Source organism: Nocardioides xinjiangensis (genome assembly GCF_017916385.1).
GTDB lineage: Bacteria > Actinomycetota > Actinomycetes > Propionibacteriales > Nocardioidaceae > Nocardioides > Nocardioides xinjiangensis.
Genome location: NZ_JAFMSW010000002.1, coordinates 401,829 through 515,572 on the forward strand (window position 1 = coordinate 401,829; position 113,744 = coordinate 515,572).

General features: G+C 71.3%; 105 protein-coding genes and 2 pseudogenes (2 of these 107 cut by a window edge). 48 read left to right on the forward strand and 59 right to left on the reverse strand.

Annotated elements, in window-relative coordinates:
- On the forward strand, positions 1-250 hold the 3' portion of the coding sequence (locus J3P32_RS16710; protein WP_210441304.1) for a kelch repeat-containing protein. It extends 1,439 nt beyond the left edge of the window; only the last 250 of its 1,689 coding nucleotides appear in the window; the start codon falls outside the window, past its left edge; its stop codon occupies positions 248-250.
- Between the two features lie 346 nt (positions 251-596).
- Here the strand turns inward: J3P32_RS16710 and J3P32_RS16715 are convergent, their stop codons facing one another.
- Positions 597-1,952: a hypothetical protein gene (locus J3P32_RS16715; protein ID WP_210441305.1), complete on the reverse strand. Its 1,356-nt coding sequence runs from the start codon at positions 1,950-1,952 to the stop codon at positions 597-599.
- Between the two features lie 630 nt (positions 1,953-2,582).
- Between J3P32_RS16715 and J3P32_RS16720 the strand changes: the two genes are divergently transcribed.
- Both J3P32_RS16720 and J3P32_RS16725 read left to right on the forward strand, forming a co-directional pair.
- Positions 2,583-2,795 (forward strand): hypothetical protein, encoded by a 213-nt coding sequence (locus J3P32_RS16720; RefSeq protein WP_210441306.1) that lies wholly within the window; start codon positions 2,583-2,585, stop codon positions 2,793-2,795.
- Positions 2,796-4,091: 1,296 nt separating this feature from the next.
- Positions 4,092-5,108 carry a hypothetical protein gene (locus J3P32_RS16725; protein ID WP_246851240.1) on the forward strand — a complete coding sequence of 339 codons (1,017 nt, stop codon included), beginning with the start codon at positions 4,092-4,094 and terminating at the stop codon, positions 5,106-5,108.
- Positions 5,109-5,420: 312 nt separating this feature from the next.
- Here the strand turns inward: J3P32_RS16725 and J3P32_RS16730 are convergent, their stop codons facing one another.
- Both J3P32_RS16730 and J3P32_RS16735 read right to left on the reverse strand, forming a co-directional pair.
- Complete coding sequence (locus J3P32_RS16730; RefSeq protein ID WP_210441308.1) at positions 5,421-6,104, reverse strand: hypothetical protein; 684 nt, start codon at positions 6,102-6,104, stop codon at positions 5,421-5,423.
- Positions 6,105-7,155: 1,051 nt separating this feature from the next.
- Positions 7,156-7,626, reverse strand: coding sequence for a hypothetical protein (locus tag J3P32_RS16735; RefSeq protein ID WP_210441309.1), 471 nt, complete (start codon positions 7,624-7,626; stop codon positions 7,156-7,158).
- Positions 7,627-8,283: 657 nt separating this feature from the next.
- On the opposite strand from J3P32_RS16735, the gene J3P32_RS16740 reads away from it, so the two are divergent.
- Entirely contained in the window at positions 8,284-9,309 is a 1,026-nt protein-coding gene (locus tag J3P32_RS16740; RefSeq protein WP_210441310.1) for a hypothetical protein, read from the forward strand.
- 112 nt (positions 9,310-9,421) lie between these two features.
- Here the strand turns inward: J3P32_RS16740 and J3P32_RS16745 are convergent, their stop codons facing one another.
- The gene (locus J3P32_RS16745) at positions 9,422-10,240 is read right to left on the reverse strand and encodes a nuclease-related domain-containing protein (RefSeq protein ID WP_307861740.1); all 819 of its coding nucleotides are present in this window, start codon (positions 10,238-10,240) and stop codon (positions 9,422-9,424) included.
- Between the two features lie 154 nt (positions 10,241-10,394).
- Here J3P32_RS16745 and J3P32_RS16750 point away from each other — a divergent pair, with 154 nt between their 5' ends.
- Complete coding sequence (locus J3P32_RS16750) at positions 10,395-11,300, forward strand: tyrosine-type recombinase/integrase (RefSeq protein ID WP_210441312.1); 906 nt, start codon at positions 10,395-10,397, stop codon at positions 11,298-11,300.
- 30 nt (positions 11,301-11,330) lie between these two features.
- On the opposite strand, the gene J3P32_RS16755 is transcribed toward J3P32_RS16750, so the two are convergent.
- The 4 genes from J3P32_RS16755 to J3P32_RS16770 all read right to left on the reverse strand — a co-directional run bounded on the left by J3P32_RS16755 (position 11,331) and on the right by J3P32_RS16770 (position 13,618).
- Complete coding sequence (locus tag J3P32_RS16755; protein ID WP_210441313.1) at positions 11,331-11,609, reverse strand: hypothetical protein; 279 nt, start codon at positions 11,607-11,609, stop codon at positions 11,331-11,333.
- A gap of 111 nt (positions 11,610-11,720) precedes the next feature.
- Positions 11,721-12,149: a hypothetical protein gene (locus tag J3P32_RS16760; RefSeq protein ID WP_210441315.1), complete on the reverse strand. Its 429-nt coding sequence runs from the start codon at positions 12,147-12,149 to the stop codon at positions 11,721-11,723.
- A gap of 148 nt (positions 12,150-12,297) precedes the next feature.
- On the reverse strand, positions 12,298-12,948 hold the full coding sequence (locus J3P32_RS16765; protein ID WP_210441317.1) for a hypothetical protein: 651 nt from the start codon (positions 12,946-12,948) through the stop codon (positions 12,298-12,300).
- A 334-nt stretch (positions 12,949-13,282) separates the two neighbouring features.
- Positions 13,283-13,618 carry a hypothetical protein gene (locus tag J3P32_RS16770; protein WP_210441319.1) on the reverse strand — a complete coding sequence of 112 codons (336 nt, stop codon included), beginning with the start codon at positions 13,616-13,618 and terminating at the stop codon, positions 13,283-13,285.
- Between the two features lie 479 nt (positions 13,619-14,097).
- On the opposite strand from J3P32_RS16770, the gene J3P32_RS16775 reads away from it, so the two are divergent.
- The 4 genes from J3P32_RS16775 to J3P32_RS16790 all read left to right on the forward strand — a co-directional run bounded on the left by J3P32_RS16775 (position 14,098) and on the right by J3P32_RS16790 (position 18,933).
- Positions 14,098-14,376, forward strand: a complete 279-nt coding sequence (locus J3P32_RS16775; protein WP_210441321.1) for a hypothetical protein — start codon at positions 14,098-14,100, stop codon at positions 14,374-14,376.
- Positions 14,377-14,447: 71 nt separating this feature from the next.
- Complete coding sequence (locus J3P32_RS16780) at positions 14,448-14,795, forward strand: hypothetical protein (protein WP_210441323.1); 348 nt, start codon at positions 14,448-14,450, stop codon at positions 14,793-14,795.
- A 761-nt stretch (positions 14,796-15,556) separates the two neighbouring features.
- Positions 15,557-16,747 (forward strand): GNAT family N-acetyltransferase, encoded by a 1,191-nt coding sequence (locus J3P32_RS16785; protein ID WP_210441325.1) that lies wholly within the window; start codon positions 15,557-15,559, stop codon positions 16,745-16,747.
- 1,739 nt (positions 16,748-18,486) lie between these two features.
- The gene (locus J3P32_RS16790; RefSeq protein WP_307861741.1) at positions 18,487-18,933 is read left to right on the forward strand and encodes a YdeI/OmpD-associated family protein; all 447 of its coding nucleotides are present in this window, start codon (positions 18,487-18,489) and stop codon (positions 18,931-18,933) included.
- Between the two features lie 140 nt (positions 18,934-19,073).
- Here J3P32_RS16790 and J3P32_RS16795 read toward each other — a convergent pair whose 3' ends face one another.
- The gene (locus J3P32_RS16795) at positions 19,074-19,739 is read right to left on the reverse strand and encodes a hypothetical protein (protein ID WP_210441330.1); all 666 of its coding nucleotides are present in this window, start codon (positions 19,737-19,739) and stop codon (positions 19,074-19,076) included.
- A 272-nt stretch (positions 19,740-20,011) separates the two neighbouring features.
- Entirely contained in the window at positions 20,012-20,806 is a 795-nt protein-coding gene (locus tag J3P32_RS16800) for a hypothetical protein (RefSeq protein WP_210441332.1), read from the reverse strand.
- A gap of 150 nt (positions 20,807-20,956) precedes the next feature.
- On the opposite strand from J3P32_RS16800, the gene J3P32_RS16805 reads away from it, so the two are divergent.
- The 3 genes from J3P32_RS16805 to J3P32_RS16815 all read left to right on the forward strand — a co-directional run bounded on the left by J3P32_RS16805 (position 20,957) and on the right by J3P32_RS16815 (position 25,899).
- On the forward strand, positions 20,957-21,955 hold the full coding sequence (locus J3P32_RS16805) for a bacteriorhodopsin (RefSeq protein WP_210441334.1): 999 nt from the start codon (positions 20,957-20,959) through the stop codon (positions 21,953-21,955).
- 173 nt (positions 21,956-22,128) lie between these two features.
- The gene (locus J3P32_RS16810; protein WP_210441336.1) at positions 22,129-24,468 is read left to right on the forward strand and encodes a PQQ-dependent sugar dehydrogenase; all 2,340 of its coding nucleotides are present in this window, start codon (positions 22,129-22,131) and stop codon (positions 24,466-24,468) included.
- Positions 24,469-24,624: 156 nt separating this feature from the next.
- The gene (locus J3P32_RS16815) at positions 24,625-25,899 is read left to right on the forward strand and encodes a calcium-binding protein (RefSeq protein ID WP_210441338.1); all 1,275 of its coding nucleotides are present in this window, start codon (positions 24,625-24,627) and stop codon (positions 25,897-25,899) included.
- 132 nt (positions 25,900-26,031) lie between these two features.
- On the opposite strand, the gene J3P32_RS16820 is transcribed toward J3P32_RS16815, so the two are convergent.
- On the reverse strand, positions 26,032-26,328 hold the full coding sequence (locus J3P32_RS16820) for a hypothetical protein (protein WP_210441340.1): 297 nt from the start codon (positions 26,326-26,328) through the stop codon (positions 26,032-26,034).
- Positions 26,329-26,512: 184 nt separating this feature from the next.
- On the opposite strand from J3P32_RS16820, the gene J3P32_RS16825 reads away from it, so the two are divergent.
- Both J3P32_RS16825 and J3P32_RS16830 read left to right on the forward strand, forming a co-directional pair.
- A complete protein-coding gene (locus tag J3P32_RS16825; protein WP_210441342.1) occupies positions 26,513-27,196 on the forward strand; it encodes an AzlC family ABC transporter permease in 684 nt (227 codons plus the stop codon).
- Positions 27,193-27,510 carry an AzlD domain-containing protein gene (locus J3P32_RS16830; RefSeq protein ID WP_307861742.1) on the forward strand — a complete coding sequence of 106 codons (318 nt, stop codon included), beginning with the start codon at positions 27,193-27,195 and terminating at the stop codon, positions 27,508-27,510. Before J3P32_RS16825 ends, J3P32_RS16830 begins: the two co-directional genes overlap by 4 nt.
- A 164-nt stretch (positions 27,511-27,674) precedes the next feature.
- Here J3P32_RS16830 and J3P32_RS18305 read toward each other — a convergent pair whose 3' ends face one another.
- Together J3P32_RS18305 and J3P32_RS18660 are read right to left on the reverse strand one after the other, a co-directional pair.
- Complete coding sequence (locus J3P32_RS18305; RefSeq protein WP_282594226.1) at positions 27,675-27,803, reverse strand: hypothetical protein; 129 nt, start codon at positions 27,801-27,803, stop codon at positions 27,675-27,677.
- A gap of 32 nt (positions 27,804-27,835) precedes the next feature.
- A pseudogene (locus J3P32_RS18660) lies at positions 27,836-28,240 on the reverse strand (glycosyltransferase); the annotation flags it as partial.
- A gap of 491 nt (positions 28,241-28,731) precedes the next feature.
- On the opposite strand from J3P32_RS18660, the gene J3P32_RS16835 reads away from it, so the two are divergent.
- The 3 genes from J3P32_RS16835 to J3P32_RS16845 all read left to right on the forward strand — a co-directional run bounded on the left by J3P32_RS16835 (position 28,732) and on the right by J3P32_RS16845 (position 30,938).
- Positions 28,732-29,226: a SigE family RNA polymerase sigma factor gene (locus J3P32_RS16835; protein WP_210441345.1), complete on the forward strand. Its 495-nt coding sequence runs from the start codon at positions 28,732-28,734 to the stop codon at positions 29,224-29,226.
- Positions 29,223-30,326, forward strand: a complete 1,104-nt coding sequence (locus J3P32_RS16840) for a hypothetical protein (protein WP_210441347.1) — start codon at positions 29,223-29,225, stop codon at positions 30,324-30,326. Before J3P32_RS16835 ends, J3P32_RS16840 begins: the two co-directional genes overlap by 4 nt.
- 219 nt (positions 30,327-30,545) lie before the next feature.
- Positions 30,546-30,938 (forward strand): hypothetical protein, encoded by a 393-nt coding sequence (locus J3P32_RS16845; RefSeq protein ID WP_210441349.1) that lies wholly within the window; start codon positions 30,546-30,548, stop codon positions 30,936-30,938.
- A 54-nt stretch (positions 30,939-30,992) separates the two neighbouring features.
- Here J3P32_RS16845 and J3P32_RS16850 read toward each other — a convergent pair whose 3' ends face one another.
- Entirely contained in the window at positions 30,993-33,206 is a 2,214-nt protein-coding gene (locus J3P32_RS16850) for an AGE family epimerase/isomerase (RefSeq protein ID WP_307861743.1), read from the reverse strand.
- A gap of 931 nt (positions 33,207-34,137) precedes the next feature.
- Here J3P32_RS16850 and J3P32_RS16855 point away from each other — a divergent pair.
- Positions 34,138-35,199, forward strand: a complete 1,062-nt coding sequence (locus tag J3P32_RS16855) for a serine hydrolase domain-containing protein (RefSeq protein ID WP_210441352.1) — start codon at positions 34,138-34,140, stop codon at positions 35,197-35,199.
- 468 nt (positions 35,200-35,667) lie between these two features.
- Positions 35,668-37,251 carry a sulfatase family protein gene (locus J3P32_RS16860; protein WP_210441353.1) on the forward strand — a complete coding sequence of 528 codons (1,584 nt, stop codon included), beginning with the start codon at positions 35,668-35,670 and terminating at the stop codon, positions 37,249-37,251.
- 149 nt (positions 37,252-37,400) lie between these two features.
- On the opposite strand, the gene J3P32_RS16865 is transcribed toward J3P32_RS16860, so the two are convergent.
- The gene (locus J3P32_RS16865; RefSeq protein ID WP_210441355.1) at positions 37,401-37,631 is read right to left on the reverse strand and encodes a hypothetical protein; all 231 of its coding nucleotides are present in this window, start codon (positions 37,629-37,631) and stop codon (positions 37,401-37,403) included.
- A gap of 326 nt (positions 37,632-37,957) precedes the next feature.
- Here J3P32_RS16865 and J3P32_RS16870 point away from each other — a divergent pair, with 326 nt between their 5' ends.
- A complete protein-coding gene (locus tag J3P32_RS16870) occupies positions 37,958-38,554 on the forward strand; it encodes a DUF998 domain-containing protein (RefSeq protein WP_210441357.1) in 597 nt (198 codons plus the stop codon).
- A gap of 166 nt (positions 38,555-38,720) precedes the next feature.
- Here J3P32_RS16870 and J3P32_RS16875 read toward each other — a convergent pair whose 3' ends face one another.
- The 6 genes from J3P32_RS16875 to J3P32_RS16900 all read right to left on the reverse strand — a co-directional run bounded on the left by J3P32_RS16875 (position 38,721) and on the right by J3P32_RS16900 (position 47,743).
- Positions 38,721-39,830 (reverse strand): uroporphyrinogen-III synthase, encoded by a 1,110-nt coding sequence (locus J3P32_RS16875; protein WP_210441359.1) that lies wholly within the window; start codon positions 39,828-39,830, stop codon positions 38,721-38,723.
- Complete coding sequence (gene nirD / locus J3P32_RS16880; protein WP_307861744.1) at positions 39,827-40,177, reverse strand: nitrite reductase small subunit NirD; 351 nt, start codon at positions 40,175-40,177, stop codon at positions 39,827-39,829. Before nirD ends, J3P32_RS16875 begins: the two co-directional genes overlap by 4 nt.
- Positions 40,174-42,759, reverse strand: coding sequence for a nitrite reductase large subunit NirB (nirB, locus tag J3P32_RS16885; RefSeq protein ID WP_210441361.1), 2,586 nt, complete (start codon positions 42,757-42,759; stop codon positions 40,174-40,176). Before nirB ends, nirD begins: the two co-directional genes overlap by 4 nt.
- 76 nt (positions 42,760-42,835) lie before the next feature.
- Positions 42,836-44,242, reverse strand: a complete 1,407-nt coding sequence (locus J3P32_RS16890) for an FAD-dependent oxidoreductase (RefSeq protein ID WP_210441363.1) — start codon at positions 44,240-44,242, stop codon at positions 42,836-42,838.
- A complete protein-coding gene (locus J3P32_RS16895) occupies positions 44,239-46,260 on the reverse strand; it encodes a molybdopterin oxidoreductase family protein (RefSeq protein ID WP_210441365.1) in 2,022 nt (673 codons plus the stop codon). Before J3P32_RS16895 ends, J3P32_RS16890 begins: the two co-directional genes overlap by 4 nt.
- 10 nt (positions 46,261-46,270) lie before the next feature.
- A complete protein-coding gene (locus tag J3P32_RS16900; protein ID WP_210441367.1) occupies positions 46,271-47,743 on the reverse strand; it encodes an MFS transporter in 1,473 nt (490 codons plus the stop codon).
- 418 nt (positions 47,744-48,161) lie between these two features.
- Here J3P32_RS16900 and J3P32_RS18665 point away from each other — a divergent pair.
- The 4 genes and pseudogenes from J3P32_RS18665 to J3P32_RS16915 form a co-directional block, all read left to right on the forward strand.
- Positions 48,162-48,605: pseudogene (locus J3P32_RS18665) on the forward strand (ATP-binding protein); the annotation flags it as partial.
- Positions 48,606-48,905: 300 nt separating this feature from the next.
- A complete protein-coding gene (locus J3P32_RS16905; RefSeq protein WP_307861745.1) occupies positions 48,906-50,996 on the forward strand; it encodes a LuxR C-terminal-related transcriptional regulator in 2,091 nt (696 codons plus the stop codon).
- 416 nt (positions 50,997-51,412) lie between these two features.
- A complete protein-coding gene (locus tag J3P32_RS16910) occupies positions 51,413-51,826 on the forward strand; it encodes a carbon-nitrogen hydrolase family protein (RefSeq protein ID WP_210441371.1) in 414 nt (137 codons plus the stop codon).
- A gap of 296 nt (positions 51,827-52,122) precedes the next feature.
- Complete coding sequence (locus J3P32_RS16915; RefSeq protein WP_210441373.1) at positions 52,123-53,058, forward strand: PIG-L deacetylase family protein; 936 nt, start codon at positions 52,123-52,125, stop codon at positions 53,056-53,058.
- 109 nt (positions 53,059-53,167) lie between these two features.
- On the opposite strand, the gene J3P32_RS16920 is transcribed toward J3P32_RS16915, so the two are convergent.
- The 10 genes from J3P32_RS16920 to J3P32_RS16960 all read right to left on the reverse strand — a co-directional run bounded on the left by J3P32_RS16920 (position 53,168) and on the right by J3P32_RS16960 (position 60,515).
- Positions 53,168-53,818, reverse strand: a complete 651-nt coding sequence (locus tag J3P32_RS16920; protein WP_210441375.1) for a hypothetical protein — start codon at positions 53,816-53,818, stop codon at positions 53,168-53,170.
- Positions 53,815-54,660 carry a DUF2382 domain-containing protein gene (locus tag J3P32_RS16925; protein ID WP_210441377.1) on the reverse strand — a complete coding sequence of 282 codons (846 nt, stop codon included), beginning with the start codon at positions 54,658-54,660 and terminating at the stop codon, positions 53,815-53,817. The genes J3P32_RS16920 and J3P32_RS16925 overlap by 4 nt, the downstream gene beginning before the upstream one ends.
- Positions 54,661-54,738: 78 nt before the next feature.
- The gene (locus tag J3P32_RS16930) at positions 54,739-55,593 is read right to left on the reverse strand and encodes a mechanosensitive ion channel family protein (protein ID WP_210441379.1); all 855 of its coding nucleotides are present in this window, start codon (positions 55,591-55,593) and stop codon (positions 54,739-54,741) included.
- A 165-nt stretch (positions 55,594-55,758) separates the two neighbouring features.
- A complete protein-coding gene (locus tag J3P32_RS16935) occupies positions 55,759-56,535 on the reverse strand; it encodes a TetR/AcrR family transcriptional regulator C-terminal domain-containing protein (protein WP_210441380.1) in 777 nt (258 codons plus the stop codon).
- Between the two features lie 87 nt (positions 56,536-56,622).
- Positions 56,623-57,345, reverse strand: a complete 723-nt coding sequence (locus J3P32_RS16940; protein ID WP_210441381.1) for a hypothetical protein — start codon at positions 57,343-57,345, stop codon at positions 56,623-56,625.
- Between the two features lie 11 nt (positions 57,346-57,356).
- Entirely contained in the window at positions 57,357-57,539 is a 183-nt protein-coding gene (locus J3P32_RS16945; RefSeq protein ID WP_210441382.1) for a hypothetical protein, read from the reverse strand.
- A 456-nt stretch (positions 57,540-57,995) separates the two neighbouring features.
- A complete protein-coding gene (locus J3P32_RS16950) occupies positions 57,996-58,226 on the reverse strand; it encodes a hypothetical protein (RefSeq protein ID WP_210441384.1) in 231 nt (76 codons plus the stop codon).
- 167 nt (positions 58,227-58,393) lie between these two features.
- Entirely contained in the window at positions 58,394-58,525 is a 132-nt protein-coding gene (locus J3P32_RS18310; protein ID WP_282594227.1) for a hypothetical protein, read from the reverse strand.
- Positions 58,526-58,677: 152 nt separating this feature from the next.
- Entirely contained in the window at positions 58,678-59,874 is a 1,197-nt protein-coding gene (gene lhgO / locus J3P32_RS16955; protein WP_210441386.1) for an L-2-hydroxyglutarate oxidase, read from the reverse strand.
- A gap of 341 nt (positions 59,875-60,215) precedes the next feature.
- On the reverse strand, positions 60,216-60,515 hold the full coding sequence (locus J3P32_RS16960; RefSeq protein ID WP_210441388.1) for a hypothetical protein: 300 nt from the start codon (positions 60,513-60,515) through the stop codon (positions 60,216-60,218).
- Positions 60,516-60,628: 113 nt separating this feature from the next.
- Here J3P32_RS16960 and J3P32_RS16965 point away from each other — a divergent pair, with 113 nt between their 5' ends.
- On the forward strand, positions 60,629-61,867 hold the full coding sequence (locus J3P32_RS16965) for an acetyl-CoA hydrolase/transferase family protein (RefSeq protein WP_210441390.1): 1,239 nt from the start codon (positions 60,629-60,631) through the stop codon (positions 61,865-61,867).
- 8 nt (positions 61,868-61,875) lie between these two features.
- Here the strand turns inward: J3P32_RS16965 and J3P32_RS16970 are convergent, their stop codons facing one another.
- The 3 genes from J3P32_RS16970 to J3P32_RS16980 form a co-directional block, all read right to left on the reverse strand.
- Positions 61,876-62,568 carry a GAF and ANTAR domain-containing protein gene (locus J3P32_RS16970; protein ID WP_210441392.1) on the reverse strand — a complete coding sequence of 231 codons (693 nt, stop codon included), beginning with the start codon at positions 62,566-62,568 and terminating at the stop codon, positions 61,876-61,878.
- Between the two features lie 87 nt (positions 62,569-62,655).
- Entirely contained in the window at positions 62,656-63,345 is a 690-nt protein-coding gene (locus J3P32_RS18610) for a GAF and ANTAR domain-containing protein (RefSeq protein ID WP_210441394.1), read from the reverse strand.
- Positions 63,346-63,377: 32 nt separating this feature from the next.
- A complete protein-coding gene (locus tag J3P32_RS16980) occupies positions 63,378-64,961 on the reverse strand; it encodes an alpha/beta hydrolase fold domain-containing protein (RefSeq protein WP_210441396.1) in 1,584 nt (527 codons plus the stop codon).
- A 170-nt stretch (positions 64,962-65,131) separates the two neighbouring features.
- On the opposite strand from J3P32_RS16980, the gene J3P32_RS16985 reads away from it, so the two are divergent.
- Positions 65,132-65,752: a pyridoxamine 5'-phosphate oxidase family protein gene (locus J3P32_RS16985; protein WP_210441398.1), complete on the forward strand. Its 621-nt coding sequence runs from the start codon at positions 65,132-65,134 to the stop codon at positions 65,750-65,752.
- Positions 65,753-65,836: 84 nt separating this feature from the next.
- Here J3P32_RS16985 and J3P32_RS16990 read toward each other — a convergent pair whose 3' ends face one another.
- The 5 genes from J3P32_RS16990 to aztB form a co-directional block, all read right to left on the reverse strand.
- Positions 65,837-67,012: a YibE/F family protein gene (locus tag J3P32_RS16990; protein WP_210441400.1), complete on the reverse strand. Its 1,176-nt coding sequence runs from the start codon at positions 67,010-67,012 to the stop codon at positions 65,837-65,839.
- 140 nt (positions 67,013-67,152) lie between these two features.
- Positions 67,153-68,388, reverse strand: coding sequence for a zinc metallochaperone AztD (gene aztD / locus J3P32_RS16995; protein WP_210441402.1), 1,236 nt, complete (start codon positions 68,386-68,388; stop codon positions 67,153-67,155).
- A 26-nt stretch (positions 68,389-68,414) separates the two neighbouring features.
- On the reverse strand, positions 68,415-69,335 hold the full coding sequence (gene aztC / locus J3P32_RS17000) for a zinc ABC transporter substrate-binding protein AztC (protein WP_210441403.1): 921 nt from the start codon (positions 69,333-69,335) through the stop codon (positions 68,415-68,417).
- Positions 69,332-70,609, reverse strand: a complete 1,278-nt coding sequence (locus J3P32_RS17005; protein WP_210441405.1) for an ABC transporter — start codon at positions 70,607-70,609, stop codon at positions 69,332-69,334. The genes aztC and J3P32_RS17005 overlap by 4 nt, the downstream gene beginning before the upstream one ends.
- A complete protein-coding gene (gene aztB / locus J3P32_RS17010) occupies positions 70,606-71,505 on the reverse strand; it encodes a zinc ABC transporter permease AztB (protein ID WP_210441407.1) in 900 nt (299 codons plus the stop codon). The genes J3P32_RS17005 and aztB overlap by 4 nt, the downstream gene beginning before the upstream one ends.
- 53 nt (positions 71,506-71,558) lie before the next feature.
- On the opposite strand from aztB, the gene aztA reads away from it, so the two are divergent.
- The 4 genes from aztA (at position 71,559) to J3P32_RS17030 (ending at position 73,965) form a co-directional block, all read left to right on the forward strand.
- Entirely contained in the window at positions 71,559-72,191 is a 633-nt protein-coding gene (gene aztA, locus J3P32_RS17015) for a zinc ABC transporter ATP-binding protein AztA (protein WP_210441409.1), read from the forward strand.
- Positions 72,188-72,709 carry a GNAT family N-acetyltransferase gene (locus J3P32_RS17020; RefSeq protein ID WP_210441410.1) on the forward strand — a complete coding sequence of 174 codons (522 nt, stop codon included), beginning with the start codon at positions 72,188-72,190 and terminating at the stop codon, positions 72,707-72,709. Before aztA ends, J3P32_RS17020 begins: the two co-directional genes overlap by 4 nt.
- A 55-nt stretch (positions 72,710-72,764) precedes the next feature.
- Positions 72,765-73,181 carry a Fur family transcriptional regulator gene (locus tag J3P32_RS17025; protein ID WP_210441412.1) on the forward strand — a complete coding sequence of 139 codons (417 nt, stop codon included), beginning with the start codon at positions 72,765-72,767 and terminating at the stop codon, positions 73,179-73,181.
- A 133-nt stretch (positions 73,182-73,314) separates the two neighbouring features.
- Positions 73,315-73,965: an STAS domain-containing protein gene (locus J3P32_RS17030; protein WP_210441413.1), complete on the forward strand. Its 651-nt coding sequence runs from the start codon at positions 73,315-73,317 to the stop codon at positions 73,963-73,965.
- 48 nt (positions 73,966-74,013) lie between these two features.
- Here the strand turns inward: J3P32_RS17030 and J3P32_RS17035 are convergent, their stop codons facing one another.
- Entirely contained in the window at positions 74,014-74,418 is a 405-nt protein-coding gene (locus tag J3P32_RS17035; RefSeq protein WP_210441414.1) for a ChaB family protein, read from the reverse strand.
- Between the two features lie 130 nt (positions 74,419-74,548).
- Here J3P32_RS17035 and J3P32_RS17040 point away from each other — a divergent pair, with 130 nt between their 5' ends.
- The 3 genes from J3P32_RS17040 to J3P32_RS18320 all read left to right on the forward strand — a co-directional run bounded on the left by J3P32_RS17040 (position 74,549) and on the right by J3P32_RS18320 (position 76,778).
- Positions 74,549-74,821 (forward strand): ferritin-like domain-containing protein, encoded by a 273-nt coding sequence (locus tag J3P32_RS17040; protein ID WP_210441415.1) that lies wholly within the window; start codon positions 74,549-74,551, stop codon positions 74,819-74,821.
- 527 nt (positions 74,822-75,348) lie between these two features.
- On the forward strand, positions 75,349-76,182 hold the full coding sequence (locus tag J3P32_RS17045; protein WP_210441416.1) for a SigB/SigF/SigG family RNA polymerase sigma factor: 834 nt from the start codon (positions 75,349-75,351) through the stop codon (positions 76,180-76,182).
- A gap of 302 nt (positions 76,183-76,484) precedes the next feature.
- The gene (locus tag J3P32_RS18320) at positions 76,485-76,778 is read left to right on the forward strand and encodes a helix-turn-helix domain-containing protein (RefSeq protein ID WP_210441417.1); all 294 of its coding nucleotides are present in this window, start codon (positions 76,485-76,487) and stop codon (positions 76,776-76,778) included.
- A gap of 108 nt (positions 76,779-76,886) precedes the next feature.
- On the opposite strand, the gene J3P32_RS17055 is transcribed toward J3P32_RS18320, so the two are convergent.
- Entirely contained in the window at positions 76,887-77,489 is a 603-nt protein-coding gene (locus tag J3P32_RS17055) for a ClpP family protease (protein ID WP_210441418.1), read from the reverse strand.
- The gene (locus tag J3P32_RS17060; protein ID WP_210441420.1) at positions 77,486-78,100 is read right to left on the reverse strand and encodes a ClpP family protease; all 615 of its coding nucleotides are present in this window, start codon (positions 78,098-78,100) and stop codon (positions 77,486-77,488) included. Before J3P32_RS17060 ends, J3P32_RS17055 begins: the two co-directional genes overlap by 4 nt.
- A gap of 116 nt (positions 78,101-78,216) precedes the next feature.
- Here J3P32_RS17060 and J3P32_RS17065 point away from each other — a divergent pair, with 116 nt between their 5' ends.
- Positions 78,217-78,918 (forward strand): GAF and ANTAR domain-containing protein, encoded by a 702-nt coding sequence (locus tag J3P32_RS17065; protein ID WP_210441423.1) that lies wholly within the window; start codon positions 78,217-78,219, stop codon positions 78,916-78,918.
- Positions 78,919-78,930: 12 nt separating this feature from the next.
- On the opposite strand, the gene J3P32_RS17070 is transcribed toward J3P32_RS17065, so the two are convergent.
- The gene (locus J3P32_RS17070; protein WP_210441425.1) at positions 78,931-79,716 is read right to left on the reverse strand and encodes a GAF and ANTAR domain-containing protein; all 786 of its coding nucleotides are present in this window, start codon (positions 79,714-79,716) and stop codon (positions 78,931-78,933) included.
- Between the two features lie 164 nt (positions 79,717-79,880).
- Positions 79,881-80,093 carry a hypothetical protein gene (locus tag J3P32_RS17075; protein ID WP_210441673.1) on the reverse strand — a complete coding sequence of 71 codons (213 nt, stop codon included), beginning with the start codon at positions 80,091-80,093 and terminating at the stop codon, positions 79,881-79,883.
- Between the two features lie 219 nt (positions 80,094-80,312).
- Here J3P32_RS17075 and J3P32_RS17080 point away from each other — a divergent pair, with 219 nt between their 5' ends.
- Complete coding sequence (locus J3P32_RS17080) at positions 80,313-81,776, forward strand: protein adenylyltransferase SelO (protein WP_307861746.1); 1,464 nt, start codon at positions 80,313-80,315, stop codon at positions 81,774-81,776.
- A 4-nt stretch (positions 81,777-81,780) separates the two neighbouring features.
- On the opposite strand, the gene J3P32_RS17085 is transcribed toward J3P32_RS17080, so the two are convergent.
- The 3 genes from J3P32_RS17085 to J3P32_RS17095 form a co-directional block, all read right to left on the reverse strand.
- Positions 81,781-82,047 carry a DUF3253 domain-containing protein gene (locus tag J3P32_RS17085; protein WP_307807899.1) on the reverse strand — a complete coding sequence of 89 codons (267 nt, stop codon included), beginning with the start codon at positions 82,045-82,047 and terminating at the stop codon, positions 81,781-81,783.
- Positions 82,044-83,597, reverse strand: a complete 1,554-nt coding sequence (locus J3P32_RS17090) for a CYTH and CHAD domain-containing protein (protein WP_210441427.1) — start codon at positions 83,595-83,597, stop codon at positions 82,044-82,046. The genes J3P32_RS17085 and J3P32_RS17090 overlap by 4 nt, the downstream gene beginning before the upstream one ends.
- 68 nt (positions 83,598-83,665) lie before the next feature.
- On the reverse strand, positions 83,666-83,989 hold the full coding sequence (locus tag J3P32_RS17095; protein ID WP_210441428.1) for a putative quinol monooxygenase: 324 nt from the start codon (positions 83,987-83,989) through the stop codon (positions 83,666-83,668).
- Between the two features lie 124 nt (positions 83,990-84,113).
- On the opposite strand from J3P32_RS17095, the gene J3P32_RS17100 reads away from it, so the two are divergent.
- Positions 84,114-85,097, forward strand: coding sequence for a 5'-3' exonuclease (locus tag J3P32_RS17100; protein WP_210441429.1), 984 nt, complete (start codon positions 84,114-84,116; stop codon positions 85,095-85,097).
- On the opposite strand, the gene J3P32_RS17105 is transcribed toward J3P32_RS17100, so the two are convergent.
- Positions 85,089-85,391, reverse strand: coding sequence for a MerR family transcriptional regulator (locus J3P32_RS17105; RefSeq protein WP_307807900.1), 303 nt, complete (start codon positions 85,389-85,391; stop codon positions 85,089-85,091). The two genes, J3P32_RS17100 and J3P32_RS17105, sit on opposite strands and share 9 nt — an antisense overlap.
- Positions 85,392-85,523: 132 nt before the next feature.
- Here J3P32_RS17105 and J3P32_RS17110 point away from each other — a divergent pair, with 132 nt between their 5' ends.
- Both J3P32_RS17110 and J3P32_RS17115 read left to right on the forward strand, forming a co-directional pair.
- Positions 85,524-85,961 (forward strand): Hsp20/alpha crystallin family protein, encoded by a 438-nt coding sequence (locus J3P32_RS17110; RefSeq protein WP_282594235.1) that lies wholly within the window; start codon positions 85,524-85,526, stop codon positions 85,959-85,961.
- A 123-nt stretch (positions 85,962-86,084) separates the two neighbouring features.
- Entirely contained in the window at positions 86,085-87,290 is a 1,206-nt protein-coding gene (locus tag J3P32_RS17115; RefSeq protein WP_210441430.1) for a thiolase family protein, read from the forward strand.
- A gap of 69 nt (positions 87,291-87,359) precedes the next feature.
- Here J3P32_RS17115 and J3P32_RS17120 read toward each other — a convergent pair whose 3' ends face one another.
- Positions 87,360-87,974, reverse strand: coding sequence for a hypothetical protein (locus J3P32_RS17120; protein ID WP_210441431.1), 615 nt, complete (start codon positions 87,972-87,974; stop codon positions 87,360-87,362).
- Positions 87,975-88,162: 188 nt separating this feature from the next.
- Between J3P32_RS17120 and J3P32_RS17125 the strand changes: the two genes are divergently transcribed.
- The 3 genes from J3P32_RS17125 (at position 88,163) to J3P32_RS17135 (ending at position 94,021) form a co-directional block, all read left to right on the forward strand.
- On the forward strand, positions 88,163-90,214 hold the full coding sequence (locus J3P32_RS17125) for a PhoX family protein (protein WP_210441432.1): 2,052 nt from the start codon (positions 88,163-88,165) through the stop codon (positions 90,212-90,214).
- 93 nt (positions 90,215-90,307) lie between these two features.
- On the forward strand, positions 90,308-92,620 hold the full coding sequence (locus tag J3P32_RS18045) for an esterase-like activity of phytase family protein (RefSeq protein ID WP_246851242.1): 2,313 nt from the start codon (positions 90,308-90,310) through the stop codon (positions 92,618-92,620).
- Positions 92,621-92,662: 42 nt separating this feature from the next.
- Positions 92,663-94,021: an endonuclease/exonuclease/phosphatase family protein gene (locus J3P32_RS17135; protein WP_210441433.1), complete on the forward strand. Its 1,359-nt coding sequence runs from the start codon at positions 92,663-92,665 to the stop codon at positions 94,019-94,021.
- A 28-nt stretch (positions 94,022-94,049) separates the two neighbouring features.
- Here the strand turns inward: J3P32_RS17135 and ctlX are convergent, their stop codons facing one another.
- The 4 genes from ctlX to J3P32_RS17155 all read right to left on the reverse strand — a co-directional run bounded on the left by ctlX (position 94,050) and on the right by J3P32_RS17155 (position 97,830).
- Positions 94,050-96,236, reverse strand: coding sequence for a citrulline utilization hydrolase CtlX (ctlX, locus tag J3P32_RS17140; RefSeq protein WP_210441434.1), 2,187 nt, complete (start codon positions 96,234-96,236; stop codon positions 94,050-94,052).
- A 19-nt stretch (positions 96,237-96,255) separates the two neighbouring features.
- Positions 96,256-96,459 carry a hypothetical protein gene (locus tag J3P32_RS17145; protein ID WP_210441675.1) on the reverse strand — a complete coding sequence of 68 codons (204 nt, stop codon included), beginning with the start codon at positions 96,457-96,459 and terminating at the stop codon, positions 96,256-96,258.
- A gap of 44 nt (positions 96,460-96,503) precedes the next feature.
- Positions 96,504-97,232, reverse strand: coding sequence for a thermonuclease family protein (locus J3P32_RS17150; RefSeq protein ID WP_210441436.1), 729 nt, complete (start codon positions 97,230-97,232; stop codon positions 96,504-96,506).
- A gap of 64 nt (positions 97,233-97,296) precedes the next feature.
- Positions 97,297-97,830 carry a 2'-5' RNA ligase family protein gene (locus J3P32_RS17155; protein WP_307861747.1) on the reverse strand — a complete coding sequence of 178 codons (534 nt, stop codon included), beginning with the start codon at positions 97,828-97,830 and terminating at the stop codon, positions 97,297-97,299.
- A 55-nt stretch (positions 97,831-97,885) separates the two neighbouring features.
- On the opposite strand from J3P32_RS17155, the gene cobT reads away from it, so the two are divergent.
- Positions 97,886-98,983, forward strand: a complete 1,098-nt coding sequence (gene cobT / locus J3P32_RS17160; RefSeq protein WP_210441441.1) for a nicotinate-nucleotide--dimethylbenzimidazole phosphoribosyltransferase — start codon at positions 97,886-97,888, stop codon at positions 98,981-98,983.
- Positions 98,980-99,744: an adenosylcobinamide-GDP ribazoletransferase gene (locus J3P32_RS17165; protein WP_210441443.1), complete on the forward strand. Its 765-nt coding sequence runs from the start codon at positions 98,980-98,982 to the stop codon at positions 99,742-99,744. Before cobT ends, J3P32_RS17165 begins: the two co-directional genes overlap by 4 nt.
- Positions 99,745-99,773: 29 nt before the next feature.
- Here the strand turns inward: J3P32_RS17165 and J3P32_RS17170 are convergent, their stop codons facing one another.
- Positions 99,774-100,622: an SDR family NAD(P)-dependent oxidoreductase gene (locus J3P32_RS17170; protein WP_210441445.1), complete on the reverse strand. Its 849-nt coding sequence runs from the start codon at positions 100,620-100,622 to the stop codon at positions 99,774-99,776.
- Between the two features lie 60 nt (positions 100,623-100,682).
- Between J3P32_RS17170 and cobU the strand changes: the two genes are divergently transcribed.
- Positions 100,683-101,210: a bifunctional adenosylcobinamide kinase/adenosylcobinamide-phosphate guanylyltransferase gene (gene cobU / locus J3P32_RS17175; protein ID WP_210441447.1), complete on the forward strand. Its 528-nt coding sequence runs from the start codon at positions 100,683-100,685 to the stop codon at positions 101,208-101,210.
- 39 nt (positions 101,211-101,249) lie between these two features.
- Here cobU and J3P32_RS17180 read toward each other — a convergent pair whose 3' ends face one another.
- Positions 101,250-101,639, reverse strand: coding sequence for a MerR family transcriptional regulator (locus J3P32_RS17180; protein WP_210441449.1), 390 nt, complete (start codon positions 101,637-101,639; stop codon positions 101,250-101,252).
- A gap of 256 nt (positions 101,640-101,895) precedes the next feature.
- Between J3P32_RS17180 and J3P32_RS17185 the strand changes: the two genes are divergently transcribed.
- From J3P32_RS17185 to J3P32_RS17200, 4 genes are all read left to right on the forward strand, one after another.
- On the forward strand, positions 101,896-103,398 hold the full coding sequence (locus J3P32_RS17185; RefSeq protein ID WP_307861748.1) for a SulP family inorganic anion transporter: 1,503 nt from the start codon (positions 101,896-101,898) through the stop codon (positions 103,396-103,398).
- Positions 103,399-103,531: 133 nt separating this feature from the next.
- Complete coding sequence (locus tag J3P32_RS17190; RefSeq protein ID WP_210441451.1) at positions 103,532-105,613, forward strand: AAA family ATPase; 2,082 nt, start codon at positions 103,532-103,534, stop codon at positions 105,611-105,613.
- A 49-nt stretch (positions 105,614-105,662) separates the two neighbouring features.
- Positions 105,663-107,036 (forward strand): FAD-dependent oxidoreductase, encoded by a 1,374-nt coding sequence (locus J3P32_RS17195; RefSeq protein ID WP_210441453.1) that lies wholly within the window; start codon positions 105,663-105,665, stop codon positions 107,034-107,036.
- Between the two features lie 303 nt (positions 107,037-107,339).
- On the forward strand, positions 107,340-108,071 hold the full coding sequence (locus J3P32_RS17200) for a DUF5995 family protein (protein ID WP_210441455.1): 732 nt from the start codon (positions 107,340-107,342) through the stop codon (positions 108,069-108,071).
- A gap of 101 nt (positions 108,072-108,172) precedes the next feature.
- On the opposite strand, the gene J3P32_RS17205 is transcribed toward J3P32_RS17200, so the two are convergent.
- From J3P32_RS17205 to J3P32_RS17220, 4 genes are all read right to left on the reverse strand, one after another.
- Entirely contained in the window at positions 108,173-108,907 is a 735-nt protein-coding gene (locus tag J3P32_RS17205) for a hypothetical protein (protein ID WP_210441457.1), read from the reverse strand.
- The gene (locus tag J3P32_RS17210; protein ID WP_307861749.1) at positions 108,904-109,563 is read right to left on the reverse strand and encodes a SatD family protein; all 660 of its coding nucleotides are present in this window, start codon (positions 109,561-109,563) and stop codon (positions 108,904-108,906) included. Before J3P32_RS17210 ends, J3P32_RS17205 begins: the two co-directional genes overlap by 4 nt.
- A 63-nt stretch (positions 109,564-109,626) precedes the next feature.
- Positions 109,627-112,623 carry a bifunctional [glutamine synthetase] adenylyltransferase/[glutamine synthetase]-adenylyl-L-tyrosine phosphorylase gene (locus J3P32_RS17215; protein WP_210441461.1) on the reverse strand — a complete coding sequence of 999 codons (2,997 nt, stop codon included), beginning with the start codon at positions 112,621-112,623 and terminating at the stop codon, positions 109,627-109,629.
- A gap of 10 nt (positions 112,624-112,633) precedes the next feature.
- Positions 112,634-113,744: the 3' portion of a glutamine synthetase family protein gene (locus tag J3P32_RS17220; protein WP_210441463.1), read on the reverse strand. 236 nt of this gene lie beyond the right edge of the window; the window shows 1,111 of its 1,347 coding nt (coding positions 237-1,347); the start codon falls outside the window, past its right edge; its stop codon occupies positions 112,634-112,636.

Genomic DNA, 113,744 nt, shown 5'->3' on the forward strand with positions numbered 1-113,744 from the left:
CCGAAACACCCATGTCTACGTCTTCGGCGACCTCACGCAAACAGTCACCAGCGCACAAGTCACTGGCCCCTTCTACACCGAAATCGACTGCTCCCCACCGAGGACCTCATGGCACGCCACGGTGACGCCCACAACCCGCCGCTACGTCACCGGGGACGCGACCCTCAGCATCACGGCATACGCATGTGACCAGCAAGGCTCATGCGATCGAGAAGAGCACAATCACGCCATCCGACTAAGAAACAATTAGCCCACGTGCCGTAGAGCCGCTGACCGGAGCGTAGAGCGGAAGCAGCGATCACTGCTGCTCCCAAGAGTGGACAACTACGGACTGAGGCGCCCAAGGGACGCACCTGACCCGTGCAGTTCGCCGGGCAGGTGCGTCCTTTCGCCGCCTGGCGGCGCAGTTCGAAGATCCGGATCGGCCGATGAGCGGATGCGTCGACCGCCATGCGGCCGCGGTTCCGCAGCCGGATCGCCAGGGCTAATTCGCTCCCCCGATGGTTGGCGAGCACGGGCCGGTCCATGTCGAAGGGCCCGTCACTGCTCCGCGTCGCTTCGATCGGCTTGGTGCTCACGCCATCGCCAACACCTCGCTACTGACTATGCCACCACGTCGAGACGCTGGACCGGAACGCGTCAGAGCGGCGTCCCTCGACGGTCACGCTGCCGTCATGTGCGCACGTCATCCCGACGCGCACCGGCTTGTAGTCGTCGACTTGGAACCGCTTGGCGTCCTTGCGGTACACCTTCGCCTGGGTGAGCCGCTTCTCGCTGGCGTGCGAGTACACCATCGACCAATCGACGCGGTGCGAGGTCCCGTCCTTGTCGACGATGACTTGAATGCACGCGTCGTTGCCCTTGATCTGGCTAACCACGAACGCGCCGGCCAGTGGCACCGCCAGCAACCCGGCCGCCTTCCCTGCGAGCACGATCTGGTTGATGCGTACCGCGACCGTGCCGATCGACTTCGCGATGGACCGCATGACGACGTACTTCGTCAGCGCCTTCGCGCCCCACGAGGCGGCGTCGCTGCCATACCGGGCGACCCCCTCTCGGAGCAGCGTTCCGGCGAACGCCTTCCCGACCGGTACGCCGTACTGGACAGATGTCTTGATCAGCTGCTTGCTGAGGCGGTTCCCGACGAGGAACACGCATGCGCCCTCGCCCTTCTTCACTGTCGTCTTCCGACCAGTGATCGCACGCCACGTGAACGCCGCGTCGCCGCACACCGCCCCCAAGTCGCCACCGGTTCCAGAGTCGGACACCGACACTTTGAGGTCGCCAGCCGAACATGCCGGGTCCGTAAGGCACGGGTCCTTGTCCGGGTCAGCTGACAGGTTCCACGCCGCGGTGGTGGACCAGTTGCCATGGCTCGTCGGCTCGACGTACTGCGCGGTGCCAGAGAGACGCTCGCGGTTCGACGCTTGACAGGGGACCGGATCCCCCTCAAACGTCGGCCGGGCGCCGCATCCGACATACGCGTCGACGGGCTGGTCGGTGTACTCCTCCCGGTAGCCGGCGCAGTCGTCCACGGTGTGTAGGACCCTCGCCATGACTGTGAACGCCGAGAGTCGGTACCCCGAAGCACCCTGCGGTTCCACCGTGAACTCGTTGCCGAAACGCAACGGCGTACCGGCGCCTAAGAATTGCCATGTTTCGTGCTTGGCGCACGACAATGAGGACACGTCCGACCATGCCGTGCCGGTCGCCGTGAGCACATGCGCCTTGGAGCCGGTGACCCGGTACAACACCTCTGTGTTCGTCCCGTGGCCGTCCCAACACGCCCAGTCGTCACACCCGGCAGGCTCCTCACCGACGATCTTGACCTTCAGCCAGCCGTACCAGCCGCGATCGCGCCAGTCCGCTGCGCTGGCCGGGGCAGCGGACAGCAGCCCCATTATCAATGCGGCCGTCACGACCGCGCCCATCGTCGCCGTCCATCGCCGCATCGTTTGAGCCCCTTCTACACCACCCGTGGGTCGCATGCGCTCGACCTCCGTCGCCTGCGAGGACGCTACGACGCGTCGTGGCCCCACAAGCGCGGCTTCGAGGAACCAGCGAAGGATCTGTGAGAAGTGACGACCTCGTCAACCGAGCCGCCGGTCGGCGGAGCGTGTAAGCCGACGGGCTAAGTGGTTGAGTTGCCGCAGGTCGAGCACGTCTCTTGCAGCCTCTGTCGGTGGTAGGTTGCCCCCCGGACTACGTGTACTTGCTCCGCCTGATCGTCGTGATTCCTGGTCAGGGTCGCTCTGGCGCGGAGGCCGTCGAGAGCCACTATCAGGCGTTTGCGATCAGCGTCACTCCGCCGCTTGCCGGCGCCGTCCGTCATGGCCGCTTTTCGCCACCTACGACCGCGCTTCCACTCGACCGCGGCTTCATCCTGGTCACAGCCCGCAGGCGTCCGTCAACAGTCCGCCTACCGATCACCTCCCCGCCCCGAGTGGACTGCGTCGGAACGTGCTGTATCCAAGCTGAGGCTTGTCCCGCCGCGGAGCGAGCGTCACACTTGAAGCGCAAGCCGACACGGATGACCAGGAGGTCAATTACATGACGGTCCGTAAGGGCCTGTAGGAGGATCTGTGGAGACCGCCGCCAGCCTGGCGATCGGTCTCCTCCAAACCGCATCGGTACTTATTGTCGTTGCAGGTGTTTTTTACCTCGTTGCTCTGAAGATGGTTCTTTCAGCGGGTCGGAAGACCAAGGACCACCATGGCGACGCGGATATCAACACCAAGTTTGGAAGCAAGTTCTCGATCTCCTACAAGGCTAGTACCTCAAAGAAGGACAAGTGATCGAGATGATTAAGCCTTACGACCCCGGTTAGCATAAGATGACATCTTCATATTGGTCTGTGCATGCCTCCCGCTCCACGAAGGTGGTCCGCCGAGGCCGAGACGCTGGCTCCACATGACCTGCTAGGCACAACACGTATCTGCTTTTGTCGATTGGCCCCCAGTTCAACTGGGGGCCAATCCCACTTCTAAGGGACTCACGCGGCGAGCTCCGTCCGCGATGGAGGCGCAAGAGGTTCCCTTCGGACGGACGCGCTTGTGAGCGCGGACAGTCCCACCCGGCCAACAGTGAACTTGAACCATCGACCCTGCGTCTTTGCCGCTCATGGCGCGCTCAGCGGAATCGCTCGCGCGCAGGAAGGCGGGCGTGTGTACCGTCTCGATATGGCCGACGGACCGATCGCGCAATGCAGCGTCCTCCGATGCACCGACCCGGTTCACCGAGTCCTTCGAGTCAGCCCCCCTAATCGGCTGCTGCTACAGGTCCTGCTCTGCCTTGCGCATTCGGAGGCGGTGGAACGCGGGGACCGTTGGCTCTGGCAACACGGCAGCAGCGGAGCGGCGGCATCTCCGGCGCACGTCTTGATGGGCAACGATTTGCCGCCCCTCTTGACAAGCTTCAGCTCCACCGCTGGCCACTTCAGCGACCTTGGCGGAACCGAGATAGTGAGCCTCGAGCTCACCCACGGAGACGGATCGAGGTCCGACGTAGAATTCGAGTTGAGCCCAGAAACTGCGCAATCCATGGGCCTGTGGCTCAATGCTCGACACCCGGCGCCGCCGCCGGCGCAGGAAGCAGAGTAGGCCGGACCGAGCGGCGAGTTCGAGATGAGTGTTACGCAGATTCCCCAGTATGGAGACCCTGTCAGCTATCAGGACGCCTGACTCCACCGTTCTGCGTCCCAAAAGGACAACCACCGCGAGGCCGGTGTCCAGGTAGGACCGTCCGGGCGCGCGACATTGCGCCGCGTACCGTCCGCGGCGCGACATTGCGCCGCGTACCGTCCGGGACGCGACATTGCGCCGACGTTCGGTGGCACCATGAACACGACCTCTGACCGGGCGACCCCTTGAGAGAATGTCGGGCCTTCGTGCGGCAAGCCTTCGTGGCGGTCCCGTGGACAAGGTCCGCCCCGGAGAGATCCTATAAACGATCGTCGCATTCACTTTTCGGGGGTTCTGATGCGAGTTCTTGTTTTTGTGCTCACTGCTGCGGTAGGTGTCGTATCGGTCCAGGCTCCAGCACACGCTGTTGACAAGGATTGCGCCGATTTTGGGTCGCAACAGGCGGCGCAGTTGTTCTTCCTGAACAACAACCCTAGTGCTGATCCGCACGGGCTCGATGCCGATGACGATGGCGTGGTATGCGAATCCAACCCCGGGCCGTACTACTACGGCTCGGACCCGAACCCCGGCGGCGGAGGCGGCGGAGGCGGAGGCGGCGAGCCGGCACAGACCCCTTCGAAGCCTCGAACAATCAAGGTTGTGAAGGTCCTGCAGGGCGACCTCTTGCTATTGCGACGAGGACCCAAACCTGCCTTCAAGGTGCGGCTGCTAGGCGCCGAGGTACGCGGGAATTCATGCATGCGGAACGGCTCCAAGCGCGACCTGAAGAAGTGGATAAAGCCCGGCCGGGTCGTGTGGCTCGACGCTGACCGACGCGCCCCGAAGCGCGATCGCCAAGGCCACTTGCTCGCCGATGTCATCACCGAACGAGGCGACTGGACCATCCCCGGGACGCAGCTGGACGACGGGTGGGCAACGCTGCCTGAGTACAAGTTCACTGAGCGCCGCAGGTACAAGCGGTGGGCCGAGAAAGCCGAATACATGCGGAAAGGTCATTACGCGAAGTGCGTAAAGAACTTCGGCACTACGAAACATCCTTACGAAGTCGGTACGTCCTTCGACTTCGGCCCATGGCGTTACGAGTTCGGCCTGACTGACATCGATGCTCTACCCGAGATGCAGGCTGAAAACGCTGCCGCCCCCGGGACGGTCGTCTACGACCAGGACCGCCGCTATGGATACACCTATGCTCGCGTCCCGGTCACCATCACGCGCATCGGGTCAGGATCAGGCAGCGTGAGCTGGTTGGACTTCGAGTACCACCGAAGGTCAGAGACCTACGACCAGTTCAGCGGAGACTCGTGGTGCGGAACGGGCGATGCCTACATCGACGATCAGACGCTCAGCCAGGGGCAAACCCTGACCGGATTTGTTTGTGCGACTGTACCTAGCCCCGTTGGAGGCACGGACATGTGGACAGTCGACGCCCCGGACCTAGACACTTCCCGCTTCATCAGCGTGCATTAGTCCACATAGGTGTGTCATTGGCGCGTCCCTGCTCAAGCGGGACGATCGCATGACCGTCGATTGACGCTGGCGCGGGTCCGTCTGCATCGCGACGGACTCTCTTTCGGCTTTGAGTTCAGTGTTTGCCTCCTCGGTGCCGACCTGTGACACCGGCGGATTCCACCCGCAGACAGCGCGCACCTGTACCTCCGGCCATCGGTTGAGTCGAAGTCCTTCAGGGAACGGAGGAACTCGCGGCGGCTCGACTTCGGCCCGCGCCGCAGGTCCGGTGTAAAGGTCGTCGGCTCGCCTAGCAGGATGGTGAATCGGCAGTCACGGCTCGCGGAAGTCCCGCAGTTCCCAGGAGCAAGCCGGATCTGTCCCGCCCGCGCGCGGGCGATTCGTGGCCGAGTCTGGGAAGAGGTGCTCGGCTCCGTACTCGATGAAGGTCGACTCGTACTGCTGCAGTTCCCTTAATGATGTTTTCGCATCATCGAGCATGCTGGCGGAAGCGGCACCCTTACGGACCTCATCCTCGATCCGCCTCAGGTCAAGACCTATGTGATCGAAACCCGCGACTATGCATCGAGCCATTTGGCCGGCCGTATCGTCGCCAACAAGCTCCGTGTCGACCGCTACCTCGCGGGTTTCCCGGTACGCCTCGCCGTTGCGAATGCTCACTGGCGGATCGGGGAGCTCATTTCGTTCCAGTGAGTCTCGTGCTAGCTGCAGGCTTCGGATGTGCTCGCGCACCGTGTGTCCGAGCGTCGCATAGGAGTCCCGCCGTTGTGTGGCGACGAATGCAGCTTGCTCGCTCACGTTGTCTTTGTCAGTCGACTCGAGGGTCGCTTTAGCAACCATCCAGCTGCCGAAGAACGAGCCCACGGCAGCAATAAGTGAGCCCAACGCAGCGATGAACGCGGCGACGACGGCCCATCGAGTCCCCTTTTCGGACTTCCTGTTGGACGAATCGAGGCGTGCAAGGATCTTCGCTAGTTGATCGTCGCAGTCGCTCATGTCCCAACTGTCGACGCGATACCAGGTCAGATCATCCCCAGGCTTGATGAGCCTTCTGCGGCTCGCCGTGCGAGGTGAGACGGAAGCCTGCTTGAGGCTCGAGCACGCTCGCTGCGCCTGAACACTCCCCGACCCAGGCACTCCACAGTTTGCTGGTCTAGCGAGATACAGCGCCGCCGCCCGCCGACGTAGTTCCATCCGTTTCAGGCGCTGCTGTGGCGCGTCATTCCGCCGCGTTCAGGGGACCGATAGGGCGCGATGCCGTTTACCGCATCTCGCACTCTCTCGACCTGAGACGATCGGTGGTTACATCATCTCGCCCACGTGGCGACGGCTGGCTGTGTGGCTCGCTGGTGTCTGCTCGAAGCACCCTCGGATGCCGGCCGGACGGCGACGCTTCACCCAGCGGCATATCGTCCATGAAGTCTGGTCAGTTGCCATGGGTGCGGTTCGTTCGCCGATACGCCGGTTCGTTGCCGGACGAGTCGGCAAATCTCGGCCAGGGCAGGGTCACGCCAACGCTCGTCTTCGCTGATGTCGAGTACGTCGGGCATCGGTCCGCCGCGTCGGTGTCGTCGCGTTGCTGGTCGTAGGTGCCCTTCGAAGTGCTCGATGATGCCCAAGACCAGATACGCGTCCGCGGGGGGCGCTCCCGGCCAGCACGACCCAACTCTCTCGGGCGCAGCGCGGAGCTCCGCGAATCTCGGGGCAAGGTCAGCGACCGCGGCCGGCGCCAACTCAAGCGCCGCGGTCCACATCTGGTCTTCGCCGTACCACCACAGCACCCGCGCGAGAGACAGTGGCGAGGTGATCACGTACTTCACCGCCGACAAATCCACTTCTACATTCTCCGGCCCTCAGTCCCGGTAGGCCACAGGGGCGAAGCACTCGAGATGGCGGGCGGTGCTCCGCGGGGCGGAATCGTGGCAAGCCGAGTTCACCTCGGATCCGCGCTTGCCATTCCGCCGCCTGTCCGCCTAGCTCGAACATCCGCTCATGCCGACGAGCGGTTGTCCTTAGTCAGGCATCGTCGCCTACCCACGCGTGAGGTTCATCCATCGTCCGGTCGGAACGACGCCTCGATGACGAGGTCATCGAACGTCGGACCACCCGGCCCTGCGCTGGCATGGAGCTTCACCGCATCGGCGCTCAGTAACTCAACGAGGAGTCCAGCATTCGCGACCCCCGCCATCGTTGAGCCCCACTTCGGGTGCTTCCAGACATTCCACACCCGCACCGTCAGGGAGTCGCTGCCCCGCTGTGGCTGGGTCTTGACTTCAACCGTGTCGGGAGCGGTGGCTGTCCACAAGACGCCCTCCTTGAACTTCTCCCCGTTCACGGTGATCCAACCGCCGTCCGCACTAAGGCCGACGCCCTGCTCCTGGCTCCCCTGCGCGGTCATCCGTAGCTCCAGCACTCCGGCAGGGAGGGACCCGAAGACGTACGACATGTGCACGAGTTGTCCATCGAGCTCGACCGGCTCACCGCCCGAGTCGACAAAGCGAGCACCCAGGTCAGTCATGCGCGTCAGTATCGCGAGGTACGCGTCCCGACGCACTCATCTGCCGCGATGATTGCGTCTTTCCGCCGCCAGTGCGCTACAACATTGCCGAGATGTCCCGGCCATCCGGGACTCCAAGCCATGGAGTGCTGAGCCCTGGGCTGGCACGGTGAACCTATGGAGCGGTATGCGCTGATGTCGGTCTTGCGGGCCCCGAGGGGGTCCGGGATGGAAGCGCGGAAGGCGCGGAAGGGTCGCCGTCGAGTCGGTGCTCTTTGCTGCTTGGTGTTGCTTCAAGTGGCCTGCACGACAAAAGGGTCGTCCGACTCGTCGGGTGCGCGACCGGCCGATGCCGCGGCGACACCGACGGCGACTAGGACTATCGACGTCCGGGAGGAAGAAGACACTGACTCGGAGTCGTGTCCGACCGAGTCGCTGCGCTCATGGGCTGTGACTTCGATCAAGACCCGCCGACTGCGCGCGCGCGGAGATCTCGCTGATGTAGCAGTCGGGCTGACCGGTACGGCGACCATCGCATGGACAGCGTCCGTGGACTCCGGGGAAGTGCGCACACTGGACGACCCAGCGGCACCAGGAGACCCACAATCACCTGCTGGGCCTCCTGACCCGCAGCACCGCGAGCTGTTCGACGCCTTCGGCAAGGACGAGGCTCTAGGCATGGACGCCACCGGCGTGCAGACATTGATGTGGCTCTCGGATGAACGCGGGCCCAGCGGCGGCCCCAGCCCATTCAACGAGTACTTCGACGTCGTGCTCGCCGACAGGAACCAAGCCGGCGGGTGGTCGAGCTCCCCGACGGTCGTCGGAACGGGACACGTCTGGAACGCTCGGCTTGCGGTCAACTCCTCAGGTGCCGCGGTCGTGACGTGGGGGCAGTCCGATGGTCCGCGGCTTAACGTGTACGCCTCCTACCGCGAGGCCGCGGGAGCCGATTGGACCCAGACAGAACTCGTGGCGAAGGACGCATCATCGGGAGAGGTCGGTATAGATGACGCGGGACGCGTCCTGCTGCTGCTCGCTCGCGGAAACAACAAGCGCACACGGACGTACGCCGCTCGCCGCACGCCGACCGGAGGTTGGGAAGTCCCAAGGCGCCTCGCCGGAGGGGATCTAGGGGGCGACCTGACTGTCGGCGCCAACGGCTCCGCGGTAGTCCTACGTAGCAGAATCTTCTACGGCTCGGACTCACCGCGAGGTTCGCAGTTCACCCTCCGAATGACCCCGTCGGGCCGTTGGCAGCCACCCGTCCGACAACCGGCGCTCACCGATGCAGTCGTTGGGCGCTCCCTCGACATGGATGCCAAGGGCCGGGTGCTGCTGGCGTGGTGGGTCGGCCCGGACCTCATGGTCAGGCGGAGCCGCCCCAACGGCGTATGGCGTAGGCCGTGTGTCCTCGCAGCAGGAGTCGAGAGGCCATACTCGGTCGACCCCGACGCGCAGCTCGCGGTGAACCGACGCGGTGACGCGCTCGTGATCTGGGCGAACAAAGGTCAGGTTCCCGAGCTGTGGGCGCGGTATAAGCCCCACGGACAAGGGTGGTCGAGCCCGGTGAAAGTGACGCGAACCAGCAGTCCGCTCGGGTCCTACGCCGCCGACCTTGGAGCTGAGGGACATGGGGCGATCACGTGGATGCCGCGCAACGGGCGCGAGATCCATGTCGTGCGGACCTCGCCCACGCGCTGACGTCGGCAGATGGGCACCTGACCCCCAGCATTACGCCTGCGACCCAGGTGCCTAGCGAAGCCGCACGCGATGGCCAGAGGTTGCGTCTTACCGCCGCGTGCCAGCCTGACCGTCAGGCCGACGGTAGGGCTCTTGCGAGCTCGCGGTGCACGTGTTCGATCGCGTGAGCGTCGAGCGTCCCGAGTGACGTGAGGGTCGATTGGAGTCGTTTGGGCCAGAGCACTTGCACGTCGCGTGTGGTGAATGCGCCGCCGATCAGTGGCCAGTCGGCGTCGACGAAGCACAGGACGCCGTGCACAGGCACCTGGTCACCGACGACGGTGCGGACGACTTCGACCTGCTTGAGGAGTCCATCGACCAGCTTGGTGCAGTCCCGACGGCCGACGATCAGCCGTTCCACACGTGGGCGCAGGAGCCCGCCCTCGACCCGAAGCTGTGGGCGTCCGCTGTACCGCTTCGCGTCGATGACATAGACGCCCGTAGTGGTGACTGCGAGGTGGTCGATGTTCGCTCGACTACCGGGAATGCGTCGGTCGTGGAGGATCCGGCACGTCTCGGACTGCATCGAGTTCAGACGGCCTCCGAGGCGTTCTTCGCCGATGGCTCCGGTGTCCCACGCTGTGGTGGACTGCGGATCGTCGCTGAGGGCCAAGATGAGACCGCCGAGCTTCGGATGCTTGTCGCGGATCCGTTTCTCTCGCCCAGCCTTGCGGCGTTCGAACTCCCGCCGCGCGGAACTCCCAGCCTCACCAATCTCAATCGCGGGATCCGGCTTAGGCACATCGCGATCGTGGGTCAGGCAGCGGACGGTCTTGGTCTCGCGCTCGTAGACGGCTTCAATTTTCGCCGGCAGCGCGGCGTCGCAGATCCGGCACGTGCCGGCATACCGCAGACGCATCTGCCTCTCGGCTGGCGCCGTTGTGTCGTCCACGCCTGGACCGTAACCGTTGATCGCAGGCCTGACTCGGGCATTGACGAAGGTGACAGCGATCCCCTGTAAGCCCTGCGGTCTTAGCGTCGGGCAAGTGCCTCGTCCATGTTCGGCGCACAAGGTGAGGCTTGGCCGATTCCGCCAGGTGACACCGATGAACACCCTCCTGCCGTTCCAGCCCGATGCCATGACACCAGCCCAGCTCGCTGCGGTGTCTTACCTTGCTCGCTACTCCGGGCACACCCACACGCTGTACTCCCCCCAACTACGGCGCTGGTTCTCCTGGTGCGAGACCAACACCCTCGACCCGCTCATCGGGATCCAACGCGCCCACATCGAGCTCTACATCCGCCACCTCGGACAAGCCGGACTGATGGCGTCCTCAGTCGTGACCTCGATGCACGCCGTCCGCGGGTACTTCAGGTATGCCCACATCGACGGAATCATCGCGTCGGACCCAGCCGTCTACGCACGCCTGCCGAAGGTGCACCGCGACGAGACCCGCACCCAAGGCCTGGATCGCCTCGAGCTCATCCGGTTCCTCCAATTCACGCAGACGCTTACCGTCCACCACGGGGCACTCGCGTTCCTCCTCGGCATTAACGCTCTGCGGGCATCCGAGGCCGCTGGGGTCCGGATCGAGGACTACTCCGAAACCCTTCGAGGACACCGAGTGATCCACCTCGTCGGGAAAGGCGACAAGCCCGCCACCATGCCGATCACCGTCCCCGTGCTGCGGGTCCTCGAAGCCTGCCGAGGCGAGCGGACCGAGGGCCGACTCATCCTGCGCCCGGTGTCCGGGAACCCCATCGATCGCCGGGATGCCTACCGGATGGTCGCCCGCATCGCGAAAGCCGCAGCCATCCCACGCCACATCAGCCCACACTCGCTCCGCCACGCGGCCATCACCAACGCCCTCGACGCCGGCGTGCCGCTACGTGATGCACAGATCCTTGCCCGGCATTCCGACCCACGCACGACCGAGCACTACGACCGCGCCCGCGGGAACCTCGACCGCCACGGCGTCCACTTCCTCACCGCCTACGTTGCAGGGGTGTAACGAGAAGGAGCCTCGAAAGGGAAAGGACCTCTACCAATCGCGCTGACGGATGCGCTGGTCCATCAAGATCGCCCAGGTGTAGGCGGAACCTTGCCGCCCCTTGATGTCGCTGGGCCTTCCCGCGGGCATCTCGACAGCTGCCTTCTCGAAGTTGGTGCGCGACAACGACCTGTTGATCTCGCGGCCTTCCCGCTGGACCCGTAGGAATTCACCCGCGACGCGGTAAGTGAATGGAAGACCAGTGGCAGTCGAGAACGTCTGCCCCGCGCAGCGTCGAATGCGGTCCCGCACGTCGTCGAAGGAAGTCATGCGTCAGTGTGCAGTCGATTCACCGTCGGGCACTAGAAGCCGGCGAGCGGCGACCCTGCGCGCCCTTCGGCCGCGTGCCGGCAATCCTCGAGGCGGTACGAGTGCTTCCTTTCAGAAACCCCTAGCGTCTAGCCAGGGGTCGAAGGCAAGGATCTTCGGCTGGCGGAACGGAAGCCGCGAGCGCGCAACCCACGCGTCCATCCACTTCAGGCAGTCCAGCAGGTAGCGGCGTGCGGTCTCATTCCATTGTTCGTCGTGCTGAGCAAGTTCGTAGCCGACCATTCGATTGTCGAGGCTCGACAAGGCAACACCACCAAGCGCTTCGCCGACGGCCGCTCGTACGGACCGGCCCAAGTGCTGCGCCCCCGCTGGCAAGCGGTGGCGGTACTGGTCGAACGTCGTATCCCATTGCATGAGGTGGGCCGACACTTGTTCAGGCAAGATCGTTCCGTCAGCCGCTCCGTCCAAGGTGGACAAGACCGCACGTAAGGACTCTCGGAGAATCGACAGGACGACACCTTCGGGGGTCTGTGCGTTCACGCGTTCTCCCGTATTGGCTGGCTGGACCCTTCGACCCTAGCTACGCCCGGAGACAACGCTGCTGAGTTGGCGGCCCGCGTCATAGCGCCGCCTGCCGGCGCGACTTGACGTGTCCGCTCATGCCGAGTCCGTCGTCGTGCTTCACGGCTCAACTCTCTTCGTGGTTGCGGTACCGGACCACACCACTGCACTCCGAATCCAGCGGTGCTGGGCGCCCGCCGTTCTGGTCCAGCCCTGTGGGATCGAAAGGCGTCGAGTCGGCTCTAACCCCGGCGAAGGCCACCCATCCTGAGTCGTCTGCCAGATGGAACCAGTACTCGTTGTCAAACGGCTCGGGATTGTGGGGGTACGGGGGTTGAGTTCTCACCCAACCGTCCACAGTCACGAGTGCGTTACCGGAGAAGGCGGCGATCTTCGGCGACTTCGGGAGCGGCGCCTCACGTACGGCTGCGCCACGCGGCCGCCAGCGGTCTTGTGCGAAGACCGTGAACGGTTCACACCCTCCGGTGAAGGCGGCTACGCCTGGCGGGGGCTCCTCCTGGGTGTAATTGATCGCCACGCCGGCGCCGAGCACGCAGGCGAGCACACCAATCACGGCTGGGGTTCGCGGATATCGAAAGAGGTGAACGACCAGCGCACCAAGTGCCGTCGCCAAGGCGGTGACAATGGCGTTTCCCATGGGCGTGAGGAGGTCTCCGCCAAAGGTGGCAGCCCCTGCTACGCAGCCACCAACGGCGGCCGCAACGACCTGAACCCATCCCGCTACTGGCGCGATGCTGTTGGTGGCTTCATCTGGCATGGCTCATTTTGAGCGCCTGCCTCCACTGGGCCAACCGGAGTCCAAAAACGAGCGCCGCCCAATCGAAGCAACGGCGGGCACGCGTCCTCGCGCGACGGCGAAAAGGTGCAACACGATCACCGCAAACGATCCCAACGGTGCGCGAGCGCAGCAACATTCGACTGCGACACTCCGGCGCGAGCCGGTCACTCGCACCTGCCCGGCCGCCGAGACCGAACGTTGCGCCGACGCCACACCGTACGAACTGTCGTAGCAACGAGACGCCAGCGATTCGCAGCGGTTCTCGCAGAGATCAACTGCCGCGACGCCGCCACTGTCAACGACGGCCATGAACTCATAGGACCGGTGGCGTCCAGTCTTCACGCTCGATGAGCTGCCCGCGTTCGTACCAGTGCAGGGGTCCGCAATCGTGCGCCAGTTGTAAGCAGACACCGTGGGCATACGCGGACTGGCCAAGCATCCAGCCCGGATTCGTGAGGTGCCGCATTTTTAGGGCGTCACCCTTATCGACCAAAGTCGGGTTTCGAGGTACGCCAGGCTTGAGTTCGACAGCTAGGAGGTTCCGGTCCGTTTCGCCGCGATGGTGGACGATCAAGTCGGGAAAGATCTGACCTGACGGCCCCATCTTTTCAGCCACCCCCATGAGCACGCGGGAGTACTCGATGTCCACGGTGAGCGTCGACTGACGGGTCCGCCGTACTCGGTCGACATGCACGGCAAGTCGGGCAGCGACAGCCCGCTCGTTGGCCCGCAAGGCTCGCGTGCTTAGCGTTTCTCCGTCGCCAAAGCCGACAAGACCCGGTTGCTCCAGGTAGAGGCCTCGAAGCGCGTCGAGTAACAGGTCCCGACCAGGACGTCCGCGTCAATTGAGTTCACTCGGTGATTCAACCGGTCCGCCCACCGACGCACTGAAAAGTCGTCCACAACGCGGACGCGGAAGACGTGCGGCCAAGGGCGCCCGCGTGGCTTGAAGTGTTGCGAGGTTCCACCTGAACGGCCTCAACCTTCCGACATGGATGCGGCTGCGGCACGCTCAGCGTGGCGATCCCTACGTGGACGACACGTGGACCTGCGTCTTTCCGCCGCGTGCCGGTCGGAGCGCACGCTGTCTATCCGACGGTCAAGACGGCTTGGACGCACAATATGAGGATGCCCGAAACACACGACGACGACTTGGCAGCCGCGATCGGCCGACTGGTTCACTTTCTCGGCGCCGGTGATCTGACCCAGCGCGTCTCTGAAGCTGAGCACCTCCTTCTAGGAGCCGATCTCTCGAAGCTCGACGAGCGAGTGGGGTCGATCGGTCTGACAATCGAAGTGGCCGCAGCCGCAGTGCAGGTTCGCAACACGATCGGACGCCTTAACGACGTCATTCACGCATGCGTGATCGCCCAGTCTCTGCGCCACCTCCTCAGCCCGGCGAGGTGATTTCCAATCGGCCCTCGCTCGCAGCTGGCAACGATCCCACCCGACCGTTCGACCTCGAGACTGATCGGCGCGTGGCCGAGTTCAAGGTGTCCATTCGGAAGGGCGCCGATGCGATGCGGAGGCGCGGAGTGTTCGCCGATCTGGTGCATCTGGCGCTGGACGACTCGGGCAGGCAGCGACAGCTGTTCGTGGTAGGCCAGCAGCCGATTCACTTCCTACGTACCACCAGATCAAGTGCCGACTGGGGTTTGAACCGTTCGTCCGCCTTCCTTCGAAAGCGGTTCACTCAGCAGTTCGGCTCGCTGACTATTCCGATCAGCGAGTTCACGTCGAGCTTCGGCTCAGAAGTGGAGCTGATTGATCTGCGCGAGCGCGTGCCCGAGTTGACCGCCATCCTTGCGCTGGCTTCCCAGGCTTAGCTCGCAGCGGGTCAGCAACACCGCGTGCAGTCACTCCGCCGCCTAGTCGTGTGGCAACGAGGGCAGCCTGTTACTCCGGTGAACATTGCGTATGCGCGGGCAGGCTCATCACACCCTAGCGACCAAGTCGGCTATGCCCCGGCGCACTGTCAATATGTACGGGTGAAGCAGGAAGCCCGTGGCGCCACTGAGGCGGAGCGCCGCGCCATCCAGCAGGCCGTTGACGGCGGAGACCTCAAACGAGCAAGAGAACTGCTCGCTGGAGTGCGCCGTCGGCTCGCGACATCGACTAGGAAGAGCGAGCGTGTCAACGTCAACAAGGGGACGCAAGGAGCCCGGAAGGCGAAGGCGAGAGGCGAGACCCGGATCCCGGATGTAGCTCGCGTTCGAACGGTTGGCACGACCAGATTTGCGAAGTGCCCAGTTTGCGGGCGGGAGTTCTCAATCACAACGAACGGACTCGTAAGAACTCACCGCAATGACTCTCGTACCGGCAAGTGTCCCGGAAGCAGTGTGAAGGTGGCCAAGGCTTGGAGGGCGCGGGGAAAAAAGAGCGTTCGCACGGTGTCCGGTGGGCTGCCCAGCCTAGGCAAACGGCGGTGAGGCAGCTTCGATGGGCTCGTAAGCATGCATCATTCCGCCGCCGGACGGCGTACCTCAAGCATCCGGACATGCCGATGAGCGGACGTCGAATGGGAAGCAAGGGAGGCCCCCGACGTGACTGCCGCGCGAACAACCGCGACGCCTCCTAGGCTGCGGCCATGCCCCTGACCACCCGACCGCTCGCCCGGGACGACTTCGACCAGTCGATGGCGCTCATCCGCGAAGCGTTCGGCGACCTACCGCCGGGCACCACGCCGCCGAGCGCCGACGATCCCCCGCGGCCCGGGTACCACGCGTACGGCACGTTCGACGACGACCACCTCGTGGCGCGGCTGGCAACCCGTGAGTACCACTCGTGGTTCGGCGGCAGCGCCGTACCCACCGGAGGCATCGCAGGCGTCGTGGTGACCGCCGAGCGGCGGGGCGAGAAGATGCTCGACGAACTGTTCCGGGCAGCCCTCGACGACGGCCTCCGGGAGCGCGGGGAAGCAGTGTCGACGCTGTTCTGCACCGCTCCCGGGATCTACCGCAAGTTCGGCTACGAGGTGATCTCGTCCTACGACACGGTCGAGGTCCCCGCAGCAACGCTGGCCCGTATCACTGCCCCGTCCGGCGTGCGCACCCGCCGGGCGACGCCCGCCGACTTCGACGCGCTCTGCGAGGTGTACGACGCTTGGGCGGCCGCGCAGAACGGCCCGCTCACGCGCCGCGGCCCGTCGTTCCCGGCCGACGCCAAGGCCTTCATCGACGCGTTCACCGGAGTCACGCTCGCGGTCGACGACGCGGGCGAGGTGATCGGCTTCGCGAGCTGGGACCGCGGCCAGGAGACCGGCGACTCCGCGACCCTTGAGGTCGTCGATCTGCTCGCACTGAGCGGCGACGCCTACGGCGCCCTGTGGCACGTCCTCGGTTCGTTCGGCAGCGTGGTCGGCCAGGTGCGGCTGCGTACGTCGGGCCACGACGTGGCCCGGCTGTCGCTCCCGTCTTCGCACTGGAAGGCCGTGGAGCGCGAGCCGTACATGCTGCGCGTGCACGACTTGCCCGGCGCGTTCGCCGGCCGCGACTGGCCGGTGGACGGCGACGTCACGTTCTCCGTCTCCGGGGATCACCTCGGGACGACCAACGGGGCCTGGCGCCTGGTGATCGAGCGGGGAAAGGCCACCTGCACGCCGGCCGCGATCGCCGACGGTCCCGTCCTGACACCCGGCGGGCTCGCACTGGCCTGGGCCGGCGCCCAGACCTGCGCCAACCTCCGGATGGCCGGGCACCTCTCTGGCGGCATGGAGAACGACGAGGCCCTCGACCGGGTGCTTGCGCCGCGGCCGATCCACATCCGCGATCACTTCTGAGTCGCGGCGGGGTCCGCCACAGGTTCACGCATACGCTCGTCCACGCACGGGCGGCGCCTTGGTGCTGGGTGTTCTTGGGCTCGTGATGGTTGCCGTGCTGGTACTCCCTAACTGACCGTAGCCGCCGGCCAGTCCGAGCACCTCCGAGGCGACCGCTCATGCCGCGATGAGCGCACGAACCTGCCGAGATCCGTGCGTCAGAACTGGTCGCCGGAGAGGTCTGTGTAGATGCGCCCTCGGTCGTCGGGTGCCACCAGTGTCGGCCACGGAGACTCCGAAGCCGTTCTTGCCGTACCTGACACCGAGTACCTCGTCTGGCGAGAAGCCCTTGAACGTCCATGTGTGTACCTGGTGCGGGGTGTCTGCGAACACCGAGCCCTGGGCATCGGCTCCGACGTCATGACACTCTGCCTCGTCCGCTTATACGTGGCGAGCGGCCTCCCGGCTCGTCATTCCGTATGACGTGTACACGACGCCTACCACGCGGATCTGCGCAGCACAGTCCGCCGACGACTAGGTACCGCTCGCCGAGCAACCCCGTCGCAGCGGCGATGACGACACAGAACACGAGGAACCTCACCCGGTCAGTCTGCCGCCCCATCACGACAGTTCGGCGACGTGGACACGCGACTGGCTCCACCGGCGAATGTCCGGATCTGCCGCTTTCCGCGCAGTCGCAAAGGTGACCCATTCCGCCGCCTGACGGCGTCGGCTGCGAGATCCGCTTACGACCTCCGCTCTTAAGTCGCGCTCGTGGTAATCGGCCGTTGAGGCCTCTCAAACACGACCCCGCGGGAGCAGCCTCAGTCGTGACCGACGTTCCAATACTTTGCCACAACGCGGCCGCCTCGATATTCGATGACGGACCACTGCCAGAAGGCCATCAGGTCGTAGGTGATGTGCACCTTGCCCGCATACCTGAAGGGGTCCCGCCCGTCACTGCCGACGATCTAGGCCACTCGGGCGCGGGTCATCCCGCGATGTATCCGGCGCCATTCCGCTCTAGACACCGTGCCGTCGACAGTCTTTTCAGCGACGGCAAGTCTCTGGGACCGGGCGTTCTCCACCCCCCGGCACGTCCCGAGGGTCTCGGACAGGTACTCCCCTACGGGTACTCGTGGGAAGTAGTAGCCCGGCAGGCTTCCTCGCCAGCTCCAGGTCCGCGTCCATCCGGAATCCAAGTTGGTGAGCGTCCAAGTGGTAGTCGGCTCGCTGTAGTCCGAGCACCACACCACCGGGTTCGAGATGCCACCCCTGCCTCCTGCGGGAGCGTCAAAGGCCGCGGCCTTCGAGATGCGCGTCGTGACCAACGAACGCGAATCGCCGACTGCCACGGACGACGGTGCTGAGACCGTTAGGACGAGCGCGCCGCACATCGAAGCCGTTAGGACGGCGGCGACGGGCCGATTCATACGAAATCCAAGATTAGGCACGGCTCCCCCGGGTGACTCGACAAGGTGTGCTGTTCTAGTAGCACGGCTCGGCAGGTGTATGCCACCTCCTTCCATCTACCCGACCTCGCTCCGCGGTGTCCGCCAACGACTTCGCGGTTGCCGGCCGTGGTCTCTGCCTTGCCCTGCTGCCCTTCGACGAGGAGCCTGCGTCGGTCGCCTCCGCAGGTGAGTCTCTTCGCCGCCTGTCGGGGACATCCCAATCCCCATGACAGTGCGTTTTGGATACAGTCTCCGATGCCGCACCGAACGCCTTGGAGACTGATGACGCCAGCCGAACCTGAAGTTGTGGCCTTCGAGACCACGCTGAGCGCGAGTGGCAACAACACCGGCATCGTGGTGCCGGACGACGTCGTCGAGCGACTCGGGCGTGGTAAGCGTCCTCCCGTCCTCGTGACCGTGAATGACTACGAGTACCGCAGTACGGTCGCGGTGATGGGCGGTCGATACGTCATCAGCCTCAGCGCTGCTGTGCGCGCTGCGACCGGGCTGAAGGGTGGAGACCCGATCTCGGTGACGCTGCAAGTCGCGGATACTCCACGGGAGGTCGAGGTGCCTTCAGACTTCGCTGCTGCAATGGAGCAGCAGGAACCGGCCCGACAGTTCTTCGACGGGCTCTCGAACAGTGTGCAGAGGTACCACGTGGACAACATCAACGCGGCGAAGGCTCCAGAAACTCGGCAGCGGCGCATCGACAAGTCGGTTGGCCTCTTCTTGGCTGGCAAGCAGCGTTAGCCCCCCGCAACAACAACTCGTGCTGACGGGCACTTCGGAACGTCCGGATTCGCTGCGACTAGTGCGTCCTACCGCCGCCTGACGGCGCACCAGAGCGTCTTGGATCTCGATAGACGGACTTGAGGCGCGCGTCCCTCGAGCTACGGGTGGTGGAGCCTGGCGTGGGTTTCACCACCAGCTGGCTCTTGACCGGTCCGATAGGCGTGGTCCTCCCACACCGCATCCCCGCGCGGGCCAATGGTCGCTTCGCCGTAGCGCATGGTTGCGGCGCGCACCTCGGCCTCGATCCAGCGGGGCTGGCCCAGGCACTGGCGAGGTACGGACATGGTCAACGGGTCGACGTCGTAATCGATGTCGACAGTGGCAGCGGAGCAGCGCGACCCGCCGGCGCCGTAGACGTCGATGCTGCTGTCACCGAGATATGTCAGGGCGGTCGCCTGCGTGGGAAGGCGGGAGCCGGTGCTGTCCGTCGTCACGTAAGCAGTCAGGTCCAGGTACTGACGTGGGCGCAAGTCTTTGAAGGCGACGTGGATGGTGACCACGTCGGAACCGTGATCGACCGTCGTACTCACGATGTCCGTGATCGTGTTGCCGGGAGCGGCGGAGACGATTTCCCGGTCTTTGCCTAGTCCGCTCACCACCACATCACCCGCTGGGTCGGAGATCCTGCTCCGTGTGACACCGTCCGGCTGGGAGTCCGCCGAACAACCCGCAAGGGCGGCGACGATGACCAGCATCGATGAGCAGTGGCTCAGGCGGCTCGTACGGCGCGACGCACGTCCGGCGTGCCAGCGCTGGGACGTCACGGCGGCTCCTAATGGGTCGAGGCGGAGGCGGCTCAGCCTATGGCTCCAGCCGGTGCACCGAGTGCCACCGGCTGCGGAGCGTCTCGCGCCCGATGCGGGGTGTCACATCGGCGAGTGACGGCGCGCGCAGAGCGCACGGGCCATGGTGCCTCATGCCGGCTCGACAAGGATTCGAAGCTCGGCGGCCGCCTCCGGCGTGGCCCTGCCTCGATCGCGGGTGAGACTGGCGACGAGCTCCGGCTCCGGACGCAGTCGCCACAACGGATGAGGGCTCAGAAGCCGCCGAAGTCGCCGCCGAAGTCGAAACCCCCGCCGTCGCCCCCGCCGTCGCCCCCGCCGTCGCCACCTCCGTCGACCCCGCCGTCGCCACCTCCGTCGACCCCGCCGTCACTCCCGTCGAAGCCGCTGCCGAAGTCGCCGAACATCATCCCGCCCATGAACATCCAGGTCATGGGTCCGAAGGCGCCGAAGTAGCCCACGGCGTACGGCTCGTAGGCGCGCCCGCCCTGCCAGTAGGGAACCCGCTGCGCGCCGACCATGACCTTGCGGACGTCCGGTTCGGCGCCGGCGTTGACGCGTTCGACGTCGAGGGCGCACGCGGGCACGTCTCGCTCGACGCCGTCAGGGGGGACGAAGGGGACGTCGGCGACGGAGGGTCCGTGGCGCGGGTCGAAGAAGCACGGCGGCCTTCGGGTAGGGAGCGGCCGCCCCTCGACCCGGGCACGCACGCACGCGATGGCGTAGCGCCCGTCCTCGACGATCGAGGTGATGTGCCGGATGTCTCCCGGCTCGGTGATGGAGTCGCCGGCGGTCTTGGCCGACTCGTAGGCGTCGAGCGCACGCTGGTAGTCGGCGTTGGCGCCGGCGTCCAGGTCGTGACCGCTCATCTCGTAGTCGAGCTCCTGGAGGTCGACACCGAATGCGGTGATGTCCTCGAAGGCCAGCTTCTTCACCGGGGCGAGCTCCTCCTCGCGCCGCTGAACCGCCCGCTCCTTGCTGCGACGTGCGAGGACGACCGCGCCCACGCCCACCACGGCCAGGACCACCAGCAGCAGGATCGCATCCATGACGCGAGCCTACGTCGCCACTCGCAGGCGGTGCCGCGTCGTCCGCGGCCGGGTGGTGAGGACGCCACATGCCCGGTTGTCCGCCGGGGTACCGGCCGGGCCAGCACGTCGACGTACGTACGAACGGCCGCACCATCGGGAGGATCGCTGATGCTCCTCGCCGCGTCCGCCGATGTCACAGCTCCCGAGAAGGTCGTGCTGAGCTCGGCTCAGCACGACCTGATCGTCTTCAGCATCGTGGTGGCGGGCTTCGCCCTGTTCGCCCACTTCCTCTACAACTGGAACAGCATGGGTGAGGTGAGCTCGCGCTACCGGCCGGCTGTGCTCGCGAGCCTGTGCATCGCTGGGGTTGCGACCCTGTCCTACCTCATGTTGTTCCTGATGGTCGACAGTGGCTACGACTACTCGGCAGGCAGCTACGTGCCGAACCCCGAGGCGCTGTCCAGCATCACGTCTCGCTACATGGACTGGGCCGTCACCGTGCCCCTGCTGATGGCCGAGCTCCTGGCGGTGTGCACGCTGGTCGGCCGCAAGCTCGCCGGCACACGAGCGGTCGTGATGGCGGCGGCGTTCGCGATGATCGTCACCGGCTACCTGGGAGACCAGGTGTTCAAGCAGGGTGAGAGCACCTTCTGGCTGTGGCTGTGGTGGGGCATCAGCATGGCCTGCTTCGTGGTGATCTACGTGGTCCTGGTCCCGGCGGTCGTGACGTCCGTCAGGAGCCTGCCCGAGGATGTGGGACGCGGCCTCAGCCAGGCCGCAACGGTGCTGCTGTCCGTCTTCTTCGTCTACCCGATCGTCTACCTGCTCCCGATCTTCTTCGACGGCGGATGGTGGACCACGAGCATCCACGTGGCGTTCTCAGCCGCCGACGTCATCGCGAAGGTCGGTTTCGGCATGCTCGTCCACAAGGTCGCCAAGCTCCGGACCGCCGCCGACGTGGCCGCTGGTGACGAGACCCACCCCGAGCCGGTCTGGGTGAACAGCGTCCACCACAGCGACGGCGTCCAGCCGGCTCAGCGGCCGTTCGAAGAATGGCCCCACCGGCGCGGCGACGCCCACAGCGTGGCCGGCGCGGACGGTGCCACGGCACCCTCCTCGACGGGCAGCCGCGTCGAGGACACCGCCGACGGCGGTCCTCGGCACTGAGCCGTCCCACGTCATGGAGCATGTCGTCAGGCCCGCGCGGATCAGGTCCTGCGCCCCGGCCTCGGCGCGTGCCACTGGGGCTCACCACTCTTGGTGATGACGCGGGCGCAACTTGCTGCACATGCTCGAAGGAGCGGCGGCGCGCCGCCGAGGACCGGAGGCGAGGTCTCACCATGGGCGGGTTCGCACGTGAGAAGGACGGTCCGGGTCGCGTACGACGATGGGCACCGCGCCTGCGACGGGCGAGGGGCGGGCTGGCGCTGGGCTCCGTGCTGGCCGTGCTGGCCGGCAGCCTCGGGCTGGTGACGCTGACGTCCGAGGCTCAGGGAGCACCGGTGCCGGCCGGCTTCACCGAGTCGGTGGTGCTCAGCGGGCTCACCAACCCCACCGTGGTGCGGTTCTCCCCGGACGGACGGGTCTTCGTCGCGGAGAAGCGTGGCGTGATCAAGGTGTTCGACTCGCTGACCGACACCACGCCCGACGTGTTCGCCGACCTCAACGCCAACGTGCACAACTTCTGGGACCGCGGGCTCCTGGGAATGGCGCTGGACCCGAACTTCCCCGCCAGCCCGTACGTCTACGTGCTCTACACCTACGACCACGTGCTCGGGTCGACCGCGCCCGCTCCCCGGTGGGGCACCCCGGGCGTCTACTCCGACCCGTGCCCGACCCCGCCAGGTGCGACCGCCGACGGGTGCGTGGTCAGCGGCCGCCTGTCGCGGCTGACGGCGAGTGGCAACTCGATGACCGGTCCCGAGCAGGTGCTGGTGGAGGACTGGTGCCAGCAGTACCCCAGCCACTCGGTCGGCACGGTCGAGTTCGGGCGCTCGGGTGCGCTCTACGCCAGCGCCGGTGACGGCGCGAGCTTCAACTTCGTCGACTGGGGCCAGGACGGCAACCCCGTGAACCCGTGCGGCGACCCGCCGGGCGGCGCCGGGGCGACCCTCTCGCCGCCGACCGCCCAAGGCGGGGCACTGCGCAGCCAGGACCTGCGCACGACCGGCGACCCGGTGAGTCTGGACGGCTCGGTGATCCGGGTCGATCCCGCCACCGGGGACGGCCTGCCGACCAACCCGCTCGCTGCGTCGTCGGACCCCAATGCCCGACGCATCGTCGCTGATGGCCTGCGCAACCCCTTCCGCTTCACCGAGCGGCCCGGCACGGACGAGCTGTGGATCGGCGACGTCGGATGGAACGACTGGGAGGAGGTCAACCGGCTCGTCCCGTCCACCACGCAGGTGCGCAACTTCGGGTGGCCCTGCTACGAGGGCGCGAACCGGCAGGCCGGCTACGACAGCGCGAACCTCGACATCTGCGAGTCGCTCTACGCGGCGCCGGGCGCGGTGGCCTCGCCGTACTTCGCCTACCACCACACCGCTCGCGTGGTGCCCAACGAGTCGTGCCCCACGGGGAGCTCCTCGCTGGCGGGCGCGCAGTTCGTCTTCGGAGCCGGCCGGAGCCCCTATCCGACGGAGTACGACGACGCCCTCTTCTTCGCTGACTACTCGCGCGACTGCATCTGGGTGATGCCGAAGGGGGCCGACGGTCTCCCCGCACCGGGCCTGGTGCGGACGTTCGTGGCGGGCGCGGCCAACCCGGTGAACCTGCAGGTCGGCCCCACGGGCGAGCTGTTCTACGTCGACTTCGACGGCGGCACGATCCGGCGGATCAGCTATGCCAGCGCCAACCGCCCGCCCTTGGCTGACGCCACCGCCACGCCGACGACCGGTTCGGCGCCGCTCACGGTGTCCTTCGACGGCTCGTCCTCCAGCGACCCGGACGCCGGAGACGCGCTGGCCTTCGCCTGGGACCTCGACGGCGACGGTGCCTTCGACGACTCCACGTCCACCCGGCCGTCGTGGACCTACACCAGCAGCGGCACCTACACCGCGACCCTGCGGGTGACGGACCCCGCGGGGGCGACGGCGACCGACGCCGTGGTGATCAACGTCGGCAACTCCGCGCCGGTCCCGGTGATCAACACCCCGGCCGCCGGGACGCTGTGGAAGGTCGGGGACACGATCACGTTCTCGGGCGGTGCGACCGACGCCCAGGACGGCATGCTGCCCGCCTCGGCGCTGACGTGGGACGTCGTCATCCAGCACTGCCCCAGCAACTGCCATTCCCACCCGATGCAGAGCTGGGTCGGGATGTCGAGCGGGTCCTTCGTCGCACCCGACCACGAGGCGCCCGTCCACCTCGACCTGAGGCTGACCGCCACCGACTCGGGCGGCCTGAGCACCACCGTCGTGCGGCGCCTCGACCCGCGGATGGTCGCGCTGACGTTCGCGAGCGTGCCCGGTGGCCTCGCCCTGACCGTGGGCACCTCCTCGGCGAAGGCGACCTTCACCCGCGACGTGGTCGCGGGCTCGAGCAACACCGTGAGTGCAGTGTCGCCGCAGGCCAAGGGCAACAAGCAGTACGTCTTCACGTCCTGGTCCGACGGCGGCGCGCAGACGCACACGATCATCGCCCCGGCCGCCGCCACGACGTACACCGCCCGCTACAAGTAGCCGGTCCGGCGGGCACACGAACACCCGCGCGGTCGTGCCGCCGACGCCGGGGCAGCCAGGACGGGTCGACCGGCAACTCCCGGCCTGGTCGGTGCGTCACACATCTCGCGGCCCGCAGACGGAGGCCGACCCGTTCGGAGGAGAGCCATGCGACGCATGCCCATCACTGTCTCGTCGATCGCGTTGGCGCCGCTCGGCGTCGTGGGCCTGGCCGCTGACCCCGCGACGGCCGAGACGACCTGTGAGGGGAAGGTGCCCTCGATCGTCGCCGTCCCCGGTACGCCGACCACCGGCACGCCGGGCGACGACGTCATCCTCGGCTCGTACGCCCGGGACCAGATCGACGGGGGTGCGGGCAACGACACGATCTGCGGGCTGGGCAACGCCGACACGCTGGTCGGCGGGGCGGGCGACGACCGGCTGTTCGGTGGCCTCGACGACTACTACGTCCCCGACGACGGCTACGCCGGCGACATCCTCGTGCCGGGTCCAGGAGACGACCACGTGGACCTGGGCGACGACCCGGCGTCGGCGAACGTCGACGACGTGGACCGGCCGGCCCGCTACGACAGGGTGGTCTACGAGGACGCACCCGGACCGGTGACCGTGGACCTCTCGGCCGGTACGGCGACCGGCGAGGGCACGGACACGATCGTGGTGCCGACCTACTCCGGCGGGATCGTGGGCTCGCCCTTCGACGACGTGCTGACCGGCACGAACGCACCTGACCGCATCACGGGCGGCGCCGGCGACGACCGCATCCACGCGCTGGACGGTGACGACGAGCTCGAGCCGGGAACGGGTGACGACGTCGTGCGCGGCGGTGACGGCAGCGACGCCATCCTCTCGCCGGACACGGGACGCGACCGGCTCTACGGCGACGGTGGGCAGGACTACGTCGAGGCGCGCGGACGTCGCAGCGCGATCGGCGGCGGTGGGGGCGACGACCGCCTCGCCGCCCACCTCGGCGCCACTGTGCACGGCGGACAGGGCGACGACGAGATCGACGCGGACCTCGTCCGCAGGACGCGGACCGAGGTGGACGGCGGCGACGGGCGACGCGACGTCGTGCGCCTGCGGGCGCCGAAGTCGGAGTTCCCGCGGGGCTCGAGGTACGTCATCGACGTGCCTCGCAAGCGCGTGACGGTCGGCGGCGCCACGCGTGCGCGCTACGAGGGCGTCGAGGACGTCAGGTTCTCCGGGCGTCCCGGCGGCCTGACCTACCTGGGCGGCACCGGGCGCGACCGCGTGTCGGTGAGCGGTGGCATGCAGGTGACGGCGTACGGGCGCCGGGGGGCCGACATCCTCGTGGGCGGTTCGCGCGACGACCTCCTCGTCGGTGGTCCCGGTGGCGACCAGCTCGTCGGTGGTCCCGGGCGGGACCGGTGCATCGGCGGCGAGCAGCGACGACAGTGCGAGGCGCGCCGCTGACGCGGATCCTCGACCGGCAGTCGGCACCGCGGGGCCGTCAGGGCGAGTACGCCGCCGAGGCGATGGCCGAAGCGCATCCACCTCGGCGGCGCCGGCTCGCCGGAGATCGCTGGCTCGCGAGTGTGGCAGCGCTCAGCCCTTGGTGCCGTTCTTGCTGCCGTTGCACGCGGTGCCCGGGTGCTCACCGACCGTCGCCAGGAAGTCGCGGAACTCCTTGGGGATGCTGCCCCAGGTCTGGACGACGCCCGGCTGCACCGGTGCCTCGAAGTCCATGTCGTCGAGGCCCGAGAACGCGCAGATCGAGTTCGCGTTGTAGCCGTTGACCGGTGTGGGGTTGCCGTTGCCGGTGATCTCGCCTGCCGACGCGGCCGTTGCGGTCGCGCCCACGGTCGCGAGGGCCACGACGACTGTTGCCAGGATCCTCTTCATCGCTCATCTCCCTTTGGGGTCGTGCGTCCAGGGCCCGAGGGACGCGGCCGTGACGCTAGGGCGGGCGCCGCACGGGAGAAGGAGCGGGATCGTCGACATGACCGAAAGTGGTGAGGCGGTCGCCGGTGGTCCGTCGGCAGCGTCCGCCTCTGGAGCGGTCCACGTGCGTTGTTAACCTGCGCCGGTGGCAGCGGCGAGCGACGAGGGAGCACGCGAGGCGTTCCGTCGTGGCCTGAGGTCGGGCGTCCCCTTCGCGGTTGTCGGCTTCTTCCTGAGCGCCTCCTTCGGTGTGCTGGCCCGACAGGCGGGGTTCAGCGTCGTGCAGGCCAGCGTCACCGCGATGATCGTCTTCGCCGGCTCGGCGCAGTTCGCCGCCCTGTCCGTGATCACCGTCGGAGGCGGCATCCCCGCGGCCTTGACCGCAGCGAGCCTGATGAACGCTCGCTTCCTGGCCATGGGGATCGCGCTGGCGCCGTCGTTGCCCGGCAGCCCGATGAAGCGCGCCGCGCAGGGGCAGGCTGTCGTCGACTCCTCGTGGGCGCTCGCCAATCGCGGCGACGGCACCTTCGACCGGTGGCTGCTGTTCGGCACGACGGTCCCGCAGTACCTCACCTGGACGCTCGGCTCCGTCGTCGGTGCGGTCTTCGGCGGCGTTCTCGGTGACACGCACCGGCTCGGCCTCGACGCGATCTACCCCGTGTTCTTCCTCTCGCTCCTGATCGCGGAGCTGCGGGACGCGACCTCCCGCTGGGTGGCCGTCGGCGGCGGCCTCGTCGCACTCGCTCTGGTGCCGATCAGTCCTCCGGGCGTACCCATCCTGGCTGCGAGCACCGTGGCGCTCATCGGCCTGGTGCGGAGGTCGAGGTGACGCTGACCTCCACGCAGGTCTGGGTGCTGATCCTCTGCCTTGCCGCGATGACCGCGCTGATCAAGGCGCTGGGTCCGGTGCTTCTCGGCGGCCGGGCGCTGCGGCCGTGGTTCTCCCGCGTGACCGTGCTGATGGCGCCGACGCTGCTCAGCGCGCTGGTCGTGACCTCGGTGCTGGCCGCCGGACGCTCTTGGTCGGTGGGCGCCCACACCGTCGGCGTCGCGGTAGCCGCGCTGATGCTCTGGCGACGCTGTTCACTCGTGCTGTGCGTCGTCGTTGCAGTCCTCGTCACCGCCGGGCTGAGGGCGATCTGAGACTCCAGCATCCGCACCGTGCGACGTCCGGGCCTGCGCGAGGAATGCGTCTCTCCGCCGCCTGGTTCGCCGTGCCGCACCGATCGGTCGACAGCCGCGCCTTCCCAGGGTCGCGCGCCTGCCTCGCCCACCGGGCGACCGGCGGCGTTCTCCCTGGGACGAGCTCAGGTTCCGTCGAGCATGGCGAGGCTCAGCTCGGGCTGGGCGGCCATCTCGGCGGCCGCCTCCGCCGCGCGCCGGCGGATCGTCTCGCTGTGCATCGTCTCGGCGATGAGGATCTGCAACCTCTCCACCTCGCCGCCCCTGGGCAGGTGGAACGCGAATCGCTGAGACTGACGCTCACTCGCACGTGGGGGATCCCGGCTTCGGCGGCGCCCAGGGCAGACGCGTACTCGGCGGGATCGCGCAGGACGAGGTGGGGTCGGAGGTCGTCGATCGCGGCGTGGACCGACGGGATCATCGCCCCCGAGTTGAGCCGTCCGAACAGCTCGCGCAGCACGAGGTCGCGCGCCACGTCCAACGGGCATTCGGCGACCTGCCGCCAGATCGCGGCGACTGCCTCCCGGTCGGGCTCCGCACCCGGTCTGAACGCGAAACTGCCTACAGACCGTGCCAGGCCCGGCGGCCCCACCACCGTGACGTGGTGACCGTCATGCACCAGACGCTTCAGCCACGGCCGCATCGGGTTGAAGTGCCCCGCGCCCGCAGTCGATACCGCCAGGATGCGCATGACACTCACAGTGACGGGCTCCGACCTCCTCGACAAGCGCCGAGCCGGACTCACCAGCTCGAGAGCCGTGCCCACTTGCTGTTCTGCGTGAGGTCAGTTCAAGGGCCGCCTCGGTCGCGGCGACATACCCAACAGCGCGGATATCAGAAACGCCCAGACGCTCGTAAGGTGGAGGGCCGAAATGTCATCACGCGACACCTGGAGGCGAGATGACTCCAGCCTTGGGAATCGTCGTGGCAGCGGCCGTGGTCGTAGCTCCGGGCCCGACTGTCGGAGCCGGCCCGGCGGCAGCGGGGGCCGGTAAGACGGGCTGACCAGAAGGTTCGAGACGCTCCGCATTGGAGGCTGCCACGTCGCCGTGAGTCTCGGACTTCGCGACAACGACGTCGCACGACGCTGACCCTTGGCGGGCTCGCACGCGAAAACCCAGCAGCAAGACCCGGCGGCCTGAGGGTGGCAACCATTCCTGGCCCCCGGGGCGTAGGAGTGTCATGGCGGTCAAGCCCGAGTTCGACGCCTTCGTCTCGGCGAGGTGGAGGTCACTGCTGCGGACCGCGTACCTCTTGACGCGCGACCAGGGTCATGCTGAAGACCTCGTCCAGGAGGCGTTGACGAAGTTGTGGTTCGCGTGGGACCGCGTCGATGGCGATCCAGAGCCGTACGTCCGACGCATCATCGTGACGACCCACGCGTCGTGGCGCCGGCGGCGGTGGTGGTCGGAACTGGTCTCCGACCGTGTCGGTGAGCTTCCCGCGTCGAGTTCCGAAGCCGTCACGGACGTTGACGTGTGGAGTGCCCTCGGCCACCTTCCGCCACGCCAACGGGCCGTGCTCGTGCTGCGCTACTTCGAGGACCTGACAGAAGCCGAGACGGCTGAGACGCTCGGGTGCGCGATAGGCACTGTCAAGAGCCAACACGCCAAGGCGCTGCGACGACTCCGCCTGGATCGCGTCGTGTCCGTGCCGAACCGCGAGGTGCCGACATGAGCACCGAGATGGTCCGGAAAGCCCTCGCCGAGCACGCACGAGACGTTTCGAGCACTGGTCCCGACCTGGCAGGGCTGCACGACCGCATAGCGACCGAGCACCGGCACCGTCGCGTGCGGACCGCCGCAGCGTCCGTTGCGCTCGCGGCTGCAGTGATAGCTGGGGCAGTTCTCGGCAGGGCGATGGACGGCGGCGCCCCCGATCCGGCGCCGGCCCCACAGCCGACGCCAACGCTGACCCCCACACCCGACTGGACCCCGGGACAGCCACTCCCATACCGCCCCGATCCCGTGGAGGTCTTCCCAGCGCCGTACGACCGGGCAGCCGTCCAGCCGGCCCATGTCCTTGCGACCGTCCGCAACGATCCGGGAAATCCCACCCTGCAGTGGATGGTCGACCGAACCGCCGACATGACTCATGTCCAACAGTCGTGCCGCGGCGCGGATGACACCTGGCTCGTCGTGAAGGGAGCCCGCGGCTCGAGCTCGACGACGCCTTGCGGCGCCAGTGGTGGCTTCCAGGATGAGCCCATGCCGACGATGCCGTTCCTCGTCGACCACAATCCAGTGCTGCCCGGCATCGGAGAGCCGCTCGACGCCTTCGTCACCACGGTCGACCCGGCGGACACGAACGGGCCAGGTGGAGCGCAGCTCGGCATCCCGCCCGACACAAGCGCGACCTTCGAGCTCGTCGTGTGGGGTCAGGACTTCTCGCCGGTCGCCACCATCCTGGGGCGTGACGTATCACCGCTCGGGGTAGCGGCGGGACGGGACTGGTGGTTCACCCGCGGTGTCGAGGCACCTACCGGGGCCGATGCACTGGTGCTCGAGCTGCCTGCCTCGCCCGTCGACCGGGTGGTGCAGACGGTCGCCGACTACGCCCGGTTCGAGCCGGGTGGCACCATGCCGTACGTCGAGATCTCGGTGGACGGACGCAGGGTCGACCACCGATTCGATTCACCGCGAGTGGCCTTCCAGGACGAGACCACTGCCTTCGTGCCCGCAGGCGAGCGCCGCACCGTGGTACTGGAAGTCACCGACGGGAAGCCGGGCGACATCGACTTCGGCGCGGCCGTGTTCGAGGCCGGCGACAGGCGTTGAAGCCCTCGTTGGACCGCATCACGCCAAGGCACGCGGCGATCCAGCGGGTGATGCGTGACGGTCATCTTCGGACCGAGTTCTGGCGGCCGGAATTGCCTCGAGTGAACGTTGACGTTCGTCCGCGGCGAGATGAAACTCTTGAGACGGGCGCCTGAAACAGGGCGCGCCCTGGTGGGAGGAGCTCACATGCGATGGAGGCTGTTCGCGTGCGAAGCCCTCGTGGCTCTCGTCACGTGTTCGCTGCTTGTCGGTAGCCCGACTGCCGCCAGGGCCATCGCCCGTTGCGACGTGACGGCCGCTGAACCTCGTCGCTTGTCCCCTGCGGATCCAGAAGCTCATGTCGAGGCCTACTTGACCTGTGACCGCGCCATCTTGCCCGAGCGCTTCACCAATGCGGTGTGTCTGCAGATCAAGGAGGGCGAGCGGTTCGTCGATCACGGATGCTGCAAGGTCATCAACACCAGGGTCTCCACCCGCCCGTGGTTGATGTGTGGCGAGGCGTGGCCGCTCCGCGCCGGTACGCACCACTACAGGACTCGCGCACGTGCGAATCGGCTCCCAACCGGCACGAAGGAAGTCGACTATTCGCCTGCCATCACCATCACGCTCTGAGCGGAGCTGCGTCCCCGTCCGATCCGCGTCCGTCCGCCTCGAGCACGAACTGCGTCAGCCGGGTGGCCGCACGGGGTGGTCGAGCAGGCGACCCTTGTCGTGCGGAACGCGGCATGACGCGTCTGCGCCCGTGCTGTTGCCGGCGCTGTCGGTAGCGCGTGCCGAGGTCACGTAGGTACGTCCGTCGCCAGATCCGTCCCGCTCGGCTCGGACGTGGACCAACCCCTCATCGACGCGAACGTCCTCGCCGTCGAGCGCCTCGTCCGCGGTGACAGTGACGTCCACGTCGGCCACACCCGACAGCGTGTCCGCGCCGGTCACTCGGGCCACCTCGACCATGCGACCGTTGGGTGGCCAGATCGCGCATGGCGGAGCTGGAAGTCCGCTGAGCGTGGGACTGGTCCGGTCGATGCGAATCTCCAGCACGTGGGGCGCCTCGGCATGGTCGAGGTGGTCGACGGCCCAGTAGGTGACGCGCCTGATGCCCTCGCCCGTCAGGGGTGGGACGCTTGCGGCGGCTCCGGGCGCGATGACCGCCACGGGGGACGTGTTCCCGCTCAGGTCCTCGACGAGGTAGTGGATCTCCTTGACGCCGACGCCGGCGTCGCGAGCGGACAGTTCCACGGTGACGTCGTCACGGTGCCATCCGGATGCGCTCGGCTCGGGAGTCACCCGAGCGTGGATGAGCGGAGCGGCCCCGTCATCGGGCGGCGGGTAGGGCTGGCGTCCGACTCGGCCGATGCCGGTGAAGTCGACCTCGACCAGCCGATGCCCGGGGAGTCCTGCGAGCTCGGCCCCCACGACTCGGCGTTCGCCGGCTGCGTCGAACCAGTACGGCTCCGCTTCCGCCGTGAGCGCCTGACCGGTCGGGAACGCGTAGTGGAGCCGGGCGGGCAGACCTTCGAGCGCTCGTCCGTGCAGGAACATGATCAGAGCGTGCTCGCTGACGTGGTACATGTTCTTGTTGAACCCGGTCTTGCGCTTGACCTCGAGCGCGGCATCGCGCGCGGGTCGCAGGAACGTCTCACGGGCGGGCCTGGTGCGGTCGACGAAGTCGCTGAGCCAGCCGTGGGAACTCTCGGCCAGCCAGTCCTGGTAGGCGAACCCGTTGCTGAGGTCGAGTGTGGCCAGGGTCTGGTCGGCTTCGTTGTGCACCCACCATTCGCTGTCGCGCTCGATTCCCGCGCCGGCGGGGCCGAGTCGTTGCTGGTTCCACCGGCGTGCGGGGGCGTCCCATGCGCGTGGGAGCAGCGCGACGAGCTCGGACGCCATGCCCGACCACGGGCGGTCCGCAAACATCGTGTTCGCGTTGAGGATGAGCTCATGGCTCTTGATGGAGTGCCCGAAGTCGGTCTGCGGGGAGTTGAACCGCCCGACGCGACCCGTCCGTCCCCAGAACCACCACGAGTCCGCGCCGGCCCCCCGGTGCCGGGCGATGAGCTGCTCGGTCACGAGGCGTAGGTCGTCGCGGAACTGGGCACGGCGTGCCGGGTCGGTCAGCAGGTCAGCGTTGGGCAGCAGCAGCGCCGAGCCCGGCACCAGGTAGTTGGTGATGTCGCCGCCGTTGTCGCCGGTGTCCACCTCTGTGGAGAAGTCGTAGGTCATGGCGTCCTTGACCCGGCCGGTGGCCGGGTCGTAGTAGCGCTCGAAGAGCAGGTCACGGACCGCGAGGAGATCGGCCTCCACCGCCGGATCACGGGTCACGTTGAAGTACATGCCGAACGCAAGGCCCAAGGACGCGAGGTCGAACACCTCCTTGCGAGCCAAGGGGTCCACAGGGTCGCCGGTCGCAGTGAGCTGTCCGAACCAGCCTCCATGGACGCGGTCGCGGGCGTGCGCGTTGATCCAGTCAATGCCCGCCTTCGCGTACGCGAGGTACCTCGAGTCGCCGGTGAGCATGAAAGCGACGGAGTAGCCGTACACGCCGCGTGCCAGCGTGACCAGACCGCGCCGCGTGTCCGAGGTGAGCGGCTCACCGTCCAATCCGCGCCATGAAGGGAAGTTCCCGACGGGTTCGCCGAGGGCAGCCGGCATGTCCCAGTACGGCATGAGGTCCTGGCGGTGGTGATCGAGCCAGCGATCGCCTTCTAGTACCTGAGGCACGGCCGAAGCAGCGGCCGACGCTCGAGCCGGTTCAGTACCGGTGTTCGAGGCGCTGGCTGGCGTGGTCAAGCTCGCCGCCACGGCGAACGTCGCGAGCGCGACGCCGACGCGACTCCGTCCCAGATGCTGGTGAGCTCGCACCTGGGGAGTGCTGTGTGGAGTCATGGCTCCTCCGTCCTCGCCCCCGCGGGACTCGCGGAGCCTGGTGTGGTGTGACGGCGCGACAACGTCGAGAAGTTGCCGCAAGAAGCGGCGCGGGCCGCCTCACGAGACGCCGCGCCGATCGACCTCCGTCGGAGGCCCACGACGGGCACACGATGCCGTGAGCGCAGGGAGCCGCAGCGCCCGCAACGTACCGTTGCCGCGCCCTTCGTCATGCGCACTGCCACCGCTGCTCCCAAGCCGAGTGCATCCCATGATGCGCAGAACATCCTGGTCTTCAACCGCCGTCGCACGGACGTCGCTGGCGCACAAGCCTCGATTTCGGGTAATTCACGCCGCCAAGCCCCGGACGCGCTCCCATCGGCTGTCGCCTGCTGCACGTCCACGATCTCTGCCGCGCGAGAGGCTCGGCAAGGCCAACTCAGGTTCAGGAACGGCAGCCCTACGATGCTCACGCGGTACTCCCGCAACCGGTCCGACTAGTCCCGCCGGTCGAGATCCGCCGAACCTGCGCGGTAAGCGTTCGTGCTGCAGCATTGACCGCTTCACCTGTCGTTTCGGCTTCATGTTGATACGTCGAAGGAATGGTCAAGTCGCCACGAGCGGCGCGGCGGTCCTCCTACCTTCGGCACGGTCGACCGGGGACGACACGGGGACCGACGTGGGGGTTGTCGGTCCAGGGCCCAGCTGGCAGCACTCCAGCTGGGCTCTTCCCCTTCCGTCTCCCGGCAGCGTCGCCTGGGATTGCCTGCGCGATCCGAACTCCGCTCGAAGCGATGAGCTTCGGCGCTTGTCGCCGCTGTCGACGTCGGTACAGCGATGCTGATCCCCTGGATGTCGCCGAGGGGCGACGCAGCCCCATGCCGCCGCCTCCCGGTGGAAGGTGTGCAGATGGCTATGGCGGCGACCCCCGTGCCGGGATCACACTGATGACATGCGCGCCCTTTGTGCGCTGACCCTCACGTGGGCTGTCCTGCTGGTCGCCGGCTGCTCGAGTGACGACGGCTCCAGCGCCACGCCGGACTCACCGGAACAAGCTGATGGCTTCGACTCGGCCGTCGCTGCGGTGGAGGAGCGCGTCGAGGCCTACGAGGAGATCGCCACTGGGGTGATAGCCCTGGTGCGGGTGGGTGAGCAAACGCGAGTCGTGACCGCCGGCGACGCAAGACTGCGTCCTCGCGTGGCGATCGAGGCGGACATGCGGTATCCGCTGGCCAGCATCACGAAGTCGATGACAGCGACGGTGATCCTGCAACTGGTGGAGGACGGCAAGCTGGCGCTGGACGACCCGGTGGACCGGTGGGTGCCCGAGCTCGACGGCGCCGGGCACACGATCACGATCGAGCACCTGCTCGCCCACCAGTCAGGCCTCGCGCAGGCCACCGAGGGCGAGATGCGGCAGCTCGGATCTGACTCCGGCCGGTTGCTGCGAGCGGTCGCGAGCCGCCCGCTCGAGTTCGAGCCGGGCACGAGCGGTCGCTACTCCAACGAGGGCTACGTGGCGCTCGGCCTCGTCGCTGAGCGCATCCTCAATCGGTCCTTCCGCGACGTCCTGCAGACCCGCGTGTTCGACCCGGCCGGCATGGGCTCGTCCAGCCTCTTCGGTCGTTGGGACGTGCATGGGTATGACGGTCGCCAGGACGTGTCGGAGCAGTACTACCTCAGGTGGATCCCGCCAGCTGGGAGCGTCGTCGCCACGGCTGCAGACGTCGACGCCTTCTACCGCGCCTTGTGGTCCGGACAGCTCATCGATGCCGACATGGTGACGGAGATGCGGACGCTGCGGGGCGGCGTGGGCGGCTGGTCGGACTACGGGTTCGGCCTTGCCCGGGAGCGCTTCTCCTGCGGTCCTGCCATGGGGCACTCGGGGCGGCTCAGCGGGATCAGCACGGAGGCCTGGACCCTCGACGGCGAGGACCGCTCGACCGTCGTCCTGGTCAACGACCACCTCTCCGACGTCGCCCGCATAATCGTCGACGCGGCCCTCTGCGGATGAGTGGTCGCGGCATGAGCGTGCCCAAGGCGGCCATCCGGACGGGCACACCCTTCGATGCGAGCGGCAAGGGTGCAGGCACTGAGACGACCTGCCTGACCGCCCGGTCCAGTCCTGACCGCACGCGATCCTCGACTTCGGGGACGGTCGTGTTCGAGGCCGACGACCAGGGCTGACCGCTCTTGTCGCACCGGCATCGCGAAAGGGCCCCGAGCGGTCGACGCGACTACGGCGGATAGCGACACGGACTGCACAGCGGCCCGAACTGACTCAGCCTCGACCAGCGTCCTTCCGCCGCTCAACGGTACGAAGTCACAGACGCCACGCAGCACGTGCACGGGGAACAGGTGGACTAGACCAAGTAACGACCGTCCCGCGGCGGGAGTCCTATGGAAACCGGCACTGTCCGAGCCGGAAACGTGAAGCCAAGCCCGGCGCCGCGTCCGGGCGCCCAACCCGCGGGAGCGCAACATGCCCAGCCGAACACGGTCCACCGGTCTTGCAGTGGTGCTGCTCGTCGCGGCGCTGGTCGCGACGCTCAGCGCGGCCTCGGGAGGGGCAACGGCGCGAGGAGCACCGGCGCGAGGCGGTGCCGCCGAAGCCGCGCACCGGGACGAGGCAGCGGCGAAGCCGAACATCATCTTCTTCCTGGCCGACGACATGGCCACCTTCCACCTACGCCACATGCCCAACACTCGTCGGTACGTCTTCGCGAGCGGAGCGCGGTTCACCAACTTCTACGCGAACGTCAGCCTGTGCTGTCCCTCGCGGGTCTCGCTCCTGACAGGAAAGTACGCGCACAACACCGGCATCGGCGGCAACGAGTTCCCGGATGGCTTCCACGGCTTCCACGTGGGTGACGAGTCGAGCCGGACCTTCGCCGTCGCGCTGCGGCGGCGCGCCGGCTACAGCACCGGCTTGCTGGGCAAGTACCTCAACGAGTACCCGTTCGTGGAGTCATCGCCCCGCAACGCGGTGCCGCGTACCTACGTGCCGCCGGGCTGGTTGGACTGGGCTGTCCCGATCAGAGGCCAGTTCTACGGAGTGGACTACCTGCTCAACCGCAACGGCCGGATCCTGCGCAAGCGCGGCCCGCGCGACTACCTCGGCGACCTCCTCGCCCGACGTGCGTTGCGCAAGATCGAGAAGAACGAGGACCGGGGCGGACTGGCGCTGGTGTTGGCCTCCTACGGTCCGCACATGCCTGAGCCCGCCTCGCCCAAGGAGAAGGGCGACCCGGCCCTGGCGGCCCGGATCGCGCGCCAGGTGTTGCCGAGGACGCCGGACTTCGACGAACCCGACATCAGCGACAAGCCGCGCCGCATCCGGCGGCTGGACCGGCTCTCCGCCACGCACGAGGAGCGCATCGACCGGATCTTCCGCCGACAGCTGTTCTCGTTGGCGAGCCTCGACCGCTACGTCGGCGAAGTGGTGTCGGTGCTGAGGCGGACCGGGCAGCTGGACAACACCTACCTGGTCTTCAGCAGCGACAACGGCTACCACATGGGTCACCACCGGCTGCCGATCGGCAAGAACCTCCCTTACCTGACCGACGTCCGGGTTCCGATGGGGATCCGCGGGCCCGGCATCACCCCGGGCACGATCGTTCGCGACGTCACCGGCACCATCGACGTGGCGCCCACCTTCGCCGACATGGCGGACATCCGGCTCCCGTGGGTCCACGACGGCGAGTCCGTGCTGCCGCTCGCCGAGGGCCGGCCCGCCGAGACGTGGCGCCGGTTCTTCCTGATCCAGCGCGGGGCCATTGGCGACGTGCCCGGCCGTTGGGCCGCGGAGCCCGCACGCGGGGAGGAGCGGCGCGCCGCAGTGCTGGGAGGAGGTTGGCGTGGCGTCGTCAGCCAACGCTGGCAGTACGTCAGATGGGGCTCGGGTGAGGAGGAGCTGTACGACGGCGCCACGGACCCCTACCAGTTGGACAACATCCTCGCGGTGCCCGCCGAGGAGCGGACCCAGGAGCAGCGGCAGGCGTTGAACGACGGCCGAGCCGCCCTTGCACGGCTCACACGATGCGCCGGCGCAGCCGAGTGCGCCTGAGCGCTCAGCGGCACCCCCGTGCTGTGGCGGCCTCCGGTGTTGCCGAGCACAGTCACCTGACCGCGCACGGTATGACCACGCGGCGACACGGCTACGCCGTTCCGCTTGCTGCCGGTGCCGGCGCTCTCCGCAGTCAGCGCCGGCCGTGGTCAGGCGCCACCGTTCGCGCCGCCCTCCGTGCCCGGCGCATTGAGCCATTGATCCTCGGGCGAGACGCCCTCGCCCTCCGAGAGGTCGCACTCCGGGTTCACGCAGTACGCCTTCGCGCCGACCGTCACCCCAGGACCGGCTGCGTCGGTGCGGGTGTCGCCCGGCGCAGCGAACTCGAGCGGCTGGCCGCATCCCCGACAGACGGTCGGCGTCTCAGCTCGTTCACTCATGACTCGCACGCTAACGGTTCCGCCAGGCGTCGCCCAGTGGCGAGCGTCAGGCCGCTGTTCCCCGAACGACGGTGAGCTCGGATCGCGCCCGTCCTCACCACCGCATGCGCCGGGCCGAACCTGCGGTCGCCCATGCCGTTCAGGTTTGTCGCACCGCCTCCCCCACCGGCGGCTTCGCGGCACGACCGACAGCACTGTGGGCGGGTTTCACCTAGGACTACGGTGACCGGGTGCCCCCAGCCCACGGACGTCGGCTCCCGGGGATCACCGGGGTCCAGGCTGCGCGCTGGGGAGCGCTCGCACTCTGCGTGCGACCGGCCTACATCGTGACCGAGCTCATCGTTGCGGCGGCCACGAAGGGTGGCTACAGCCTCCTCTCCGATCCGGTGAGCCGGCTGGGTGCGGTCGGCTGCACGGCGGTCTACTGCTCACCGCGTCACGAGCTGATGAACGGATCGTTCATGGCCTTCGGTGCCTTGCTGGTCGGCGGTGCGGTGCTGCTCTCGCCGGCAGTGGGGCCATGGGTCACAGGGCTGCTCGTGGTCTCCGGGCTGAGCTCGGTCGCGACGGGCCTCGCGCCTCTCGACCAGGACGCCACGCTGCACACGATCTCGGCGGCGCCCTTGTTCGTCGCGCAGCCGATCGCGCTGGTCGTCCTCGGTGCGCGGTTGCGCGACGACCGGCCGCGCCTGGGCGGGGCGCTCCTTGCTGCGGGAGTCGTGACCGCTACGGCGGCGACGGGGTTCGCGCTCTCAGGTGATGGTCCTGCATCGGGTGCCCTCGAACGCCTTGCCCTGTGGCCGGTGCTGGTGGCACTGGCTGGCTTCGCCGGGACGCAACTCCTGCCCGACGGTGGTCCGAGACGCCGTCGTCGACGTACCAGCTCGCACGACAGGCCCGCCGGACAGCCGCGTCCACCATAGGGCCGTGTGCGAGCCGAGCCGCCGCGCCCGGACGCCCGTCCCTGACACATCGTGTCCGCAAGGCCCCGGTCGAGCACTGGGTCGGCCTGCATCCCCCGCCCGCCGCCTCCTCCGCGTCGCTGTCGGGCGGCCTCCGTTGCACAGCCGGTCCCGGGATCGGTCGTGCTCATGGCACCGCCAGTCGGTAGCCGCGCTTCACCACGGTGAGCACGGCCCTCGTCCCGATGGTGGCCCGCAGGCGAGCGACCGCCATCTCGACGGCGTGCTCCGACCCCGCCTGACCTGACGGCAGCGCGGTGAGGAGCGCTCGACGTGAGACGACGTGACCGGGATTCACGAGCAGCGAGTTGAGCACCGACAGGGGCGCGGGCGACAGCTCGACCGGCACCCCGTCGAGCAGCAGCGAGTCGGTGTGGACGATGAGGGTGCGCCCGTCCGCGAGGCGGACGTCGATGCCGTCGCGGCGCGTCGGCAGCTCGGTCTCCAGCTGCTTGACCATCCGGGCCAGGCGGGAGCGGTCGGGGACGATCGTCGGCACGCCCCACATCTCGAAGGCGGCCGCCGTGACCGGGCCGACACAGGAGGCGACGACGTCGGACTGGAAGGCACTGATCACGTCGTCGCGCCGGCCGACGGAGTACGCCGCCTCCATGAGCGCGGCGACCGCCGGCGCCGAGGTGAAGGTGACGGCGTCGAGCTGCCGGTCCGCGATGAGGTCGATCAGGTGGAACATCGGCGACGGGTCGTCCGCCGACGCCACCCGGTAGATCGGCACGGTCACCACCGACGCGCCCTGGCGCCGCAGCGCGTGGGCGGCCATCGACAGCGACTGGCCGTGCTCCTGCACGACGATCCGCTTGCCGGTGAGGTCGCGGCCGCGGAGGTGGGCGAGCACGTCCTCGAAGCACTCCGACTCCGGGGCCCAGAGCTCGCGCAGGCCGTTCGCACGGAGGACGCCGACGCTCTTCGGGCCACGGGCCAGGATCTCCGCGGACCCGAGCGCGGCGACCAGCTCGTCGTACAGCCCGGCGTCCGCGGCCGCGGCGAGCCAGGTCTTCATCCCGACGCCCGTGGTGGCGAGGAAGAGGTCGACCGGCCCGAGGAGGACCTCCCTGGTGGCGGCCAGCAGCTCGTCGAGGTCGACGTGGTTGGGCTGCAGCGACAGCGCCGCCGCCCACTCGACCGTCGCGCCGCGCCGCTCCAGCAGGGCCACCTGCTCCTCGGCCTTGCGAGCGGCCGTGACACCGATGCGGAATCCCGAGAGGGGCCGGCTCACGTGACCCCCCGGGCCCGACCGACGTGGACGACACCGTCGACCACCGCGACCTCGTACGACGTCACGCTCATCGACGGGTCGTCGAGGCAGGCGCCGGTGCGGAGGTCGAAGGCCTGCTTGTACATCGGCGAGCTCACCACCGGCACGTCGCCGCGCGAGCCGACGATCCCGCGCGAGAGCACCGATGCGCCGGAGAAGGGGTCGAGGTTGGAGAGGGCGAACACCGCGCCGTCGAAGGAGCGGAACACCGCCACGGCCGAGCCGTCGACCAGCGCCGCGACCCCACCCTCGACGGGGACCGCGTCGAGCGCGCAGACGGGGGTGAGCGACGCGGCCACGGCGTTCACGCGGGTGCTCCGACGGGGATGAGCGCCGGCGCGATCGGCTGGATCTGCTCCCGCTCGGTCGTGAAGGCGATCGAGGGGTCGGGGGTGTCCGGCGCGTTGACGAACGACACGAACCGCGCGAGCTTGGCCGGGTCCTCCAGCGTCGCCCGCCACTCGTCCTCGTAGCCACCGACGTGCCGGGCCATGTCGGCCTCGAGCTCCGCGCCGAGGCCGAGCGAGTCCTCGACGACGACCTCACGCACCCGCTCGAGCCCGCCGTCGAGCTGCTCGATCCAGGTCGACGTGCGCTGGAGCCGGTCGGCGGTCCGGACGTAGTACATGAGGAAGCGGTCGAGGTAGGAAACCAGCGTCGCGGTGTCGAGGTCGCCGGCCAGGAGCCGCGCGTGGGCAGGCGTGGCTCCGCCGTTGCCGCCGACGTAGAGGTTCCACCCCTTCTCCGTCGCGATCACTCCGAAGTCCTTGCCCCGCGCCTCCGCGCACTCGCGGGCGCAGCCGCTGACGCCACCCTTGAGCTTGTGGGGGCTGCGCAGCCCGCGGTAGCGCAGCTCCAGGGCGATCGCGAGCCCGACGGAGTCCTGCACGCCGAAGCGGCACCAGGTCGATCCCACGCACGACTTCACCGTGCGCAGCGACTTGCCGTACGCGTGCCCCGACTCGAAGCCCGCGTCGACGAGCCGCCGCCAGATCGCGGGCAGCTGCTCGAGCCGGGCGCCGAAGAGGTCGATCCGCTGGCCGCCGGTGATCTTCGTGTAGAGCCCGTAGTCGCGCGCCACCTCACCGACCACGATGAGCTTGTCGGGCGTGATCTCGCCGCCCGGGATGCGCGGCACGACGGAGTAGGTCCCGTTGCGCTGGATGTTGGCGAGGTAGGCGTCGTTGGTGTCCTGCAGCCCCGCCGTCGCCGGCTCCAGGATGTGCGTGCTCGTCTGGCTCGCGAGGATGCTCGCGAGGGCCGGCTTGCAGACGTCGCAGCCGCGGCCGGTGCCGTGCGCCGCCACGATGTCGTCGAAGCGCCGGTAGCCGTGCACGGCGACGACGTCGAACAGCTCCTGCCGGGTGAGCCGGAAGTGCTCGCACAGGCCCTTGTCGACGACCTTGCCGACGCTCGCGAAGTGGTCCTCGATGATGCTCTTCACCGTCGCGACGCACGACCCGCACGTCGACCCGGCCCGCGTGCACTGCTTGACGTCCGCCACGCTCTCGCAGCCCTGCTCGGTGACCGCGTGGACGATGTCGGCCTTCGTGACGTCGTTGCACGAGCAGACCTGCGCCTCGTCCGGCATTCCCGGCTGGACGCCGCTGCTGGCGGGCAGGATCAGCTGCTCGGGGTTGTCGGGCAGCGCGAGGCCGCTGCTGACCATCGGCCGCAGCACGCCGTACGCCGACGCGTCGCCGACGAGGATCCCGCCGAGCAGCCGCCGGCCGTCGTCGCTCACGACGAGCTTCTTGTAGACGCCGGTGACCGCGTCGGCGTACGTCAGCTCGAGCGCCCCGTCCGTGGTCGCGAACGCATCGCCGAAGCTCGCGACGTCGACGCCGAGGAGCTTGAGCTTGGTGGACATGTCGGCGCCCGTGAACGTGCCCGGTCCGTCGAGGAGCGCGTCGACGACGACCTCGGCCATCGCGTAGCCGGGGGCGACGAGGCCGTACATCGTCCCGCCCGGGGCCGCGCACTCGCCGATCGCGAAGACGTGCGGGTCGGCGGTGCGGCACTGCTCGTCGACGAGCACGCCCCCGCGCGGCGCGACCTCGAGGTCGCACTCGCGGGCCAGGGCGTCGCGCGGCCGGATGCCGGCGCTGAACACGACGACCTGGGCGTCGATGACCGTCGTCGGGGCGCCCTCCTCGGTGCCCGCCTGCCTCACCCGCAGTCCGCTGACGCGGGCGTCCCCCTCGATCTCCTCGGTCAGCACGCCGGTGTGGACGGTGACGCCGAGCCGCTCGACGTGGCGCACCAGCGTGGCGCCGGCCGCGGGGTCGAGCTGGATGGGCATCAGCCGCGGCGCCATCTCGACGACGCTGGTGTCCAGCCCCAACTGGACGAGGGCGTTGGCCGCCTCGAGCCCGAGCAGGCCGCCGCCGATGACGACGCCGCCTGTCGCGCCCTCGCTGGCGGCCTTGATCGCCTCGAGGTCCTCGATCGTGCGGTAGACGAAGCAGCCGTCCTTGCCGCGTCCCTCGACCGGCGGGACGAAGGGTGCCGCGCCGGTGGCCAGCACCAGCACGTCGTACTCGTGCACCGTGACGGCGCCCGGGTGCGCCAGGAGGTCGCCCACGGCGCTCGGCGGCGAGACGACGGTGACGGTCCGCTCGGTGCGGTCGATCTCCGTCACGACGCTGTCCAGCACGAGCCGCACCCGCTCGTCGTCGTACTCCCCGCCGGGCAGCAGGGACAGTCCGTCGGCGCCGTCGGGGTGGCCGAACCAGCTGGTCAGCCCGACGCGGTCGTAGGCCGCGCGTGGCTCCTCCCCGAAGATGAGGACCTCGTGGGTCTTGGTGAGGCCGCGGTCGACCGCGGCCTGGGCGAACCGGTGGCCCACCATGCCGTGCCCGACGACGACGATCCGCTGACGCTCTCTCATGCCTCCGACGGTAGGAAGCGGATGTTGTCGGGGGCCTTCGGCAATGTTTCGCGGAGGAAAACTGGCGCGCACCGGGTCACAGCGACGCGGCGGCGGCGCGGTCGACCTCGCTGACGAGGCGGCGTACGACGTCCGCGCAGCCGCCGCAGCCGGTCGTCGCGCGGGTCCGGTCGACGCACTCGGTCACCGAGCCGCACGCCCGGACGGCGCCGGCCGTGACGCCGGCGCAGGCGCACACCTCGGCATCGTCGGGCAGCGGGGCGTGCGCGTCCGGCGCGTCGGGCAGGAGCAGCCGGCCCGGCTCGTCCGGGCCGAGCACGGTGCCGCGGTCGTAGTGCTGGGTGATCAGCCCGACGCCGGAGAGGTCGCCGACCAGGGCGGCGGCGACGATGCGTCCGCCGTGCACGACGAGGCGCCGGTGCGAGCCGGAGATCGGGTTGGTCACCTCGACGACCTCGCCCTCGGCACGGCGCGGGTCGCCGAGCACCGCGACCTCGAGGCCGGTGGCCCGCAGCCGCGCGACGCTGCGGGAGCCGTCGTACGACGCCTGCTCCCTGCGCAGGACGCCCGCGAGCACCTCGGCCTGCTCCCAGGCGGGCGGGACGAAGCCCGTCGTGCGGCGACGGTGCTCCGCGCAGTCGCCGATGGCGTGGATCCGGTCGTCGGTGACGCTGGTCAGCGTGCTGTCGACGACGATCCCGCGACGGACCATGAGCCCGGCGCGACGGGCGAGGGCGGTTGCCGGGCGGCCCCCGGCGGTGAGCACGACGAGATCGGTCGGCAGCACGGCGCCGTTGTCGAGCTGGATGCCGTCGTCGGTCATCCGGACCGCACGGGCGCCGGTGTAGACCTGGGTGCCGAGCCGGCGCAGGTCGCGGGCCAGGACGCCTCCGGCGGCGGAGCCGACCTGGCTGGCGAGAAGGTGCTCCGCGCCCTCGACCACCTCGGTCAGCAGGCCGCGGACCGACAGGGCGCGCGCCACCTGGAGGCCCAGGAGGCCGCCTCCGACGACGACTGCCCGCGGAAGCGGGGTCTCGGCCAGCGACGAGACGGCGGCGTCGAGGCGGCGGCAGTCCTTCAGGCTCCGGAAGGCGTGGACCTTCGGGTGCAGGGTGCCGTCGCGACGGACCAGCCCGCGGATCGGGGGCAGGGAGGGGATCGCTCCCGTCGCCAGCACGAGCCGGTCGAAGCCCAGGCGTCCCCCGTCGGCGAGGACGACCTCGCGCGAGGACCGATCGAGCTCGGCGACGCGCGCGTCGAGGCGCAGGTCGATCCCGTGGTCGGCGAACCACCCCGCCGAGCGGAGGGTCAGCGCGTCGGCGGCCTGGGTTCCCTCGAGGACGGCCGACAGCAGGACCCGGTTGTAGGGCGCGTGCTGCTCGTCGGCGAGGACGGTGAGGGACAGGTCCGGGGCGCCGGCGAGCTGCTCGGCCAGGCGGACCGCTGCCATCCCGCCTCCGACGACGACCACTCGCTCGGTCATGCCGCGACCACCGAGGCGGCGCAGACCTTGAACTCCGGCATCTTCGAGGCGGGGTCGAGCGCGTCGTTGGTGAGCCGGTTGGCGCCCACCCAGTGGAACGGGACGAAGACCGTGTCCGGTCGGATCGTGGTGACCACCCGTGCCGGCGCGGTCATCGTGCCCCGACGCGTGGAGACCCGCACCGACGAGCCGTCGGCGATCCCGAGCCGCCCGGCGAGCAGCGGGTGCAGCTCGACGAACGCTCCGTCGTCGGGCAGCGCCCGGACGCGTCGCGTCTGCGCGCCGGACTGGTACTGCGCCAGCACCCGACCGGTCGTGAGGTGCACCGGATAGTCGGCGCAGGGCTGCTCGGCGGTGCCGCGGTGCTCGACGGCGTGCATCCGGGCTCGCCCGTCCGGGTGCGCGAAGGACGAGCCGAAGAGCCGCTCGCCGCCCCAGAAGACGCCGCCCTCGTCGCGGATCCGGTCGTAGGTGATGGCGGAGTAGTCGGCCGGACCGCCGGCCGACGCCCGTCCGAGCTCGGCGAAGACCTCCTCGGGGTCGGTCGCGAAGGGCACCGTCGACAGCCGTGAGGCGAGCCCGGAGATCACGTCGAGGTCCGACCGCACCCCGGACGGCGGCGTGATCGCCCGCTGCCGGAGCACGACCCTGCCCTCGAGGTTCGTCATCGTGCCGGTCTCCTCCGCCCACTGCGTCACGGGCAGCACGACGTCGGCGATCGCCGCCGTCTCCGACATCACGACGTCGCAGACGACCAGCAGGTCCAGCGACTCGAGCCGCCGGGTCACGTGTGTCGCGTTGGGCGCGCTGACGACGATGTTGGAGCCGAAGACCAGCATCGCCGAGGGTCCGTCGTCGGTGCCGAGGGCGTCGAGCAGCTCGTACGCCGACCGCCCGGGGCCGGGCAGGGTCTCGGGTCCGACCCCCCACACGCCGGCCACGTGCGCGCGGGCGGCGGGGTCGTCGATCCGCCGGTAGCCGGGCAGCTGGTCGGCCTTCTGCCCGTGCTCGCGACCACCCTGGCCGTTGCCCTGCCCCGTGAGGCAGCCGTAGCCGGCACCGCGCCTGCCGACCATGCCGAGCGCGAGGGCGACGTTGATCCAGGCGAGCACGGTGTCGGAGCCGGTGGCGTGCTGCTCGGCGCCTCGCGCGGTGAGCACCATGACCCGCGGCGAGTCGGCCAGCAGGGCCGCGAGCTCGCGTACCTCCGCCGCCGGGACCCCGGTGACCCGCTCGACCCGCTCGGGCCACCACGCGGCGACCGACTCCTTCACCTGCGACCAGCCGGTCGTCCGGTCCGCGAGGTAGTCCTCGTCGACCGCGCCTCGAGCGACCAGCAGGTGCAGGAGGCCGACAGCAAGGGCGAGGTCGGTGCCCGGCACGGGCTGGAGGACCAGGTCGGCGCGGTCGGAGGTCGGCGTACGCCGCGGGTCGATGACGACGACGCGGCCGCCGAGTTCGCGGAGCCGGTCGAGGTGTCGAGCCGCCGGCGGCATGGTCTCCGCGAGGTTGGACCCGACCAGCACCAGGACGTCGGTCTCCTCGACGTCGGCGAGCGGGAAGGGCAGGCCGCGGTCGAGGCCGAAGGCGCGGATGCCCGCGGATGCCGCGGACGACATGCACCAGCGGCCGTTGTAGTCGATCTGCGAGGTGCGCAGCGCCGCCCGGGCGAGCTTCCCGAGGGAGTACGCCTTCTCGTTGGTGAGCCCGCCGCCGCCGAAGACGGCGACGCCGTCGGGCCCGCGCGCGTCCTGCGCCCCGCGGATGCCTGCCGCCACCCGGTCGAGCGCGTCGTCCCACGACACCGCCGACCACTCGCCGGTCGCCCGGTCGCGCACCAGCGGCGTCGTGAGGCGGTCCCGGCTGCCGTACAACCCGGCTGCTGACCAGCCCTTGCGGCACAGCGCGCCCCGGTTGACCGGGAACTCCTCCCACGCCGCCACCTCCGGCGTGCGCCGTCCCGTGAGCCGCATGCCGCACTGCAGGGAGCAGTAGGGGCAGTGCGTCTCGGTCGTCATCGGGTCCGGCTCAGATCTCGGCGGCGGCGAGCCCGTGGGCGCGCACCGGCCGGCGGAGGTAGAGCGCCCACGTCATCGCGGCGCACAGCAGGTAGTAGGCGGCGAAGAGGGTGAAGGCACCTCGCATGGCCGACAGCGGGTCGTCGACCCACGGCGCGGCGAAGGCCAGCGGCACGAGGAAGCCACCGAGCGCACCGACCGCGCCGATGACACCCAGCGCCGAGGAGGACTGGCGGGTGGCGGTGGCCAGCGCGGCTGCACGCTGCGGCGTGCCGGCGTCGGTGGACCGCTCGGCCTCTGCCTTCCAGAGCGCCGGGATCATCTTGTAGACAGACCCGTTGCCGATGCCGGTCGCGGCGAAGATGCACAGGAAGAATCCCAGGAACAGCGGGAACCATGCCGCGTTGCCGGTCGCGACCCCCGCGTCCGCTCCGGGGTTCGGCGTGAGCCGGCTGACGGTCCACAGCACCCCGAGGGTGAACACGGTCATCGCGGCGAAGGCGCCCAGCGTCACCCGGGCGCCGCCCCACCGGTCGGCCAGCCACCCGCCGAGCGGGCGCGTCAGCGATCCGATGCCGGCACCGAGGAAGGCGTAGAACGCGAAGTAGATGCCCGTGCCCAGCGGCTCGGGCTCGGGCACCCAGAAGTTCAGCCGGATCAGCAGCGGCATCGCGGCGGAGTAGCCGATGAAGGAGCCGAAGGTGCCGATGTAGAGCACCGACAGCAGCCACGTCCGTCGCTGCCTGACCACGTGCAGCTGTTCGCGCGGGGACGAGGTGACGGTGGCGAGGTTGTCCATCCGCCACCACGCGGCCGCGGTCGCGAGCAGCGCCAGCCCCGCGTACACGTACGCCGCCCGCTCGAGGTGGATCCCGCTGCCGGACGCCTCGACCAGGCCGAAGATGCCGGCTCCGCCGACCATGACGGGGAGCAGCAGCTGGATCAGCGAGACGCCCAGGTTGCCCCCTGCGGCGTTGAGGCCGAGCGCCGCGCCCTTCCGGTCGGACGGGTAGAAGAAGTTGATGTTCGCCATCGACGAGGCGAAGTTGCCGCCCCCGACGCCGGCGGTGGCGGCGATGAGGCAGAAGGCCCAGAAGGGCGTCGTCGGCTCCTGGACGGCGTACGCGAACAGCAGCGTCGGCACCAGCAGCATCGCGCCGCTGACGATCGTCCAGTTGCGCCCGCCGAACCTCGGCACGGCGAAGGTGTAGGGCAGTCGCAACAGGGAGCCGACGAGGTTGGGCAGCGCGACCAGCAGGAAGAGCTGCTGCGGGGTGAAGGCGAAACCCTGCGCCAGGAGGAAGGCCGACGAGACGCTCCAGATCAGCCAGACGGAGAAGCCGACGTGCTCGGCGAAGATCGACCACACCAGGTTGCGCCTCGCGACCGACGACCCGGTCGTCTCCCAGAAGTCGGCGTCCTCGGGACGCCAGTCCTCGATCCAGCGGCGCCCACGGCGGCGGGCGGGGGTCTGCATGCTCATGCCGAGAGACTCGCCGCGGTGTGTGTCGGGCACCCTCTGGCTGCGGTGGCGGAGCCGTCACATTCCCCTCACGACCTCACAGGCCCGCCTTGCTCCCGCTCACGTCGCTTCCCCAGCTCCTCGGAGCGACACCAGCACGCGTCGTACTGCCTCGAGCGCGTCCTGTGCCCTCGCCGATCCGGGACCATGGCGAGGGCTGTCGTCGGCGGCGTCACCGTCATCGGCCCGAACGCCACGGCCGCTACCGGCTCACGTGCGCGCGCACAACCGACCCTGCACTGGCCCCCGCTCGACCCGGACCCCCTCGCCGGGTTTCCCCTGCCGGACCGACCGGTCGGGGTAGAGCCATACGGGTTCCGGGGATGACGTCCCGGCAGTCCTGCGGCACTCTGGGGAGGTGTCCTCGGGGCCCGCCACCATGGTCGGCCGAGAGCGCGAGCTCCGGTTGCTGAGGCATGCGGCCGGGAGCGCCGAAGCGGGCGCGGTTCGCGTCGTCCTGGTTCTCGGCGAAGCGGGTGTCGGGAAGACGCGCCTGGCGCAGGAGCTGGTGGCCTCGCTCGATGAGACGTGGCTGACCTTGACCAGCCACGGCGTGCCGCTCGCAGGGACCGAAGTGCCGTTCGGCGGCGCAGCGGAGCTCGTGCGGACGATCACCCGCATGTACGGCGCGGCCGAGGTGCGCCGACGCACCGGCAGGGACGCTGCCCTGCTCGCGCTGCTCGTCCCGTCGGTCGCTGACCCTCCCGCGGACGCGGTGGACCGCGCCGACGTCATCGCGGCGGTGATGCGCCTCGTCGAGGCGCTCGACCGACCGGTGTGCTGGCTCGCCGACGATGCTCAGTGGCTCGATCGTTCCACTCGCGACCTGCTCCTCTACGCCGAGCGCGTGATGAGCGGGGCGCTCCTCGTGGTGGCGACCGTCCGCACGCCCCCCGATGCCATCGGTGTGCTTCCCCAGGACCTCGCGGAGCTCGGCCGCCGCGCTGAGGTCGTCGAGCTCGGTCCGCTCTCGACGCGGGAGGTGCGAGACCAGATCGCCGGGCTCGCGAGTGGGTTGCCGGCCGAGGCCTTGACGCGCATATGCGAGCTCAGCGACGGCCTCCCCTTCTACGTCGAGCAGCTCGCCACCGAGGGCGGCCGCGTCGCAGGGTCCCTCCGCACGGTGCTGCGCGCCCGGCTCGACCGACTGTCCCCGCCGGCGCGCCACCTGCTCGCCGCCGCGGCGGTCGGCGAGGGCCTCCTCGCGCCCTCGCACCTGCGGGCGGTCACCCGGCTCGGCGCTGCCTTCGACCGGGCCCTGGACGAGGTGCGGACGAGCGGCGTGCTCGTGCGGGACCCGCAGGGCGACGGACTGCGATTCCATCATGCCCTGCTCAAGGACGCCGTCGACCGGGACCTGCTCGGTGAGGACCGCCGTCGCTGGCACCAGGCTTGGGCTTCCCACCTCGACCAGCTCGCCGGAGACGAAAGCCAGGACCTGCGCGTGGTGATCGAGCGGGCTCGACACCACGACGCGGTGGGCGGTGCCGGCGCCTTCGAGGCCGCGATCGCCGCCGCCGAAGCCGCCGAGCTGACGCAGGACGAGCACGCACGCCGGCACTGGTGGCACCGAGCCTTCACCGGCTGGCCGGACGATGCCCCGCCGGGAGTGGAGCTGACCCGGGACGCCGTGCTGAGCCGGCTCTACGCTGCACTCTGGTCGGTCGGCGACATGGACGTGATCGACGACCTGCTGAAGCGGGAGCTCGCGGACGAGAACGAGTGGCTGCGTTCCCTGTGGTTGCGCCTCCTCCTCTGGCGCGAGCGCCGCGCTCAGCAGGCGGAGTTCACCCGGGTCGTGGACCCGTCGGAGGCCGAGAAGACCCTGGCGCGGCTCCGCTCCTACGAGTCGGACCTGAAGGTCGCTTCGGTGATGGTGCACCTGGCCGACGAGTGGATCCAGGACCTGCCGGACCTGACAGAGGCGATGCTGCACGAGGTCATCGACCAGCTGGCGCCCGTGTGCGACCCCTTGCTGTTGGCGGACGCGTGGGACCTCCTCGCCTGGCTCCAGTGTTGTCGGGGCGACCCTGACGCGGCGGTGCGCGTCTCGGAGGAACACGTGGCCTGGATGGAGCGACACCACCCCGCGGGGGTGCTCGATGCGCGATGCAGGCTCGTCGTCAGCCTGGCCAACGCAGAGCGGCCCGACGAGGCCCTCGCCCTGCTCGAGCGAACCGTCGCCGAGACCCGCCATCCGCATCTCCACCCTCATTTGTGGGTGGTGCAGCACATGCTGCGCGCCGTCATGCACCTGTTGGTCGGCGCCTGGGACGACATGGCCGAGGACCTCGACCGGGCGAGGGAAGGCGCTTTCGGAGGCGACATCGAATCGTGGTGGAACGCGCTGTCGGGGATCCGCAGCGCCCGCACCGGGGACATCGCGGCCGCGCGCTCATGTCTCGACGCCATCCCGCAAGCACCGCCAGGAACTCCGCCCGGACTGCGCTGGTCTCGCGAAGCCATCCAGCGGACCTTCATCGAGACCGAGATCGCGGCCGCCGAGGGCGACCGTGCAGGAGTGTGTCGCGCTGTGTCGCGGACGATCGCCCTGCAGCACGACGGCGAACCGAGCAACGACCTGTACGAAGCCTTCGTGTCCGGTCTGCGATCAGGTGTTCGCCGCGGTGAACCGGATCCGGAGGCACGCGTACTGGTGGCCCAGGCAGCCACGGTGGTGGACGGCCCAGCACCGGACGCGAACCCCGTGCTCGCGCTGCGACCAGTCGAGATCGCGGAGCACCTGCGACGGGTCGGTGACCGGGACACGGTCGCCGGCTGGTCCGACATCGCGGCGCGATGGAGCCGGTGTCACCGCCCGTACGACGCCGCGCATGCGTACCTGTTCGCCGCCGAGTGCGCGGCGCGTGACGGCGACCGACCGCGCGCTCGTGAGCTCTTCGCCGGCGCACACGGCATCAGCAAGCAGCTGGGCGCCGACCCGCTGCGCGAACGGATCGAGGCGGCCGCAAGGCGCAGCAGGATCACCGGGTTCGAGACCTCCGTCCCGGCACCCGGTCTGACGGCTCGGGAGACCGAGGTGCTGGGCCTGCTGGTGGACGGGCTCTCGAACGGGGCGATCGCAGAGCAGCTGGTCATGTCGCCGAAGACGGTCAGCGTCCACGTCTCCCACATCATCGCCAAGCTGGGCGTCGCCAACCGAACCGAGGCAACAGCACGCGCCTTGCGTGACGGGCTGACGACCGGTGGTTGACCGCTCGCGTCGTGGGCTCGACGGACGGGCGGGCGGGGAAGGAACGCCGCACCTCGTCCTGGTGCATCTTCGCCGCGACGAGCATGACGTAGGGATCGCTGAACATCGTTGGGCTCCCGGTGGCAGGTGGTGGTTGGTATGCCCCAGCCTTCGCCTAAGACCCCTTGCACCGAATCGGGCAACCGCCGTATCGGGACTCCCGGCGCTGCCTTAGCAACCCCTCCGGGCGAGCGGACGGTCACCCTCACCGCACTGGCGTGCCACGTCGGGGGCTTCGGGGGCGGCGGGAGCGAGGGAGGCGGAGGGGCGACTTCGCCCGCCTGGGGGATGGCGCGCCGATCGTCGAAGTCGCACGCTTGAAGGTGGCCCTCGCGGCTGACGTGGGGTCCGAGCCCTACGACACCAGGAGACGCGCCATGTCCTCAGCCTCACACCTGCGGCTCGCTGCCGCCGCGCTCGCCGGCATCAGTTCGGCCTGCTCCGCCGCGCCGGCCAGCGCTGACCCACCAGACGGCCTCACCGTTGACCTCGTCTGCGACGACGGCAACACCTACACCACGATCGCGCGTGCCGGTCAGACCTGGAACGCCCAGCTCGTCACCACCAGCACCTCCGCGTTCCACCTGACTCGGTACACCTCCACCTTCGAGGTCACTGCCCCGGACGGCACGGTGGAGGTGTTCGGACCGAGCACCGTGGTGAAGGGCGGCAACGACCGGGAGCACAAGGACCTGCTCAACTGCACGTACTCCTTCACCGTCGACCTCGGGGAGGGCTACACGGCCTACATCTACGGTCCGGCCACCGGATGGCTCACACCCGCGAGCTGACCGCCGCACCGGACGCTTCTTGCGAGCGGCGGTGCGGCCGGACTGGCACGCCGGTGTCCTCACCCAGCGGAAACCGAATCGCCCGACGCGCGTGTGGCGAGCGAAGCGCCCGGGGATGAACGGCCGGGGCTGCGGACCACGAGCGAGCCCCCAGGCTCGACTCCGGTCGTCGCGGCCCGCTGAGCACGATCTGTCCAGTCCTGCCCCATCTGCGGCATGCCTCGCCGTCCCGACATGGTGCAGAGTGCGGTGAGCGGACACCGGGTCGGGAGCACGTGGCGGGGGTGGATGAGGAGATGGACGAGCTGACGTCGAGCGGTCCTGCCGGGCCGCGACTCCAGGCGGTCGTGGCGCACCCCGACGACGAGACCTTCGGGTGCGGTGGCCTGCTGCTGCATGCCGCGGCGTCCGGGTACACGACGTTCGTCACCTGCGCGACCCGCGGGGAGGCGGGCCGCGACCGCAGCGGACGCTCCGGCGCCGAGCTCGGCGCGGTCCGCGAGGAGGAGCTCCGCTGCGCCGGCGAGCTGCTCGGTGTCGCCGAGGTCGACCTGCTGGGCTTCGCCGACTCCGGCATGGTCGGACCGGCGCCTGCCGGCTCCCTGGTGGGGGCCGAGCTCGCTGATGTCGTGGACGCGATCGCGAACTCGCTGCGCCGGGTGCGTCCCGACGTGGTGGTGACGTTGGACGCCAGCGACGGGCACCGCGACCACGAGCGTGTGCGAGTGGCGACACTGCAGGCCGCCACCGAGGTCGGAGTCGACGTGGTGTACCTGTCGTGCCTGTCGCAGAGCCTCATGCGGCGGTGGGTCCAGCACATGCGTGCTCACGAGCAGCACAGGCAGCATGCGCGTGAGGAGATGCCTGTCCTCGGCAGCCCCGACCACGAGATCAGCACCGTGATCGACGTGCACATGCACCGAGCGCAGCTCGAGATCGCGATGGCCGCGCACGCCTCGCAGGACTCGCCCTACGACGGACTGACCGACGACCTCAGGGACGCATTCCTCGACACCGCCCGTGCCCGGAGGGTCGTGCCGGCCTGGGACGGGACGTCGCGTGAGCGCGACCTGTGCCGTGGGGTGCCGAGCACGACCGCACCGGCGGTGGGCCGGACCCTCGACTCGCTGGCCGTCCTGGCGTCGCGTCGGCATCCGCACGGGACGCAGTGCTGGTGGAACCACTTGCAGGCACGGTGGGACTGCACGAACGCAACTCGCTTCCCCAGCTGACCCCAGCACACCGGTGAGGTGGGCGGGGACACCCGAGCGGACCCGCACGGGCACAGCGGGACCTCCCGTCCCCCTGCTCGCGAGGGACGGGAGGCTCGTGCTGCCCGGCTCAGGCGCCCAGGCCGGTGCGATCGACCTTGCGGTGGAACCGCATCCCGGCGACACCGCCCAGGATCGCCCCGCCGAGGCTGGCGACGACGGCCGCGACTGCGGTGATGATGCCGCCGGTCGCGAGGTCGCCCTCGCTGATGGGCACGCGCGGCAGGCTGTTGAGCTGCGAGAGCACGTTGTACTCGCTGCCCGCGACGGCCACGACGACCGCGACGACGACCGCGATGACGAGCGCCCAGACCCACACCGCGACACCCTGCTTGGCACCGTCGAAACGGGCCATCCGCCCGGCCACGTAGCCACCGGCGTAGTAGGCCACGAACAGGACCACGAGCAACGCGATCGCGCCGACGATGCCGACGGTCTCCGCGCTCCGCGCCGCCTCGCGCTCCGCCTGCTGCGTGCCCGAGAAGGCACCCAGGCCGACGGCTGTGCCGATCGCGCTGAGCAGAGCCGTGACGAGGATGGCGGTGCCGGCAGCGGTGAGCCAGCCGAAGAAGGCCGAACCCCACTTGATGCCGCCGTGCTCCTCCTTCTCCCGCGCCACCACCGTGCGCCGGTCCGGGATGCCGTCGCGGGCGGCGGTGCCCGCCGAGCGCTCGTCGTGCCGAGGCGTCTCGTGGCGAGGCTGGTCGGCGCTGGTGCTCACAGGGTGCCGCGACGGTCGTCGACGTCGCCCTCGGACTCGATGTGCTCCTTGCGGACCTCCTCGGTGACGGTCTCCTCCTCGGTGACGGTCTCGGTGCCCAGGCGTACGCGCTCGACCGGCTCGGCAGTCTTGCCGACGACCGGGCGCTCCTCCTGGAGCACGACCTCGTGCTCCTCCTCGGAGATGGCGGGGCCGGACAGGGCCTCGTCGCGGTTGTCGCCGGTGATGGGCTCGGTCTCGAGCACCGCCCGCTCCTTCTTCACCGGCACGGTGACGGTCTCCTGCTCGGTGGTGACGTACTTCCGCAACCGCGCGCGGCCGGCTTCCTGCGTGGTCGTGCCGACGTCGAGGCGCTCCTCGGAGCGAGTCATCGCCTCGTCCGTGTTCGGCCCCGACGTGTCGTGTCCCTCGCCGGTGGACGTGCCGGACGTGCCGGCCGCACCGACGGCGCCGGTCCCGGCGCCGGTGTAGGTGCCGGCGCTGTCCGCGGGCAGCCCACTGTCGCTGGAGCGCTCGGAGTAGGTCATGCCGTAGTGCTCGTAGAGGCTCCGCTCACCGGACTGGTCCAGGTGGCCGCTCTCGACGTCGACGTTGGGCGCGTCCTTGATCTGGTCCTTGGTGAAGGGCACGCGTACGCCGTCGCTGGTCGGCTCCGCCTCGGAGGCAGGGACGAACGACTCGTTCATGCCGAACAGACCGGTGTTGACGGTGAAGAACTCGGGACGGTCGGTGTCGTCGTCGAGGAAGACCTGGCCGATCTTGCCGACCTTCTCGTCGTCGCTGGAGTAGAGCGTCTGGCCGATGTAGCGGCCGTAGTCGTTGGTGTTCGTGTCGATGGTCATGTGGTGCTCCTTGTCGGGGATGGCTGCCGGACGACGCGGGGTGCGTCGCGCTTCGGGCTGTGGCGTCGTTCTGGCCGTTCAGTACTGACGCGGCGTGGTGTCCTGCCCGGCGGTGCCGGTGCTGCCGGTGCTGCCGGGACCGCCGAGATCGGCGTTCTGGTCGTACACGGCGGTGCCACCGGTGCTGCCCTGGCCACCGCTGGAGCCGGTGCGGCCGAGGTCCTGCGCTGCGGACTGGGCCTGGTCCCGCACCGACGGGGCGGTCCCGGCCTGGGCCTTCATGCGGGGGGCCTCCCGCTCAGCGGCGGTCAGGTAGCTCTCCCACCGCTGCTGCATGGGGCGGATCAGGCCGCCGCCGACGCCAACGATGATCACACCGGCCACGGTGGCCAGGATGGCGACGAGCACAGGCGTGGTGACCGTCGTGGCGACGCCGACCTGGTTGAGGGCTGCGATGACCCCGAGGAAGAGGATGAACGCCGAGGCGATGTTGGCGAGCACTCGTCCGTAGGAGAGGCCGCCGATCATGTTCTCCAGGAGTCCCTTGACGGCGGCCGCGATGGACGCGGCGACGACGAGGATGATGATGGCGACGACGAGGCTCGGCAGGAACCGGATGACGTCCTCGATCAGGCGACTGATCGGATTGGCGCCGAAGACGCCGAAGGCGAGCTGCAGCACGAACAGCAGCAGCGTGTAGTAGATCAGCTTGGCGACGATGTCGCTGGCGTCCATGTTCGAGCCCGACAGGGCGCGCTGGACACCGCCGCGCTCGACGGCTCTGTCGAAGCCGGCGCGCTCGAGGATCGCGTTGAGCCCCTTGGCGACGACCTTCGCGATGACGATGCCGATGACGAGGATGACCAGGAACAGGACCAGCTTGGGCACGAACTCGGCGATCGTGCTCAAGCCGTCACGCAGTGCGTCTCTCATGAGTCCTCCGTCCGCGATGGGCGTCCGACGCCGCATCACGGGGCACGACGTCCACGACCACCGCTGGTAGTGGTTTACAACGTAAGCCGTACCCACCGGTGGACGGGCCATGCGACCCGAGCGGGGCCTCGGCCCCGACACGGGTTGTCGTGCAACAGCCGACGGTCAGTCGTCGAGGTGCTCGTTCCGGGTGATCGACAAACGGTCGAGAAGCGCTTCGAGAGCCTCCTCGAACTCGACCGCCGACCGGTCCTCCGACAGCGGTTCGCGGAGCTTCGCCACGGTCGGGTATCGGGCTGTGCCCGGTTCGCCGGTCTGGTCGTCGAGGACGTCGAGGGGGCCGACGTCGGCGCCGTGCACGGCGACCTCGAGGAGGAGGTGGCCCAGGAGGAAGCTCGTGTAGGCGCGGTAGGCCTCGATGGCGGCCGCGTCGCTGAACCCCTCCTGGAGCAGGCCGGAGAGGAACGTCTCGACCACCTGCAGGCTGCGCAGGGGCGGGCGCAGCCACGGCGCCTCGGCGGGGCGCGAGGCGACGAGCGGGAACGCCTTGGGGTGGGCGAGCGCCATGCGCCGGACGCCGTGCGCGAGGCGCTGGAGGAAGTCCTGCCAGCCGTCCTGCGGTGCGTCCACGACGACGTCGTCGGCCCGGACGTCGGCGACGAGCGTCTCGACGACGGCGTCGAGGAGGTCCTCCTTGCTGGGGACGTAGCGGTAGAGCGCCATGGCCTCGACGCCGAGCTGCTCACCGAGGCGCCGCATGGTGAGGCCGGGCAGGCCGTTGTCGTCGATGTAGGCCAAGGCGGCGGCGACGACACGCTCGCGGGAGAGCGGCACGCGCGCGGACGGCGGCGGCTCGTCCTCGACCGCGGCGCGGTCCGCGTCCGGGTACTCCCCCGCGCCACCGGGCCCCGCCTGCAGCTCCTCAGGCCGTTCCTCGCTCATCCTGACGCCCCCCTCTGGCAGCCGACCGATCCGGCTTCACGGTAGCGCGGGAGGCGCTCGGCGCTCGGCCCTGGGGCGGACACGCCTCTAGAGGTAGCGGGCGGGACCGTCGGCGCCGTGTCGGCCGGAGGACAGCCAGCGTTCGACCTGGTCCGGGTGGCGTCGGTGCAGCTCGTCGAGGACCTCCTGGCGCAGCTCGACGACGCGGAGCGTCCGTGCGGGCGCGCGGAGGTCGCGCACCATCCAGAACGTCACGCGCCACAGGTGGCACAGCTCGGCCGTGTCCAGGCCCGAGACCTCAGCCACCGTCCCCGCGCCGTCGTCCGGCGCGCGACCCGGCGGCCACCCGGGCTCGGGGATCGTGGCGTTCCCCGTGGACGTGCTGCCCGCGCGGTGGAGCACGTGCGTGCGCGCGAAGTCCCGCGCCGGCGGTGTCGTCACGACGAGGACGGCAGCCGTCAGTGGGACCCACCACGCGGACAGCACCGAGACGACCGCCAGGAGCAGCACGATGGCCGCGCACGCAGCCGCGACGCGGCACCACCGTGCGAGCTCTCGTCGGCGCGCGGACGTGTCGGGCACGTCGGCGGACGGAGGCTGCCCGTCCCCGCCCGTGGTCGCGGAGTGCGTGACCGCGATGCCGGCCATCATCACCGCGAGGAGGACGGGCGCGACGAGGGAGACCGCCCGGCCTGTCCCCCACAGGAAGCTGGCGCCGAAGAAGGCGGGCACGCCGCACAGGGCGACCGACCGCAACCACGGCGACCAGCGATCCCCCGCGCTCCTGCCGGGAGTCGTGCCGGGAGTCATGGTGGGATCGCCTAGCGGCGTTCGCCGAGCAGGGCGCGCGTGAGCTTGGCGAGGACCACGACACCGATGCTCGCGGCGATCGCGGCTGCCAGCGTGGCCGAGCCCTCGCTGGCTTCTCGCCACGTGACGTCGCGATGGCTCAGCAGCGCCTTCGTGCTGTCGAGGGGCGTCTGGTGCGAGGTGTGGTTCGTCATGGGATGCCGTCCTCGGGCCGCGGGCTTACGTCGTAAACCATCTCTCGGTCTGGCCCGCCGATCAAGCGCGGTCAGCGGGGTGCGCACCCCGGCGCGCCCACTGAAGTGACCGACGACACCGCGGGGTAGGAGGCTGCCGGCCTGCGCGTGATTCCCGCGCCGACGGGCAGGAGTCCGGTGCCGGCCGTCGCCGGACCTCGAGCGGCGGCGCGACCTGGTCCGGGGATCAGGTCGCGCCGCCGCCCTCTCGGTTGGGCTGCCTCGACCCCTGGGGGGCCCGTGGACCTGCGGGAGGTTCGACCACGGGGGGATCGAGGCGGCTTGCCCCTACAGCGTCCGAGACGGCTGCTCCGGTGCGGCGTGACGCAACGGTCGGGAGCGGTCTAGACCGACGTCCCCGTCATGGCCGGGCCCGCACCCCTGGCTGACCGGCCGCGCTGCCGCGCCGGAGCGGCCTCAGGAGTCGTCGACGGCGAGCATCGTGCGCACCGTCGTCGGCGCCACGGCGCCCAGCTGTGCTATTCGTTCGACCGTCAGCACGTCGCGGGCGTCCCGGGCGAGGTCCGCGATCTTGTCGAGCGCCTCCCTGCGGGCGGTGGTCGCCGCCTCGAGCTGCTGTCCCGCTGCCGAGAGCAGGTCTGTCAGTGTCAGGACGTCGGCGGCACCCGAGTCGCGTTCAGCATCCATGAGAGGTGAGGTTAGCGGGCGACCGACAAGGTTCGTCCAAGGTCGCGTGCCGGTCCGAGCACCCCGGGCGCCCGCGCCGCTCGGTGAACGGCGCCCGTTCGCCGCGCCTGAGCGGGCGCTCGGTGTCGCCGGGACGATCGCGCCGGCCGACGTGGGGGGCGGCTCGGTCAGGACTCGGTCGGCTGGGGCTCCGGTGTCGGGGCGTCCGGCTGCTCACCGGGCGCGATCGGGTTCACGGGGGCGACGTCGGGCTCGCCGGGAACCGGCGCAGTTCCCGGCTCGAACGGTGCAGTGGTCATGTCCCGGACGTACCCGCCAGGCGAGGGACCATGAGCCGTTCCGCGGGCGCCCCGCGTCGCGCCTGGTGTCCCCTACGACTGCCCGACCGCAGCCGGAACCACTCCCTCGTCCCGGCTTTCGCGTCGCTTCGGTTCTCGCGGCCCGGCGCCGGCTACTCCAGCTCGAGGGCCTCCACGACGTGCTCGGCGATCGCGAGCGCGGACGTCGCTGCGGGCGACGGTGCGTTGCGCAGCGCGGTGATCCGGCCCACCCGGTGGATGCGGAAGTCGTCGACAAGCGTCCCGTCGCGCTCGACGGCCTGGGCGCGTACGCCGGCTCCGCCGCGGACCACGTCCTGTCGCCGGAGGCTCGGGACGTAGGCCTGGGCGCGCTTGACGAACAGGCGGACGCTCAACGACCCAGCGATCTCCGCGGCACCCATCCGCCAGTGGTTCCCCGCGATACGCCGGAAGCCCGGATAGGTGACGGTCTCCCGGAGGTCGGACAGCGAGAAGTCGCGAGTGCGGTAGCCCTCCCGAGCCGTCGCGAGCACGGCGTTGGGCCCGACGTCGACGGAGCCGTCGACCCGGCGGGTGAAGTGGACACCGAGGAACGGGTAGGAGGGGTCGGGCACCGGGTAGATGAGGCCGCGGACGAGGTCGGCTCGTTCGGGCACGAGCTTGAGGTACTCACCGCGGAAGGGCAGGATCGCCGGATCCTGCCCGTCACCCGCCGCCGTGGCCAGCCGGTCCGACTGAAGACCGGCACACAGGAGCACGTGATCGAACTCGAGCACCTCTCCGTCCGTCGTGGTGAGGTGGACGCTCCGGGGCGCCGAGCTCAGGTGCCGGACCTCCGTCGCCAGGCGGATCTCGCCCCCGTCCGCGGCGACGTCGGCCGCCAGCGCCTCGCTGACCGCGACGAAGTCGGTGATGGCCGTCGAGGGTGAGTGGAGCGCGGCGATGCCCTCCACATGGGGCTCGACCTCCTTCATCTGCGGCCCGGTCAGACGCCGGAGGCCAGGCACGCCGTTGGCCCGCGCCCGGGTCTCGATGTCATCGAGGAGCAGGACCTCCGCGGCGGTCGACGCGACGACGAGCTTGCCGCAGGCGTCGTACACGACACCCTTCTCCTCGCAGTACGCCCTGAGGAGGCCGACACCGCGCCGGCAGAGCGCAGCCTTGAGCGAACCGGGCTTGTAGTAGATGCCGGCATGGACGACACCGCTGTTGTGGCCGGTCTGGTGCCGTGCGACCCCGTCCTCCTTGTCCACGACCGTGACACGGGTGCCGGGAAGGACCTCCTGGATCCGGCGCGCCACGGCGAGGCCGACGATGCCTGCTCCCACCACGCCGACGGACCGCGTCACGGCCTGTCCGTCCCGGCAGGACCCCACCCCGGCTGTCCGCGGAGTCGCCCTCCCCCGTCGACATGAGGTGCGCGGGGCGATGTCCGGCCTCGCACGGCGGCTACCGACATGGGTCGACCTTTCGGTACGGAGGGCTGGTGCGCCGGCGCACGTGCACCGGGTGCTCGCAGACACCTTGGCCTGCGAGGCGCTCCACGTCCATCGTCAACTTTCACGACATCGGCCCACGGGACGGCTCGGCTGACCGAGCAGCCCGTCGACGACGTGGACGTGCCGGGGCGACCTGCCGCCGGCGTACGCGCGGCGCCGGCATGCGTTGACGTCGGCGTCCGTGCCGGCCGTCAGCTGGGAAAGGGGTTGTCCTCGTGCCGCGGGTCCAGCCGGGGGTAGCCCGCCTTCGGCTCGACGCCCTCCGGCTTCGGCTCCTCCCCGCCCGAGCTCTGCTCGGGCGGAGCGTCGGCCGGCGTCTCGAGCCGCGAGTTGTCCCGCAGGCCGTCGGTGCCGGTCTGTCCCGGCCCGACGTGGCCGACGCGCTCGCTGCTGGAGCCCATGCCGCCTGCCGCGCCCTCGGGACCCGACGAGTTGGGCGTCGAGGCGCGCTCCTCGTCCGCGACGTCGCGGTGGTGGTCGGAGCTGGTCATGGGTCGGTCCCTCTCGTTCGTGGCCGCTGGCGTCGCGTACCCCGACCGCGGCCCGCGCATGTGCTGCAGCGCGGTGACCGTCGCGGGGTTGGCCGGGCTGGCATCGTGGCCACATGCACGTCGTCGACCTCGAGCAGGCCGCTCGCACCGTACGGGACCACTGCGGCTCCGTCGGCGGCGTGCCACGCGTGGTGACCAGCGGCAACTTCGCGTCCCCCGTCGCGCTGCTCGGCCCGCTGCTGGCGCAGCTGCCGACGGCGCGGCTCCACGCGCTCAACGCGCAGCCGGACCTGCCGCTCCACGAGGGCGTCGTGCCGGAGACGACGTTCGTCGGACCTGGCTTCCGTCGGCACCCGCGCCTGTCCTACGTGCCCTGCCGCCTCTCCATGGCGCCCCGGCTGTTCCACGGACCGCTCCCCCCGGACGTCGTGGTGGTGCACACCACCGTGCCTCGCGACGGCCGGGTGTCCCTCGGCCTGGAGGTCAACGTGCTGCCCGCCGCCGTCGAGGCCGCCCGGGCGCGGGGCGCGCTCGTCGTGGCCCAGCTGAACCCGCGCATGCCGTGGACCTTCGGCGACGCGGAGCTGTCGGTGGACGACGTGGACGTGGGGGTCGAGGTGGACGCCCCGCTCGCCACCCACGTCACCGGCGCGCCCGGCGAGGACGCGCGCCTGATCGGCTCCAGGGTCGCGGCGGAGATCGGCGACGGCGCGACGCTCCAGGCGGGGATCGGCGAGGTGCCCGACGCGACCGTCGCGGGGGTGCTGGAGCGCCGCGGCCTGCGGGTGTGGACGGAGATGTTCAGCGACGGCGTCCTGGCACTGGAGCGCGCGGGAGCGCTGGACCGCGGCACGCCCGTGCGGACGTCGTTCGTCTTCGGCAGCCAGGAGCTCTACGACTGGGTCGACGACAACCCGCGCGTGCGGATGCTCCGCACCGAGACCACCAACTCCCCCGCCGAGATCGCCCGGCAGCCGGCGATGACGTCGATCAACACCGCCCTCCAGATCGACCTCTTCGACCAGGCCAACGCCTCTCGCATCGGCGCCCGCATCCACAGCGGCTTCGGTGGCCAGACCGACTTCACCGTCGGCGCCAGCCACTCACCGGGCGGCCGGGCGTTCATGGCGCTGCGCAGCTGGCACCCGAAGGCCGACGTCTCGACCATCGTCCCGCTCGTGGACGAGCCGGTGACCTCCTTCCAGCACGGGGCCGTCGTCACCGAGCAGGGCGTCGCCTGGATGTGGGGCCGCGACGAGCGGCAGCAGGCGCACAACCTGATCGAGCACGCCGCCCACCCGAGCGTCCGGGACGACCTCCGTGAGGAGGCGCGGGCCATGGGCCTGGGCTGAGGCTTCGCTCAGCCGGGCTCGGGGAGCTGGCGCGTGCGGGCGATCTCGGCGGCCAGCACGGCGACCTTGCGGTTGGACGTGGAGGACAGCCGCCGGAGGTAGTCGAACGCCTGGTCCGCGGTCATGTCGTAGCGCTCCATCAGCACTCCCTGGGCCTGCCCGATGATGGTGCGGTTGTGCAGCGCCAGCCCCAGCTGGTCGATCTGCATCTCGGCCGCGATGATCACCGACAGCTGGCCCGCCAGCGCCTGGGCGACGGCGACGTCGTCGGCGTCGAACCGGGACCCCTGCGCGCAGTACAGGCTGAGGGCGCCGTAGGAGTGCTCGTCGGTGTACACGAGCAACGACATCATCGAGTCGACGCCGAGGTCGTGGTGCACCCGCGGCGCCCACGCCGGCCACCGCCGCTCGGCGGACAGCGCCGGGCTCACGAGCGTGTTCTGGTCACGGCGCACGTCCAGGCACGGGCCCTCGCCCAGCTCGGTCTGCAGCTGGTTCGCGCGGCAGACCAGGTCGTCGCTGCTGGCCCTCGTCACCAACCGCCCCTTCTGGTTGACCGTGAGCCCTGCGTGGTCGCACCGCGCGATGAGCTCGACGGCGGCGGTGACGGCGACCTGGAGGCGCGCGTCCTCGTCGCGAGCGGCGGCCAGCGCCTGTGCCAACCGGGCGAACCCCCCGAGAAGCTCCCTCGCGTCGTCCACGCGCCCTCCTCCCGTGGTCGCGGTGCCCGTCCACCGCATGCTAGGCGGCGCGCTCGCGACCGGGCCAGCAGGGCTGCGCCGGCCCGGTCACCCGCGGGATCCGTCTCCCGCGCCCGCCTCGAGGAGGCGCTCGGCGACGAGGCGGAGCTTGAGGTTCTCGTTGTTGGAGAGCCGGGTGAGGAAGCCGAAGGCGCGGGCCTCGTCGACGGAGTAGCGCTCCATCACCACGCCGACGGCCTGCCCGATGACCTGGCGGCTCCTGACGGCCTCCTGCAGCTGGTCGATCTGGCGGGCGTAGTCCAGTGCCATCGCCGACTGGTGGGCGAACAGGAGGGACAGCGCACCGAGGTCCTCGAAGGCGCCGACCCGGGACGAGTACAGGTTGAGGGCACCGTTGGAGCCGTCGGCGTCGAACAGCCGGATGCCGGCCTGGGCCCGGATGCCGGCCCGCAGGGCGACCGGGGCGTAGCGGGGGAAGCGCTCATCGGCGGCCAGGTTCGGCGCGGTGATGTGCACGGTGTCGACCGCGGCCTCGTAGCAGGGCCCCTCCTGCAGCTCGTACTGGGCCGCGTCGACGTCGCACAGCAGCTCGTCGGTCGGGGCCACGGTCTCGAGGCGACCATCCGCGTGCTTGACGGTGAGGCTGCTCCACTGGACGTCCGGGAGGACCTCGACCGCCGCCGCGGTGATGTTGGACAGGGTGGCGTCGAGGTCACCGGGCCGCAGGGCGGCGGCGAGCTGGCGCGAGGCCTCCACGAGGCGGTCCTGGTCGGTCACCGCCCCAGCGTAGGCCCTCGCGGTCGCGGGACCTATCTCGTCGTCGCGCCGTCCGGCTCGCCCGCGCCGACGCCGAACGCACGCCGCAGGTGTCGAGCGGCCTCCTGCTGCGCCTCCTCGGCCTTGGTGAGGACGGCTGCAGCCCCGAAGAACTCGTGCATCACACCGTCGTAGTGGCGCAGCGTCGTGTCGACGCCGGCCTCCTCGAGCCGGCGCGCCCAGTCCTGGCCCTGGCTGCGCAGCACGTCACGCTCGGCCGTGATCACCAGGGTCGGCGGCAACGCCGCCAGGCGCTCGGCAGGCACACCGAGCAGGTCAACCCGCGGGTCGGACGCCGCGTCGGGCCGGCCCTCGAAGGCGTGCATCGCCATCCAGGACAGCAGGGGGCGGTTCAGCGGACGCGCGTCGGCGGCGTCCTGCATCGACTCGCCGTGCTGCTCCGGGGTCACGAGCGGGTACACGCACACCTGCGCGACCGGCACCGTCTCGCCGACCTCGGCGAGCTGCAGGCACGTGGCGGCCGCCATGTTGCCGCCGACGGACTCACCGCCGATCGCCACCCGAGTCGGGTCGCCCCCGAACGAGGCGGCGTTCTGGAGCACCCAGCGGTACGCCGTCAGCACGTCGTCGTGCGCCGCCGGGAAGGTCGCCTCGGGCGCGCGCCGGTAGTCCGGCGAGACCACGATCGCCCCGGTCTTGTTGGCCAGGCCGCGGCAGGAGGCGTCGTAGGTGTCGAGGTCGAACAGGACCCAGCCGCCGCCGTGGATCCACATCAGCACGGGACGGGGTCCGGTGCCGAAGCCTTCGGGGGTGTAGACCCGCAGGGTCTGCTCGCCACCGGCGGCGTCGGGGATGCGGAGGTCCTCCACGGACGCCACCGGCTCGGGACCCTCGAGGCCGCGCTCGGCCATCACCTTCTTGACCGCGGCGTCGGGGCCGGGCTGCTTGCGGGCCTGGTCGGGCTCGAGGATCTCGAACGGCAGCGGCCCGAAGGACGAGTGGGCGTCCACGATGGCCTGCGCCTCCGGGTCGAGGGTGCCCGACGGGTCCGTGCCCATCTCCTTCTGCTTGCCCGAGAGCATGTCGCGCACGTGGTCCAGCGGCTTGGCGAGCATCCCGGCGATCCTCTCCGCGATGCCCTCGTCGGGTGCGGCGGGGTGGGGGCGCGTCGGGGCCTGGCGCTTCGCCGCCAGGAACTCCTTGCCGAGCTGGGCCATCCGCTCACCGCCGGCCTTCGCGCGGAACTCCGGCAGCTCCTCATCCTCCTCGTCGTGCACGTGGTGACGCACCACGGAGATCAGCTGGGTGAGGGCGTCCTCGAACTCGTCCTCGCCGGGGTCGGTGCGGCCGAGCACGACCAGGAGCTCCTTGATCTGCTGGTGCTCGTGCTCGGCGTCGTCGTGCTCGTCCTCCATGCCGAGCTCCGGCCAGATCGGGTAGAGCACGGTCTCCTCGGCGAAGGCGTGCAGGGCGAGCTCGAAGCTCACCTGGTCCACCAGCACGCGACGGTTGCCGCGGCCGGCCTCGAGGTGCTGGAACTGGCGCTCGACCACGGCGTGGTCGTCGGCGATCAGGTGGTCGATGTCGCCGGGCTGGGTGGGGTAGGACAGTGCCACAGGAGCCTCCGTGTGATCGGTTGCCTGATGAGTACCCGCTCGGCCACGCCTCATCCCGCCCGGGCGCGCCTCGTCCCGCCCGGGCGTGCCTCGTCCCGCGCGGCGCCCGGGCCGTCGCCGCCGGCCGCAGGCTGCCGCAGGCGGGACGGCGACCCGCCTAGACTGCGCGGGTGGAGATCACGACGGTCGAGCAGCTCGTCGCCATCGTCGGCGAGCCCGGCCAACGGGCCCGGACCAAGGAACGATCCCGGCTGACCGACATCGACCGCGCCTGGTTGAGCGCGTCGCCCTTTTGCGTGCTGGCGACGGCGGACGCGGACGGACGTTGCGACGCCAGCCCCAAGGGCGACCCGGCCGGCAGCCTGGCGCACGTGGTGGACGACCGGACGATCGCGATCGCCGAACGCCCCGGCAACAGGCGCGTGGACGGCTACCGCAACGTCCTCGCCAACCCCTACGTCGGCCTCGACTTCGTGGTCCCGGGCCGCACCGACACCCTGCGCGTGAACGGCCGGGCACGTCTCGTGGACGACGCGCCGTGGTTCGACGACCTGGCCGTGCGCGGACGCAGGCCGATCCTCGCGCTGGTCGTCGACGTCGAGACCGTCTTCTTCCACTGCGGGAAGGCGTTCCTGCGCTCGCAGCTGTGGGACCCCGACACGTGGGCGCCCGAGGCCGTGGTCCCGCGCCGCGCGGTGATCGCGCACGAGCTCGAGCCGGTGGCCGGCCAGACGCTCGAGGACCTCGACGACTACTACCGTCCCGACAACTACGACAAGAGCCTCTACTGACCCTGCTCGTGGCCCGGTCGGCCCGCGGGGCGTGCTCCCCGCGCAGCTGCCATCGACACGGATGGTCGTCCTGGTGGACCCGGGTCATCGACGACCGGGCGGTCGCGCCCCGCGCGTGGCGACGAGCGCGGCCAGCCCCGTGGTCACCGGGACGGCGGCGACCAGCCCGACCGTCGCGACGGCGCTCCGCACGATCTCCTGCGCGATCACCTGGTCGGTCAGCACGCGACCGAGCGAGTCGTCGGCGGCGACGACCAGGATGAGCAGCGGCAGCGACGACCCGGCGTACGCGAGGATCACGGTGTTGACCACCGAGGCGATGTGCGACCGGCCCACCCGGCTCGCCGAGCGGTAGGCCTGGAGCGCGGTCAGTCGCGGGTTCGCGCGGACCAGCTCCGTGACCGTGACCGACTGGGTCACCGTGACGTCGTCGAGCACACCGAGCGAGCCGATCACGATGCCGGCCAGCAGCAGGCCTTGCGTGTTCACGCCCTGGGCCGCCCCGACGGAGGCGGACAGGTCGTCGGTGACGCCCGTCAGGTGCAGGCCGGCGATGGCCAGGGCCGACAGGACCCCGGTGAGGACGAGGCTGACCAGCGTGCCGAGCACGGCCACGGACGTCTCGGTCGCCAGGCCGTGCGTCAGGTAGAGCACGGTGAGCATGATCGCGGCCGACCCGACGATCGCGACGAGCACCGGTGACTCCCCCGCCAGGATCGCCGGCACCACGAAGAGCAGCAGCACGGCGAACGTGACGGCGAGACCCGCGAGCGCGGTGACCCCGCGCCAGCGCCCGAAGGCGATCAGCGCGAGGACGAAGGCGGCGGCGACCACCCAGAGCCCCGAGGCCCGCTGGTGGTCCACGACGGAGAACGACTCGCCGTCGGGCGTCGTGCTGGCGATGAGCACGACGTCGTCACCGACGGCCACCTCGGGTGCGCCGGTGCCGTTGGGCAGCGGTGCCTCGATCGCGGCGTCGTCCCCCGCGGCGCCGTCGAGCCGCACGACGGCGGTGCCGCACCCGTTCACGTCGTCCGGCAGCTGCTCGGCACAGGTCACGCGTACGACGTCGACGATCGTGCCGCCGACCTCCTGGGCCGACTCCCCGGCGCTCGTGGGCGTGGTCGAGGGCCACAGCAGGACCAGGGCGACCAGGGTGAGCAGACCGAGCGGCGCGACCACCGCCAGGGCGAGACGGCGCGAGCGGCGCGGCGCGGGATCGGCGCGCCGACGGCCCTGTGCCCCCATCGACAGCGCCACCTCATCCATCTCGGGTCGAGCCGGGTCCTCGACGCGCCGGCCGCTGCCGATCGTACCGACCCCGCGACACCGCCCGGAGCCGGGAACGACGGCGCCCCTGCCGCCGGGCAGGGGCGCCGTCGCACGGTCGGAGCGGCCGGTCAGCCGACGGCCACCGCCATCTCGTTGGGCTCGGCCGACATCGTCGGCGAGGTGGCCGTCACCTCGCCGGTGACGAGGTCGACGGCGTGCACCTGGCGGTTGGCCGGGTCCGCCACGTAGGCGGTGTCACCGTCGACGCTCAGGGCCGGGTGCGGGTTCTGCCAGTCCTCCGGGCCCTCCCACGGCTCGACGACCGGGTAGGAGTCGCCGAGCTCGCCGGTGGCGGGGTCCAGCACGTGGATGGCCCCGTCGGTGCCGAGGAGGTAGGCCATGTCGTCCGGGCCGCGGACGATGCCGCGCCACGTGTACTCGACGCCGTCGGGCAGCGACACCGGCTCGAGCGTCCCGGCCTCGGTGTCGATGAGGGCGACGGAGTCGAGCAGGTAGCCCTCGGCGTCGGGGTCGGTGTTGTAGTCCCCCACGACCAGCGGGCTGGTCTCCGAGACGTAGGCGTTCCCCATGCGGCCGAACTCGTCGGGCGCCTGCAGCTTCTCGAAGGCCCCGTCGCGGTAGAGCAGCGCGCCGTCCTCGCAGCCGAACACGACGGCCTCGCCCGCCGCGGTGCCCTCCCCGTGGATGGCCGGGCACTCCTCGGAGGAGGCTACCTCGGTCCACTCCTCGCCGTCGCGCCGGAGGGCGACGGCGCCGCTGCGGGACTCCTCGTCACCGACGGTCGTGACCAGCGTGCCGTCCTCGAGGACGATGGAGACCCCGTGGTGCGCCTCCGGTGCCTGCCAGGTGATGGTCTCCGGCAGCTCGCCCGGCGAGTCCGCCAGGGCGTCGGACTCGAAGACGGTCGTCTGCCCGGTGCCGTCGTCGAAGAGCACCGTCCGGTCGGCGTGACGTACGACGTGACCGGCGGCGTCGGCCTCGAAGACGCGGTCGGTGAGGTCCGGCGCGACCGCGTCCAGGACCTGGAAGCCGGCACTGGTGGTGAGCAGCAGGTGCTGGCCGTCGCCCACGGCGTTCAGCCGGGTGAACTCCTCGGTCGCGAACTCCTCGACGACCTCCAGGCTCTCGCCGTCGAGCACGGCGACGCCGTCCTGGTAGGTGACTGCGAGGCGAGGACCCTCCGCCGGGGCGCTCTCGCTCGACTGGTCGCTCGGCTCCTCGGCGCTGCTCGCCGCCTCCTCCTCGGACCCGCAGGCCCCCAGTAGGAGGGTGGTGGCAGCGGCCGCCGCGGCCGCCCGGAGTGCGGTGCCGCGGCCTCGGCGCTGGGCCGGTGATCGAAGCATGGTGCTTCCTCTCTGTCGTGGGCTCCTCATCGGAGCCCGTTGGTGATCCGTTCGGTGTTGGCGCGCTGCATGTCGAGGTAGGTCGGCGCGCCACCGTCCTGCTCGGTGAGCGACTCGGTGAAGAGCTCCTCGACCTCGACGTCCACGCCGGCCTCGTCGGCGAGCACCTGCACGAGCCGGTGTGGTTGCGAGGACTCCGCGAAGATCGTCCGCACGCCGGACTCCTCGATCGCCGACGCGAGGCCGTCGAGGTCGGAGGCGCTCGGCGAGGCGAGGGTGGTGCCGCCGGGGACGACGGCACCGACGAGCCGGAAGTCGAAGCGTTCGGCCAGGTAGCCGAAGACGTGGTGGTTGGTGACCAGCGCCCGGTGCGGGTCGGGGATGGAGGCGAACGACTCGCTCATCTCCTCGTCGAGCGCCTCGAGCTCCGCCCGGTAGTCGGCGGCCTGGGACCGGAGGGCCGCCTCGTCGATGCCGTCGATCCCGGCGAGGGCCGGCTCGAGGGCGTCGACGACGTCGATCATCCGCGCGGGGTCGGTCCAGAAGTGCGGGTCCGGGGCGCCGTCACCGGCCTGCTCGGAGTAGGTGAGGACGTCGATGTGCTCCCCCGCGACGAAGGTGTCCACGCCGGCGTCCTCGACCCGGTCGAGGTGCTGCTGGAGACCCTCCTCCAGGGCCAGCCCGTTGGACACGACCAGGTCCGCCTCGCGCAGCTGCGCGGCCTCCCGCGCGGAGATCTCGAACGAGTGCGGGTCGGCGTTCGGCCGCATCAGCGTGGTGACCCGTGCGGTGTCGCCGACCAGCCGGGACGTGACGTCGCCGAGGATGTTGGTGGTGACGATGACGTGCGGTCCGTCGTCCCCGCCCTCGGCGCAGGCGGCGAGCGTCGCGGCAGCGAGCAGCACTGCCGGGACGACCGCACGACGGAGGGGACGGCGTGCGCTCATCGACCCACCTCCGCGAAGAAGCGGGCGGCGGTCGGGGGGACGAGCTCGCGGGCGACGCGGGCACCGTCGGCGTAGTCGATCTCGAGCACGCGGCCGCCCTCCGGGTCGTTGAGGTAGGCGCGCTGGTCGTCCACGACGAGCAGCGGCACCGGGTGGCGGGCGCCGGCGGGCGCAGCGACCAGCGGCCGCGTGATGGCCACCTGCTCCCCCGACCCGGCGAGGTACACCCGGACCCGCCCGGCCCGGTCGAGGGCGACCACGTGCCCCTCCTCGTCGTCGGAGGCGACGACCTGCAGCAGGCCGCCGTCGGTCCGGACGAGGTCCCAGCGCCGCTCCCTCGTGTCGAGCAGCCAGAAGCCGACGCGCCCGGCGAGGGCGGCGACGGTCGGGCGCCCCTCGCGGGCCCGGAAGTCGGTGGCGGGCGGGGCGCTGACACCTTGTGGGTACGGGATGCGCTCGGGCACCCACTCGTCGCCGTCCTCGACGAGGAGGAGAGCGCCGTCGGCACAGTTGATCGCGAGCCCGACCGCCGTGCTGATGCTGCCGCGTGCGTCGAGGCACCGCTCGTGCGAGCCGTCGACCGCCGTGCCGTCGGCCGCGACGCGGCGCACGGCCCGTACCCGGCCGGAGCGGTCCGGCACGGTCACCACGGCACCGTCGCCCAGGGGTGCCACCAGTCCCTCGCGCCCGCCGAGGTCGAGTCGGAAGCGCTCCTCCACCCGGCCGGCGTCGAGTGCCGCGTTGTCCAGCAGGACCGCCTCCCCGGACTCCGGGAAGAACATCCCGGTGCTGCCTGCGGTGGACACGCGTCCGTGGGCGACGACCGGCACGCCGCGTCCCGGCACGGCGCCGACGAGCTCGGGCGCGGAGCGGTAGTAGTGGAAGTGGTCGCCGTGGTCCCAGGTCCACATGCCGCTGTCCACGACCTCGACGCCTCCGGACGTCGCGGCGAACACGTAGCGACCGTCGGTCCACGCGGCCACCGGAGGTTCGATCGTCCCGACGACGGTCGCGGTCTCGTCGACGAGGTCGAGGAGACCGACCCCTCCCGCCGCGTCCAGCGTCAGCAGGTGGAGCGGCGGCTCCGCGACCTCCTCGGCCCCGTCGACCGCACCGTGGTCGTCGCCCGAGGAGTCGTCGGAGCCGGGGCCCGACGTCGAGGACGGCTGGGCGCCGGCCGCGTCCCGGCCGGCCTCCGGGGGGTCGCTCGGGGAGCACGCGGTGCCCAGGAGCAGCACCGCGGCGAGACAGGGGGCGAGGGGACGGCGGTTCACGCGGTTCCTTTCGAGGGCGTCGCGACGGCTGGGGCCGGGTCGACGGGCTGCTGGTGGGAGTGGTCGGCCGAGCGCGCCCGCGCGAGGTCGACCACGCCTCGCAGCGCGGCGGAGAGCGCGGCGAGGAGGATGGCGGCGCAGGCGATGGACGCGCCGGCGGCGGTGGCGGCGTGCCACGACACCAGCAGTCCGACCACGACCGAGAGGCAGCCGAGGGCAGCGGCGAGGGTCATGGTCGTGGGGATCCGGCGGGTCCAGCGGTTCGCCGCGACCACGGGGCCGAGGAGCAGGCCGATGACCAGCAGCGTGCCGACGGCCTGGTAGGAGGCGACGACCGCGATGGTGACGAGCGCGACCAGGGCCACCTGCGCCAGCCCGGGGCGCAGCCCGAGGGTCTGCGCGACGCGCGGGTCGAAGGCCGCGACCACGAACGAGCGGTGGAACCCGGCGGCGATGGCGGCGGTCAGGAGCAGCGCCACCACCAGGACGACGACGTCGGCGTCCTCCATCGCCAGGACGTCGCCGAACAGCAGGGCGGTCGCGTCGGTGGCGAAGCTCCTCGAGTGCGACACGATGATCACGCCGAGCGAGAGCATCCCGACGAACAGCAGCCCGATGGCGGTGTCGTACGACACTCGACCCCGGCGCTGCAGCGCCCCGATCGCGGCGCTCATGGCGGTCGCGCTGACCACGCCGCCGAGCAGGACCGGAGCTCCGACCACCGTGGCCAGGGCGACCCCCGGCAGCATGCCGTGGCCGACCGCCTCGCCGAGGAACGCCATCCCGCGGATGACGACCCAGGTGCCGGCGATGCCGCAGATGACGGACACGAGCGCGCCGCCGAGCAGCGCGCGCAGCATGAACTCGGTGCCGAAGGGTTCGGTGAGGAGGGACATCGACATCACCGTAGACAATATTGAGAATGATTACCAATCGCTATGCTGTGCCCATGCCCTCCCCGACGCTCGACGCGATCCGTGCCCACGACCTCTGCTACGCCCACGACGGGCGCGACGTGCTCCACGGCGTCTCGGTGGCGCTGCGGCGTGGCACGGTCACGGCGGTCGCTGGGCCGAACGGCGCCGGGAAGTCGACCCTGGTCGAGCTCCTGGCCGGAGTCCGCCCGCCGCGGCGAGGCGTCGTCCGGCGTGACGGCACGCTCGCGCTCGTCGTGCAGCGCCCGGCCGCTCCCGACACCTTGCCGGTGACGGTGCACGACGTGGTGTCCATGGGCACCTGGGCGCGGCGCGGCCGCGGCTCACACCGCTCTGTCACGCCGGGCGCGGTGGACGAGGCGATCGACCGGGTCGGCCTCTCCGGCCTCGAGGAGCGCCCGCTGGCGACCCTGTCCGGCGGGCAGCGACAGCGCGCCCTGCTCGCGCAGGGACTGGTGCAGCGAGCCGACATCCTGCTGCTCGACGAGCCGGCCGCCGGCCTGGACCGCTCCAGCCGCGACCGGACCCGCGAGCTCCTCGCCGAGGAGGCCGCGCGGGGCGCGGCCGTCGCGTGCGTCACCCACGACGACGCGAGCATCCGGGCGGCCGACCGGGTCCTCCGGCTCGACGACGGGCGCCTCGCGTGACCCAGCCATCCGTCCGTCATGTCCAGCCCGGCGACGTGCCGGCCCTGACGGCCATCCGGGCGCACTACGTCCTCCACACGCACTCCACCTTCGACGTCGTTCCCCCGACCGAGGACGAGGTCCGGGCCTGGACCGAGCGCTTCTCCGAGGACACCGCTCACCAGCTCCTGGTGGCCGTGGAGGCGGGTGACGTCATCGGCTACGCCGCCACCCTGCGCTACCGGCCGCGACCGGCGTTCGACGCCACCGTGGAGATGTCGGTCTACCTCGACCCCGAGCGACGCGCCCGCGGCGCGGGATCCGCGCTCTACCAGGAGCTCCTGGCCCGGTCGGCGCGACACGGCACGCGCACGTTCCTCGCCGGCGTCGCCCTGCCGAACGAGGCGTTGGTCGCCTTCCACCGCAAGCACGGCTTCCGCGAGGTCGGCACGTTCGTCGACCACGCCCGGAAGTGGGACCGCGACATCAGCTCGACATGGTTCCAGCGCCGCGCGTCGGCACCGGACGAACGCGCCTGAGCGGCACCCACCGGCGCTTGGCCCTCCTCCGCCACCGTCCCGGTAGGTTGGAGGGATGCCGACCGAGACCACCCCCCGCGCCTTCGGCGAGAAGGGTCGCCGGGACACCCGTCAGCGGCGGGCGTTGCGCGAGCACCTCGCTGCGTCCGATTCGTTCAGCAGCGCGCAGCAGCTCTACGACGACCTGCGCGCCTCGGGCGACCGCGTCGGCCTGGCCACGGTCTACCGCACCCTCCAGGCGATGGCCGAGGCGGGCGAGGTGGACACGCTGCGCACCGGCGACGGGGAGGTCCTGTTCCGCAAGTGCGGTCCCCGCCACCACCACCACCTCGTCTGCCGCAGCTGCGGCCTGACCGTGGAGATCGACGGCCCCAGCGTCGAGCGCTGGGCGTCCCAGGCGGCCGACGACAACGGGTTCACCGACGTCACGCACGTGGTCGAGCTGTTCGGGCTCTGCCCGTCCTGCAGCTGACGACTGGCCCCGGCACGGCCTGCCCGACCGGTCCGGCTCGCGACGGAGAGCATGACGTGCGTCACGCCCGGGCGTAGCCTTGGCGGAGACGGTCGAGCACACGGCCGCCCTTCCTCCGAGCGAAGGGCTGCGCATGTCCGACGTGCGACCCGTCCTCACGTTCACCGTCCGACCTCCGCGCGCGCTGGTGCGCATGGCCGGCGCGCTCGACCTCGACCACCGTGACCACCTCAACGACGTGCTCACGTGCCTGCGGCTGCGCGGGTGCGTCGTGGTGGAGCTCGACGCGCACCAGGTCGACGTCATCGACGCCGGCTGCCTCGACGTGCTGCGCGACGAGGCCCGGGCACTGGTCCAGCGGGGCGGGGAGCTGCGTCTCGTCGCGGCCTCGGCGGCCTTCCTCGAGACCGCGCGGCTGGCCGGGTACGACGACGTCCCTGGGTTCTCGTCCGGGCCGGCACTGCCGGACGGGCGCGCCCGCGGGGCGCCTCGGCGTAGAACGAGCGGGGATCGCACGACGGGCGGCGGGTACTGCCGCGGCATGGAGATCCAGACGATCGGTGGCGAGCCGGACCCGCACGCGGCGCAGGCCGCCCAGCAGGCGGTGGACGCCACCGCGACGGCGTACACGAGGTCTCCGGACATCGACGTGGAGCAGGAGCTGCTCGCACAGCTGCGCGACCGCGGCCTCGCGCCCAGCGACACCACGCTGCAGGAGCTCGCGACGGCGATCCGCTCCGGCCACCGGGTGCAGGTGGACCGGCGCGACGGCCCCGTCGGCTGAGCCCGCCCGCCGCGGTCGGTGCGTGACCGGCCACGGTCGGGCGCGACCTCAGCTCCGGCTCTTCCGCGTCTCCCGACGGTTCGCCTTCTTGATCGCCTCGACCAGCTCGTCCTTCGTCATGCGCGAGCGGCCGGTGACGTCGAGCTCCCGGGCCAGGTCCATGAGGTGGGCCTTCGTGGCGTTCGCGTCGACCCCCTCCGACGTCTTCCCGCCCTTGCGCGCCGCCGCGCCGGACTTCGCGGCCTGCTTGTCGGAGGGGCCCTTCTCGTCCTTGGCCTCCCAGTGGTCGCCCACCTTCTCGAACGAGTGCTTGAGGGCGGCGAACGCGGTGCGGTGGGCGCGCTCGCCCTCGCCGTACTCCTCCACCGCCGAGTCGTGTGCCTCGATCCAGGTGCGCTGCGCCTTCTTCGGCGAGCGCTCCAGCGTCGACGGCAGCTCCTGCTTGCCGGGCATGGGTCACCTCCGGTGTGCGATCAACGGGTGAACGGGCGTGCGTCATCAGGTACCCGTTCCGGGCCTGAGTCATCCAGCAGCGACGGGGTACCGAGTCCGGACCACCACTTCCGACAGGAAAGGAACGGCCATGGCCACAGGAGAGACCGGATTCGACGACGTCACCTACGACCTGGTGTCCGTGCAGTACCACTCGCTCAAGGCCGGGCACGACTACGGCCAGTACGTCCGGGACGCCGAGAACGCGGGGCGCGACGACATCGCCCAGTTCTTCCGGGACGTGATGGAGGAGGACACCCGCAGGGCGCACCGCTGCCACGAGCTGCTCCGCGACCTCGGCGGGACGGACAACACCAGCCCCCAGGGCGACACCAGCGGAGGCAGCGACCCCAACGCCTCCTGACCGCACGGAGGCTGCCGCACGCACCGCTCCCCCGGCGGGCGGTGCGTGAGGCAGGTTTCGCCGTACTGGAACCTGCCTCACTCACCGCTCCCCCGCCCGCCGGTGCGTGAGGCAGCTTTCGCCGTCCTGGAACCTGCGTGACTCACCGCTCCCCCGCCGAGCGGTGCGTGAGGCAGCTTTCGCCGTTTTCGAACCTGCCTCACTCACCGCTCTCCCGCCGAGCGGTGCGTGAGGCAGGTTTCGCCGTCCTGGAACCTGCGTCACTCACCGCTCCCCCGCAGCGCCGGTGCGTGAGGCAGGTTTCGCCGTCCTGAAACCTGCCTCACTCACCGCTCCCCCGCAGCGCCGGTGCGTGAGGCAGGTTTCGCCGTCCTGAAACCTGTCCCACTCACCGCCGGCGCAGCGGTCTGTCCACGGTTTGTCCATGCTTTTCGTTTTTCGGCTGTTCGCGGCACCCTCCGGGCGTACATGGTTTGTCCACGCTTACATCGAGCGGCGACACGTTCGACCGAACCTGAGGAGAAGCCGTGGCCACCACCGTTGCCCCCCTGCGCACTGCGCAGGCCCCCGCACGATCCGCGCACCCTGTGTCGGCCGAGCGCAGGGAGCGGGCGCGACGTACGGACGTCGTCACCGCCGGGCTGCGCGAGCGCACCACCGCAGCCGAGCGCAGCACCCTGGTCCACGAGCTCATCGAGGCCAACATTGCGATGGCACGCACGATGGCGGCCCGCTACCGCAACCGCGGCATCGACCTCGACGACCTCGAGCAGGTCGCGCTGGTCGGCCTCACCAAGGCCGCGCAGCGCTTCGACGCCGCAGCGGGGCACGACTTCCTGTCGTACGCCGTGCCGACGATCCGCGGCGAGCTGCGCCGCCACTTCCGCGACTCGGGGTGGATGATCCGCGTGCCGCGACGGGTGCAGGAGCTGCAGGTGCGCCTCGGGACGGCGCAGGACGAGCTGCACGCGCAGCTGGGCCGCTCACCCCGGCCCAGCGAGCTGGCGGCGCACCTGGACGTCGAGCTGGACGAGGTGGTGGAGGCCCTGTCCGCCGACGGCTGCTTCCGGCCGACCTCGATCGACAGCCACGCCGGAGAGGGACAGGGGACGCTCGCTGACCTCCTCGGCTGGGAGGACCGGGGGATCGCCTCGCTCGAGGCGCGCCTCGTGCTTGACACGGCAATCAGCCGGCTCTCGGAGCGCGAGCGCCGGATCCTGCAGTGGCGCTTCATCGACGAGCGGACCCAGCAGGAGATCGCCGACCGCGTGGGGCTCACCCAGGCGCAGGTGTCCCGGATCCTCACTCGCATCCTGGCGCGGCTGCGCGCCGACCTGACCGAGCCGGTCCCGGCTGCCTGACGCCGGTCGGGCCCGCCGCCGTCGGCCCGACGCGATGGTGCCCCGGGGCCCGATGGACGATCCCGGCGGCCGCCGGCACCCGCGCCCCGCGCGGCCGGCGGCGACGAGCGGTGCTGCTCGCGTCGGCGTGAACTGGCGGAACGTGGGTACGGGTGCGGCAGGACGTCTGGCAATCGCGAGTGCCTGACGCCCCAGGCCCGGGCGCTCAAGACACGGGCGTCCGGGCCGCCCCTCGCCTGGCGCCGTTCCGCCCTGAGCGGAACCGCTGGAGGGGGACGAGGGACGGCCGCTAGGTTCGGCGCATGGGCGAGATCCTGCGGTTGCCGGCACAGCAGACCCGGACGGCGGCGCCCGAGCCCCTGTGGCGCGAGCTCGTCGGTCGCGAGCTGCACCGCGAACGGACCCGCCGCGAGGAGCGGCTGGTCGACGTGGCCGAGCGTGCCGGGGTGTCGGTGCAGTACCTCTCCGAGGTCGAGCGCGGTCTCAAGGACCCGTCGTCGGAGATGCTGCAGGCGATCGCCGGGGCTCTCGACCTGGACGTCCGCGAGCTGGCCGGTCGCGCCAGTCGCCCCGACGCGCTCTGCCTCGCCGCCTGACCCACGGCACCGGCCCACCACGGCAACCGGCCCACCAGGGCACCTGGCCACCACGGCACCCGGCCCAACCACGGCAACCGGCCGCCGGCGGCGCCCGTCGCGAGCGGCTCAGCCGAGGGCCGACGCCTGCTCGGTGAGGACCGTGTCGACGATGCCGTAGTCCACCGCGGCCACGCCGGGCAGCACGAGCGTGCGGTCGGTGTCCTGCCGGATCTGCTCGGCCGTCCTGCCGGTGTGCTGCGCGAGCACCTCCTCGAGCAGCAGGCGCACCCGCGCCACCTCCTCGGCCTCGAGGATGAGGTCGGGCACGGTCCCGCGACCCTGCGTCGCCGGCTGGTGCAGCACCACCCGGCCGTGCGGCAGGATCGCCCGCCTCCCGGGGGCACCGCCCGCGAGCAGCACGGCCGCGGTCCACGCCGCCTGGCCCACGCACACCGTCTCGACCGGCGGCCGGACGAACTGCATGGCGTCGTAGACAGCCAGCATCGCAGTGATCGAGCCGCCGGGCGAGTTGATGTAGAGGCTGATGGGCCGGTCTGCGTTCTCGGAGGCGAGGTGCAGCACCTGCGCGATCACCGCGTTGGCCACGCCGTCGTCGATCTCGGTGCCGAGGTAGACGATCCGCTCGGACAGCAGCCGCGAGTACAGGTCGAGGGTGCGCTCGCCCCGCGGCGTCTGCTGGACGACGTACGGGATGGTGTAGCCGCTCATCGCACACCTCCGAGCCCCGCCGGGCGCCGGCGGGCCGGCGTCACGTGGTCGACGGTGCTGATCACCCGGTCGACGAAGCCGTAGGCCTCGGCCTCGCGCGCGCTGAACCAGCGGTCGCGCCGCGAGTCGCGCTCGACGGTCTCCCGGCTCTGGCCGGTGTGCCGGCTGATGAGCCCCAGCACCGTGTCGCGGGTGTGTCGCAGGTCGGCGGCCTGGATCTCGATGTCGACCGCCGTGCCGCCGATGCCCGCGGAGCCCTGGTGGAGCAGGACGCGGGCGTGCGGCAGGGCGTACCTCTTGCCGGGCGTGCCGGCGGACAGCAGGAACTGGCCCGCGCTGGCCGCCATGCCCATGGCGAGGGTGCTGACGTCGTTCGGGATGAGGGTCATGACGTCGTGGATGGCGAGCATCGAGGAGACGGACCCGCCCGGGGAGTTGATCCAGAGGCTGATGTCCGCCTCCGGGTCCTCGGCGGAGAGCAGCAGGAGCTGGTGCATGAGGCGGTTGCCGTTCCCCTCGCCCAGCTCCTCCCCCAGGACGATGATCCGCTGGTGCATCAGGCGCCGGACGAGCTCGTCCTCGATGCGCTCGGACGTGGTGGTGATGGTCATGGCTCCACCCTGGCCCGGCAACGGCTCCCGCCACAGGGAGATCCGCTCCGGGCGGATCCGCCGCGGGCAGAACGCGCCGGACCGCATGGCGGCGACGGGACCGGGTACGTCGCCGTGTGGAACCCATCCCGGAGACGCTGGAGGCGCTCGACGAGCTGCGGCTCGATCCCGACGACGAGGACCTCGCCGAACGGCTCACCGCGACCGCGGACCGGGCACGCGAGGTGGCTCCCGGCCTGGTCGGGGTGAGCATCGCCGCCCGCGACGCCGGCGTCACCTTCACCCTGGTGGCCACCGACGAGGAGATCGCGACCCTCGACGCCGTGCAGTACGTCGACAGCGGTCCGTGCGTCGAGGCCATCGACCTCGACCGGGGCATCTCGACCTCACCCGAGGGCCTGCTCAGCGAGGAGAGGTGGCAGGACTTCGCCCGCGCCAGTGCCGCTGCGGGCGTGCACAGCACCCTGACGCTTCCCGTCGTCCGGGACGACGAGGTGGTCGCGACGGTCAACCTCTACGGCGGGGCGCCGGACACCTTCGAGGACCGGCACGAGGAGCTGGCCGACGTCTTCGCCGCGTGGGCGCCGGGCGCGGTGACCAACGCCGACCTGTCCTTCTCGACGCGCGCCGCCGCCGAGGAGGCGCCCGAGCGGCTCGAGGAGTCGTTGGTCCTCGACCAGGCGACCGGCATCATCGCCGAGCAGCGCGGGATCACACCCGAGGAGGCACGCGAGCAGCTGGAGGACGCGGCGCGCCGAGCGGGGATCCGCGTCTCGGTGCTCGCCCACGTCGTCGTCGGGCTGCACCTCGACGACTGAGGGCGCGGGTCGTCACATGGTGACGGCGACGGCCCCGGAGGACGGGCCTCCGGCGCCGGCCGGCGCCGCGATGGCGATGTCGGAGGCCGCCTCGTCGTCCCGTCGCTTGGCCACGAGGGGCAGCTGGCGCGTCCGGACGATCTCGCTGGCGACGTCGACCAGCTTGCGGTTGGCGTTCGACGAGACCCGGCGCAGGTAGTCGAAGGACTGGTCCTCGGTCATGTCCAGGCGCTCCATCAAGATGCCCTGGGCCCGCCCGATCATCGTCCGGTTCTGCAGGGCCATGCCCAGCTGGTCGATCTCCCGACCGGCCGACATGATCACCGAGAGGTGGCCCGCGACCGCCTGTCCGACGGCGAGGTCGTCGGCGTCGAAGCCGTCGGTGGAGCGGGCGTACAGGCTCAGCGCGCCATAGGAGACCCGGTCGGTGTAGACGAGCAACGACATCATCGACCGGACGCCTAGGTCGCGGTGCACGCGCGGGGCCCACTGGGGCCACCGGCGCTCGCTCATGAGGTCGGTGCTGATGAGCGTGTCCTGGTCGCGCAGGACGTCGAGGCACGGCCCCTCGCCGAGCTGGTACTGCAGGTCGTTGGCGCGGCGCACGACGTCGTCGCTGCCGACCTTGGTGACCACCCCGACCCGGGAGTTGATCGTGATGCCGGCGTGGTCGCAGCGGTTGACCAGCGTGACCGCGCTGTCGACCCCGATCTGCAGCCGGGCCGCCTCGTCCGGCGCGGCGGCCAGCGCCTGCGCAAGCTGGGTGAACCCGCTCACCAGCTCTCGTGCGTCGCCCATGTCCCCTGCTCCTCCACCACGTGTCCGCTCGCGCCTCGCCGGTGTCTCGACAGGGTCGCGGGCCACCCTACCGGTCCGCGCGCAGGGCCGGGCTCTGCGGCGGGGCGGGAAGGGTCAGGCATGCGGTCCGACCGGCACGCCGGTCGCGCACGGCACGTCTACGATCACAAGCGGGCGAGGAGTCGAGCCACCTCGCGCCTCACGGCGCCGGCGACGGCGACGGCCGAAGCCGCCCGCTGCGGCTCGGCGGCCTGCAGCTCGCGACGCAGCTCCGCCGGGCTGGGACGCCGCCCGTGGACGCGGATGAAGTGGTGAACGGCGCAGTGCTCGTCGGGAGTCAGGCCGGGGACGACGTGAACGGGTTCTGCTCGGCGCATGACGGCGCCTTCCACGCGGAGATGGCGACGCCGCTGCTCGACGTCTCGGCCTCGGTACCCCGTCCGCGCCGCTTCACACGCAGACCGCACGCAGGCCCGCCGGGCGTGGTGACCGACGGTGCACGGGCCCCCTCGGCGCCGCCGTGCAGGGCGACCCGCGGCAGCGCCACGGCGCCGCTCGGCCGGGCGCTCTCACCGTCGCGACGTATCGTCGAAGGAGTGACGCCGACGACGCCGACCACCCTCACCCTCGACGACCGATTCGCGCGGGAGCTCCCCGAGCTCGCGCTGCCGTGGCGCGCGGACGAGGTGCCCGACCCGCGGCTGCTGGTCCTCAACGACTCCCTGGCCGACGACCTCGGCCTCGATCCCGACTGGCTGCGCGGCACGGAGGGCGTCGGACTGCTGACCGGCACCCGGCTGCCCGAGGGGACGACCCCGGTCGCGCAGGCCTACGCCGGCCACCAGTTCGGCGGGTACTCCCCCCGGCTCGGCGATGGGCGCGCCCTGCTGCTCGGCGAGCTCGTCGACCGGTCGGGCAGGCCGCGCGACCTGCACCTCAAGGGCTCCGGCCGGACGCCGTTCTCGCGCGGCGGCGACGGACTGGCGGCCGTGGGCCCCATGCTGCGCGAGTACGTCGTCAGCGAGGCCATGCACGCCCTCGGCATCCCCACCACCCGGTCGCTGGCCGTCGTCGCCACCGGGCGGCAGGTGTACCGGGAGGAGGTCCTGCCCGGCGCCGTGCTGGCGAGGGTCGCCAGCAGCCACCTGCGCGTGGGCAGCTTCCAGTACGCCCGCTCCACCGGGGACACCGACCTGCTCCGCCGGCTCGCCGACCACGCCATCGCCCGGCACCACCCGGCCGCGGCCGAGGCCGACCACCCCCACCTCGCGCTCTTCGAGGCGGTCGTCGCGGCCCAGGCCTCCCTCGTCGCCTCCTGGATGCTCGTGGGCTTCGTGCACGGCGTGATGAACACCGACAACACGACGATCAGCGGCGAGACCATCGACTACGGTCCGTGTGCCTTCATGGAGGCGTTCGACCCGGCGACGGTCTACAGCTCCATCGACACCGGCGGCCGCTACGCGTACGGCAACCAGCCGCTCGTGGCGGAGTGGAACCTGGCCCGCTTCGCCGAGGCGCTGCTGCCGCTCCTCGCCGAGGAGGAGGACGAGGCGGTGGCCCTGGCCAGCGAGTCCCTGGGCGCCTTCCGCACGCAGTACTCCGCCGCCTGGTCGCGGGGCATGCGCGCCAAGCTGGGTCTCCCCGACGGCCTCGCCGACGACGTGGCCGCCGGGATCGTCGGCGACCTGGTCCAGCTGGCGCAGGACAACCACGTCGACCACACGACGTTCTTCCGCCACCTCGGAGCAGCCGCTCGCGGCGACGCCGAGCCGGCACGGGGACTCGTCCTCGACCTGGCCGGGTTCGACGCCTGGGCCGAGCGGTGGCTCGCGGTGGGCCCGGACGCCGAGGTGATGGACCGCGTGAACCCGGTCTACGTGCCGCGCAACCACCTCGTCGAGGAGAGCCTCGCGGCCGCCACCGCCGGCGACCTCGAGCCGCTGGAGCGGCTGCTCGACGTCCTGTCCGCGCCCTACGACGTACGCCCGGGCGCGGAGCGCTACGCCGAGCCGGCCCCCGAGTCCTTCGGTGCCTACACGACGTTCTGCGGCACCTGACCCCTCACCGCCGGCGGATCCGCACCGGCCCTCGCGCCGTGGCGAGGTCCACGACGTCGCCGCCCTGCGTGACGTCGACCTCGCCCCGGTCGACCAGCCGTGCCGCGGCGCGGCGGGCGGGCTCCATCAGCTCCCGCCACGAGTCCGCCTCCGCGACCGCGCGGGCGGCCTCGGACGGGCAGATGGTCGCCCCCGGCGCCCGTCGCGCGAGGAGGTCGAGGATCGCGGCCTCGAGCCGCTGGTCCACGTCGGTGACGTCCCGGTCGGTCACCGGCGTGCCAGCCTGCGTCGCACGCGCCGGACGGGCAGGTCGTCCCACTCCCGCCAGAAGTCGTCCTCGGCTCGCTGCGCCTCCGCGTCCTGGAGGGCGTGGAGGCGGCCGAAGGTGAACCCGTTCTCGCCGTCGAGGTGGGCCCGCACGCCCTGCTCGCGCAGGTACTCCCGGGCGACAGTGGCGTCCTGGTGCCTCCCGAGGGCGCGCTGCACCCGCTTCGCGCCGCGGGCCAGCCGCCGGGCCTTCTTGCCGAGGACGGGGACGGCCACCTCGGCTCCGTAGCGCAGGCGCTTGGCCTTCTTGCGCGCCTCGTGGAGCGACGCGGCCCGGGCGTGCGGCTCCTCGTCCGCGCCCACCTCCGCCACCGCCCGACGCAACCGCTTCGCGTCGCGCCCCACCAGGTCCGGGAGCCGCGACGCCGCCGGCTCGTCCCGATCCGCCACGAACGGAGGCGCCTCGGCGAAGGCGTCGAGCTCGTCGAGCAGGGCGAAGTACCGCTCGTCGTCCAGCGCGGCGACGGCGGCCGCGCGTGCCGTCCTCTCATTCGCCCGCAGGTCCGTCCGGATCCTGGCCGCGACCGGACCCAGAACGAGCTCGGCCGGCTGCTCCGCGACCTGGTCGGCCAGGCGCCTGCCCAGAACCTCCGCGTCGCGGGCCCCGGCCAGGACCTGCCCGAGCCAGCGGAGCTCGCCGACGAGGCGGTCCGAGCGGTCGCGCTCGAGCAGCGGCGTGAAGGTCTGGAGCGCCGAGCGGATCCGCCGGGCTGCGACGCGCATCCCGTGGACCGTGTCGGCCTCGTCGGCGCGGAGCCGGCGGTCGTGGTCGTGCAGGTGCGAGGCGAGGTCGAGCAGCCGCCCGACCAGCACCTGCTCGATGGTCGAGTCCCGGTGCACGACGACGCCTCGCGGGGGGTCCGGGGCCAGGTCGGCGAGCGCCCGCCGCAGCGTCGAGGCACCGGGAGACGCCTCCGCGCCGGCGTCGCGCAGGTGCGTCGCCACGAGGTCCAGGAGCGCCGGGCCGTCGTGGGGTCCTCCGGCGGCGAGCCCCACCTGCCACTCCCGCCAGCGCTGCTCCAGCCGGTCACCCACCAGCCGGACCGAGCTGACCTCGTCGTCGCACAGCACCCCGAGGAGGCCACCGGTCTCGTCGCTGATCGGGCGTCGCAGTCGCCGGGTCGTGACGGTCGCGATCGGGACGAGCGGCCGGTTCCGCACCCACGCACGCACGGGGGCCTGGACCGACTTCGGCACGGACTTCGGGACCGAGGCGCTCCTCGCGCCCAGCGGCCAGCGGAGGTCGGTGCGCACGTCGCTCGACACAGGCAGCCTCACGTGCCACCCGGCGTCCTCGTCACCGGTACGCCGGCGCAGCGTCACCCCGCGCCGCGCGAGCGCGAGGTCTGCGGTGTCGAAGTAGACCGCGTCGAGGGCGATCTCGCTCGCCTGGCCCATCACCAGTCCCGGAGCGGCGCCGGTGAGCGAGGGCAGGATCGCTCCGTTCGGCACCTCGAAGCTCCGCTCGACCTCCTCGGTCCGCTCAGCCGCCATGTCTCCCATGGTGCCCATGACCGGGACGCGACGCCCCACCCTCTTGGGTCGGTCGCCCCACCGGTGGCTCAGCCGACGCGGAGCTCGCCCAGCTCGTTCCAGCCGTCCTGGTCGACCTCGGTGCTGACGATGTCGGGGGTCCGGGCGAGGTAGCGCGGCAGCTCCGCCTGCGCGGCCCTGAAGTGGTCGGACCCGACGTGGGCCGCTCCGGCGTCGCCGTCGCGGAACGCCTCGACCAGGACGTACTCGTGCGGGTCGTCGAGGCTGCGCGACCAGTCGAACCACAGGCAGCCCTCCTCCGCACGCGTCGCCTCGGTGAAGGCACGGGAGATCTCCGGCCAGTCGTCGGCGTGCTCGGGCAGCACGGGGAACTTCGCGGTGATGAAGATCAACGTCTCTCCTCGGTGGTGGATGTGCCGGTGTCCGGGTCGGACGGTCCGAGCCTAGGGCCCGGGCGGTCGTCCGACGGGCTGGCTATCGTGGGCCCATGACCGGCCCGGCGCGCCTCGCCCCTCGATGACCCGCACCCGCCGGCTGCTGCTCGTCGTCGACGCCCCGTCGCTGCTGCACCGCAACCACCACGCCCGCTCGCACACCGGCCTGCGGGACCGCTCGGGGCGCCCCATCTGGGCGCTGCACGGGATGCTGCGGCAGATCCTCGAGTCGATCGACTCCTTCGCCCCCGACGCGGTGCTGTTCGGGCTCGACGACCGGACCTCGTCGATCCGTCGCGAGGCCTACCCGGCGTACAAGGCCGGTCGCGCGGAGAAGGACCCGCAACTCGTCGACCAGCTCGACCGCGCCGGCGCGCTCCTCGACGCGCTGGGCCTGGCGACGCTGACACCGACCGGGCTCGAGGCCGACGACGTCAACGCCTCGGGCGCCACCTGGGCCTCGGCCAACGGCTGGGACTGCGTGATCATCACCTCCGACCGCGACGCCTTCGCGCACATCAGCCGCCACACCCGGGTGCTGCGCCTCATCGACGGCGGCATCCACGGCTCGCCGATGCTCGACCCCGCCCGGCTGTTCACCATGTACGGCGTCCGTCCCTCCAACTACCTGGCCTTCGCCGCCCTGCGGGGCGACGCCAGCGACAACCTGCCCGGCGTGCAGGGCATCGGCGAGAAGACCGCGGCCATCCTGCTCGACGTCGCCGGCTCGATGGACGCCGTGTGGGCCGACGTCGACCACCAGGAGGGTCGCTCGCTCCTCGCCGCCCTCGACGACTGGTCGGCCGAGACGGGTGGCCGCCGCGTCGGCGCCACCGTCGTGCGCCGACTGCTGGCGCCGGGCGCCCGCGAGCGCTACGAGTTCAACGTGCAGATGATGGCCGGCCGCGACGACCTCGACCTCGGCCTGACCCCGGACGTCCCCGGGTCGCGCGGACTGCTCCCGCTGGACCTCGACCGCGTGACGCGGGTCGTCGGCTTCCTCGACAACGACTTCACCACCGACTTCGCGGTGCGGGTGCTGACCAGCGCGCCGGCGTCAGGCTGAGTCCCTGCTGTTGGGGTCCGCGAGCGCGTCGTCCAGCCGGGCCCGCAGCTCCTGCACCTCGTCCTCGAGCTCCAGCACGCGGGCGATGCCCGCCAGGTTCAGGCCGTCGGCCAGCAGGTCGCGGATCCTCTCGAGGCGGGCCACGTCGTCCGCGCTGTAGAGGCGCGTGCCGCCCGCTGTGCGGTCGGGCGTGAGCAGCCCGCGCCGTTCGTAGACCCGCAGGTTCTGGATCTCCATCGAGACCATCGAGGCCGCGACGGAGATGGCGTACACGCCGTGGTCGCTGGCTGTCACTCGCACCTCCTCCGACGAAATTCCCTAGCCGCTCGGCTTGATCTTGCCTCATCCATTGGCTATAAGAAACCTATAACAGCAACTACAGGTCGTGGACCAGAGGTCCACCCGGCAGAACCAGGAGGAGACGACATGCTGCTTCGCAACACCGACCCGTTCCGTGACCTCGACCGGCTCGCCCAGCAGCTCATGGGCACGACCAACCGTCCCGCGGTGATGCCGATGGACGCCTGGCGCGAGGGAGACCGCTTCGTCATCGAGTTCGACCTGCCGGGCGTCACCCCCGACAGCATCGACCTCGACGTCGAGCGCAACGTGCTGACCGTGCGTGCCGAGCGCGTCGCCCGCAACGGCGACTGGGAGGCATTGGCCGCCGAGCGGCCGAGGGGCGCGTTCAGCCGCCAGCTGGTGCTGGGCGACAACCTCGACCTCGAGCGCATCGACGCCTCCTACGAGCACGGTGTGCTGCGCCTGGTCGTCCCGGTCGCCGAGAGGGCCAAGCCCCGCAAGATCGAGATCACGCAGTCCGGTTCCAGCCGGACCGGGGACCACGCCGAGCTGACGGCCTGATCCCCCTCCCCTCGCGGGGTCGCAGCCCTTGCGCAGTGCGCTGCGACCCCGCGATCGCGGTCCTCCCGCGGCACGGCAGGTGTCGCCGGCCGGGCCGCTGCGGCCATCGGCGAAGATGGCTGCATGAGCACGTCCCAGGCCCACGTCTACGCCGCGGTGCGCACGCCCTTCGGACGCTTCGGCGGGGCGCTGGCGACGTCCCGGCCCGACGACCTGGCGGCCGGGGTGCTCCGGGCGGCGCTCGAGCGCACGCGGCTCGACTCAGCCGACGTCGACGAGGTGGTGCTCGGCAACGCCAACGGAGCCGGTGAGGACAACCGCAACGTCGCGCGGATGGCCGCCCTGCTCGCCGGGCTCCCGGTGTCGGTGCCCGGCACGTCGGTCAACCGGCTCTGCGGGTCGTCCCTCGACGCCGCCATGGCCGGCTCGCGCGCCATCGAGACCGGTGACGCCGACATCGTCCTGACCGGCGGCGTCGAGTCCATGACCCGTGCCCCGTGGGTGCTGCCGAAGGCCGAGCGGGCGTTCCCGGCGGGCAACGCCGAGCTGGTCTCCACCACCCTCGGCTGGCGCCTGGTGAATCCGCGCATGCCGGCCGAGTGGACCGTCTCCCTCGGCGAGGCCAACGAGCAGCTCTGCGAGGCGTACGACGTCTCCCGCGAGCGGCAGGACGCCTTCGCCGTGCGCTCGCACCGGCTGGCCCACGAGGCGTGGGAGGCGGGGTTCTACGACGAACTCGTCGTGCCCGTCGAGGGCGTCGACCTGGCCCGCGACGAGGGGATCCGTCCCGACGCCACGGCCGAGTCGCTGGCCGGCCTCCGGCCGTCGTTCCGACCGGACGGGACCATCACCGCGGGCAACGCCTCCCCGCTCAGCGACGGCGCGTCCGCGGTGCTGCTCGGCTCGGCCGGAGCGGCCGACCGCATCGGGCGCGAGCCGCTGGCGCGCATCGCCGGGCGCGGCACGCACGCCGTCGAGCCGCACCGGTTCGGCTACGCCCCTGTCGAGGCCGCCGACAAGGCACTCGCCCGGGCGGGCATCACGTGGTCCGACGTCGGGGTCGTCGAGCTCAACGAAGCGTTCGCGGTCCAGTCGCTCGTCTGCGTCGACGCGTGGCTGGAGCGCGGGCTGTCCGACCCCGAGGTCGTCAACACGCGAGGCGGCGCGATCGCCCTCGGCCACCCGCTGGGCGCATCGGGCGGTCGCGTCCTGGGCACCCTCGCGGAGGCCATGCGCGCCGACGGCCACCGCTGGGGCGTCGCCGCCATCTGCATCGGTGTCGGTCAGGGACTGGCCGTGGTGCTCGAGAACGAGGCCGCGGCGGGGTAGTTGGCCGTCAGCGGCGCCCGGTGCGGCCGACCACTGCGGGGACGTTGACCGCGGGGACGACGACCGCCGTCAGGACGTCTCCGCTCCTCGCGGATCCGTCTGCTGGCGGAGGTCGAGCCGCAACCGGCGGGCGGCGAGGTCCACCGCCGGACCGAGGAGCAGGATGACGGCGAGCGTGCCCACCCCCACCGTCGCCCCGAGCAGCCACCCGGCCAGCGCTCCCCCGCCCTGCACCGCGCTGTAGCTCCACCGGAACGGCACCGGCGGGTCCCAGGCGAGCGCGGCCGCCTCGGCCGGCCCGGCGCCGGTGTTGCTGCCGAGGTAGAGGGCGATGCCCACCGCCAGCACCGGGAACGCCGCGACCAGGAGGAGCACCTGCCAGACGGTGGCGTCCGGCGTGGGCAGCAGACCCAGCACGACCGAGACCGTCACCCCCACCAGGACGACCTGCACGACGGTGCCGACGCCCGGGCGGACCTTGCGCAGCGCGGCGAGCGCGACGAGGGCGACGCCGACCAGGAGGTTCACGACCCAGAAGGCGGCACCGGTCCTGCGCGTGAGCCCGTTGACGAACGTGGAGTAGCCGTCGGACCCGAGGTCGGCGGCCAGGAGGAGGGCAACTCCTGTGCCGAGGACGACACACCCGAGGAGGAGCAGGATCGTACGACGCGAGCTGGGGATCACGGCGTCAGCATGGCAGCCGGGACCGGCCGGCTCGTCGTCGACGCCGCCTGCCGTACCGCCGGAGCAGGCCTGCGGGGCACGATTGTCGAGTCGTTCACCGGATGTCCACCTGCCGGACTCCGAACCGGTCGGGCGGCGTACGAGAGTCGTCGGTGCATCCATTCCCCCTCACTCGGCACGGAGAAACGATGACCGACACCACCCCGCGGCCCCTCCTCCCCCTCCTCCCCATGGCGGGCCGCACCCACGGCAACCGGAGTGCGGTGACCTGCCACCTCCGGTGCGGCGACGCCTGCTCCGTGGCCGCTCCCAACACCACCGACACGTCCTACTTCCGCGACGTCGCCGCGCAGGCCCTGAGCCGCCGCACCGTCGTCGGCGCCGGGCTCACCGTCACCGCCCTCGGTGCGGTCTCGGCCTCCCCCGCGGCCGCGGGCCGGGCGAACGGGCACGGCAACGGCAACGGGCACGGCGGACACGGTCACCACCTCGACCTCGACCTCGAGTTCGACGCGATCGCGCCCGCGCCGGTCACCGTCGACGACGTGACCGTCCCCGCCGGCTACGACTGGCGGACGATCATCCGCTGGGGCGACCCGATCCTGCGGGGCGCGCCCACCTTCGACGCCGCCCACCAGACGCCCGAGGCGCAGGCCGGCCAGTTCGGCTACAACAACGACTACCTCGACATCATCGAGACCAACCGCCAGGGCACCAGGGCGCTGCTGGTGTGCAACCACGAGTACACCAACGAGAACATCATGTTCCCGCCCGGCACCGACCCGGCCACCGTCATCCGCACCGCGTGGGCCGCCCACGGCATGTCGGTCGTCGAGCTCAGGCGCCGACGCCGCGGCGACGCCTGGACCTACGTCCCGGGCGCCCGCCTCAACCGGCGGATCACCCTCGACACCCCGTTCGCCGTGGACGGCCCCGCCGCCGGCTCCGACCTGCTCAAGACCGCGGCCGACCCGACGGGCACCCGCGTGCTGGGCACGATGAACAACTGCGCCGGCGGCACGACCCCGTGGGGCACGGTGCTCTCGGGCGAGGAGAACTTCAACCAGTACTTCCGCGCCTCCGGCACCGACCCCCGCGAGACCCGCTACGGCCTCTCCGCGACGCAGGACTCGCGCAACTGGCGCTCGCTCGACCCGCGCTGGGACGCCACCACACCGGAGTTCGCCAACGAGCCCAACCGCTTCGGCTGGATCGTGGAGGTCGACCCCTCCGACCCGAGGTCGACCCCGGTGAAGCACACCGCGATGGGCCGCTTCAAGCACGAGGGCGCGAACGTCATCGTCAACCGCGACGGACACGTCGTGGCCTACATGGGCGACGACGAGCGCTTCGACTACCTCTACCGCTTCGTCTCCCGCGACCGCATGCGCAGCGGCGACAGCCGGTCGGACCGCCGGCACAACAAGACGCTCCTCAGCGAGGGCGACCTCTCGGTGGCACGCTTCACCGGCGACGGTCTGGGGGACGGCGTCAGCGACGGCACCGGCGAGTGGATCCCGCTCACCAAGGACGGACGGTCCATGGTGCCCGGGTTCACCATCGAGGAGGTGCTGGTCTACACGCGCCTCGCAGCCGACACGGTCATGCCGACCAAGATGGACCGCCCCGAGGACGTGGAGCCGAGCATGCACAACGGCCGCGTCTACGTCGCCTGCACCAACAACACCGACCGCGGCAAGGTCGGCAAGGAGGGCCCGACCGAGCCCAACCCGCGCCCCCTCAACAAGGACGGGCACGTCGTCGAGATCACCCCGACGAACGGCGACCACACCCGCTCGACCTTCACCTGGAACCTGTTCCTGATCTGCGGTGACGCCGCCTCGGCCGGCACCTACTTCGGCGGCTGGACCGGCCCCGTGTCGCCCATCTCCTGCCCCGACAACGTCGCCTTCGACAGCGAGGGCAACCTCTGGGTCTCCACCGACGGCCAGCCCAGCGCGATCAAGGTCAGCGACGGCCTCTTCAAGGTCCCCGTCGAGGGCCCCGAGCGCGGCCACGTCCAGCAGTTCCTCGCGGTGCCCTCGGGCGCCGAGACGTGCGGTCCGGTCATCCACGACCGCGACGGCTCGGTCTTCGTCGCCGTCCAGCACCCCGGCGAGGACGGCAGCTGGGAGGCGCCGCAGTCGCGGTTCCCGGACTTCGTGCCCGCCGGCTCGACCGCCGCCCGCGGCCAGTTCGCCGGCCCGCGCCCGTCGGTCGTCCAGGTCACCCGCGGCTGATCCGACACCCACGCCCGGTGCGGGCCGTCGCCGACGGCCCGCACCGGCGCCTCGCCCTGCACGCAGCACCCGCGAACCAGCGAAGGACCCGCCATGCCCCTGCCCCGCCGTACGGCGCTCGCCACCGTCGCCGCCCTCGTCAGCCCCCTGCTCACCCTCCCCCTGCTCGGCGCACCCGGCCACGCCGACCGGCCCACCGACCGGTCCACCGACCGGCCGTCGGGTCGACCCGCCGAGCGGCCCGCCGACCAGGCCGCGGGCCGCTGGGTCGACGTGCCGACCCTGGTCGGCCGCGCCACCCTCGACGCCGACTTCCTGGCGCCCGGTCCCCCGTCGGGGACCCGGATGACCCCTGCCAACGGACGCAGCGGCCCCTTCCCCGGCCAGGTGGTCCCCGGGTTCTCGGCCATGCTCGACAACGGCGACGGCACCTTCTGGGCCATGCCGGACAACGGCTTCGGCACCAAGGCCAACTCCGCCGACTTCCTGCTGCGGATGTACGAGGCGCGCCCCGACTTCGAAGGGGCCGGCGGCGGTGAGGGCACCGTCGACCTGCCCCGATTCCTCTCCTTCCGCGACCCCGACCACAAGGTCCCCTTCCCCATCGTCAACGAGACCACCACCGAGCGGCTGCTCACCGGTGCCGACTTCGACATCGAGTCCGTGGTGCGGCTTCGCGACGGCAGCTTCCTCGTCGGTGAGGAGTTCGGGCCGTTCGTGCTCCACTTCGACGGCACCGGCAAGCTGCTGGCAGCGCCGGTGCCGCTGCCGGGCGTGCAGTCGCCCCAGCACCCCGGTCTCGCCGGCGCCCGACCGACCCTGCCCGCCAGCAAGGGCTTCGAGGCGATGGCCTTCGACGGCTCCCGCTACGCCTACCCCGTCCTCGAGGGCGCCCTGGTCGACGAGCCCGACCAGCGCGTCCGCGAGATCCACCAGCTCGACACCCGCACGATGCGCTACACCGGGCGCACGTGGGACTACCGCACCGTCGAGGCCGCCAACCTCGTCGGCGACGCGTTCATGGTCGGCCGCGACCGCATGCTCGTGCTGGAGCGCGACAACTTCGGCGGCGCCCAGGCGGTCACCAAGCGCGTCGTCGAGGTCGACCTCGGCCGCACCGAGCCCGGTGGCCACCTCGTCGCCGAGCCGGTGCTCGACCTGCTGGAGATCGCGAACCCCGACGGCATCGGCGCCGGCGACGGCTACGGCACGGGCGACCCGTTCTCGTTCCCGTTCGTCTCCGACGAGACGATCGTGCAGCTGCGCGACGGCAGCTTCGTGCTCACCAACGACAACAACTTCCCCGGCGACGACGCCCGGGTCGACGGCGAGCCGGACGACATCGAGATCATCCACGTCGACCTGCGCCGCCAGCGGGTCCGCGACGGCGGTCCGGTCGTCTTCGCCCACCGCGGCGCGTCCGGCTACCGCCCCGAGCACACCATCGCCGCCTACGAGCTGGCCGCGCAGCAGTGCGCCGACTTCGTCGAGCCGGACCTGGTGATGACGAAGGACGGCGTGCTCGTGGCCCGCCACGAGCCGGAGATCGGCGGGACGACCGACGTCGCCGCGCGTCCGGAGTTCGCCGAGCGCCGCACCACCAAGCAGGTCGACGGTCGCGCGGTGACCGGCTGGTTCGTCGAGGACTTCACCCTCGCCGAGCTCAAGACCCTGCGGGCCGAGGAGCGCCTGCCGCAGCTGCGCCCGGGCAACACGGCCTGGGACGGCCTCTACCAGGTGCCGACGCTCGACGAGGTCCTCACCTTCGCCCGGCGCACCGAGACGTGCGACGGCGAGCCGCTCGGCGTCATCCCCGAGATCAAGCACAGCACCTACCTCGCGGAGGCGGGCCTGCCGGCGGAGCGGCCCCTGCTCGAGGCACTGCACCGCAACGGCGTACGCCCCGGGGACACTCCGGTCGTCATCCAGAGCTTCGAGGTCTCCAACCTCCGCGCGCTCGGCCCGATGACCCGCTTCGAGCTCGTCCAGCTCGTCGACTGCTCCGGCGCGCCCTACGACCAGGTCGCGGCCGGCACCGGCGTCACGTACGCCGACCTGGTCACCCGCCGGGGCATGCGGACGGTGGCCCGCTACGCCGACAGCGTCGGGATGTGCAAGGACGTGATGATCCCCCGGCTGCCCGACGGCAGGCTGGGTCGCCCCACCGACGCCATCGACAACGCCCACGAGGCCGGCCTCACCGTCACCGGCTGGACGTTCCGCCGCGAGAACTCCTTCCTGCCGCTGCAGTTCCGCTCGTCCACCGACCCGGCGGCCCCCGGCGACCTGGCCGGCGAGATCCGCGCGTTCCTCCGGGCCGGCATGGACGACGTCTTCACCGACAACCCCGACGTCGGCGCCGAGGTGGCGGCGGACCGGGGCGACCGTGCCCGGCGCTCGTCGTAGGTTGTCCAGGTCCCCTGAGGAACCGCTCGGAAAGGTCCTTCCATGACGTCACGCACCCGCACGACCCCCGCCGGCCGGGCCGCGCTCGCCGCGACCCTCGCCATGTCCCTCGCGATGTCCCTCGTCGCGACGATCACCACCGCGAGCCTCGCCGCCGCGCCGCCGACGTCGTCCGTCGGCGACGGCGACCGGCACCCGGCCGGCCGCGGACACGGTGCCGCGCCCCACGACCGCGCGCCGGTGCTCCGGTTCGCCACGTTCAACGCCTCGCTCAACCGGGGCACGGCCGGTGAGCTCGTCCGCGACCTGTCCACCCCGGGCCACCGGCAGGCTGCCGCGGCAGCGGAGACCATCCAGCGCACCGCGCCCGACGTGCTGCTGATCAACGAGTTCGACCACGACGAGGCCGGGCGCGCGGCCGAGCTGTTCCGCGACAACTACCTCGCGGTGGGGCAGAACGGCGCCGCCCCCATCGACTACCCCTACTACTACGTCGCGCCGTCCAACACCGGCGTCCCGAGCGGCTTCGACCTGAACAACGACGGCCAGGTCGGCCGGCCCGGCACCCAGGCGGGCGGTGACGACTCGCTGGGCTTCGGCCTCTTCCCCGGCCAGTACGGCATGGTCGTCTACTCCAGGTACCCGATCCTCACCGACGAGGTCCGCACCTTCCAGCGCTTCCTGTGGAAGGACATGCCCGGCGCGCTGCTCCCCGACGACCCGGCGACACCCGCCCCGGCCGACTGGTACTCCCCCGACGAGCTCGACGTCCTCCGGCTCTCGTCGAAGTCCCACTGGGACGTCCCGGTCGCGGTGCCCGGTCGCAAGCCCGTGCACTTCCTGGTGTCGCACCCCACGCCGCCCACGTTCGACGGTGCCGAGGACCGCAACGGCACGCGCAACCACGACGAGATCCGGCTGTGGGCCGACTACGTCAGCGGCGGTCGGCGCGCCGCGTACATCTACGACGACGCGGGACGCCGGGGCGGCCTCGGCAAGGGCCAGGACTTCGTGATCGCGGGCGACCAGAACGCCGACCCGTTCGACGGCGACTCGACCGGCCGGGCCATCCACCAGCTGCTCGACCACCCGCGCATCCAGGACCCCCGCCCCCGGTCCACCGGCGCGGTGGAGCAGTCGCGGTCGCAGGCGGGCGCCAACCTCACGCACACCGGCCCGCCCGCCGAGGACACCGCCGACTTCGCCGACACGACGCCCGGCAACCTGCGCGCCGACTACGTGCTGCCGAGCCGCAGCCTGCGGGTGCGGGGATCCGGCGTGTACTGGCTGCCGAGCAGCGACCCGCTGTTCCCGCGCCTCGTCGGGGTCTACCCGTTCCCGGTGAGCGACCACCGGCTGGTGTGGGTCGACGTCCGCGCCTCGAAGGGACGCCACCGCTGACCGGGCACGGGCGCCTCGTCGGCGGCGGTCAGTCGTTGCCGTCGACGAAGCGCCCGTCGGGCGTCACCGGGTTGTCCTCGTTGATGGCCTCCACGGCCTCCGTGAGCTCGGCCTCCTCGAGCGGCGGGCGCCGGTCGAGGTGGATGCCGGCGATCATGCAGCGCACGGAGCCGCCGGCCAGCTCGATCGTGGGGATGTCGACGGCGATGATCTCGCAGGACTCCTCGATCGCGGCCACCTGCTCGGGGCGCAGCGAGCGGCACGCCCGCGCCGACATCGCCATGACGTAGCGCCGCCGACCGTCGGGCGTCCGGCCGCAGAGCTCCACCGCGTTGCCGGCGAACTCCCGGACCTGCTGCTCGGTCAGCTCGATGATCGTGCGGCCGGTCACCGCGAGCCGCTCGCGCACCTGGTCGCGCCGGTGCTTGTCCGGGATCATCTCCAGGGCGATCATCGCGACCTCGGTGCCGATGCAGGCGATGACGTTGGTGTGGTAGACCGGGACGCCGTCGGAGTCGAGCGCGTCGAAGGCCATCGGCTCGTAGTTGAAGTCGGTGCAGAAGCGCTCGAGCACGGTGACGTCGGCGCGGTGGCTGCGAGCGGTGTACGCCACGCGCGACACGTGGTCGAGCACCATGGCCCCGGTGCCCTCCAGGAAGACGCCGTCGGGCTCGAGGCCGGAGTAGTCGACGATCGCCTGGACGCGGTACTCCGACTTGAGCATCTCCAGCACGTCCGCGCGGCGCTCGTGCCGGCGGTTCGAGGCGTACATCGGGTAGACGGCGACCGTGCCGCCCGCGTGGGTCGAGACCCAGTTGTTGGGGAACACGCTGTCGGGACGGGTGTGGTCGTCGTCCTCGAACACGTGGACCCGGACGCCGGCCGCACGGAGGGCCTCGGCCAGCGCGTCCATCTCGGCCAGCGCCTTGGCCGACGTCGCCTCCTGCGACTGGCCGGCGGGCGCGTCGGACTGGAACGCGTTGTCGGCCGCGGTCGCCGGGTTGGGGACGAAGCTGGTCGCGCGGACGAGGATGACGGCGGAAGGGGCCTGGGCACTCACGGGAGGAATGTAGGCCACCGGGAGCGCCGCCCGGAAACCGCGCCGCGCGTGCTCAGGTGCCGGCGACGGGCCTGTCACGACCTCCGCGAGCAGGCGCGCCACCTCGCCGGGTTCGCGCGCCGCGGCCGACTCGTAGCAGGTCAGCTCGGTCTGGACCCACCCGGGCACGTCGGCCGCGCTCCAGAGGCCCGAGGGCACCACGGCGTGCTCCTCGGCCCAGGCGACCACGCGCTCGTTGACCTCGTCGGCCGTGCCGGGGGCGTAGGCCAGGAACGTGGCGATGTGGGGCACCTCCGGGAAGGTCCGGATGCCGTGCTCGTGCAGCGCGCCGGCGAGCTCGACGGCCCAGGAGCGGTAGTCGCCGAACCTCGGCAGGCGCTCGCGCAGCCCCATGAGCCCGCCGACGGCGGCCGTCGTCATCGAGAAGATCGTGCCGCCCATCCGCTGCCGCCACGCCCGCAGCTCGCCGGCCAGGTCCTCCGGGCAGACGACGAGGGCGCCGCTCGAGCCGCCGAGGCCCTTGTAGAGGGAGACGTACATCGAGTCGAACAACGCCGCCGCCTCCGCCAGCGTCCGGTCCCAGTAGGGCACCGACTCCCAGATGCGGGCGCCGTCGGCGTGCAGGGGCACGCCGCGGTCGCGCGCCGCCTCGGACAGCTCCACCAGCTCGTCCCACGTCGGCAGCAGGCACCCGGCGTCGCGCAGCGGCAGCTCCACCATCGCCGCGCCGAGCCGCCCGCCCACCGCCGCGAGCGCAGCCGCCGTGGGCGTCGCACGCCCGGAGGTCAACCACTCCAGCTCCAGGCCCAGCACGCGACGCGGGCCGTCCTGCTCGTGGTGGACCAGGTGCGACAGGTCGGGCAGGGCGACGCGGCGCGACCCGGAGCGGTCGCACCACGCCCGGAGGGTGGCCTGCTGCGCCATGACGCCGCTGGGGAACATCACCGCGGCGGGCTTGCCGAGCAGCTCGGCGACCTCGGTCTCGAGCTGCTCGACCGCACCCCGCTCGCCGTAGCGGTCCCAGGCGATGTCGTGCTGCTCGGCGAAGGCGGCGAGGTCGCGGAACATGCCGGCCGGCGTGCCGGGAGCACGCCAGAAGATCGCCTCCGCCGAGGCCGACGCCGCGCGGAGGCGGGCGCCGAGGTCGTCGTTCATGCGCGGGCCGGGCAGGTGGTCAGGCCTGGCGCTTGAACCAGTACGTCGTCTGCGGACCGGGCACCACCTGCACCAGCTCCCAGCCGTTGAGGCCGAGGGTGGAGAGCAGGTCCTCCCACGACTCGGTGCCCTCGACGAGCGCCTCGGGGTCGGCGTTGTAGCCGCCGACCTCCACGTTGCCCTGGTCGTCGACAGTGATCTCGAGGTGCGCCCAAGAAGCCATGGCGCGATCCTGCCATGCCGGTCAACGCCGCCCGCCCGCCGGGCTCAGCGCCAGCACCGGCCCCACGACCCGCGCTCCCGGGCCATCGCGCGCCGCTCGGCGCGCCGGTAGGAGGCGGTGCGGCGGAACGGGTCGTCACGGTGGACGTACACCTGCGCACGGCCGCGCAGCACCTGGGCGCGGCCCACGTCCGTGCCGCTGCGGTGCACGTAGCGCAGCAGCCGGCGGTAGCGGTCGCGGTCGGCCTGGCTGGGGTCGGACAGCAGCAGGACCCGTGAGCCGACCGGGGCGAGCCCGCGCATGGACCGGCTGGCCTCCGGTCCGCCGCACTCGCGACGGCCGTGGACCTCGGGGGTGTCGATCCCCAGGATCCGGACGTACTCCTCGCTGCCGTCGGGCAACCGCACCACGAGCGTGTCCCCGTCGGTCACGCGGACCACCCGCACGTGCTCGCGCCGCCCCGGCCCGCCACCGGAGCCGTCGGGATCGGTCGTCGGGGTCGCGACCGGGGTCGTGGGGGCGGCGGTCGGTGTCGGCGTCCCGGCCACCGGCACCGGGGAGGTCGAGCACGGGCACGGGTTGGACTCGCACGCCACGCCGTCCCCGTCGGAGTCGAGCCGGTGCGGGTCGCCGGGGCCGGCGGCGGTGAAGAACGCCTGGGCGGCCGCCTGGGTGGCGAAGTCGGCGCAGTCCGCGTCCGCCGCGGTCGCCGGCGGTGCGGTCAGGAGGGAGGCGCCGACGAGGGCGAGGACCGAGATCACGAGGCGACGCATGCCGCCACCCTCGTGCCCCGCCCCCGCCGGCGGACCCGATCGGGACCGGGATGGCTCGACGTGACTAGGCGCCCCCGCCGGTCAGCGGCCACTCGTGCACCACGTGGCAGCGGCCGGCCTCCCACCACGCCAGCTGGAGCCGGTCCAGCTCGACGTCGGTCGGCAGGAGGTCCGCCAGCAGTGCGGCGGTGGAGGCGAGGTCGACCCCGTCCGAGGCCGCGTCGAGCGTGAGGTGGGGCCGGACGTCACTGCCGAACTCGCCGGCGTACGGCGGCCACGCGGGGAACGCCGCGACGAGCCGGGCGGTCAGCTCGCGCAGCCGGACGTCGGGCTCCGGCACGAGGTGGATGATGCCGTCCGGGAACTGGGCCAGCCCGCCCAGCCGCACCGGCACCGGCGCGGTCGTGGCCGCCAGGGCCGCGACCGTGTCGAGGTCGCGGCGCGAGGGCGACGGGGCGAACGGCCCGAGGGCCGTGATGTGCGCGTGCCCGAACCGCGGGTCGGTGGAGACGAAGGCGGCGTCGTAGTGCGCGGTGCGCTCGCGCACCCACCCCTCCAGCGCCGGCACGGGCAGCTGCAGCACGGAGTGACCGCTCACGCGGGCCAGCCTCGCAGGTCGCCGCCGGACGCCGCTCACTAGGCTGGCGCCCGTCATGACCGAGCCCCGTGCACACTCGCCCATCGCCCCGCCGTCGCCGGAGGCGGCGGCCCTCGCGCAGGAGCGGCTCGCCGGCCTCGCCACGCCACCGGGCGCCCTCGGCCGGGTCGGTGAGGTCGGTGCGTGGCTCGCCGCGGCGCAGGGCGAGGTGCCGCCCCGCCCGCTCACGGACGTCCGACTGGTGGTGCTCGCCGGCGACCACGGCGTGGCGGCGCATGCCGTCTCGGCGTACCCGGCCGCCGTCACCGAGGCGATGGTGCGCACGATCGTCGCGGGGCGGGCGGGGGTGAGCGCGCTGGCCGCGGAGCACGGGGTGGCCGTCTCCGTCGTCGACGTGGCCGTCGACGCCGACCTGTCCGACCTGCCTGCCACGGTCACGGCCCGCAAGGTACGGCGCGGGTCCGGCGCCATCCACCTCACCGACGCCCTCAGCCGCGGAGAGGCGGAGCGCTCCCTGAGGCTGGGGGCCGAGCTGGCGGGCGAGCTGGTCGACGGCGGCGCGCAGCTGTTGATGACCGGCGACCTCGGGATCGGCAACACCACCGTCGCGGCCGCCCTGGTGGCGGCGATGCTCGGGCTGCCGGCCGACGAGGTCACCGGCCGCGGCACCGGCGTCGACGACGCCGGGTGGGCGCGGAAGCGGGACGTGGTGGCGCAGGCGCTCGCGCGCACCGGACACCTCGGGCACGGCGGCGGCGCCGACCCCGTCGCGGTGCTCACCGCCCTCGGCAGCGCCGACCTCGCCGCCACCACCGGCTTCCTGGTCGAGTGCTCGCGACGAGGCGCCCCCGTCGTCCTCGACGGCCTGATGTCGCTCGCGTGCGCGGTGGTGGCCGAGGCGCTCGCGCCGGGTGCGTCGGCCTGGTGGCTCGCCGGGCACCGCTCGACCGAACCGGCACAGGCGCACGCGCTCAAGTCGCTCGGCCTCGACCCGCTGCTCGACCTGGACATGCGGCTGGGTGAGGGGTCGGGCGCCGTGGCCGCCCTGCCGGTGCTCCGCTCGGGCATCGCGGTGCTGCGCGACGTGGCGCTGCTCTCCGAGGTCCTGCCCGGCCGTCCCGGTCCGTCCGGTCCGTCCGCGTCGGCCCCGTGAACCTCCGCGACGGCTGGCTGCTCGCCACCGGCACGCTGACCGCCGTGCGCGTGCCACCCCCGCGCGCCGTGGACCGCTCGGTGGCCGCGACCGCGATGGTCCTCGCGCCGGTCGCCGCCCTCCCCCTCGGTGTCGCCGCGGCAGGGGTCGCCCTGGCCGGCCGGTGGCTCGACCTGCCGCCGCTCGCGGTCGCGTACGTCGTCCTGCTGGCCCTCGCCCTCGGCAGCCGTGCCTTCCACTGGGACGGCCTCGCCGACACGGCCGACGGCCTGACCGCGTCGTACTCCCGCGAACGCTCGCTCGCGGTGATGCGCACCGGTCCCGTGGGGCCCGCGGGCGTCGTCGCGGTGGTGCTCGTCGCCGGCTGCCAGGCCGCGGGGCTCAGCACGCTCGTGCAGCACGACGACGGGTGGTGGGTGGCCGGACTGCTGGTGTGTGCCTCCCGCGTCGGCCTCGCGCTCGCGTGCGTCCGCGGCGTCCCGGCGGCCCGCTCCGACGGCCTGGGCGCCGTGCACGTCGGGTCGGTGCCCCTGGTGGCGGCCGTTGCCGTGCTGGTGGCGACGGGCGCCGTCCTGGGTGCCGCAGGTCAGGTCGTCGGGTCCGCGCTGCCCCTCGTGCTGGGGCTGGTCGCGGCGGTCGCGGTGGCGCTGGCGCTGCTCCTGCGGTGCGTCCGCCGCCTTGGCGGGATCACCGGCGACGTGCTCGGTGCCGTGGTGGAGGTCTCCTTCGCGGTGCTGGTGCTGGCCGCAGCCACCGCCTGAACGACGTCGCCGCTCCGTCACCCGCTGCGTCAGCTGCCCGACCCCGGCTCGGCCATCTTGCGGTGCATCGCGGCCTTGAGCTTGTCGGGCATCGCCTTGCTCGCGGCCTCCTGCACCTTGGTCTTCACGCCGCCGCCGACCACGCGGTCCTTGCCCTCCATGAGGGCGTCGAAGCCCTGGCGGGCGACGGTCGCCGGGTCGTCCTTGGGTGACGTCCCGACGAGCGTGTCGTCGGCCATGTCGGCCCGCTCGAAGAACTCCGTCTCCGTGGGGCCGGGCATCAGGGACGTGAGCGTGACGCCGGTGTCCTTGAGCTCGTTCTGCAGCGCCTCGGTGAAGGACTGGAGGAACGACTTCGACGCGTTGTAGACCGCCTGGAACGAGCCCGGCATCGTCGAGGCGATCGACGAGGTCACGAGCACCCGACCGGCGTCGGCCGCCACCATGTCGCGCAGCACCAGCTTCGCGAGCCGCACCGTCGAGGTGATGTTGAGGTCGATGATGGAGAGCTCGTCGGCCAGGTCGTTGTCGACGAACGCGCCGCCCTGGCCGTGTCCGGCGTTCAGCGCGATGGCGGCGAGCGGCCTCCCGTCGGCCTTGATCGCGGCGTAGAGCTCCTCGACGCCCTCCGGCCGGCGGAGGTCGACCTGCACCGGCTGGACGAGACCGCCGCTCTCGGACCGGAGGACGGCCGCGGCGACGGCGAGCTCGTCGTCCTCGGCGGCGACGATCAGGTCGAAGTCGTGCTCGGCGAACTGCCGGGCGAGCTCGAGGCCGATCCCGCTGGAGGCGCCGGTGACGACCGCGAGCTGCCTCGCGCCGGTCGGGGCCGCGCCGGTGGCGGCCGTGGTCTCGGGACTGGACGCGTGTTCGCTCATGCCGCTCGGTACCCAGCGCTCCTGCGTCCGATCCGCGCCGCCTCTGCGAGGATGCCCGCCATGCGCATCCTGGTCACCGGCGGCGTGCGGTCCGGCAAGTCGACGCACGCGGAGTCGCTGATCGGCGGTGCGCCGGCGACGTACGTCGCGACCGGCACCGCCCCCGAGCGCGAGGACGACCCCGACTGGACGGCGCGCGTCGCCGCCCACCGCGCGCGCCGACCGGCGTCGTGGGGCACGGCGGAGACCCAGGACCTCCCCCGCGTGCTCGCCGAGGCCGAGGACCCGCTGCTCATCGACTGCCTCGGCACCTGGCTCACCGCGACCATCGACGCCCAGGACGCGTGGGAGCAGGACGCCGACGCCGTCCACGCCCTCGTGCTGGCGCGCACCGACGAGGTCGTCGCCGCGCTCGTGGCGTGCCGCCAGGACGTCGTCGTCGTGACCAACGAGGTGGGCCTCGGCGTGGTGCCCGAGCACCGCTCCGGCCGCCTGTTCCGCGACCTGCTCGGCACGGTCAACCAGCGCGTCGCCGCTGCGTGCGACGAGGTGCACCTCGTGGTCGCGGGGCGCGTGCTGCGCCTGTGAGCGTGGCCGGGTTCGTGCGTGCCACTGCTGCCTCGGGTGTCAGCGGAGGCGAGCGCTGAGGAGGTCGATGAACTCGTCGGCCATGGCCAGCTGACGCACCAGCTCGTCGCGGCGGTCGGCGGCGTCCTCCTGGGTGGCGCGGAGGCGGTCGTGTGCCGTCTCCTTGGCCTTGGCCTCGGCGGCGGGGTCGGCGATGGTCTCGATGTCGGTCATGACGGCTCGCATCTGGTCCAGGCTGAACCCGAGGGGCTTCATGCGACGGATGACGAGGATCTTGTCGACGTCGGCTTCCGTGTAGAGCCGGAAGCCCCCGTCGCTGCGGCCCGAAGGCTTGAGGAGTCCGACCTCTTCCCAGTGCCGCAGACTGCGCAGCGACAGGTCGGTGCGGGTGGCGACCTCGCCGATCTGCATGACGGGCTCGTCACTCACAGGGTCACTCCTCGCGCCGATTACAACCCTACCGTCACGTGAGGGTAGAGTTCGGGTCAGACTTCCGGCTGGCCGCCACGCCAGCACCGTGCAGGACCTGGCACCCATGATGCCCGCCGGCGTGCACCCCGGCGGCGGACGCCCCCGGCGCGCACCCGTCTCGTCCATCGCGTGGGGGTCGGCCACTGGTCCTCACGCTCCGCCCGCGGCCCCGCCCCCTCGACCGCCCGCCCCTGTCCCTGAACGGAGCCTCGTCGTGTCCACCACCCTGCGCACACCCGCCGAACCGACGGTCCGCGCTGCGCTGCGGTCGCCGAAGATGCTGCGCACCGAGGTCCTCGCCGGACTCGTCGTCGCGCTCGCGCTCATCCCCGAGGCCATCTCGTTCTCCATCATCGCCGGGGTCGACCCCCGGATCGGGCTGTTCGCCTCCTTCACGATGGCCGTCTCGATCGCCTTCCTCGGCGGGCGCCCGGCGATGATCTCCGCCGCCACCGGCGCCATCGCGCTCGTGATCGCACCCGTCGTGCGCGACCACGGGTACGACTACCTCGTCGCCACCGTCCTCCTCGGCGGGGTCATCCAGGTCGTCCTCGGTCTGCTCGGCGTCGCCCGTCTCATGCGGTTCGTCCCACGACAGGTCATGGTCGGGTTCGTCAACGCCCTCGCCATCCTCATCTTCCTCGCGCAGGTCCCCCACGTGATCGACGTGCCATGGCTGGTCTACCCGATGATCGCCGTCGGCATCGCCATCATCGTCGCCCTGCCGCGCGTCACCAAGGTCGTCCCCGCCCCGCTCGTCGCCATCGTCGCGCTCACCGCCTTCACCCTCCTCGCCGCTCTCGACGTCCCGGACGTCGGCGACGAAGGCGAGCTCCCTGACAGCCTGCCGTCGCTGTTCCTCCCCGACGTGCCGTTCACCCTCGACACGGTGCAGATCATCGGCCCCTACGCCCTCGCGATGGCGCTGGTCGGGCTGCTGGAGTCCCTGCTGACCGCCAAGCTGGTCGACGACATCACCGACACCCACTCCGACAAGACCCGGGAAGCATGGGGACAGGGCGCCGCGAACGTCATCACCGGGTTCTTCGGCGGCATGGGCGGCTGCGCCATGATCGGCCAGACGATGATCAACGTGAAGGTCTCCGGTGCCCGCACCCGCCTCTCCACGTTCCTCGCCGGAGTGTTCCTGCTCATCCTCGTCGTGGGGTTCGGCGACATCGTCGCCCTCATCCCCATGGCCGCCCTCGTCGCCGTCATGATCATGGTCGCCGTCGGCACCTTCGACTGGCACTCCGTCCAGCCCGCCACGCTGCGCCGCATGCCGAAGTCCGAGACCACCGTCATGGTGGCCACCGTGGTCGTCACCGTGGCGACCCACAACCTCGCCATCGGCGTCGGCGTCGGCGTCCTGGTCGCCATGACCCTGTTCGCCCGCCGCGTCGCGCACCTCACCGAGACCAACCGCGAGCTCGTCACCGACCGCGACGGCACCACCTCGGTGGTCTACCGCGTCACCGGCGAGCTGTTCTTCGCCTCCAGCAACGACCTCTACACCCAGTTCGAGTACGCGGACGATCCCGCCCGTGTCGTGATCGACCTCTCCCGGTCGCACGTCTGGGACGCCTCCACCGTCGCCGCCCTCGACGCGATCACGACCAAGTACCGCCGCAAGGGCAAGACCGTCGAGATCACCGGCCTCGACCCCTCCAGCGCCGAACGTCACGAGCGGCTCAGCGGCTCCCTCGCCGGCCACTGAGGCCGCCCGCCCAGCGGCATGTCCGGACGTTCGAGCTGCGCCGGCACGCGGCGGTTGGCCGCACCCGATCAGCGTCACCGAGCACCCAGCGATCGTCGTTGACGATCGTGGGACGGCGTGGGATTGTCCCGCCATGGCCCGATCGGGGGGCAGAGGCGCGACACTCGCCGACGCGCTCGGACGCAGCAGGGCCGCCCGGTTCGTCGGCCGCGCGGCCGAGCAGGAGATGTTCGGGCAGATCCTGTCCGGCGGGTCCAGCGTCCGGGTGGTGTGGATCCATGGTCCGGGCGGCGTAGGGAAGAGCTCACTCACACAGGCGTTCCGACGGCAGGCGGCCGGCGCCGGGAGGTTGGCGATCCAGGTCGACTTCGCGTCAGTGGAACCCCGTCCGGACGCCCTCCTGCGCGAGGCCGCTGTGCAGGGCTGGGCGACGGACGGCGATCCCGCACCGATCATCACGCTCGACAGCTTCGAGCGCGCGGCGGCACTGGAGGGCTGGCTCCAGCACGAGTGGCTTCCCGCGCTGCCCGCGGCGGCGATCGTGGTCGTCGCCGGACGCAGGCCGCCGTCTCACCTCTGGCGGTCGGACGAGGGATGGCGGGAGCTGCTCGGCGAGATCCGGCTGCGCAACTTCGCACCGGAGGAGACCGCCGCCTACCTGGCCGGGTGCGACGTGCCCGAGTCCGAGCACGAGACCGCCGCCGAGCTGACGCACGGCCACCCCCTGGCCCTGTCCCTCGTCGCCGACCTGGCCCGGCACGACTCGGCGAAGTCGCTGACCCGGCTCGAGGACGCGCCGAACCTGGTCGACGAGCTGGTCCGCCGGCTGGTCGACAGCATCCCGGACGAGGCGCACCGTCGCGCGCTGCAGCTGTGCGCCCACGCCTGGATGACCACGGAGGACCTGCTGAGGGAGGTGCTCGAGACGCGGCGCGCCGGCGAGCTGCTGGCGTGGTTGCGCGGGCTGTCGCTGGTCGAGGTGGGTCCCTATGGCGTCTTCCCCCACGACCTGGCGCGCGACGTCATCGACGCGGATCTCCGCTGGCGCGACGCCGTCGCCTACGCAGACCTGCACCGGCGGGTGCAGCGGTCGAGCGTCCGTCGTGCCACACAGGTCACGGGCGCCGAGCAACAGCGGGCGATCATGCAGGTCGTCCACGCGCACCGGCACAGCGCGACGGCCGCGTTCTGGAACTACGACGAGCTCGGTACGGCGTACTTCGACAGCGTGCGCCCCACGGACGCGGACCACCTCCTGCAGATGACCAGCCGCCACCAGGGAGACGCGCAGGCTGCCCTGGTCGAGCACTGGCTCGGCCGGCAGCCCGGAGCGTTCCGTGTCGTCCGAACCAAGGCATCCGAGCCTGCCGGCTTCGCTGCGGTGGTGCGTCTGGACCTGGCCGACGCTTCCGACCTCGCGCCCGACCCGACGATGCGAGCGGCGCGCGAGGCGATCGAGCGCCGACGCCCGCTCCGGCCGGGGGACCACGCGACTGTGATGCGGTTCCTCATCGACGCGGAGCGCAACCAGTCGCCCTCCCGGACCCTGAACCTGGGCCCGGTGCTGAGCATCCAGACCCTGTTGGAGGACCCGGCGACGGCGTGGGACGTGATCTGCTGGGTCGACTCGGGTGCCATGGACCCGCTCATGGAGTTCATCGACTACCAGCGGCTGGACGGTGCCGAGCACCGCATCGGCGCGGGGGCCTACGCCTTGTTCGGACGCGACTTCCGGCGCGGGTCGCTGGCCGACTGGTTCGACCTGCTGGCCGACCGCGAGCTGGGCGCTCCGGTGATGTCGCCGACCGGTCGGTCCGACCTGCTCGCCCTGTCCTTCGACGAGTTCGCCACGAGCGTCGGTCGGGCACTCAAGGACCTCCACCGCCGCGACCAGCTGGTGGCCAACCCGCTGTGCCGGAGCCGGTTGGTGGTCGAGGGCGACGACGACCACGAGCCAGCCGACCGCCTGGCCGCCCTGATCCGCGACGCTGCGGACGCCCTCGCGGGCCATCCTCGCGAGGAGCGGCTCGCCCGGGCGATCGATCGCACCTACCTCCGCCCCGCTCCCACGCAGGAGGCGGCGGCTGAGGTCCTCGGCCTGCCGTTCAGCACCTACCGGCGACACCTGACGCGCGGGGTCGAGCGGATCGTCGAGATGCTGTGGCGCCGGGAGATCGGTGGCCAGGAAGTGAGCAGCAACCGGTCTGGAGAGTGAGCAGCGACCTGGATGACGGTGCTGGCATCCGTCGACCAGGAGGTGTTCCATGAAGTCCAACCCGACGCCGGCTCGCGACCGTGCGGTCGTCATCGGCGCCAGCATGGCCGGACTGCTCGCTGCACGCGTGCTCGCCGACCACTACACCGAGGTCATCCTCGTCGATCGCGACCAGCTGACCGGCGGCCACGAGCCGCGCCGCGGCGTGCCGCAGGGTCGCCACATCCACTCCGTCCTCGGCCGAGGGGACGAGATCCTCGCCGAGCTCTTCCCCGGCATCCGCGACGACTTCGCGGCGGCCGGCGCGGCGAGCGCGCGGATCGCCGGCGAGGTCCGGTTCATCAACGCGTACGGCGTGCTCCCGCGCGTCGAGGTGACCACCCCCTCGATCTGCGCCACGAGGCCGCTGATCGAGGACGTCGTACGGGAGCGCGTGCTCGCGGACCCCGCGGTCGAGCTGCGGGACAACACCGACGCGGCCGGCGTGATGGTGGACGGCGGTGGCCGGATCAGGGGCGTGCGGCTCGTCGCGCGCGACGATCACCGGGACCTGCCGCTGTCCGCGGATCTCGTCGTCGACGCCAGCGGGCGTTCCGGGCGCTCCGTCGCGTGGCTCGACGGGCTCGGCCACGGGCGGCCACCCGAGGACATCGTCCACTCGAACATGGGCTACGCGACACGCCGTTACCGGTTGGCCGGCTCGACCGGGCGCGACCAGTTCATCGTCGTGGCGGCACGGCCGGACCGTCCGATCGGCATGGCCGCCGGCGTCGTGGAGAACGACTCCTGGGTCGTGACCTTGTTCGGCTACGACAGCCACCAGCCCTCCGGCGCGGAGAAGGACTTCCTCCCCCAGCTCGAGGCGATCGCTCCTCGTGACCTGTTCGCCGCCGTGCTGGGGGGCCAGCCGCTCGGGCCGGTCGTGACCCATCGCACGCCGACGAGCATCCGGCGCAACTACCAGCGGATGCGTACCTTCCCACGCGGCCTGATCGTCTTCGGCGACGCCCTCTGCTGCTTCAACCCCATCTACGGTCAGGGGATCACCGTCGCCGCACAGCAGTCCCTGGTCCTGCGGTCCTGGCTCGAGAGCGGCAGCGACGACCCTCGCGTCTTCTTCCGTCACGCCGCGCCAGTGGTCCGAGGCGCTTGGGACATCGTGAGCGGCGCCGACCTGTCGATTCCCGAGGTGCCCGGGGACCGCCCGCTGTCGGTGCGCGTGATCGGGCGTTACATGTCGCGGCTGCAAGCGGCGGCCGTCGGCGACCCCGTCGTCGGACACGCCTACCTGCGCGTCCTCAACCTCCTCGACCGGCCGACCGCGTTGATGCGGCCCGCCATCGCCGCGCGCGTCCTGCGTCCCGGTGCCGCAGTTCGAGCTCTCGCCCCGACCGACCCCCAGCCCACGGCAGTCGGGTCATGACGCGGGCCAGCCGGTGGACCGACTCCGTGGTCGGGCGTCGCCGCGCTCGCCGTGCCTCGGGAGTCCGGGGAGGTACCGCTGCGCTGGCACGCACGACGTGCGGCGCATCCGCGACGCAATGTCGCGCAGGTCCGACGCCGCACGGGCGGCGGCGCGCTCGGACTGGCTGCCGGTGGGACCGAGCCCAGGACGGCGCCCCGTTGTGGTCGCCGTCGGACGGGTACCGGTGGCAGGCGGCCCCCGGACGGGTGCTGTGCAGGACGCGGAGATCGGACACCACGTATGGCGCCGGACGAGGTCGGTGTGGCAGCCGTGGTGGCTCGCATGCAGCAGTGCCTGGACCGTCTCGGGCCGGCCCAGCACGGACACCGGGCGTTCCTGAGCACCTACCTGCGCACGACCGTCGCCGTCGGGGAGGCGATCGGACGAGGCGTCTTCGAGGACAGCACGTGGGTCGAGGCGTGGGACGTGGCGTTCGCGGACCTCTACTTCGATGCGCTCGATGCCGACGCCACCGCCGGCGAACGGGTGCCGCTGCCCTGGCGGCTCGCACTCGGTGCACCGCCCGACCTGCCGCCGCTGCGGCACGTGCTGCTGGGCATCAACGCCCACATCAACTACGACCTGCCCCAGGCCCTGCTGGCGGTGATCGACGACCGTGACTTCGCCGACCCGGTCGTGATGGAGCGGCGGCGGCGCGACCACGAGCGGATCGACGCGGTGCTCCGGGCGCGCGTCGGTGCCGAGAACGAGGAGCTGGTCGCCCAGTCGGGCGGGACGCTGCTCGACCGGGTCCTGCAGCCCGTGAACCACCGGGCCTCCGGGCGCTTCCTGCGCATGGCGCGGCGCAAGGTCTGGCACAACGCGCTCGAGCTGCAACGGGCCCGTCTCACCGGACCGGAGGCGTACGCCGTCCGGCTCCGGGAGCTCGAGGCGTTGAGCGCTGCGCGCATCGACGACCTGCTCGCGCCCGGACCGGTGCTCCTGCGCCTCGGCATCAACGGCTCCGGGATCCTCCTGCCGCCCGTGCGGTGACGTGCTCCTTCTGCTTCGGCCTGGGGCGGATCCGAGCGTGCACGTGTCCGACCCGCGAACCGCACGCCCCGGGAGCCGCGGAGCCCCCCCCCCCCCCCCCGTCATCCCAGGAGGACGAACGACCCCAGCGCCACGAGCCAGGACGCGAACGAGCCGAGCAGGAAGTACTCCGTCATCTCGTGCACCGTCTGCTGCTCGTGACGTGAGGAGAGCTCGGGGAAGCGCAGCAGTCCCTTGGCCGCGACGACCACGCTGGCAGCGGTCACCTGGCCCCCGAGGGCGAGGGCGAGGATGAAGACGCGCTCGAGGGGCCCGAGGAGCCGGCCGCCCTTGAGCTGCGTCGGCGGCAGCGCGCCGTCGGCGCGCGGATTGATCGTGCCGGTTGCCTTGAGCACCAGCCGCACGAGGACGTTGCCGGTCGACAGCTGCACCGCGAAGGCGCCTAGCAGCAGCAGGAAGCGGTCGGTCGGGACGTCGCCCAGGTCGGCCACGGCCAGCGAGTCGAGCCAGCGTCCGAGCGGACCCGCGGCGTCGGGCGCCAGGCCCGAGCAGGCGATGGCCCCCAGCAGCGCGACGACGAACACCCCCAGCGGGAGCCGGGCCGCCTTCGGGCCCGGGTGGCCGAAGCCCCAGGTGACCGTGAGACCCCACACCAGCACGACGGCGACGATGACGAGGAGCGCACCGACGTCACGACCCGACGTCAGCCCGGCGAGCAGGCCGGTGCAGAGCGCCACCAGCGCGCCGACGCACTCCGGCAGGAACCGGGTCCTGCGCACGGAGTGCGTGAGGTCGGTGACCGCGAGGCCGATCAGCAGGATCCCGAGCCAGCTCACCCGTCGCCTCCTTCCTGCTGCTCGTCGCCTCGTCCGGGCCCGAGCATGTCGTGGGCGGCGACGATCGCCGCCAGGCCGTCGGCGCGCACCCGCTGCGACACCGCGGACGGGCTGATCCCCAGCTCCTCGGCGACGTCGCGCTGCGTCTCGTGGGACAGCAGACCACGCAGCACCGACACCGAGCGCTCCGACAGGCCGCTCACGCGCTCGTCGCGCAGCACGAGCGCGGCGTTCACCAGCCCGGGGTCCGGACCGCCCGGCGCCCCGTCCGCGACGGCGTACGCCGTGCGCAGCCACCGCTGGGCCGAGGTCGACTCCGACCGCGCGGCGGCCTCGATCGCCGACCGGGCCGCCCACCAGCCGGGGCCGTCCTCGATCCCGGCCCCGGCGTCGAGGAGCGTCGTGCCGCCCCAGCCGATCCCGTGCCGCACGTCGCACACCGTCCACATCTCGACCCGCACGAGGAGCGTCGCCTGCACGGCCTCGCCGACGGTGGCGAAGGTCCCCTGGAACTCGTCGCCCGCGGTGATCCACAGGGGCCGCACCGGGGCGAGGAGGTCGTTGACCGCGGCGATCGCACGCGACAGCTCCTCGTGGAGGCGCCGGCGGTCGAGCGAGGCGCGCGACCCGACGAGGTCGCCGATCACTGCAGCCACTTCCTTCACTCGACCCATGGTGAAGGTTATTGCTTCATTTGTCTACCGATGAAGATTCCCGCTTCATTCCCAGAAGACGCGCTCCACGACGGCGTGGGCGCGCCGCGTCGTGCGCAGGTAGTCGTTCACCATCTGGTCCGAGGCGCCCTGCGGATAGCCGAGCACCTGCGCGACGGCGGCCCGCTCGCGAGCGTCGCGCGGGAGCTGGTCGAACGGCTTGCCCCGCACGAGCGTCACGGCGTTGCGGACCCGGCTCACCAGGCGCCAGGCCTCGGCGAGGGTGGCGGCGTCGTCCTCGGCGATCAGCCCGGCCTCGGCTGCGGCCTGGAGCGCGGGCAGCGTCTGGGGCGTCCGCAGCCCCTCGACGCGCCCGGCGTGCCGCATCTGGAGGAGCTGCACCGTCCACTCGACGTCGGCGAGCCCCCCGCGCCCGAGCTTGAGGTGGGTCTGCCGGTCGGCCCCGCGGGGCAGCCGCTCGTCGTCGACGCGCGCCTTGATCCGACGCACCTCGACCACGTCGGACTCCGAGATGCCGTCGGCCGGGAAGCGGATCGGGTCGACCAGCTCGGTGAACCGCCGTCGCAGGTCCTCGTCGCCGGCCACCGCGTCCGCCCGGAGCAGCGCCTGGAACTCCCACACGTGCGACCACTTGGCGTAGTAGGCGGCGTAGGACTCCACCGTGCGCACCATCGGTCCGTTCTTGCCCTCGGGGCGCAGGTCCGGGTCGACCTCGAGCGGCGGGTCGCTGGCCGGCAGGGACAGCAGCCGCCTGACCTCTCCGACCACGGCCGTGGCGAACGACGAGGCCGCCTGCGGCTCGACGCCCGGCGCGGGCTCGTGCACGAACATCACGTCGGCGTCGCTGCCGTAGGACAGCTCGAAACCGCCGTAGCGGCCCATCGCGATGACCGCGATCCGGCTCGCGGGGGCCTCCAGGCCACGGTGCCGGCGCACCGACTCCGTGGCGACGGCGAGGGTCGCCTGCAGCGTGGCGTCGGTGAGGCGGCTGAGCCCCTGCCCGACCAGCGCCACGTCGGTCCCCGCCACGAGCTCGCCGCACGCGATCCGCAGCAGCTCGCGCCGGCGTACGGCGCGCACCGCGGCGACCGCGGACTCCGGGGTCTCCGCGCGCTCGACCAGCGCCTGCATCTCGGCCAGCGCGGCCTCGGCGCTCAGCGGCACCAGCGACTCGCCGAGCATCTTCACCCCCTGCGGCTCGCGCTCGAGCAGGTCGGTGGCGTAGCGGGACGTGCCCAGGACGCGGGCCAGCCGCTGCGCGACCTGGCCCTCGTCGCGCAGCATCGTGAGGTACCACGGCGTGCGCCCGAGGCTCTCGCTGATCCGCCGGAAACCGAAGAGCCCGGCGTCCGGGTCGGGCGAGTCGGCGAACCACTCCAGCAGCACCGGCAGCAGGGTGCGCTGGATGTCGGAGGTGCGGGAGACCCCGCTCGTGAGCGCCTCGAGGTGGCGCAGCGCGGCCCGCGGGTCGGCGTACCCGAGGGCGGACAGTCGCGCCTCCGCGGCCTCCAGCGACAGCCGCGCCTCCCTGCCGGGCAGCTTGGCGACCGCCCCGAGGAGCGGACGGTAGAACAGCTTCTCGTGGAGCCGGCGCACCTCGCGGCGGTGGTAGCGCCACTGCTTGTCGAGCGCGGCGGCGGGCTCGGAGAGGAACCCGAGGGAGCGGCCGAGGCGGCGCAGCGACGCGTCGTCGTCGGGCAGCACGTGGGTGCGCCGCAGCTGGTGCAGCTGGATGCGGTGCTCGAGGGCGCGGAGGAAGGAGTAGGCCTCGTGCAGCCGCTCGCCGTCCTCGCGCCCGACGTAGCCCCCGGCCGTCAGCCTGGCCAGCGCGCTGAGGGTCGCGCCCTCCCGCAACGACGGGTCGGAGCGACCGTGGACCAGCTGCAGCAGCTGCACGGCGAACTCGACGTCGCGCAAACCCCCCGAGCCGAGCTTGAGCTGGCGCTCGGCCTCGTGTGCCGGGATGTGGTCGAGCACCCGGCGGCGCATCGCCTGCACGTCGCCGACGAAGCCCTCGCGCTCCGCGGCGCTCCACACCATCGGGGACACCATCTCGCAGTAGCGGCGGCCGAGGTCCCGGTCGCCGGCGACGGGGCGGGCCTTGAGCAGCGCCTGGAACTCCCAGGTCTTCGCCCACTTCTCGTAGTAGCCCTGGTGGCTGGCCAGCGTCCGCACGAGCGGGCCCTGGCTGCCCTCGGGCCGCAGGTTGGCGTCGACCGGCCAGATGGTGCCCTCGCGGGTGTGGTCGGAGCAGATCCGCATGAGGTGCGAGGCGAGCTGCGTGGCGGCCCGCAGCGCCGTCCCTTCGCCGCCATCGCCATCGGGGCCGCCGTCGGACGCCGGCTCGTAGGCGAAGACCACGTCGACGTCGGAGATGTAGTTGAGCTCGTGGCCGCCGCACTTGCCCATCGCGATCACGGCGAGGCGTGCGGTGCGCGCGCTCTGCCCGAGGCGCGCGCGGGCGATCGCGAGCGCGGCGTCCAGCGTCGCCGCGGCGAGGTCGGAAAGCTCAGCGGCCGCGTCGTCGACGCCGAGGTGGTGGGCCAGGTCGCGGGAGGCCAGCCGGAGCAGGATGCGCCGGTACTCCACGCGCAGCGCGTCGACCGCCTCCGCGTCCGGCAGCCCGGCGACGGGCTCCTCGGCGTGCGGGTCGGCGCCCACCGCCGCCAGCATCGCCTCACGGACGGCGTACGCCGCGGTGCGGGTGCTGCCCAGCGTCGGGTCGGTCAGCTCCCGCCAGTGCTCCGGGTGTCGGACCAGGTGGTGCGTCAGCGCGACGCTGGCGCCGAGCACGCTGCACAGCCGCATGGCGGTGCCCTCGTCGTCGGCGACCTCCGCGAGCATCCGGCGCCCGGCCCCCTCCTCCTGCCCGTCGAGGGCCTCGACGAGTCGGAGCAGTCCGCCGAGCGCGGCGTCCGGGTCGGCGGAGGCGGCGAGCGTGTCGACGAGCGGCGCCCCGGCGTCACCGAGCTGCTCGACGCCCTGCGCGGCGGCGGCGCCGTCGACGAACCCCTTGCGCACGAACGACCCGGGCGACGTCATGGGGCCGGCCTCAGATCACCGGGAGCATCCGGTCGCGCTCGTAGGCCGAGACCTGCGTCCGGTACTCCTCCCACTCGGCGCGCTTGTTGCGCAGGAAGAAGTCGAAGACGTGCTCGCCCAGCGTCTCGGCGAGCAGCTCGGAGTCCTCGGCGACGCCGATGGCGTCCGACAGGCTGCGCGGCAGGGGCGTGATGCCCAGCGCGCGCCGCTCCCGCTCGGTCAGCGACCAGACGTCGTCCTCGGCCTCGCGAGGCAGCTCGTAGCCCTCCTCGATGCCCCTCATGCCCGCGGCAAGGACGACGGCGAAGGCGAGGTAGGGGTTGCAGGCCGGGTCGATCGTGCGCAGCTCGACGCGCGTCGACTGGCCCTTGTTGGGCTTGTACATCGGCACCCGGACCATCGCGGACCGGTTGTTGTGGCCCCAGCACACGCCCGAGGGCGCCTCGCCGCCGCCGAGCAGGCGCTTGTAGGAGTTGACCCACTGGTTGGTGACCACGCTGATCTCGCTGGCGTGGCGCAGGATGCCGGCGATGAACTGGCGTCCGGTGCGCGACAGCTGGTACTCCGCGCCCGCCTCGAAGAAGGCGTTGCGGTCGCCCTCGAAGAGCGAGACGTGGGTGTGCATGCCCGAGCCCGGGTGGGTCGTGAACGGCTTGGGCATGAACGACGCCCAGATGCCCTGACCGAGCGCCACCTCGCGGATGACGGTGCGGAAGGTCATGATGTTGTCGGCCGTGGTCAGCGCGTCGGCGTAGCGCAGGTCGATCTCCTGCTGGCCGGGACCGCCCTCGTGGTGGCTGAACTCCACCGAGATGCCCATGGCCTCGAGCATGGTGATCGCCTCGCGGCGGAAGTCCGCCCCCCGCGACTGGGCGGTGTGGTCGAAGAACCCGCTGCGGTCGACCGGCTGGGGCTCGTCACCCTTCCCGGGCACGTCCTTGAACAGGTAGAACTCGATCTCGGGGTGGGTGTAGAAGGTGAACCCCTTGTCGGCTGCCCGGCTGAGCGTCCGCTTCAGGACGTGGCGCGGGTCGGCGTACGACGGGCTGCCGTCGGGCATCACGATGTCGCAGAACATCCGTGCGGTGGCCGGGCCGCCGTCGTCGCCGGTGCGCCAGGGC

What these genes read in the sequence shown, in the direction of transcription:
- J3P32_RS16715 (WP_210441305.1), bottom strand. Translation starts at nt 1,952, where the DNA reads ATGCGGCGATGGACGGCGACGATGGGCGCGGTCGTGACGGCCGCATTG.
- J3P32_RS16730 (WP_210441308.1), bottom strand. Translation starts at nt 6,104, where the DNA reads ATGAGCGACTGCGACGATCAACTAGCGAAGATCCTTGCACGCCTCGAT.
- J3P32_RS16735 (WP_210441309.1), bottom strand. Translation starts at nt 7,626, where the DNA reads ATGACTGACCTGGGTGCTCGCTTTGTCGACTCGGGCGGTGAGCCGGTC.
- J3P32_RS16740 (WP_210441310.1), top strand. Translation starts at nt 8,284, where the DNA reads ATGGACGCCACCGGCGTGCAGACATTGATGTGGCTCTCGGATGAACGC.
- J3P32_RS16750 (WP_210441312.1), top strand. Translation starts at nt 10,395, where the DNA reads ATGAACACCCTCCTGCCGTTCCAGCCCGATGCCATGACACCAGCCCAG.
- J3P32_RS16755 (WP_210441313.1), bottom strand. Translation starts at nt 11,609, where the DNA reads ATGACTTCCTTCGACGACGTGCGGGACCGCATTCGACGCTGCGCGGGG.
- J3P32_RS16765 (WP_210441317.1), bottom strand. Translation starts at nt 12,948, where the DNA reads ATGCCAGATGAAGCCACCAACAGCATCGCGCCAGTAGCGGGATGGGTT.
- J3P32_RS16775 (WP_210441321.1), top strand. Translation starts at nt 14,098, where the DNA reads ATGCCCGAAACACACGACGACGACTTGGCAGCCGCGATCGGCCGACTG.
- J3P32_RS16785 (WP_210441325.1), top strand. Translation starts at nt 15,557, where the DNA reads ATGCCCCTGACCACCCGACCGCTCGCCCGGGACGACTTCGACCAGTCG.
- J3P32_RS16800 (WP_210441332.1), bottom strand. Translation starts at nt 20,806, where the DNA reads ATGGATGCGATCCTGCTGCTGGTGGTCCTGGCCGTGGTGGGCGTGGGC.
- J3P32_RS16805 (WP_210441334.1), top strand. Translation starts at nt 20,957, where the DNA reads ATGCTCCTCGCCGCGTCCGCCGATGTCACAGCTCCCGAGAAGGTCGTG.
- J3P32_RS16810 (WP_210441336.1), top strand. Translation starts at nt 22,129, where the DNA reads ATGGGCGGGTTCGCACGTGAGAAGGACGGTCCGGGTCGCGTACGACGA.
- J3P32_RS16815 (WP_210441338.1), top strand. Translation starts at nt 24,625, where the DNA reads ATGCCCATCACTGTCTCGTCGATCGCGTTGGCGCCGCTCGGCGTCGTG.
- J3P32_RS16820 (WP_210441340.1), bottom strand. Translation starts at nt 26,328, where the DNA reads ATGAAGAGGATCCTGGCAACAGTCGTCGTGGCCCTCGCGACCGTGGGC.
- J3P32_RS16835 (WP_210441345.1), top strand. Translation starts at nt 28,732, where the DNA reads ATGGCGGTCAAGCCCGAGTTCGACGCCTTCGTCTCGGCGAGGTGGAGG.
- J3P32_RS16840 (WP_210441347.1), top strand. Translation starts at nt 29,223, where the DNA reads ATGAGCACCGAGATGGTCCGGAAAGCCCTCGCCGAGCACGCACGAGAC.
- J3P32_RS16850 (WP_307861743.1), bottom strand. Translation starts at nt 33,206, where the DNA reads ATGACTCCACACAGCACTCCCCAGGTGCGAGCTCACCAGCATCTGGGA.
- J3P32_RS16855 (WP_210441352.1), top strand. Translation starts at nt 34,138, where the DNA reads ATGCGCGCCCTTTGTGCGCTGACCCTCACGTGGGCTGTCCTGCTGGTC.
- J3P32_RS16860 (WP_210441353.1), top strand. Translation starts at nt 35,668, where the DNA reads ATGCCCAGCCGAACACGGTCCACCGGTCTTGCAGTGGTGCTGCTCGTC.
- J3P32_RS16865 (WP_210441355.1), bottom strand. Translation starts at nt 37,631, where the DNA reads ATGAGTGAACGAGCTGAGACGCCGACCGTCTGTCGGGGATGCGGCCAG.
- nirB (WP_210441361.1), bottom strand. Translation starts at nt 42,759, where the DNA reads ATGAGAGAGCGTCAGCGGATCGTCGTCGTCGGGCACGGCATGGTGGGC.
- J3P32_RS16890 (WP_210441363.1), bottom strand. Translation starts at nt 44,242, where the DNA reads ATGACCGAGCGAGTGGTCGTCGTCGGAGGCGGGATGGCAGCGGTCCGC.
- J3P32_RS16895 (WP_210441365.1), bottom strand. Translation starts at nt 46,260, where the DNA reads ATGACGACCGAGACGCACTGCCCCTACTGCTCCCTGCAGTGCGGCATG.
- J3P32_RS16900 (WP_210441367.1), bottom strand. Translation starts at nt 47,743, where the DNA reads ATGAGCATGCAGACCCCCGCCCGCCGCCGTGGGCGCCGCTGGATCGAG.
- J3P32_RS16910 (WP_210441371.1), top strand. Translation starts at nt 51,413, where the DNA reads ATGTCCTCAGCCTCACACCTGCGGCTCGCTGCCGCCGCGCTCGCCGGC.
- J3P32_RS16915 (WP_210441373.1), top strand. Translation starts at nt 52,123, where the DNA reads ATGGACGAGCTGACGTCGAGCGGTCCTGCCGGGCCGCGACTCCAGGCG.
- J3P32_RS16925 (WP_210441377.1), bottom strand. Translation starts at nt 54,660, where the DNA reads ATGACCATCGACACGAACACCAACGACTACGGCCGCTACATCGGCCAG.
- J3P32_RS16930 (WP_210441379.1), bottom strand. Translation starts at nt 55,593, where the DNA reads ATGAGAGACGCACTGCGTGACGGCTTGAGCACGATCGCCGAGTTCGTG.
- J3P32_RS16935 (WP_210441380.1), bottom strand. Translation starts at nt 56,535, where the DNA reads ATGAGCGAGGAACGGCCTGAGGAGCTGCAGGCGGGGCCCGGTGGCGCG.
- J3P32_RS16940 (WP_210441381.1), bottom strand. Translation starts at nt 57,345, where the DNA reads ATGACTCCCGGCACGACTCCCGGCAGGAGCGCGGGGGATCGCTGGTCG.
- J3P32_RS16945 (WP_210441382.1), bottom strand. Translation starts at nt 57,539, where the DNA reads ATGACGAACCACACCTCGCACCAGACGCCCCTCGACAGCACGAAGGCG.
- J3P32_RS16950 (WP_210441384.1), bottom strand. Translation starts at nt 58,226, where the DNA reads ATGGATGCTGAACGCGACTCGGGTGCCGCCGACGTCCTGACACTGACA.
- J3P32_RS18310 (WP_282594227.1), bottom strand. Translation starts at nt 58,525, where the DNA reads ATGACCACTGCACCGTTCGAGCCGGGAACTGCGCCGGTTCCCGGCGAG.
- J3P32_RS16960 (WP_210441388.1), bottom strand. Translation starts at nt 60,515, where the DNA reads ATGACCAGCTCCGACCACCACCGCGACGTCGCGGACGAGGAGCGCGCC.
- J3P32_RS16965 (WP_210441390.1), top strand. Translation starts at nt 60,629, where the DNA reads ATGCACGTCGTCGACCTCGAGCAGGCCGCTCGCACCGTACGGGACCAC.
- aztD (WP_210441402.1), bottom strand. Translation starts at nt 68,388, where the DNA reads ATGCTTCGATCACCGGCCCAGCGCCGAGGCCGCGGCACCGCACTCCGG.
- aztC (WP_210441403.1), bottom strand. Translation starts at nt 69,335, where the DNA reads ATGAGCGCACGCCGTCCCCTCCGTCGTGCGGTCGTCCCGGCAGTGCTG.
- aztB (WP_210441407.1), bottom strand. Translation starts at nt 71,505, where the DNA reads ATGTCCCTCCTCACCGAACCCTTCGGCACCGAGTTCATGCTGCGCGCG.
- aztA (WP_210441409.1), top strand. Translation starts at nt 71,559, where the DNA reads ATGCCCTCCCCGACGCTCGACGCGATCCGTGCCCACGACCTCTGCTAC.
- J3P32_RS17025 (WP_210441412.1), top strand. Translation starts at nt 72,765, where the DNA reads ATGCCGACCGAGACCACCCCCCGCGCCTTCGGCGAGAAGGGTCGCCGG.
- J3P32_RS17030 (WP_210441413.1), top strand. Translation starts at nt 73,315, where the DNA reads ATGTCCGACGTGCGACCCGTCCTCACGTTCACCGTCCGACCTCCGCGC.
- J3P32_RS17035 (WP_210441414.1), bottom strand. Translation starts at nt 74,418, where the DNA reads ATGCCCGGCAAGCAGGAGCTGCCGTCGACGCTGGAGCGCTCGCCGAAG.
- J3P32_RS17040 (WP_210441415.1), top strand. Translation starts at nt 74,549, where the DNA reads ATGGCCACAGGAGAGACCGGATTCGACGACGTCACCTACGACCTGGTG.
- J3P32_RS18320 (WP_210441417.1), top strand. Translation starts at nt 76,485, where the DNA reads ATGGGCGAGATCCTGCGGTTGCCGGCACAGCAGACCCGGACGGCGGCG.
- J3P32_RS17055 (WP_210441418.1), bottom strand. Translation starts at nt 77,489, where the DNA reads ATGAGCGGCTACACCATCCCGTACGTCGTCCAGCAGACGCCGCGGGGC.
- J3P32_RS17060 (WP_210441420.1), bottom strand. Translation starts at nt 78,100, where the DNA reads ATGACCATCACCACCACGTCCGAGCGCATCGAGGACGAGCTCGTCCGG.
- J3P32_RS17070 (WP_210441425.1), bottom strand. Translation starts at nt 79,716, where the DNA reads ATGGGCGACGCACGAGAGCTGGTGAGCGGGTTCACCCAGCTTGCGCAG.
- J3P32_RS17075 (WP_210441673.1), bottom strand. Translation starts at nt 80,093, where the DNA reads ATGCGCCGAGCAGAACCCGTTCACGTCGTCCCCGGCCTGACTCCCGAC.
- J3P32_RS17090 (WP_210441427.1), bottom strand. Translation starts at nt 83,597, where the DNA reads ATGGCGGCTGAGCGGACCGAGGAGGTCGAGCGGAGCTTCGAGGTGCCG.
- J3P32_RS17100 (WP_210441429.1), top strand. Translation starts at nt 84,114, where the DNA reads ATGACCCGCACCCGCCGGCTGCTGCTCGTCGTCGACGCCCCGTCGCTG.
- J3P32_RS17110 (WP_282594235.1), top strand. Translation starts at nt 85,524, where the DNA reads ATGCTGCTTCGCAACACCGACCCGTTCCGTGACCTCGACCGGCTCGCC.
- J3P32_RS17115 (WP_210441430.1), top strand. Translation starts at nt 86,085, where the DNA reads ATGAGCACGTCCCAGGCCCACGTCTACGCCGCGGTGCGCACGCCCTTC.
- J3P32_RS17125 (WP_210441432.1), top strand. Translation starts at nt 88,163, where the DNA reads ATGACCGACACCACCCCGCGGCCCCTCCTCCCCCTCCTCCCCATGGCG.
- J3P32_RS18045 (WP_246851242.1), top strand. Translation starts at nt 90,308, where the DNA reads ATGCCCCTGCCCCGCCGTACGGCGCTCGCCACCGTCGCCGCCCTCGTC.
- J3P32_RS17135 (WP_210441433.1), top strand. Translation starts at nt 92,663, where the DNA reads ATGACGTCACGCACCCGCACGACCCCCGCCGGCCGGGCCGCGCTCGCC.
- ctlX (WP_210441434.1), bottom strand. Translation starts at nt 96,236, where the DNA reads ATGAACGACGACCTCGGCGCCCGCCTCCGCGCGGCGTCGGCCTCGGCG.
- J3P32_RS17145 (WP_210441675.1), bottom strand. Translation starts at nt 96,459, where the DNA reads ATGGCTTCTTGGGCGCACCTCGAGATCACTGTCGACGACCAGGGCAAC.
- J3P32_RS17150 (WP_210441436.1), bottom strand. Translation starts at nt 97,232, where the DNA reads ATGCGTCGCCTCGTGATCTCGGTCCTCGCCCTCGTCGGCGCCTCCCTC.
- cobT (WP_210441441.1), top strand. Translation starts at nt 97,886, where the DNA reads ATGACCGAGCCCCGTGCACACTCGCCCATCGCCCCGCCGTCGCCGGAG.
- J3P32_RS17170 (WP_210441445.1), bottom strand. Translation starts at nt 100,622, where the DNA reads ATGAGCGAACACGCGTCCAGTCCCGAGACCACGGCCGCCACCGGCGCG.
- cobU (WP_210441447.1), top strand. Translation starts at nt 100,683, where the DNA reads ATGCGCATCCTGGTCACCGGCGGCGTGCGGTCCGGCAAGTCGACGCAC.
- J3P32_RS17190 (WP_210441451.1), top strand. Translation starts at nt 103,532, where the DNA reads ATGGCCCGATCGGGGGGCAGAGGCGCGACACTCGCCGACGCGCTCGGA.
- J3P32_RS17195 (WP_210441453.1), top strand. Translation starts at nt 105,663, where the DNA reads ATGAAGTCCAACCCGACGCCGGCTCGCGACCGTGCGGTCGTCATCGGC.
- J3P32_RS17215 (WP_210441461.1), bottom strand. Translation starts at nt 112,623, where the DNA reads ATGACGTCGCCCGGGTCGTTCGTGCGCAAGGGGTTCGTCGACGGCGCC.